An 87,878-nucleotide genomic window follows, 5' to 3' on the forward strand; every position below is an offset into this window, starting at 1 on the left:
AAAAGGATAATTAAAATATCCGTTTTGAGTTGACTTTTACCTGGCAAATCTCCAGAATGCCGCCGTTTGCCAAAAATCCGCTGGCAACACATTTGCATTGATTTATGACATGGTTGTGAATTAATATGCAAATAAAGTGAGTGAATATTCTCTGGAGGGTGTTTTGATTAAGTCAGCGCTATTGGTTCTGGAAGACGGAACCCAGTTTATCGGTCGGGCCATAGGGGCAACGGGTTCGGCGGTTGGGGAAGTCGTTTTCAATACTTCAATGACCGGTTATCAAGAAATCCTCACTGATCCTTCCTATTCTCGCCAAATCGTTACTCTTACTTATCCTCATATCGGCAATGTCGGCACCAATGCTGCTGACGAAGAATCTTCTCAGGTACATGCGCAAGGCCTGGTCATTCGCGACCTGCCGCTGATTGCCAGCAACTTCCGCAATACCGAAGACCTCTCTTCCTACCTGAAGCGCCATAACATTGTGGCGATTGCCGATATCGACACCCGTAAATTAACGCGTCTGCTGCGCGAGAAGGGTGCACAGAACGGCTGCATCATCGCAGGGGACAACCTCGATGCGGCGCTGGCGCTGGAAAAAGCGAAAGCCTTCCCGGGCCTGAATGGCATGGACCTGGCGAAAGAAGTGACGACCACTGAAGCATACAGTTGGACACAAGGTAGCTGGACGCTTTCAGATGACCTGCCGGAAGCGAAAAAAGAGAGCGAACTGCCGTTCCACGTGGTCGCCTACGATTTCGGCGCCAAGCGCAATATCCTGCGCATGCTGGTTGATCGCGGCTGCCGTCTGACGGTGGTGCCGGCGAAAACCTCTGCCGAAGACGTACTGAAGATGAACCCGGATGGCATCTTCCTCTCTAACGGACCTGGCGACCCGGCACCGTGCGATTACGCTATCGATGCCATCAAGTCCTTCCTCGAAACCGATATTCCGGTATTCGGCATCTGCCTCGGCCATCAGCTGCTGGCGCTGGCGAGCGGGGCGAACACCATTAAGATGAAGTTCGGTCACCACGGTGGTAACCACCCGGTGAAAGACATCGACAACAACACGGTGATGATTACGGCACAGAACCACGGCTTCGCAGTAGACGAAGCGTCAATGCCGGCTAATCTGCGCGTGACGCACAAATCCCTGTTCGATGGCACCCTGCAGGGGATTCATCGTACCGATAAGCCAGCGTTCAGCTTCCAGGGACACCCGGAAGCCAGCCCGGGGCCGCACGATGCCGCACCGCTGTTCGATCACTTCATCGAACTTATCGAGCAATACCGTAAGACCGCTAAATAATCAGGAGCCGAGAAGACCATGCCAAAACGTACAGACATAAAAAGCATCCTGATCCTTGGCGCTGGCCCGATTGTTATCGGTCAGGCCTGTGAATTTGACTACTCCGGTGCACAGGCGTGTAAGGCGCTGCGCGAAGAGGGTTACCGCGTTATCCTGGTGAACTCTAACCCGGCGACCATCATGACCGACCCGGAAATGGCGGATGCAACCTACATCGAGCCGATTCACTGGGAAGTGGTACGTAAAATCATCGAGAAAGAGCGTCCGGATGCGGTTCTGCCGACCATGGGTGGCCAGACTGCGCTGAACTGCGCACTGGAGCTGGAGCGTCAGGGCGTGCTGGAAGAGTTCGGCGTGACCATGATTGGTGCGACCGCCGACGCGATTGATAAAGCAGAAGACCGTCGTCGCTTCGACGTGGCGATGAAAAAAATCGGCCTCGACACCGCGCGTTCCGGTATCGCTCACAACATGGAAGAGGCACTGGCCGTAGCGGCTGAAGTGGGTTATCCGTGCATCATCCGTCCTTCCTTCACCATGGGCGGCACCGGCGGCGGTATCGCCTACAACCGCGAAGAGTTTGAAGAGATTTGCGAGCGCGGCCTGGATCTCTCCCCAACCAAAGAGCTGCTGATTGATGAATCGCTAATTGGCTGGAAAGAGTACGAGATGGAAGTGGTGCGTGATAAAAACGACAACTGCATCATCGTCTGCTCCATCGAAAACTTCGATGCGATGGGTATCCACACCGGCGACTCCATTACCGTTGCGCCAGCGCAAACGCTGACCGACAAAGAGTACCAAATCATGCGTAACGCCTCGATGGCGGTACTGCGTGAAATCGGCGTCGAAACCGGTGGTTCTAACGTGCAGTTCTCGGTGAACCCGAAAACTGGCCGTCTGATTGTTATCGAAATGAACCCGCGCGTGTCCCGCTCCTCCGCGCTGGCCTCTAAAGCGACCGGCTTCCCGATTGCGAAGGTGGCGGCGAAACTGGCGGTCGGTTACACCCTTGACGAGCTGATGAACGATATCACCGGGGGCCGCACGCCTGCGTCCTTCGAACCGTCTATCGACTACGTTGTGACCAAAATTCCACGCTTCAACTTCGAGAAATTTGCTGGCGCGAACGACCGTCTGACCACCCAGATGAAATCTGTGGGTGAAGTGATGGCGATTGGCCGCACGCAGCAGGAATCCCTGCAGAAAGCGCTGCGCGGCCTCGAGGTGGGCGCGACCGGCTTCGATCCTAAAGTGAGCCTGGACGACCCGGAAGCGCTGACCAAAATCCGCCGCGAGCTGAAAGACGCGGGCGCAGAGCGTATCTGGTATATCGCCGACGCCTTCCGCGCAGGCTTATCCGTGGACGGCGTGTTCAACCTGACCAACATCGACCGCTGGTTCCTGGTGCAAATTGAAGAGCTGGTGCGTCTGGAAGAGAAAGTGGCGGAGCTGGGCATCAATGGCCTGGACGCTGACTTCCTGCGCATGCTGAAGCGCAAAGGCTTTGCCGACGCGCGTCTGGCAAAACTGGCCGGCGTGCGTGAAGCAGAAATCCGCAAGCTGCGCGACCAGTATGACCTGCACCCGGTCTACAAGCGTGTTGATACCTGTGCGGCAGAGTTCGCGACCGATACGGCTTACATGTACTCCACGTATGAAGACGAGTGTGAAGCGAATCCGTCCGTTGACCGCGACAAAATCATGGTACTGGGCGGTGGCCCAAACCGTATCGGCCAGGGCATCGAGTTTGACTACTGCTGCGTACACGCCTCTCTGGCGCTGCGCGAAGACGGTTACGAGACCATCATGGTCAACTGTAACCCGGAAACGGTCTCTACCGACTATGACACCTCTGACCGTCTCTACTTCGAACCGGTAACTCTGGAAGACGTGCTGGAAATCGTGCGCATCGAGAAGCCAAAAGGCGTGATCGTGCAGTACGGCGGCCAGACGCCGCTGAAACTGGCGCGCGCGCTGGAAGCCGCAGGTGTGCCGGTTATCGGTACCAGCCCGGATGCCATTGACCGTGCAGAAGACCGCGAGCGTTTCCAGCAGGCGGTTGACCGTCTGAAGCTGAAACAGCCGGCAAACGCCACCGTGACTGCGATTGAACAAGCGGTTGAGAAGGCGAAAGAGATTGGCTACCCGCTGGTGGTGCGTCCTTCTTACGTGCTGGGCGGCCGCGCGATGGAAATCGTCTACGACGAAGCCGACCTGCGTCGTTACTTCCAGACGGCAGTCAGCGTGTCCAACGATGCGCCGGTGCTGCTGGATCGCTTCCTCGACGATGCGGTTGAAGTGGATGTGGATGCTATCTGCGACGGCGAAATGGTGCTGATTGGCGGCATCATGGAGCACATCGAGCAGGCGGGCGTGCACTCAGGCGACTCCGCCTGTTCTCTGCCAGCGTACACCCTGAGCCAGGAAATTCAGGACGTGATGCGTCAGCAGGTGCAGAAACTGGCCTTCGAACTGCAGGTTCGCGGCCTGATGAACGTCCAGTTCGCCGTGAAAGACAACGAAGTCTACCTGATTGAAGTGAACCCGCGTGCGGCACGTACCGTACCGTTCGTCTCTAAAGCGACCGGTATTCCGCTGGCAAAAGTGGCGGCGCGCGTGATGGCCGGCCAGACGCTGGCTCAGCAGGGCGTCACAAAAGAGATTATCCCGCCGTACTACTCGGTGAAAGAGGTGGTGCTGCCGTTCAACAAATTCCCGGGCGTTGACCCGCTCTTAGGGCCAGAGATGCGCTCTACCGGGGAAGTGATGGGCGTGGGCCGCACCTTCGCAGAAGCGTTTGCTAAAGCGCAACTGGGTAGCAACTCCACCATGAAGAAATCTGGCCGTGCGCTGCTCTCTGTTCGCGAAGGCGATAAAGAGCGCGTGGTTGACCTTGCTGCCAAGCTACTGAAACAGGGCTTCGAGCTGGATGCAACCCACGGTACGGCGATTGTGCTGGGTGAAGCGGGAATCAACCCGCGTCTGGTGAACAAGGTGCATGAAGGTCGTCCGCACATTCAGGATCGCATTAAGAATGGCGAATACACCTATATCATCAACACCACTGCGGGCCGCCAGGCGATTGAAGACTCCAAGCTGATTCGCCGCAGCGCGCTGCAGTACAAAGTGCATTACGACACCACCCTGAACGGCGGTTTCGCAACAGCCATGGCGCTGAACGCGGATGCCACCGAGAAGGTGATTTCGGTCCAGGAAATGCACGCCCAGATTAACAAGTAAGACAAATTGCCCGGTACCGTTCGGTTACCGGGCATTCTTCCCCTCTTCAGAACCTTCTGGTTTTCCATCCGCATTCAGTCAGTTAGCCTAAAATGGTTAGGTCGATAATGAAATTCAACTGAGAGCAGGGGAAAACACCATGCAAAATAAACTACTGATCGCTTCCGTTCTGGCTGCCACTGCAATGTTCACCGTAGCGGGGTGTTCATCTAATCAGGCGGTAAAAACCACCGATGGCCGCACCATCATTACGGACGGCAAACCGCAGGTGGATGACGATACCGGTCTGGTGTCGTATAAAAACGCGGAAACGGGTCAAACCGAGCAGATTAACCGTGACCAGGTTAAATCCATGGGTGAACTGGATAATTAAAAAAAGCAGTGGCATCTGCCACTGCTTTTTTGCTTGATGCGGATGGATTACCAGCGGTGGTTTAACAAAATATGACCGCCGTAAGCGGCATAGTTGTTTTCACCCCATTCGCCGCTGGCGCGAAGTGAAATTGTCGTGGTCTCGTTAAGATTGCCGGTAATACCCAGCTCTACCTGACCACGATCCTCCGGCGTATCATTACTTACGGTTTCGTCGTTGAAGGCCAGATCGTTTTGACCTGCACCCTTCAGCCAGTTTACCGCAACGTAGGGCTGCCAGGCCGTGACGTCCTTTTGCTGGAAATAGCTGGATTTCACACCCAGACGACCGAAGACGCTGTCGTTATCCAGAGTCGTCACCCGGACGCCATCACGGTCCGTATGATTTTCCTGATCAAGATAGCTGTAGATCACCTGCGCCTGAGGCTCGATCTTCCAGGTACGCTCGTTTTCAGATGGGATAACCCACGCATGGCCGACTTCAACAGACGCGGCAAAACCTTCGCTGTTGTAATCTTCATCGTTGCGGTTGCTGGTCACTTTGTTGTTGTACCAGCTGTAAGCGGCCCAGGTATCAATGTAGCTGCCCAGGCGTAATTTCTGATCTTCCTGCCAGGTGGCGTAGAGCCCAACGTTGAAGCCATCGACTTTACCCTGTGCGTCACGCACGTTGTGTTTCGCATCTGAGTGGGTCTTCGCCTGGCCTGCACCGAACATGCCACCGGCACGCAGGATACCGCTGTCCATTGGCTTGCTGAGGAAATCGCTGCCGACTTGCAGAACGGTGGTCGTGGTGTCGTAGCTGACTTTGTCACCGCCTGCATCATTTTCATGGTAACGACCTTTAACATACATCCAGGTATTCAGATCGTCTTCGTTACGGAAAGTGAGCTGATCGCGATCGTCACGTTTGTGCAGGAACATACTCTGAGCAGCCAGATAGTTGCCTAAATACGCGCCCACTTCAGGTGCCATCACTTCTGGTGCTGGGGTATTGCCGCCGCCGTTATCGCTATTATCACCACCGTCGCCGTTATCATTGCCGCCGCTGTTGCCGCCATCATCGGTATTGCTGCCATTGTCACTGTTACCGCCATTATCAGTGTTACCGCCATCGTCGGTATTGCCACCGTTGTCGGTATTATCTCCGTCATCGGTATCATCTGTCGGATCGACAGGTGGCGTGGCCTTCGATTCCAGGTACCAGTTCCCGTCACTATGCTGGTAAAGAGAGTATTCGTATGCGCCTGCCACAACCGGTTTGGCCAGCGTCAGCTGTGCTTCAGAGCTGCCGGCGACGCTGACAATCTCCATGCCGTTAACGGTCTGTGCGCCAAGTCCACCCATGTTGCTGACGGTCACGCCGGACTGGCCAAAACTGCTGCCGGTTATTGTGAGATGATCGGTAGGTGCCGTGTCAGTACCCAGCTCGCTGTTTAACACAATCTGGCTACCTTCTGCGCCGGTATAGTCGCCATTGATGGTAAAGTCATTACCCACGCTGTGGTCGGCTGCACTGAGCAAAAGCGTACCGCTGTTGGTCACGTTGCCGTTAATGGTATCAATGCCGGCGTCTCTGAGGGTTGCATTACCCTCAATTGCATTCCACGCTGCCAGCGTACCGCCGCTGAGAATAGTGATGTTGTTGTAGACGGTTCCTGCGGTGGCAAACTTTGCCCCGTTCTGCACGGTGAGAGTGGCATTGCTGTTTTCAACACCTAACGTTGCGCCTGCCGCTACCAGCGTTGTGCCGTTTCGCAGGGTCGTATCGCCGGTATAGCTGTTGTTGCCGGTAAGCGTCAGCGTATTCGCATCAACTTTCTCTACGTTTCCGCTGCCGGTCATGTCGGTAGAAAACGTGAAATTGCCTCCCTGGTTAAAGATAACCGTACCATTGTTGGTTAGCCCGCCGCTGAGGTTTGCCATACCTTCGCCATTGCCCAGCTGTAGCGTGGCTTCATTCGCCACCAGCGTATTGCCAGCATTGGAAACGGTACCCGCCAGGGTCAGGTTGCCGCTATTCACCTGCAGTGAATCACCGGCACCAATGATGTCGACGTTACCCGTCAGCGTCCAGTCTTCACCGTTCATTTTGACAGAGGCGAAACCCTCGCCTTCGTTCAGCCCGATAAAATTGCTGTCTTCTGTACCGGTGCCTACCAGGGTCAGGGTGTTACCTTTCGAGACTGTCGAAATAACGTCACCTGATAATGATGAGCCAGTATTAAGCACCAGGGTGTTATTTTTATCGCTGGCAAAAAATACTGCCGCATTTCCACCCCCGAGCGAACCGCTATTCGTAATATCAACTTTAGCGTTACCTGAGACATAAATACCGTTCTGCGTGCCTTCAATAACACCACTATTTAAGACTTTTGTATTGCCACTACTTAAAGCAATACCATCACCGTCAATACCCGTGATTTTGCCATCATTGTTGATGCCTAACCCTGTCTCGGCGCTCAAACCCGTTTTGCCTTTAATCAATCCTGATTCGGTATTAGTGATATTGATAGCAGATGATGACTCACTAATGAAAATACCTTTTTCAGCACCCGTTATATTTCCACTATTATTGAAGTCACCCAGTAAAGACTCCACATTTACTGCGTTTGCGCTAGTAGAAGAAATTGTTGCACCGACTTCATTTTCAACAACAACACGCTGGGCGCCGGTGTTAATATCAAGACCGTTGGCCGCTCCAGATATATTACCTTTATTTGTTACTGATGTGACATCAATACCTGATACGGATACGGCTGCTTTATTGCTTGAGGAAGAAATCGTTACATCTTTATTGATAACATATTCGGTATCAGCGGAAAAATCTTGTGGGACGGAAGTAGACTGTTCAATAATTCCTGCTGAGGTTATTGCTGGTGTGAATGCCAATATGGCGGGGAACAGTCTTCCGAGCATTCTGGTTGTTCTGTTAAGTTCAATGCGTATATTACTCATGCACACATCCATTTGAATGAAAAGTTCGTGAAATGTTCAGGTTAATAATTGCGTATACATTTCTGAAGAGCGGTTATCGCAAAACCATCTAAAATTATTATTTTTTCAATAGGTTATGTATACTTTGTTTTATTAAAAAGTCGTTTTAAGAATGCTTAATATTTCAGTGTGGTAAATGTAAAATTGGTTAGATATTTTTGGTGGCTATGGATTCTTGTTTGTTCAAAGACGCACATATATGAACAACATTGATGGTTAAAGAAGCAGTTACGCTACTTGCGATTTGCCGGCACCAGGCAATGGGAGACTTTCAGTGAGCGAGTTAAATGTCTACACTCACTGCTACCAGAGAGAACGGAACCGTAAAGACAGGCTAACTGATGATTCTGATAATTTATGCGCATCCCTATCCGCATCACTCCCATGCGAATAAGCGCATGCTTGAACAGGTAAGGACACTCGACAACGTAGAGATACGTTCCCTCTATCAACTTTATCCTGATTTTAACATCGACATCGCCGCTGAACAGGAGGCGCTCACTCGCGCCGATCTGATTATCTGGCAACACCCGATGCAGTGGTACAGCACACCTCCGCTCCTCAAATTGTGGATCGACAAAGTCTTTTCCCACGGCTGGGCGTATGGTCACAACGGGCATGCGCTGAAGGGAAAAAGCCTGATGTGGGCTGTGACCACCGGTGGTGGAGAAAGCCACTTCGATATTGGCTCTTTCCCGGGTTTTGAGGTGCTGGCACAACCGCTTCAGGCGACAGCACTCTACTGTGGTCTTACCTGGCTTCCTCCATTTGCTATGCACTGCACATTTGTTTGTGACGATGAGACGTTGCAGGCGCAGGCTCGTCATTATAAACAACGCTTACTTGAGTGGCAGGAGACGCACAATGGATAGCCATACGCTGATACAGGCGCTGATTTACCTTGGCGCGGCGGCGCTGATTGTGCCCGTGGCGGTTCGCCTGGGGTTGGGCTCTGTGCTGGGCTACCTGATCGCCGGGTGTGTTATCGGACCCTGGGGATTCCGCCTGGTCACCGACGCGGAGGCGATCCTGCATTTCGCCGAAATTGGTGTCGTGCTGATGCTGTTTGTCATTGGTCTGGAACTTGACCCGCAGCGGTTGTGGAAGCTGCGCGCCTCAGTGTTTGGCGGCGGGGCGCTACAAATGGCAGCCTGTGGTCTACTGTTGGGCGGCTTCTGTATTCTGCTGGGAATGGACTGGAAAGTGGCAGAGCTTATTGGCATGACGCTGGCACTCTCTTCGACGGCGATTGCCATGCAGGCAATGAACGAGCGAAACCTGACCGTTTCACAGATGGGGCGCAGTGCGTTTTCGGTGCTGCTGTTTCAGGATATCGCGGCCATTCCGCTGGTGGCGATGATCCCGCTGCTGGCCGCAAGTGGGGCCTCCACCACGCTCGGCGCTTTTGCCCTCTCTGCGTTGAAAGTGGTCGGTGCGCTGGCACTGGTTGTCCTGCTTGGCCGGTATGTAACACGTCCGCTGCTTCGATTCGTCGCCCGCTCGGGGCTGCGGGAAGTGTTCAGTGCCGTGGCGCTATTCCTGGTGTTTGGTTTTGGTCTGCTGCTGGAGGAAGCCGGGCTGTCGATGGCGATGGGAGCCTTCCTCGCGGGCGTTCTGCTCGCCAGCTCAGAGTACCGACACGCGCTTGAAAGTGATATCGAGCCATTTAAAGGACTGCTACTGGGGCTGTTTTTCATCGGGGTCGGGATGTCTATCGACTTTGGCACGCTGGTCACGCATCCACTGCGGATCCTCATCCTGCTGGTCGGTTTCCTGGTCATCAAAATGGTGATGCTGTGGCTGATCGCCCGTCCGCTGAACGAGCCTGGCAGACAGCGTCTTTGGTTCGCCGTGCTACTCGGACAGGGAAGCGAATTCGCGTTTGTGGTCTTCGGCGCGGCGCAAATGGCCAATGTGCTCGATCCCGAGTGGGCGAAAGCGCTGACGCTGGCGGTCGCGCTGTCGATGGCGGCAACGCCGATCCTGCTGGTGCTGCTGACGCGTCTGGAAAAAACCGGCAGCGAACAGGAACGCGAAGCCGATGAGATCGATGAGGAACAGCCGCGGGTCATCATCGCCGGATTCGGTCGCTTTGGGCAGATCACCGGTCGTTTACTGCTCTCAAGCGGGGTAAAAATGGTCATCCTCGATCACGATCCGGACCATGTGGATACCCTGCGTAAGTTCGATATGAAAGTCTTCTACGGCGATGCAACGCGTGTCGATCTGCTGGAATCAGCCGGCGCAGCGAAAGCGGAAGTCCTCATCAACGCGATTGACGATCCCCAGACCACTATGCAACTGGTTGAGCTGGTGAAGGAGCATTTCCCGAACCTGACCATTATCTCCCGCGCGCGCGATGTGGATCACTATATCCAGCTGCGACAGGCGGGGGTGGACGCACCCGAGCGTGAAACCTTCGAAGGGGCGCTTAAGTCTGGCCGCATGGCGCTGGAAAGTCTGGGCCTGGGCGCGTATGAAGCGCGCGAGCGTGCGGACCTGTTCCGTCGCTTCAATACCGATATGGTGGAAGAGATGGTGGCGATGGCGGGCAGTACGGCCACAGAGCGTGCGGCGGTGTTTAAACGCACCAGTGCGATGCTGACAGAGATCATTAATGAGGATCGTAATCATCTGTCGCTGGTGCAGCGTCATGGCTGGCAGGGAACGGAGGAGGGCAAGCATACCGGCGATCCGGCGGACGAACCGGAGAGTAAACCTTCCGCGTGAAGTGGAGTTGCCAGCAATATTAAAAAATTTCTCTCTCTTTACCATGCCGCCAGTCGACGAAAGATTAAGCTTTCCGTATAGTGGCGGCAATTTTTTGCATCCGGGAAATTTTCAATGATCAGTCTGATTGCAGCGCTGGCGGTGGACCGTGTTATCGGTATGGAAAATGCCATGCCGTGGAACCTGCCTGCCGATCTCGCATGGTTTAAACGTACGACGTTAAACAAGCCGGTAGTGATGGGCCGCCTGACCTGGGAGTCGATTGGTCGTCCATTGCCGGGCCGTAAGAATATCGTGATCAGTAGCCAGCCAGGCACTGACGATCGCGTCGAATGGGTGAAATCCGTGGACGAGGCGATTGCCGCGTGCGGTAACGCCGAAGAGATCATGGTGATTGGTGGTGGGCGTGTGTATGAGCAGTTCCTGCCAAAAGCGCAAAAGCTCTATCTGACGCATATTGATGCGGAAGTGGAAGGCGATACCCATTTCCCGGACTACGATCCGGACGAGTGGGAATCGGTATTCAGCGAATTTCACGACGCGGATGCGCAGAACTCACACAGCTACTGCTTCGAGATTCTGGAACGTCGCTAGTTGATAGACCCTCTCCCGGCCGGGAGAGGGAATTCACTCTCAGGAGGCGACTGCCTCGCCTTCCCCCAGATCCAACTGTCGGTTGGACGGCTGCACGAAGTACGTTTTATCTTCCCAGCGTAAGCAGGTTAAATCCCCGCCCCAGCAACAACCGGTATCAAGACCGTAGATCCCGTCTGGCGTGCCTTTCCCTTCTAGCGCGGCCCAGTGGCCAAACACCACGCTGTACTCACTGGTGACCGGCCCGGGAATCGCAAACCACGGTTTAAGCGGTGCAGGTGCGCTTTCCGGCGTCTCTTTGGAATACATATCCAGTTGCCCGTTCGGGAAGCAGAAACGCATCCGTGTGAACGCGTTCGTGATAAAACGCAGGCGCGCCAGACCGCTCAGATCTTCACTCCAGTGATTTGGCATGTCGCCGTACATGGCATCAAGGAAGAAGGGATAGGAATCGCTCGCCAGCACGGCTTCTACGTCACGCGCGCAGGTTTTGGCCGTCTCAAGATCCCACTGTGGGGTGATCCCGGCGTGTGCCATGACCAGTTTTTTCTCTTCATCGATCTGCAACAGGGGCTGACGACGCAGCCAGTTGATCAGTTCGTCGGCGTCTGGCGCCTCCAGCAGCGGGGTGAGACGATCTTTCGGCTTATTGCGGCTGATGCCGGCAAAGACGGCGAGCAGATGCAAATCATGGTTGCCCAGCACCATGCGAACGCTGTCGCCCAGCGATTTTACGAAGCGTAAAACCTCCAGGGAGCCTGGCCCACGCGCCACTAAATCGCCCGTCAGCCAGAGAATATCCCGTCCTGGCGTAAAGTCGACCTGTTTTAATAATGCGATCAGTTCATCGTAGCAACCGTGAACGTCGCCAATCAGATATGTAGACATTAGATTAATGAATGAGTGTTGTAACGGCGAGACGGAACACAGGAATAGCAACGCGGAACACATTGCCATCGACGTCGACCATTTCATAATGGCCTTGCATGGTACCCAGCGGTGTTTCAATTACTGCACCGCTGGTGTACTGATACTCTTCGCCAGGGGCGATGTGGGGCTGTTCACCAACCACACCTTCACCCTGAACTTCGATTTCACGGCCATTGCCGTTAGTGATAAGCCAGTAACGCCCGAGCAGTTGCACAGGCATCCGCCCCAGGTTGCGAATGGTCACGGTGTAGGCGAAAACAAAACGTTCTTCATCGGGTGAGGACTGCGACTCAACGTAAACGCTTTGTACCTGGACACAGACGCGGGGCGAATCAATCATGGCTTAACTCTCCTTCGGCGGCGCATTTTCGCTAATGTAATTAGCCAGTTTACAGTACTGCTCAACAGAGATGTTTTCTGCTCGCATTGCCGGGTCAATGCCCAGCTCGGCCAGCACGTCAACGGTGAACAGATTGCCGAGGCTATTACGGATCGTTTTACGGCGCTGGTTAAAGGCTTCTGTGGTGATGCGGCTCAGTACGCGCAGGTCTTTGACCGGGTATGGCATCGTTTTATGCGGCACAAGGCGCACAACCGCAGAGTCGACTTTTGGCGGCGGCGTGAAGGCAGACGGCGGCACTTCGAGTACCGGGATCACATTGCAGAAATATTGTGCCATCACGCTTAAACGACCATACGCTTTACTGTTCGGCCCTGCAACCAGACGGTTTACCACCTCTTTTTGCAACATGAAGTGCATGTCGGCAATGGCATCAGTATAGCTAAAGAGATGGAACATCAGCGGCGTGGAGATGTTATAGGGCAGGTTACCGAATACGCGCAGCGGCTGACCCATTTTTTCCGACAGCTCGCCAAAATTCATGGTCATGGCATCTTGCTGATAAATCGTCAGCTTCGGCCCAAGGAACGGGTGCGTTTGCAGACGAGCAGCGAGATCGCGGTCGAGTTCGATAACGGTCAGTTCGTCCAGACGTTCGCCGACGGGTTCAGTCAGTGCAGCCAGACCGGGGCCGATTTCAACCATCGCCTGGCCTTTTTGCGGATTAATGGCCGAGACAATACTGTCGATCACGAACTGATCGTTGAGGAAGTTTTGCCCGAAGCGTTTACGGGCTAAGTGGCCCTGATGGACTCGATTAGTCATTGAGTATTAACAATCATTTTGATGGCGAGATTAAGCGCCGTAATAAAACTGCCGACATCCGCTTTTCCCTGACCTGCCAGATCCAGCGCAGTACCGTGGTCAACGGACGTTCGAATAAAAGGTAAACCGAGGGTGATATTCACACCGCGGCCAAAGCCCTGGTATTTTAGCACGGGCAGGCCCTGATCGTGGTACATCGCAAGCACGGCATCGGCATTATCCAGGTATTTGGGCTGGAAAAGGGTATCGGCAGGCAATGGCCCGATCAGGTTCATCCCTTTTGCCCGCATTTCATTCAGCACCGGAATGATGGTGTCGATCTCTTCAGTCCCCATATGCCCGCCTTCACCGGCGTGTGGGTTCAGGCCACAGACCAGAACGTGCGGCTGTTTAATGCCGAATTTAGTCTGCAGATCGTGATGCAGTATCCCGATGATCTCCCGCAGCAGTTCAGGGGTGATGGCGTCAGGAATGGCCTTAATCGGCAGATGGGTTGTTACCAGAGCCACCCGCATCGCTTCCGTCGCCAGCATCATCACCACTTTCGGGCTGTGCGATCGCTCTTCAAAAAACTCGGTATGTCCGGTGAACGGAATACCGGCTTCGTTAATCACCCCTTTATGCACGGGGCCCGTAATCAGGGCAGCAAATTCCCCTTTTATGCAACCATCGCAGGCGCGCGCCAGGGTTTCGACAACATAGTGGCCGTTTTCAGTGCTGAGCTGACCCGGAATAACAGGAGTACGAAGGGGGACGGGAAGAAGCGTGAGCGTTCCGGCTTGCTGCGGTGCGGGCTGCTGACCTTCAACGTAAGGGATAAGCGTTAAAGGCAGACCGAGCAGTGAAGCCCGGTCTTGTAACAGTGTTGCATCAGCACAGACGACCAGTTCCACCGGCCAGCTACGTTGGGCAAGCTGGACCACGAGGTCAGGCCCAATCCCGGCGGGTTCGCCGGGGGTGATCACAACACGATGCTGTTTCATTAGTTGCTCAGAACTTTCACGTAAGCGCTGGCGCGTTGTTCCTGCATCCAGGTTGCCGCTTCTTCAGAAAACTTACGGTTGAACAGCATACGATAGGCTCTGTCTTTCTGCGCTGCGTCGGTTTTATCAACGTTGCGGGTATCCAGCAGTTCGATCAGATGCCAGCCAAAGGAGGAATGTACCGGCGCACTCATCTGGCCCTTGTTCAGCTTCATCAGCGCATCGCGGAATGCCGGATCGTAGATATCCGCAGCCGCCCAGCCCAGGTCGCCGCCCTGGTTAGCAGAGCCAGGATCCTGAGAGAACTCTTTTGCGGCATTCGCAAACGACGTTTTTCCGCTCTTAATGTCCGCAGCAATCTGTTGCAGCTTCGCACGCGCCTGATCGTCCGTCATGATCGGTGACGGTTTCAGCAGAATGTGGCGAGCATGAACTTCGGTGACGGAGATGTTCTGGCTCTGACCACGCAGGTCGTTGACTTTCAGGATGTGGAAGCCAACACCTGAACGGATTGGACCCACGATGTCGCCTTTTTTCGCCGTGCTCAGCGCCTGGGCAAAGATGGATGGCAGTTCCTGAATACGTCCCCAGCCCATCTGGCCGCCTTTCAGCGCCTGTTGGTCTGCAGAGTAGGTAATGGCCAGCTTGCCAAAGTCACTACCGTTACGTGCCTGCTCAACGATAGCGCGCGCCTGGCTTTCCGCTTCTGCGGCCTGGTCAGACGTTGGGTTCTCTGGCAGCGGGATCAGAATATGGCTCAGGTTCAGCTCGGTGCTGGCATCGTTCTGGTTGCCCACCTGTTTTGCCAGCGCGTCGACTTCCTGCGGCAGGATGGTGACGCGGCGACGAACTTCATTGTTACGCACTTCTGAGATCAGCATCTCTTTACGGATCTGATTACGGTAGGTTGAATAACTGATGCCATCATAGGCCAGACGACTACGCATCTGATCCAGGGTCATATTGTTCTGCTTAGCGATGTTAGCGATCGCCTGATCGAGCTGCTCGTCAGTGATCTTCACGCCCATTTTCTGACCCATTTGCAGGACAATCTGATCCATGATCAGACGTTCCAGGATCTGATGGCGCAGCGTTGCGTCATCCGGAAGTTGCTGACCCGCCTGGCCCGAATTGAGCTTCACAGATTTCATCAAACCGTCAACGTCACTTTCGAGCACGACACCGTTGTTAACCACAGCGGCGACCTTATCAACAACCTGGGGGGCCGCGAAGCTGGTATTCGCAACCATAGCGACACCGAGCAGCAGCGTTTTCCAGTTCTTCATACTTTTTCCATTTCAATTAACCGCAAAGCGGATTACGTTGCAAAACAAGCACATTACAAGGAACTGCGGTACGGCAGAATGTTCGAGCGCAGCATCTGCTGCGTGCCCAGGCCGTAGTTGGAGCTCAGGCCGCGCAATTCGACATTAAAGCCAATCACGTTATCGTATTTGCTCTGATTGTTTTGAGTATCCCAGCCGTTAAGCTTGCGTTCGTAGCCGACACGCAGCGCGTAACAGCAGGAGTTATATTGCAGACCAACCATCTGGTCAGCAGGCTTGTTGGCGTTAGTGTCAAAGTAGTAAGCGCCCACAATTGACCAGCGGTCAGCGATTGGCCAACTGGCTGCGCCACCCACCTGCGAAATCCCGTCTTTATACTGTTCACTGGTGGCGTAGTTCGGCAATGTTGCCTGAATATATTCCGGGCTGGCGTAACGATAGGTCAACTGCACCATACGATCTTCATCGCGACGGTACTCGACGGCTGCACTGCTGGTCGCAATATTGTCGAGACGCGTATCGTACTGCAGACCCCCGCGTAAGCCCCAGCGATCGGTCATGCGCCAGTAGGTATCGCCCGCCCACACCAGCGAACCTGTTTTGTTGTCTTTCTCCCAGTTGATATTGTCATCACCGGTACGAGACTCGGTGAAATAGTAGATTTGACCAACAGAAACGTTAAAACGTTCAACGGCAGATTCATCATAAACGCGCGTTGTGACGCCGGTCGTTAACTGGTTCGCGGAAGCAATACGGTCGAGACCGCCGTAGGTACGGTCACGGAACAGGCCGCTGTAGTCAGACTGCAGGAAAGCGGAATCATAGTTTTGGATTTTGCTCTGATCGCGATAAGGCACGTACAAATACTGCATACGTGGCTCAAGCGTCTGCGTATACCCATCCGCCAGCAGACCCATATCGCGCTCGAAGATCAGCTTACCGTCCATTTTGAATTGTGGAAGAACGCGGTTCACGGATTCGTCAAGGTCGGTGCCATAACGGTTGTTATACCAGTCCACATTTTTCTGCTGGTAATGGGTCGCCATCAGCTTGGCTTCGGTATTCAGACTCGACCAGTTGTTCGACAGCGGTAAATTGATCGTCGGTTCTAAATGAACACGCGTGGCTTCCGGCATGTCCGAGTTGGTATTGACGAAATGCACTGCCTGAGCGTAGACGCGCGTATCGAATGGACCAACATCGTTCTGATACCAGTTCACATCCAGCTGCGGTTCTGCACCGTAAGTGCTTCGCGTCTGGCTATCAAACACCTGGAACTGCTTCGTCGACACCGTAGCGTTGAAGTTCTGAATGGCATAGCCAACGCTGAACTTCTGCGTGGCGTAACCATCGGTACTGGAACCGTATTTGGAATCGAAGTCGTTGAAATAGTAAGGATCGCTGACTTTGGTGTAGTCGACGTTAAAACGCCAGACCTGGTCCATGACGCCAGCGTGACGCCAGAAGTACATCCAACGGTGTTTATCACCTTCTGTTGGGTGCTCATCCTGGAAGACCTTATCTGATGGCAGATAATCCAGTTCCATCAAACCGGTACCCGCCTGGGTCAGATAGCGGAACTCGTTTTCCCACATGACGTTGCCGCGCTTGTGGATATAGTGCGGCGTGATCGTGGCGTCCATGTTGGGCGCGATGTTCCAGTAATACGGCAGATAGAACTCAAAATAGTTCGAGGTGCTGTATTTGGCATTTGGGATCAGGAAACCTGAACGACGTTTGTCGCCCACGGGAAGCTGCAGGTACGGGCTATAGAAAACCGGTACCGGGCCGAGTTTAAATCGGGCGTTCCAGATTTCTGCGACCTGCTCTTCACGGTCGTGAATTACCTCACTTCCAACCACGCTCCAGGTATTCGAACCCGGCAGACAGGAGGTGAAGGAACCGTTTTCCAGAATCGTATAGCGGTTTTCACCGCGCTGTTTCATCAGATCTGCTTTACCACGCCCCTGACGACCCACCATCTGGTAATCACCTTCCCAGACGTTCGTATCTTTGGTGTTCAGGTTTGACCATGCTTTCGGACCTTTCAGGATGACCTGATTGTCGTCATAGTGCACATTACCCAGCGCATCCACCGTTCGTACCGGTTCGGCCGCACCTTCCGGCTGCTTCTGGTGCAACTGCACTTCATCTGCCTGCAGGCGGCTATTGCCCTGATTTATATCCACACTGCCCGTAAACGTGGCATTGTCAGGATAGGTTCCTTTAGAACTGTCGGCAGTAATGGTTACCGGCAAGCTATTTGTATCGCCACTCACCAGTGGGCGATTATAACTTGGGACGCCAAGCATACACTGCGAGGCAAGATCGGCCGCCAGCCCCTGTTGACTGTACAGGGCGGTGCCAATCATTGTGGCCAGGAGGGTGGGGATACGTTTTTTCATACGTTATATTTTAGTGTTCCGTCATCAGTTGCTACGGCTTACAAACGCTCAGAGACTATCTTACTCATCAGCGCAGTACCAGCGTTAATCCTGCCCGTTTGCGTGCCAGAGTGTTAGGCTCGCTATCGAATGACGAGTATGATAATGCAAATTATAGGCGATGTCCCTCAATTGACCGTGGCTCGACCACTGTAATGATGGCGTTGCGTCGACAAGGGACATGACTATCCGGGGAGTATATGCAGTATTGGGGTAAAATCATCGGCGTTGCGTTCGCCATCATCATGGGTGCCGGGTTTTGGGGCATCGTACTTGGCCTGATTATTGGCCATATGTTCGATAAGGCACGCAGCCGCAAAATGGCGTGGTTCGCCAACCAGCGCGAGCGTCAGTCCCTCTTTTTCTCCACCACCTTTGAGGTGATGGGGCACTTAACCAAATCAAAAGGGCGGGTGACGGAAGCCGATATTCAGATTGCCAGCGTATTTATGGACCGCATGAATCTGCACGGGGAATCTCGTGTGGCGGCGCAAAATGCGTTTCGCATCGGTAAATCGGATAACTATCCGCTGCGCGAAAAAATGCGTCAGTTCCGCAGTATCTGTTTCGGCCGTTTTGATTTAATTCGGATGTTTCTGGAGATCCAGATTCAGGCGGCGTTTGCCGACGGGTCTCTTCATCCTAATGAACGCGATGTGTTATACGTGATTGCCGAAGAGCTGGGGATCTCCCGCATGCAGTTCGACCAGTTCCTGCGCATGATGCAGGGCGGCGCACACTTTGGTGGCGGCTATCAACAGCATCAATCCTCTGGCGGCGGCTGGCAGCAGGCGCAGCGTGGCCCGACGCTGGAAGACGCCTGTAACGTGCTTGGCGTGAAACCTTCGGATGATGCGACAACCATCAAGCGCGCCTATCGTAAGCTGATGAGTGAACATCACCCGGATAAACTGGTCGCGAAGGGTTTACCGCCAGAGATGATGGAGATGGCTAAGCAAAAAGCGCAGGAAATCCAGAAAGCGTACGAGCTGATAAAAGAGCAGAAAAATTTCAAATAAAAAATGGCCCGACACAGTCGGGCCATTTTTTTTAGAAGTCCACCGGGGCTTTAAACGTCATTGCGTTGCCAAACGCCGGGTGGGTGATGGTGAGCGTCTGGGCATGAAGCTGCAGACGCGGCGCTGAAGCCAGCGCCTCCGGTGGGGCGTAAAAACGGTCTCCCAGAATCGGATGCCCCAGTGCGAGCATATGCACACGCAACTGATGTGAACGACCGGTAATGGGCTTTAGCAGCACGTGCGCGGTGTTATCCGGCGCGTACTCCAGCACTTCATACTCGGTTTGCGCGGCCTTGCCGGTCTCATAGCACACTTTCTGCTTTGGCCGGTTTGGCCAGTCGCAAATCAGCGGCAGATCCACCAGCCCTTCCGCCTGCGCGGGATGGCCCCAGACGCGTGCGACATACTGCTTTTTCGGCTCACGCTCGCGGAACTGACGTTTGAGTTCACGTTCAGCCGCTTTGTTCAGCGCCACCACAATCACACCGCTGGTTGCCATGTCCAGGCGATGAACGGACTCCGCCTGGGGATAATCACGCTGAATACGTGTCATCACGCTGTCTTTGTGCTCATCCAGACGCCCCGGCACGGACAACAAGCCGCTTGGCTTGTTGACCACCATAATGTGCTCATCCTGATAAAGGATAACCAGCCACGGGTCTTGCGGCGGATTGTAAGGCTCCATCACCATCTTGTGCTCCGTTTACTGATGCGTCACAACGATAAGACGCAGGGCATCCAGACGCCAGCTTGCCTGATTCAGGCTTTCCAGCACCTGCTGACGGTTGCTCTCAATCGCGGTCAGTTCGTCATCACGGATGTTTGGGTTCACCGCTTTTAACGCTTCCAGACGAGACAACTCTGCAGACAGTTTCTCATCGGCTTCCTCGCGCGCGGCATCAATCAGCGTTCTGGCCGCTTTTTCGATCTGCGTTTCACCCAACTGCAGAATGGCATGCACGTCCTGTTGTACGGCGTTGACCAGTTTGCTGCCCGTGTGGCGGTTTACTGCGCTCAACTGGCGGTTGAAACTCTCGAATTCAACCTGTGCAGCCAGGTTGGTGCCGTTTTTATCCAGCAGCAGACGCACTGGCGTTGGCGGCAGGAAGCGGGTGAGCTGCAGCTGTTTCGGCGCTTGCGCTTCCACAACATAGATCAGCTCAACCAGCAGCGTACCAACGGGTAATGCTTTGTTTTTCAACAGGGAAATCGTGCTGCTACCCGTGTCGCCGGAAAGGATCAGGTCGAGGCCGTTACGGATCAACGGGTGTTCCCAGGTGATGAACTGCGCGTCTTCGCGAGACAGCGCCACGTCACGCTCAAAGGTGATGGTGCAACCATCCTCCGGCAGGCCCGGGAAATCCGGAACCAGCATATGATCGGATGGGGTCAGCACGATCATGTTCTCGCCGCGATCGTCCTGGTTAATCCCGACGATGTCGAACAGGTTCATGGCGAAGCTGATCAGGCTGGTGTCGTCATCCTGCTCTTCAATGCTTTCGGCAAGCGCCTGCGCTTTCTCGCCACCGTTGGAGTGGATTTCCAGCAGGCGGTCACGTCCCTGCTCCAGCTGCGCTTTCAGGGCCTCATGCTTTTCACGACAGGATTTGATCAGCTCATCAAAACCGTCCGTATTTTCCGGCGCTGCCAGGTAAGCGATCAGATCCGTATGCACCTGATCGTAAATGGTGCGTCCCGTCGGACAGGTATGTTCGAACGCGTCCAGACCTTCGTGGAACCAGCGTACCAGCACCGACTGGGCGGTTTTTTCCAGGTAAGGGACGTGGATCTGAATATCATGCGCCTGACCGATACGGTCCAGACGGCCGATACGCTGTTCCAGCAGGTCGGGGTTGAACGGCAGATCGAACATCACCAGGTTGCTGGCGAACTGGAAGTTACGCCCTTCAGAACCGATTTCAGAGCACAGCAGAACCTGTGCGCCGCTGTCTTCTTCACTGAACCAGGCCGCAGCGCGGTCGCGCTCGACAATGGACATGCCCTCGTGGAACACGGCGGCTCGAATACCTTCACGCTCGCGCAGAACCTGCTCCAGCTGCAGCGCGGTGGCCGCTTTGGCGCAGATCACCAGCACTTTCTGTGAACGATGTGCCGTTAAGTAACCCATCAGCCATTCAACACGCGGGTCGAAGTTCCACCAGGTTCCGGTATCGCCTTCAAATTCCTGATAAATCTGCTCCGGGTAGAGCATGTCGCGCGCACGTTCTTCCTGGCTTTTGCGCGCCCCCATAATGCCGGAGACTTTTATCGCCGTCTGATACTGCGTCGGCAGCGGCAGCTTGATGGTATGCAGTTCGCGTTTCGGGAAGCCCTTCACGCCGTTACGGGTGTTACGGAACAGCACGCGGCTGGTGCCGTGGCGGTCCATCAGCATATCGATCAGCTCTTTACGCGCGGATCCCGCGTTGTCGCTGTCACTGTTGGCTGCCTGCAGCAGCGGCTCAATATCCTGTTCGCCAATCAGATCGCTCAGGGTGTTGAGTTCGTCATTCGAGAGGCGTTTGCCCGCCAGCAGCATGGCGACAGCATCGGCAACCGGGCGGTAATTATTCTGTTCTTCGACAAACTGCTCAAAGTCATGGAAACGGTTTGGATCGAGCAGGCGCAGACGGGCGAAGTGGCTCTCCAGCCCCAGCTGCTCCGGCGTTGCGGTCAGCAGCAGGACGCCCGGCACGCGCTCGGCAAGCTGTTCAATCGCCATGTATTCACGGCTCGGTGCCTCTTCGCTCCAGACCAGGTGGTGCGCTTCGTCGACCACCAGCAGATCCCACTCTGCGTCGCACAGATGCTCAAGACGCTGCTTGCTGCGGCGCACGAAGTCCAGGGAGCAGATGACCAGCTGTTCGGTTTCAAACGGGTTGTCTGCGTCATGCTGGGCTTCGGCGTAGCGCTCGTCGTCAAACAGCGAGAAACGAAGGTTAAAGCGGCGCAGCATCTCAACCAGCCACTGATGTTGCAGCGTTTCCGGTACCACGATCAGCACGCGCTCGGCGGCGCCAGAAAGCAGCTGTTGATGCAGGATCATACCGGCTTCAATGGTTTTACCGAGGCCCACTTCGTCTGCCAGCAGTACGCGAGGCGCATGACGACGACCAACGTCATGGGCGATATTCAACTGATGAGGGATCAGGCTGGTGCGTTGACCACGCAGGCCGCTCCACGGCATGCGGTACTGTTCACTCTGGAATTTACGTGCGCGATAGCGCAGGGAGAAGCGATCCATACGGTCGATTTGCCCGGCAAACAGGCGATCCTGCGGCTTGCTGAAAACCAGTTTGCTGTCGAGCAGCACTTCACGCAGGATGACATTGCTCTCGTCAGTGTCGAGGCGAGTCCCAATGTAGGCGAGCAGACCATTCTCTTCTTTTACGTCTTCAACCTTTAGCTGCCAGCCGTCGTGGCTGGTCACGGTGTCACCTGGATTGAACATCACGCGGGTAACAGGGGAGTCATTGCGAGCGTACAGGCGGTTTTCACCGGTAGCAGGGAAAAGGAGGGTGACCATGCGTGCATCGACTGCAACCACGGTTCCCAATCCAAGTTCGCTTTCTGTATCGCTGATCCAGCGTTGACCAAGTGTAAAAGGCATATGTGTTCGGCTCTAATCTTTAATTGCAGGCAATAGTTCAACCACCGTCAAAAAAGACGGTCATCGAAAAATGGGTCCGGGAGTGGAAAGGGCGCTATGGTACTGGATGGCAGCGATTTCGTCACGTGTCAAAATAGGCCAAGCTGCCCTGTCACTAGTGTAGCAAAATCGTCGTCAATGAAAGGCAAAATTCCATCCGCGACGGGCTGAAGCTGGCGCGTCAGGTAGTGGTCGTAGTCCAGCGCAGAGTGTTGATAATCCACGGGCTCTGGCCCGTTTGTCGTCCAGACATACTTGATGGTGCCCCGGTTCTGATACTGCGGGGCGCGCCCCCGACGGACGTTCTCTTCATCCGCCAGACGCGCGGCGCGGACGTGCGGCGGAACGTTACGCTGATACTCGGCCAGCGGGCGGCGCAGGCGTTTGCGATACACCAGCTGGTTGTCGAGCTCGCCGGCCATCAGGCTGGCTATCGTCTCGCGGACGTAGTCCTGATAAGGCTCATTACGAAAGATCCGCAAATAGAGCGTTTGCTGGAACTGCTGCGCCAGCGGAGTCCAGTCTGTGCGCACCGTCTCCAGCCCTTTAAACACCATGCGTTGCTTTTCACCTTCCTGAATCAGTCCGGCGTAGCGTTTCTTGCTGCCCTGATCGGTTCCACGGATAGTGGGCATTAAAAAGCGGCTGAAATGGGTTTCATACTCCAGCTCTAACGCACTGGTTAACCGCTCTTTTTGCAAATGCGCTTGCCACCAGTCGTTCACGAAGGCGACCAGCTGTTTGCCAATTCGCGCGGCTTCCTCTTCGGCGTGCGCGCCCTTCAACCAGACGAAGGTGGAGTCGGTATCGCCATAGATCACTTCATAGCCCTGGGATTCGATCAGCGCCTTTGTCTGGCGCATGATCTCATGCCCGCGCATGGTGATAGACGAGGCGAGGCGCGGGTCGAAGAAGCGACAGGCGCTGGTGCCCAGCACACCGTAAAAGGCGTTCATGATAATTTTCAGCGCCTGAGAAAGCGGCTTGTTGCCGTGGCGCTTGGCCTCGTCGCGCCCGTGCCAGATCTGTCCCACGATCTCCGGCAGGCAGTGTTTCTCCCGTGAGAAACGCGCCCCCAGAAACCCGTCGGTGCTGTGCGTATCGTCCGGCTGCGCCATCCCCTCTACCAGCCCCACCGGATCAATCAAAAAGGTGCGGATAATCGAGGGGTAGAGGCTTTTGTAGTCCAGTACCAGCACGGAGTCATACAGTCCCGGCCGGGAATCCATCACGTAGCCGCCAGGGCTTGCCTGCGGCGGCACGTCCCCCAGGTTCGGTGCGACGTAGCCTGCCCGGTGCATGCGGGGAAAGTACAGATGGCTGAATGCCGCCACGGAACCGCCGTGCCGATCAGCGGCAAGACCGTTCACTGTGGCGCGTTCCAGCAGAAAAGGCATGATCTCGGTTTTGTGGAAAATCTGCGTAACCAGCTCACAATCTTTCAGGTTATAGGTGGCAAGTGCCGGTTTGTCTTCGTTGAAGCGGCGGTCGATCTCATCCATTCGGTCCCACGGATTATCGATGGATTTCCCTTCCCCCAGCAGCTCCTGCGCCACTGCCTCCAGCGAGAAGGAAGAAAAATTCCAGAATGCGGATTTCAGCGCCTCGATGCCGTCGATAATCAGGCGGCCGTTGGCCTGTGCGAAAAAAACACCGTTTTTGAAACCGTGCTCGCGCCATTCCAGTTCGCTATGACCCCGCCCAAGCATGAGCGGGATGCGGTAACGCTCGGCGTGTTTTTGCAGTACCCGCAGGTCGAACTGCACCACGTTCCAGCCGATCAGGACATCGGGATCGCGATCGGCAAACCACTGGTTCAGTTTTTCCAGCAGTTGTGGCCGACTGTTGACGTACTCCAGCCGGAAGTCCAGCGCGGAGGCATCGCCATTCGGTGGCCCGAGCATATAGACAACCCGGTCGCCGCAGCCTTCAAGACCAATACAGTACAGTTCACCGTGACGGGTGGTTTCGATGTCCAGTGAGACCCATTTCAACGGCGGACGGTAGTGCGGGTTGGGTTTCAGACGGGCATTAATCAGACCGCCGTTGTGCGCCGTGCCATCTACCCAGACAGGGGCGGTAATAAACCGCTCCATCAGAAAACGTTCCGGGGGACGAATATCGGCTTCGTACAGGGTGACGCCCGCCTCGCGCAGCAGTTTTTCATAGCGCATCAGCTGGCGATGGGCGCGACAATAGAGGCCAGAAACCGGCTGGCGATGGAAATCTTTCAGCTCAAGTGGCGTGATGCGCCAGTTGTTTTCACCGCGCAGTAGCTGCTTTGCTTTGTCGACGTGGGCTTCAGGAATAAACGCCACGGATTCCTGTGGCGGCAGGGTAACGCGCAGCGGGCCGTTGTCCGTCGCCAGCCAGAACTCCACCTCTGTTCCCTGAGGCGTATCCCGCCAGTGTCGGGTCAGTAAAAAACCTTCTTGCGCCTGCGTCACGCCATTATCCCATAAAACAAAACCAGGCCTGATTATAGCCTGGTTAGCGGTTTTATGCTGGGTTTATATACAGTTTATTGCCCGTAATAGGCTTTTGCACCGTGCTTGCGCAGGTAGTGTTTGTCCAGCAGCGTCTGTTGCATATCCGGCAACTGTGGTGCCAGTTGACGACAGAAGATGCCCATATAGGCCACCTCTTCCAGCACAATCGCGTTATGCACTGCATCTTCCGCATTTTTACCCCACGCAAACGGGCCGTGGGAATGCACCAGCACCCCGGGCATCTGTGCTGCGTCGATTCCTTGTTTTTCAAAGGTTTCGACAATCACATTGCCGGTTTCCCATTCATACTCGCCGTTGATTTCCGCATCGGTCATCAGGCGGGTGCACGGGATGGTTCCGTAAAAGTAGTCTGCGTGCGTGGTACCGGTAGCCGGGATGGACTGGCCTGCCTGCGCCCAGATAGTCGCATGACGCGAGTGGGTATGCACAATGCCGCCGATGGTCGGAAATGCCTGATATAGCAGGCGATGGGTGGGGGTATCGGAGGAGGGTTTTTTCTTCCCTTCCACCACTTCACCGGTTGCAATGCTGACCACAACCATATCGTCAGCGGTCATCACCGTATAATCCACGCCGGAAGGCTTGATGACGAACACCCCTTTTTCGCGGTCAACGGCGCTGACGTTGCCCCAGGTCAGGGTCACCAGATTATGTTTAGGCAGCGCCAGGTTGGCTTCGAGTACCTGGCGTTTGAGATCTTCTAGCATTGTTGTCTCCCGCCGGATGGCGCTTTGCTTATCCGGCCTACACAATCGTAGGCCCGATAAACGCAGTGCCACCGGGCACGTCGTACTTAACGTTTCGAACCGTAATAGACTTCATTCCAGCGCAGCGCGTCTTTAAACGCGGGCAGGCGGGTATCGTTATCGATCACGGTCAGTTCGATGTCGTGCAGTTCAGCGAACTGACGCATATCGTTGAGATCCAGCGCGTGACTGAAGACGGTATGGTGCGCGCCACCGGCGACGATCCAGGCTTCGGAGGCGGTTGGCAGATCGGGCTGCGCTTTCCACAGGGCGTTGGCGACCGGCAGTTTTGGCAGCGCGTGTGGCGTTTCAACCGCATCCACACAGTTCACCAGCAGGCGGAAACGATCGCCCAGGTCGATCAGGCTGGCGTTGATGGCCGGGCCGGTACGGGTGTTGAAGATTAAACGTGCCGGATCCGCTTTACCGCCAATGCCGAGGTGCTGCACGTCGAGGATCGGTTTCTCTTCAACGGCAATGGATGGGCACACTTCCAGCATGTGTGAACCGAGTACCAGGTCGTTGCCATTTTCGAAGTGGTAGGTGTAGTCCTCCATAAAGGAGGTGCCGCCCTGCAGACCGGTTGACATCACTTTCATGATGCGAAGCAGAGCGGCAGTTTTCCAGTCGCCTTCGCCCGCGAAGCCGTAGCCCTGCTGCATCAGACGTTGTACTGCCAGACCCGGCAGTTGTTTCAGACCATGGAGATCTTCAAATGTCGTGGTAAAGGCGTGGAAGCCACCCTGTTCCAGGAAGCGTTTCATCCCCAGTTCAATGCGCGCCGCGTCCAGCACGTTCTGGCGTTTGTCACCCTTCACCTGCGCCGCTGCGGTGAGGCGGTAGCTGCTTTCGTATTCGTCAACCAGCGCGCTCACGTCGCCATCGCCGATCTCATTGACGACCTGCACCAGGTCACCCACGGCCCAGGTGTTCACGGAAAAACCAAACTTGATCTGCGCGGCAACTTTATCACCGTCGGTGACTGCCACTTCACGCATGTTGTCGCCAAATCGCACCACTTTCAGATGGCGGGTATCCTGTTTGGAAACGGCCTGACGCATCCAGGAGCCGATGCGTTTCTGCGCATGTTGATCCTGCCAGTGTCCGGTCACTACGGCGTGCTGCTGACGCATACGGGCGCCGATGAAGCCGAACTCACGGCCGCCGTGCGCGGTCTGGTTCAGGTTCATAAAGTCCATATCAATGCTGTCCCATGGCAGGGAGGCGTTGAACTGGGTATGGAATTGCAGCAGCGGTTTGTTGAGGATTGACAGACCGTTGATCCACATTTTGGCGGGTGAGAAGGTGTGCAGCCACACTACCAGACCCGCGCATTTATCGTCGTAGTTTGCGTCACGGCAGATATGGGTGATTTCATCCGGCGTCGTGCCCAGCGGCTTCAGCACCAGTTTACATGGCAGTTTGGCTTCCGCGTTCAGCGCGTTCACGACGTGTTCCGCATGTTTCGTCACCTGTTGCAACGCTTGCGGTCCGTACAAATGCTGGCTGCCAATCACAAACCACACTTCATAATTATCAAAAATGGTCATCGTCGTGTCCTTAATGGGTCAGGGTTGCCGTCGTATCCGCGGTGTGTTTTGACGGGGCGGCGACAGGGAGATAGTGAAGTTCGGCGCTTTTTGCCCATTGCTGGTAGCGCTGATAAAGCTGTTCAAAGCGTTGCGCCTGTTGAGCACGCGGCTGAAGGGTATTTTCGACCGCGCTTGCCATATGCTGCTGTGCAGTCGGGATATCGGCGTGTACGCCCGCGGCAACGGCGGCGAAAATAGCCGCACCCAGCGCGCAGCATTGATCGGACGCGACAATCTGCAGCGGACGGTTCAGCACGTCGCAGCAGGCCTGCATGATCACCGGGTTTTTACGGGCGATACCGCCCAGCGCCATGACGTTATTGACGTCGATGCCCTGTTCGGTGAAGCACTCCATAATCGCGCGTGCGCCAAAGGCGGTAGCTGCAATCAGGCCGCCAAACAGGGCCGGGGCATCGGTCGCCAGATTGAGATCGGTTATAACGCCTTTAAGACGCTGGTTGGCAAATGGCGTACGGCGGCCGTTGAACCAGTCGAGCACCACCGGCAGGTGTTCAAGAGACGGATTTTTCGCCCACGCGGCGGTGAGCTGGGGCAGCAGCTGTTTCTTACTCTCGGCAATCTGGGTTTTCAGTTCCGGGTGCGCGGTCGCCAGCTGGTCCAGCGGCCAGCCCAGTACCCGACCAAACCAGGCGTAAATATCGCCAAACGCAGACTGCCCGGCTTCCAGACCGATAAAGTCCGGCACCACGCTGCCGTCGACTTGTCCGCAGATACCTTTCACTGCGCGGTCACCGACGCTGGCCTTATCCGCCGTCAGGATGTCGCAGGTGGAGGTGCCGATCACTTTCACCAGCGTATTGGGTTGGGCGCCAGCGCCCACCGCGCCCATATGGCAGTCAAACGCACCGCCGGAGATTGCCACGTTTTGCGGCAGGCCCAGGCGTGTTGCCCACTCTTCGCAGAGCGTGCCCACCGGAATATCCGCGGTAAAGGTGTCGGTAAAGAGCGGGTACTTCAGGCTCTTGTTGATAATCGGATCGAGTTCATCGAAGAAGGCTGCCGGTGGCAGACCGCCCCAGCTTTCATGCCATAGGGATTTATGCCCGGCGCTGCAGCGGCCGCGGCGAATATCCTGCGGGCGGGTGGTACCTGAGAGCAGGGCAGGAACCCAGTCACACAGTTCAATCCACGATGCGGCTGCCTGTGCAACCGCTGCGTCAGCGCGGGTGACATGCAGGATCTTGGCCCAGAACCATTCACTGGAATAAATTCCGCCGATGTAGCGCGAATAGTCGGTTTTACCTGGCTGGTGGCACAACCGGGTGATGGCTTCGGCCTCTTCGACGGCGGTATGGTCTTTCCACAGCACAAACATGGCGTTCGGGTTGTCGGCGAATTCAGGACGCAGCGCCAGCACCCGGCCTTCCGCATCCACTGGTGCGGGGGTAGAACCGGTGCTGTCTACGCCGATCCCAACCACCTCTGCATGCTGGGCGTCAGTCAGCTCTGCCAGCACGGTTTTGATTGCCGCTTCCATCGACTCAATGTAGTCGCGTGGATGGTGACGGAACTGGTTGTTTGGCGCATCGCAGTAGCGCCCCTCTTGCCAGCGTGGGTACCACTCAACGCTGGTTGCTATCTCCTGGCCGGACGTACAGTCCACTGCCAGGGCGCGAACCGAGTCGCTGCCAAAATCGAGGCCAATCGCAATTGCCATGGTGTTGCTCCATCAGAAAACAGGTATGAGAGAACATTAGAGACTGGGGGCGAAAATCGTCAGGCAGGATCCGCTAATCTTATGGACTAAATTGCTGTTGAGATGGAAAGTGTGACGCCGTGCAAATATTCAATGTGGACATTTCTGCCGCACTTATAGACACTTTTGTTACTGCTTATCTGCCCACTCTGGCGGAGAAATCAGGGGGAAAGGCTGAAACATGGCGGACGTAAAAGAGACGTGATGCTTTTTGGATCTCGTCGCAGGCCATTTTTATACGGCTTTTAACGATATGGACAATTGGTTTCCTTCAGTACCGTTGGGAGAACTGAATCTATGGCCGAAACGCAAAACGATCCCTTACTGCCGGGTTATTCGTTTAACGCCCACCTGGTGGCGGGGCTGACCCCTATCGAGGCTGAGGGATATCTCGATTTTTACGTTGACCGTCCGCTTGGGATGAAAGGGTACATTCTGAACCTGACCGTGCGTGGGGAAGGGATAATCAAAAACAACGATCAGCAGTTCGTCTGTCGTCCCGGCGATATGCTGCTGTTTCCGCCTGGTGAGATCCACCATTACGGGCGTCATCCGGATGCCAAAGAGTGGTATCACCAGTGGGTCTACTTCCGCCCCCGCGCCTACTGGCAGGAGTGGCTTTCGTGGCCAGCCATTTTTGCACACACCGGTTTTTACCGCCCGGACGACGCTCATCTGGCCCAGTTCCGCGAGCTGTTTGCCCAGATCATAGAGGCAGGGCAGGCCGGTGGGCGCTACGCTGAGCTGCTGGCAATTAATTTGCTTGAACAGGTGTTACTGCGCCGGATGGAGGCGATTAACGCGTCGCTTAATCCGCCGCTGGATAACCGTGTGCGTGATGCCTGCCAGTACATCAGCGACCACCTGGCCGACAGCCAGTTTGATATCGCCAGCGTGGCCCAGCATGTCTGCCTGTCGCCGTCGCGGCTATCGCATCTGTTCCGGCAGCAGTTGGGTGTCAGCGTGCTGAGCTGGCGCGAAGATCAGCGCATCAGCCAGGCGAAACTGCTGCTCAGCACCACCCGGATGCCCATTGCCACCGTCGGGCGCAATGTGGGCTTTGAAGATCAGCTCTATTTTTCCCGCGTATTTAAAAAATGCACTGGCGCCAGCCCCAGTGAATTCCGGGCGGGATGTGAATAAACGGTAAAAAAAGATAAACAAGCAGGTGAACTGTGGAAGCAACCTGTAAACTATTCAGACAATTGTTGTCTTGACGCGGTGCAGGGCGCTAAGCAGAATCCCTGATTCGTTTTCTGACCGGAATAGTTATGCAGGCATTGCTGGAACATTTTATTACCCAGTCCGTTATGTATTCGCTTATCGCCGTTGCGCTGGTGGCGTTTCTGGAATCGCTGGCGCTGGTTGGGCTGATCCTGCCTGGTACGGTGATGATGGCGGCGTTGGGCGCGTTGATTGGCAGCGGTGAGGTCAATTTCTGGCAGGCGTGGCTGGCCGGTATGATCGGTTGCTTACTGGGCGACTGGATCTCCTTCTGGCTGGGCTGGCGTTTCAAGAAACCGCTGCACCGCTGGTCTTTTATGAAGAAGAACAAAGCGCTGCTGGATAAAACCGAGCATGCGTTGCATCAGCACAGCATGTTTACGATCCTCGTCGGACGCTTTGTCGGGCCAACGCGTCCGCTGGTGCCGATGGTCGCCGGGATGCTGGATCTGCCCGTCGCAAAATTCGTTTTGCCGAACATTATCGGCTGCGTCTTCTGGCCGCCGTTCTACTTCCTGCCGGGGATCCTGGCGGGGGCGGCAATTGATATTCCTGACGATGTGCAGAGCGGTGGCTTTAAATGGTTATTGCTGGCCACAGCGCTGCTGTTATGGCTCGCTGCATGGTTGTGCTGGCGGCTATGGCGCAGCGCGAAAGCGAATGTCGATCGTCTGACGCGCTATCTGCCACGTTCGCGGTTGCTGTGGCTGGCGCCGTTGACACTGGGCGTTGCCGTTGTGGCGCTGATCGCGCTGATTCGCCATCCGCTGATGCCGGTGTACGGTGAGATCCTGCTGAAGGTGGTCAGCCGTTAAGGATCCCCAGCAGGTGCGACGCGCTTGCTTTACCACTCATCAACTCTTCGGTTTCACCCTCCCACACGATACGACCCTCCGCGATCACCACCGATCGCGGGGCGATGCGTGCGGCATCTTCAATACTGTGTGACACCATCAGCATCGTCAGTTGCTGACGCTGGCAGACCTCCTGTACCAGGGCGAGCATCTCCTGACGCAGCGCGGGATCGAGTGCAGAGAAGGGCTCATCCAGCAGCAGTATCGGCTGCTCGCGAACCAGACAGCGAGCCAGCGCCACGCGCTGACGTTGTCCGCCAGAGAGCTCTCCGGGGAGCCGGTCAATAAACGTGGTAATGCCCATCTGCCCGGCAATCTTTTCCAGCTTCTGGCGCTGCGCGTCGTTCAGTTTCAGCCCCGGATCCATACCCAGCGCGATGTTTTGCCGCACCGTCAGATGGGTGAACAGGTTATTTTCCTGGAATAGCATCGAGACCGGACGCCTGGCGGGCGGGGTGTAGGTATGGTCGTTGTTTTCAATCATTATCGACCCGCTTGCCGGTTGCAGAAAACCGGCAATCAGATTGAGTAAGGTACTTTTCCCTGCCCCGCTTGGGCCAAGCACGGCAATCATCTCACCCGGGCGTACCGACAGGCTGAAACGCATAGGCAGGTGTTGGTAGAGCCAGGTGACATCAGTCAGTTTTAACATTGCGCCCCGGAAGTTTTTCGATAACGGTAAATAAGGCAAAGCACAGCAACAGCAGCAACAGCGCCGTGACGGCCCCCTCCTGACTGCGGTAGGAGCCGATCTGCTGATACAACCAGTATGGCAGCGTGCGGAAATCTTCATTGCCAAAGAGCGCCACCACACCAAAGTCGCCAATGGAGAGCACACAAGCGAAGGCCAGCGCCTGAGCAAGCGGGCGTTTCAGCGCGCGCAGTTCAACCACCTTTAACCGGCGCCAGCCCTGTATACCAAGCGACTGACACAGCAAAGCGTAACGGCTGTTGACGTCGCGCATGGGGTTTTCCAGCACCTTCAGCGCATAGGGAATGGCCATCAGGGCGTTGGTAAAAATCACAATTCCGTCGGCGCTTTCCGGCAGACCAACCGTACTGTTGAACAATAAAAAGAAGCCGGTTGCCAGGACGATGCCCGGCATTGCGAGGATTAACATCCCCGTCAGCTCCAGCGCTTGTCCGGCTTTGCGCGCCTGGCGCGCATAAAGTTCGCGACTGCTCCACAGCAGCATCATGGTCAGCATGACGCACAATAGCCCGGCAGCCAGTGCGATGCGCAAGGATGTCCAGGTCGCTTGCCAGAGGACGGGCTGTTGCAACACGGAGACGAGGTTAAGGTTAACGCCATCGACGATAACGGCCATCAGCGGCGGCAGAAGCAGCAGCAGGGCCAGTACGATCAACATCACATCCGCGATTCGGCTGTGCAGGCTGTCCTGTGGATCGCGCCAGCCTGTAATCTGATGACTGCCCGGTGGAATGGCTTTGCTCAGACGCTGACTCAGCAGGACCAGCACAAGACAGCACAGCATCTGCACCAGAGCCAGAAGCGCAGCGCGGCCGGGGTCGTAGTCGTAACTCAGCGCCTGGTAAATCGCCAGTTCGATGGTGGTCGCCTGTGGTCCACCACCAAGAGAAAGCACGGTGGCGAAACTGGCAAAACAGAGCATGAAGATCAGGGCCGCAACCGGAGGGATTTGACGGCGCAGCCATGGCCATTCGACAAAGCGGAAGAATGACCAGCCGCGCATACCCAGCTGTGCCGCAAGCTGACGCTGCTCGCCGGGGATAGCCTCCAGCGCCTGTAAAAAAAGCCGGGTCGCCATGGGCATGTTGAAAAAGATGTGCGCCAGCAGAATACCTTTGAGTCCGTAAGGGGAGAAGGTCCACTCCAGACCAAGCAGGTTAAAGAGGGCGGCCAGCCAGCCCTGACGACCATACACGCTCAGGATCCCAAATACCGCCACCAGGACTGGCAGGATCAGCGTCATGGCGCACAGTCTCAACAGCGCCTCCCTGCCGGGGAAGCGTCTGCGGTAGAGCGCCCGCGCGAGAAAAATGGCCGGGATCACCGACAGCAGGGCAGAGAGAAACGCCTGCCAGAAAGAGAACCGGATGACGTGCCAGAGATAGCTGTCGTGCCAGAGAGAGAGCAGATCACTCTCTGGCGCGTTAAACCACAATGCCAGAAAAGCGCCGAGACTGACCGCCACCATCACTACGGCGGCGAGCAGTCCGGGAAATAACCAGCCGGGAATTAGCGGCTGACGGCGCGTTGCCATTCACTTACCCATGCTGCTCGCTGCGCGGCGACCTGCTGCGGCGTAAACTCCAGCGAGGTTTGCGGTTTGGTCAGTTGCTCGAAGCCCGCAGGTAGCGTCACGTTGGTCACCGGATACATCCAGTTACCCGTTGGGATCGCATTCTGGAACGCTGGGGAGACCATGAATTTCAGGAACTTCTCGGCCAGTTCCGGCTGCTTGCTGGCGGCAGTGCGGGCAGCCACTTCCACCTGCAGGTAATGACCTTCAGCGAAATCAGCGGCGGCGTAGTTGTCTTTCTTCTCGGCGATAATGTGATAAGCCGGGGAGGTGGTATAGCTCAGCACCAGGTCGCTCTCCCCTTTCAGGAACAGGCCATAGGCTTCGCTCCAGCCTTTGGTGACGGTCACGGTTTTGGCGGCCAGCTTCTGCCACGCTTCCGGTGTTTTATCACCGTATACCTTGTGCATCCACAACAGCAGGCCCAGACCCGGTGTGCTGGTGCGCGGATCTTCATAAATCACGCGCCATTTCTGGTCGCTTTCCACCAGCTCCTTCAGGCTTTTCGGCGGGTTCTTCAGCTTGTTTTTGTCATAAACAAACGCAAAATATCCGTAATCGAACGGCACAAAGGTGTCGTTTTTCCAGCCGCCCGGCACGTTAACCGCATCTGCCGCTACGCCGCTTTTGGCGAACAGTTTCGTTTGCGAGGCCGCATCCAGCAGGTTGTTATCCAGGCCGAGTACCACGTCGGCCTTGCTGTTTTTACCTTCCATACGCAGACGGTTAAGCAGCGAGACGCCATCTTCCAGCGCCACGAATTTCAGTTCGCAGTTGCAGTCGGCTTCAAAGGCTTTTTTGACGACCGGGCCTGGGCCCCAGTCGGCTGAAAAGGAGTCGTAGGTGTAGACCGTCAGGACGGGTTTTGCGAAAGCAGGTAGCGCAAACAGCGCCAGCAGGGGAAGCACTTTTTTTAACACTTTGCACCTCAAGGTTGAGTGGCAAAGGATTTTGAGCGACAGCCTCAAATCCCTTCGCCGGCGTTATCCGGATCAGGTTCGACGGGTATTATCTCAGCGCACATCAGTGATGCAGCACCCCGTTGAGAACGGCGCTATTGTAATGATTTGGCGAATATTACGAAAGTGTTATGGCTCTGGTGGCGCAAACCAGGCGGATTTAAAATCAAACCAGCCCAGCGTATTCATCCGTAACCCCCGCATACTGCGCTGGCCCTGGATCATCAGCCAGTGGTGGATCAGCGGCACGATTGCTTGTTCAGCCAGCAGCGCCTGACACCAGGTGGCCAGGTTCATCTCACCCGCGCGCCACTGCGCCGCATCCTGCTGCCAGTCCCGATCGATACAGTGCTGGATCAGCGGGACTTCATACAGGTGTGAGAAGAGCGAGAAATCGAGCGGCAGGGTGAAGTTGGCGCTGTTCAGCCAGATATCGCTGGTCAGTTCCCCCTGGTGCCATTCGTCATAGTCCACTTCCCTGATGTCCAGCCGGACGCCTTCTGCAGCCAGCAGTCTGGTCATGATCCTGGCGATAAAACGGTGTTCCACGTGCTCGCGGTAGTAGGTCAGGGTAACAGACTCCAGCCCTGCCGGTTTGTCATAGTGGGCAGGACGGGCATGATGCCAGCGAGGAAGCAACCCGTACGCCGGAAACCAGTACGTCTGATACTGTTCTTCCGCATGGTAAATCAGATTGGAGGGAGATAAGACGTGGCTGATCCATTTGCGTACCGCCTGATTGGCCCCGCGGTGGGTGCGGCTGTCAAACAGCAGGTAGTAGCAGCCCTCCTCAAGGCGGCTTTCCACCGCCTTTTCGCCCGTTGTGGGGCCTTCAAGCGTCAGCCCGGCGCTGAGCTCTTCATTGAGATCCGGTAATACCCAGACGTTCACTTCGTCGATCAGCGCCCGGTAGCCAAAATAGTCATCAAACGCGCGAATTTTCAGCTGGTTATTGGTGTTACGCGACACGGCATAGGGCCCGGTGCCAATGGGCTGGCTGGCAAAATTGTGCAGCGATTCCCACTCTCCTGGCAAAATCATTGATGGGACATACCCCAGCAGCCAGGGGAGCCATTTATCCGGCTGAGACAGTTCAATATCCAGCGTCCAGGCGGTGGGGGAGTGAACGCGCGAGATATGCGAATAAAGCGGAAGCTTGCGGGCACGCTCCAGTGAGGCGATGACATCGCGCATTTCCAGCTCGCGGCCGTGGTGAAAGTGGATGCCGGGACGTAAGAAAAAGCGCCAGTGACGTGGGGAGAGTTGCTGCCAGTGGTGCGCAATATCAGCTTCCAGTTCCCCGTTTTCCTCATTTATTCGCGTCAGGCCGCTGAATATTTGTCGCGCCATATGGGTTTCTGAGCGGCGCAAGGCCGTGCCGGGGAGCAGATTCTTCATCGGGCGATAGTAAAGCACCCGCAGAATGTGGCGGCCCTGACGAAAACTCCGCCCAAGATGGGAGACCAGCATCTGACGTACTGCGGCTTTATCGCCTACCAGTTGCACCAGCTGATCGATTCGGTCCTGTTCCAGCAGGTCTTCTGCTCGCTGTTGCTGCAAGGCCAGCCCGGTATAGAGAAAGGTCAGACGTGAGCGTTTGCCGCGTCCCGCTTCGGCTTCCCAGTTTAACCAGCCCTGTTGCTGCATGGTGTTAAGCAGCGTGCGCATATGACGTCGGGAGCAGTTAAGGAGTTCAGCCAGTTCGTTAAGCGTGGTCTCCTGCGATTGCCCTTCGCAGCACTGCCAGAGGCGGATGAATTGTTGTTGCAGACGACCAGAAGGCATAAAAGGGGAACTCCTGACAAAAAATTAGCAATTTATTAATCCCTATATTAAGCCAATAATGATTCCCGATGAAGTGAGGAGGTACATTATGAAGAGGTCTACCGCACGTCAGTTTTATCAGCAGTACTTTTCAGCGACAAAAGGAACGTCCTGGCTGGCCCGTCAGTGTGCTGAGCAACGGCTGAAAATGTTAGAAGAACTGATGCAGTGGGACGTTACGAAACCGACCTCTTCTCGCTAACTCGCCTCGATCATGTGTGACTGAGTATTGGTGCTTATCACCCGCCAGCAAAATGTTTTTTGCTGGCTTTTTTCGTTTATTCTTTCACCCAATTTCGATTCGCTTTCACAAGGACTTGCAGATGCTCTGGTTAATGACGATGGGGCGACGCCTGAACGGCGTGTATGCCGCTTTTATGCTGGTGGCCTTTATGATGGGCGTGGCGGGGGCGCTGCAGGCACCGACGCTGAGTCTTTTTCTCAGCCGGGAGGTGGGGGCGCAGCCGTTTTGGGTCGGCCTGTTTTATACCGTGAACGCCATCGCCGGGATCCTGGTGAGCCTGGGGCTGGCGAAACGATCCGACAGCCAGGGCGATCGCCGCAAGTTGATCCTATTTTGTTGCGCCATGGCTGTGGGTAACGCGCTGCTGTTTGCCTTTAATCGTCACTACCTGACGCTGATCACCTGCGGCGTGCTGCTGGCTTCACTGGCGAATACCGCCATGCCGCAGCTGTTCGCGCTGGCCCGGGAATATGCCGACAATTCGGCGCGGGAAGTAGTGATGTTTAGCTCGGTGATGCGTGCGCAGCTCTCTCTTGCATGGGTCATTGGTCCGCCGTTGGCCTTTATGCTGGCGTTGAATTACGGTTTTACCGCCATGTTTTCCATCGCTGCGGGGATTTTTGCCATTAGCCTGGCACTGATTGCCTTTGTGCTGCCGTCAGTGGCGCGTGTCGAACAGACAGCGGATAAACCGATTACTCAGGTGAGCGGCTGGCAGGATAAAAACGTCCGTATACTGTTTATCGCCTCCACGCTGATGTGGACCTGCAACACCATGTATATCATCGATATGCCGCTATGGATCAGCAGCGATCTGGGTCTGCCGGATAAGCTCGCGGGGATCTTAATGGGGACGGCCGCCGGGCTGGAAATTCCGGCGATGATTCTGGCGGGATACTACGTCAAAGATCTCGGGAAACGCCGGATGATGCTGATAGCCGTAGCGGCCGGAGTGCTTTTTTACCTGGGGCTGATTTTCTTCCATTCACGAGAGGCGTTGCTGGCGCTGCAGCTGTTTAATGCTGTGTTTATTGGGATCGTGGCCGGGATAGGGATGCTCTGGTTCCAGGATTTAATGCCCGGGCGGGCGGGGTCGGCGACCACACTCTTTACCAACAGTATCTCTACGGGGGTAATTCTGGCGGGGGTGATTCAGGGGGCGTTGTCGCAAAGCTATGGACATGGGTCGGTGTACTGGATGATTGCACTAACGTCGATTGTCACGCTGATGCTGACCTGGCGCGTAAAAGACGTCTGATTCTGGAAGGCGCCTTCACGAAATGAAACGATTTTCTGACAGAGTTTAAGAAGACAAATAGAGTGCGTGGCGGGTGCCTGAGGCTGTTTGCCTCAGGCTTTCGCAAGAGGCAAACAGTGGAGAGTCCCACATCAAAAAACTGATGGGGAGACCAACTTCACAACCAACATTGCGAGGTTAGTCTCTTCATTGCCGAAAAGCAATAAGGAGGCTGGAATGCCAAAACGTACTCTGCTGTTAGGTTTGTTTCTGATCTGTACAACGCTGTTGATCTTCACCTGGATGGTGCGTGATTCACTGTGTGAACTGCATTTCAGACAGGAGAAAACAGAGCTGGCAGCAGTGTTGGCTTACGAAGCAAAACGTTAGCGGTATGGGCGGGGAAAGTTCCCCGCCTCTCCAGAGTGGTTGAGCCTCAACGCACCCTTATCAATGGCCCGCATCGTGCGGGCCATTGCCTTTAGCCCATAAACGCAGGCTGTTTTTTCTCGTACGCGGAGATGGCGTCTTCATGCTGAAGCGTCAGGCCAATGCTGTCCAGACCGTTCAGCATGCAGTGGCGACGGAAGGCATCGATGCTGAAGCTGTAGGTTTTATCCCCGGCTTTCACCACTTCTGCTTCCAGATCCACTTCAAACGACATGCCCGGATTTGCCTTAACCAGCGCGAACAATTCATCCACTTGCTCGTCACTCAGCGTCACCGGCAGCAGCTGGTTGTTGAAGCTGTTGCCGTAGAAGATATCCGCAAAGCTCGGGGCGATCACCACTTTAAAGCCGTAATCGGTAAGCGCCCATGGTGCGTGCTCACGTGAGGAGCCGCAGCCAAAGTTTTCCCGTGCAAGCAGAATGGAGGCGCCTTTATATTCCGGGAAATTCAGCACAAATTCCGGGTCAGGTACCTGGCCTTTATCATCCAGAAAACGCCAGTCGTTAAACAGATGAGCACCAAATCCGGTGCGGGTGACCTTCTGCAAAAATTGCTTCGGGATGATCGCATCAGTATCGACGTTAGCGGCGTCCAGAGGGACAACCCGGCCTGTATGTTGGGTAAATTTCTCTGCCATGATTGTCTCCTTATTTCAGGCTGCGAATATCGGCGAAATGGCCGGTAACTGCCGCAGCGGCGGCCATCGCCGGGCTGACCAGGTGGGTGCGTCCACCGCGGCCCTGACGTCCTTCAAAGTTACGGTTACTGGTGGAGGCACAACGTTCGCCCGGATTCAGGCGGTCATTGTTCATGGCCAGACACATGGAGCAGCCAGGCAAGCGCCACTCGAAGCCTGCTTCGATAAAGATCTTATCCAGGCCTTCGGCTTCCGCCTGCGCTTTTACCGGGCCGGAGCCTGGCACAACCAGCGCCTGTACGCCGGGTGCCACTTTACGGCCTTTGGCGATTTCCGCCGCAGCGCGTAAATCTTCGATACGCGAGTTGGTGCAGGAGCCGATAAAGACTTTGTCGATGGTCACATCGGTCAACGGCACACCGGGTTTGAGACCCATATACGCCAGCGCTTTTTCAGCACTGGCGCGTTCGACCGGATCGGTAAATGAGGCCGGATCGGGAATGGTGTCATTCACGGAAATGACCTGACCCGGATTGGTTCCCCAGGTCACCTGCGGGGCAATCTCCTCCGCCTGCAGGGTAACAACGGTATCAAAAACCGCGTCATCATCGGTTTTCAGGGTTTTCCAGTACGCGACGGCGTCAGCGTAATCCTGACCTTTTGGTGCGTGCAGACGCCCTTTTACATAGTTGAAGGTGGTTTCATCCGGTGCCACCAGACCTGCTTTGGCCCCCATCTCGATGGCCATATTGCACAGAGTCATACGACCTTCCATGCTCAGCGCCTGAATAGCGTCACCGCAGAACTCAACTACGTGCCCGGTGCCGCCGGCACTGCCCGTTTTACCGATGATGGCCAGCACGATGTCTTTCGCGGTGATCCCCGGCGCGGCTTTGCCTTTCACTTCAATCTTCATGGTTTTGGCTCGGCCCTGTTTCAGGGTCTGCGTAGCCAGAACATGCTCAACTTCAGAGGTGCCAATACCGAACGCCAGTGCACCAAACGCGCCGTGCGTTGCGGTATGGGAGTCGCCGCAGACGATGGTCATGCCGGGCAGGGTGATCCCCTGCTCAGGCCCCATCACGTGAACGATACCCTGATACGGATGGTTCAGATCGTAGAGCTCGACGCCAAACTCGTTACAGTTCTTGATCAATTCCTGCATCTGGATACGCGCCATTTCGCCCGACGCATTGATATCTTTGGTCTGGGTGGAAACGTTGTGATCCATTGTCGCGAAGGTTTTACCCGGCTGACGTACCGGGCGTTTGTGCGCACGCAGCCCATCAAATGCCTGTGGGGAGGTCACTTCGTGTACCAGATGCCTGTCGATATAGAGCAGCGGGGTTTCGTTTGGTGCCTCGTAGACAACGTGTGCATCAAATAATTTTTCATATAACGTCTTCGCCATGATTACACCCCTTCAGCGACATAGCGGGCAATGATGTCACCCATTTCATCGGTACTGACTGCCGCCGTGCCGCGTGCTAAATCACCGGTACGGACGCCTTCTTCTAACGCGCGATTAATGGCGTTCTCAATTGCGGTTGCCGCATCGCCTGCATCCAGGCTGTAGCGCAGCAGCAGAGCCAGGGAGAGGATCTGCGCAATCGGGTTAGCAATGTTTTTACCTGCGATATCCGGCGCGGAGCCGCCAGCAGGCTCGTACAGGCCAAAGCCTTCTTCGTTCAGGCTCGCTGATGGCAGCATGCCCATGGAGCCGGTGATCATCGCGCACTCATCCGAGAGGATATCGCCGAACAGGTTGGAGCACAGCAGCACGTCAAACTGGGACGGATCTTTAATCAGCTGCATTGTCGCGTTGTCGATGTACATATGCGACAGCTCAACGTCAGGATAATGCTTAGCAACTTCGCTGACGATCTCACGCCATAAGATGGAAGACTGCAGCACATTCGCTTTGTCGATAGAGGTCACTTTATGGCGGCGTTTGCGTGCAGACTCAAAAGCGATATGGGCGATACGTTCAATTTCGAAACGGTGATAGACCTCGGTGTCGAACGCTTTTTCATGCTGGCCGCTGCCTTCACGGCCTTTTGGCTGACCGAAATAGATCCCGCCGGTCAGCTCACGCACGCACAGAATGTCGAAGCCGTTAGCGGCGATATCCGCGCGCAGCGGGCAGAACTCTTCCAGACCCTGATACAGTTTAGCCGGACGCAGGTTACTGAACAGCTTGAAATGTTTACGCAGCGGCAGCAACGCGCCGCGCTCTGGCTGCTCTGCGGGTGGTAGGTGTTCCCATTTCGGGCCACCCACGGAACCAAACAGGACTGCATCGGCGTTCTCGCAACCCTCTACCGTTGCTTTTGGCAGCGGCGTACCGTGATTATCGATAGCAATACCGCCCACGTCGTAGTGGCTGGTGGTAATTTTCATCGCAAAACGCGAGCGAACGGCTTCCAGTACTTTCAGCGCCTGTGCCATCACTTCCGGGCCAATACCGTCACCCGGCAACACAGCAATATGGTAATTCTTCGACATTACACGGTTTCCTTGTTGTTCTCTTTATTCTGAGCTTTGCGTTGCAACTCTTTTTCGACTTCAGCGGCGCGCCAGATATTGTTCAGGACATGCACCATCGCTTTCGCAGAGGATTCGACGATATCGGTCGCCAGACCCACGCCGTGGAAGCGACGGCCGTTATAATTGACCACGATATCCACCTGACCGAGTGCATCTTTGCCATGGCCTTTGGCCGTCAGGTCATATTTGACCAGCTCCACGTCGTATTCGGTGACGCGGTTAATCGCCTGGTAGATAGCATCGACAGGACCATTGCCGTTTGCCGCTTCCGCTTTTATCTCATCCCCGCAGGCCAGCTTGATGGATGCCGTGGCGATATCGCTGGAGCCGGACTGCACGCTGAAGTAATCCAGACGGAAATGCTCTGGCTCTTCCTGCTGCTTATTAATGAAGGCCAGTGCTTCCAGGTCATAGTCGAACACCTGACCTTTTTTGTCGGCCAGCTTCAGGAACGCGTCGTACAGCTGATCCATGTTGTAATCGCTGTCCTTGTAACCCATCTCTTCCATACGATGTTTCACTGCCGCACGGCCGGAGCGGGAGGTCAGATTCAACTGAACCTGGTTCAGACCGATCGATTCCGGGGTCATGATTTCGTAGTTTTCGCGGTTTTTCAGTACGCCATCCTGGTGGATACCGGAAGAGTGCGCGAATGCGCCGGTACCGACAATCGCCTTGTTGGCGGGGATCGGCATGTTGCAAATCTGGCTGACGGTCTGGCTGGTACGCCAGATTTCATTGTGATTGATGCGGGTGTGCACGTTCATGATGTCTTTGCGCACTTTGATCGCCATGATCACTTCTTCCAGGGAACAGTTGCCTGCGCGTTCCCCGATACCGTTCATCGCACCTTCTACCTGACGGGCACCGGCGTGAACAGCGGCGATGGCGTTGCCGACGGCCAGGCCTAAATCGTCGTGGGTATGAACAGAGATAATTGCCTTATCAATGTTTGGCACACGATCATACAAGCCAGTAATGATGTTGGAGAACTCAAACGGCATGGTGTAGCCGACGGTGTCCGGGATGTTGATGGTTTTGGCCCCGGCATTAATGGCGGCTTCCACCACGCGCGCCAGATCCTCAATTGGCGTGCGGCCAGCGTCTTCACATGAGAATTCAACATCATCCGTGTAGTTGCGCGCGCGTTTGACCATGTAGACCGCGCGCTCAATCACCTCGTCGAGGGTGCTGCGCAACTTGGTGGCAATGTGCATGGGGGAGGTGGCAATAAAAGTATGAATACGGAATGCTTCAGCCACTTTCAGTGACTCGGCGGCAACGTCGATGTCTTTCTCAACGCAACGTGCCAGACCACAGACGCGGCTGTTTTTGATGGTACGGGCGATGGTCTGTACCGATTCGAAATCACCCGGAGAAGAGACCGGGAAACCCACCTCCATCACGTCGACACCCATACGTTCGAGAGCCAGCGCAATCTGCAGCTTCTCTTTCACACTCAGGCTCGCCTGTAATGCCTGTTCACCGTCACGTAAAGTGGTATCAAAAATAATGACTTGCTGGCTCATGGGTTAGGTCCTTGTCAGTCTTAGGGCGCCTTGCTACGAGCATAAAAAAACCCGCGCAGTGGCGCGGGTTTTTAGTCTTACTGGTGACGATTCAACGCTGAATTTCGCCCGCCAGTCTACCGCGCACAGAGGATGCGTTTAGTAGTAGTAGACCGGTGAAACGAATGGTGCGAATCATGAATCGTGCTCCGTTAAATTCAATATGCTTTTAGTGGTACTGGATATGGGGGTTGATGTCAACCCCTGACAACAAAAACGACCCCGATCGCACGATGTTCCAGAGAATTTTATTTAGCTAATTGTGCTGGTTTTTATCTTTCATGCCTTTTGAAAAGTCTATTTTTGGACTGGAGATTCATCTCCGGAACGATTTAAATATAATTAGTATCAATTCAACATACGTCTGTAATGGATTAGCCCTGAGAAGAATTGTTTTTAATTTCATTGAGTTATTAGTGCTGCAAATAAAAATGCAGTAAATAAAGCGTGAGCAATGATGCGAGTTTGTTAATTGTTTGGCATGGCTCACGTGAATAGTTTAATAATACTTAAGTTATCATTAACCGAAGGGCGATTGTGTATTTGTCTTGATTATGGTTTCATGCAAACCATAATGTCATTGATATCATTTATGCGGAATTTCATCTCACCATCAATGACCTGGGCGAAGTCACCCTTTTGATGATGCGCTCTTTATATTTTCCGAATTTTAAACAATTCTCTTTCGCTGGTTGTATCTGCATGGTAAATCATATTTTTCGAAATTATTACTGTAATTTGGCAAAGGGAGTTTAGCGTGACAGTGGAGCCAGGAGTGCCAGAAAATAATATTAATCAACCTCAGGGTTATAATGGGGTTAAACCTCAGTTACGCACCGTGGATCTCAATCTGTTGACCGTGTTTGACGCGGTGATGCAGGAACAGAATATCACGCGGGCAGCGCAGTCTCTGGGGATGTCGCAGCCTGCCGTCAGCAATGCGGTATCCCGGCTTAAAGTGATGTTTAATGACGAATTGTTTGTTCGTTATGGCAGAGGGATTCAACCCACGGCGCGTGCATTTCAGCTGTTTGGCTCTATCCGCCAGGCGTTACAGTTGGTGCAAAATGAGCTGCCGGGATCGGGTTTTGAGCCCTTAAGCAGTGAGCGTGTTTTCCATCTTTGTGTATGTAGCCCGTTAGATAATTATTTGACGTCCGTGATCTACAATAAAGTCGAAGAAATTGCGCCCAATATTCAACTGGTATTTAAATCTTCTCTTAATCAGAACACAGAACATCAGCTTCGGTATCAGGAAACAGAATTCGTTCTGGGATACGAAGAGTTCCGTCGTCCGGAATTTTCCTGTGTACCGCTGTTTAAAGATGAAATGGTACTGGTCGCCAGCAAAAAACATCCACGAATGAATATGCCGCTGCGCGAAAGTGATGTTTATAACGAGCAGCACGCTGTTGTTGCCCTCGACCGATACGCCTCATTTAGTTTGCCGTGGTATGACACTGCGGATAAACAGGCGAGCGTGGCTTATCAGGGAATGGCCATGGTCAGCGTCTTAAATGTGGTTTCCCAGACCCATCTGGTCGCTATTGCCCCGCGTTGGCTGGCGGAGGAGTTTTCGGAACCCTTAAATCTGCAAATCCTGCCGTTGCCACTCAAACTCAATAGCCGTACGTGTTATCTTTCCTGGCATGAAGCCGCAGGCCGGGATAAAGGCCATCAGTGGATGGAAGAGCTGCTTATTAGCATTTGCCGCCGATAAGCGCGTCAGGATAAATCACATCGGCGTGTGTGGTTTATCCTGCGTATTTTTTCATTTGCGGTATTTTGTGCTGTTGTTATTTTTTCTGGCTGCTGCCAGCCTCGCAAAAATAGATGATTTCCTGAAAGGTTGCGCTTTTCAGCGATGATTTATCACCTCACGAACGAATCACAGTGGAATTAACCATATCCTCCCTTTAACGCTGCTTTTTGTGCTTTTGACCCCGTTTGCCGCGTCCTGTTTGCTAATTGCCTGCCTCAAAACGAGCGGTTAAGGTAACGATCACTCTGCAATATATAAGATTGGTTCATCACGATCGTAAGACGGTGTGGAAATGAATTCTGCAGTTCGTCTATAACAAAATGCCTGGAGGCAAAGCATGGAGATGTTGTCTGGCGCGGAAATGGTCGTCCGATCGTTAATCGATCAGGGCGTTAAGCAGGTGTTCGGCTACCCTGGAGGCGCAGTTCTGGATATTTATGATGCGCTTCATACGGTAGGCGGCATTGACCATGTTTTGGTGCGCCACGAGCAGGCGGCGGTGCACATGGCTGACGGGCTGGCGCGTGCGACGGGTGAAGTGGGCGTGGTATTGGTCACCTCCGGCCCCGGCGCGACGAATGCAATTACCGGCATTGCGACAGCCTATATGGACTCCATCCCGCTGGTCATTCTATCCGGGCAGGTCGCAACGTCACTGATTGGCTACGATGCATTTCAGGAGTGCGACATGGTGGGGATTTCACGCCCCGTTGTGAAGCACAGTTTCCTGGTGAAGCAAACTGAAGACATTCCCGGCGTACTGAAAAAAGCCTTCTGGCTGGCAGCCAGTGGGCGGCCTGGTCCTGTGGTGGTCGATCTGCCTAAAGATATTCTTAACCCGGCAAACAAGCTGCCGTATGTCTGGCCGGAAACGGTAAGCATGCGCTCCTACAACCCAACGACACAGGGCCACAAAGGCCAGATCAAACGTGCGTTACACACGCTTCTGGCTGCGAAAAAGCCGGTGGTCTATGTCGGCGGCGGCGCGGTTAACTCAGCCTGTGAAGCGCAACTGCGTGAGCTGATCGAAAAATTGAATCTTCCTGTCGCCTCGTCACTGATGGGACTGGGCGCCTTCCCGGCAACGCACCGCCAGGCTCTGGGTATGTTGGGCATGCACGGTACCTATGAAGCCAACATGACGATGCATCATTCGGATGTGATCTTTGCCGTTGGCGTGCGCTTTGACGATCGCACGACCAACAATCTGGCGAAGTACTGCCCGAACGCCACCGTGCTGCATATTGATATCGATCCTACGTCTATTTCGAAAACGGTGCCGGCGGATGTGCCGATTGTTGGGGATGCGCGACAGGTTCTGGAGCAAATGCTGGATCTGCTATCGCAGGAAACCCCTTCACAACCGTTGGATGAGATCCGCGACTGGTGGCAACAGATCGAGCAGTGGCGAGCACGTCAGTGTCTGAAATACGATACCCAAAGCGAAAACATTAAGCCGCAGGCGGTGATCGAAACCCTCTGGCGTCTGACGAAAGGTGAAGCCTATGTCACCTCTGATGTAGGTCAGCATCAGATGTTTGCCGCGCTTTATTATCCGTTTGATAAACCACGTCACTGGATCAACTCTGGTGGTCTGGGGACAATGGGCTTTGGGTTACCTGCCGCACTGGGGGTGAAGCTTGCGCTGCCGAATGAAACCGTCGTTTGCGTGACGGGAGACGGCAGCATTCAGATGAATATCCAGGAACTCTCCACCGCGTTGCAATATGAACTGCCGGTTCTGGTTCTGAACCTGAATAACGGTTATCTCGGTATGGTGAAGCAGTGGCAGGATATGATCTACTCTGGCCGCCATTCTCACTCCTACATGAAATCGCTGCCGGATTTTGTTCGTCTGGCCGAAGCCTATGGTCATGTCGGGATGCGGGTGACCGAGCCGGCAGAGCTGGAAGCGAAACTTGCTGAAGCGCTTGAACACGTCAAAAATAACCGCCTTGTTTTCATGGATGTCATTGTCGATGGCACAGAGCACGTTTATCCGATGCATATTCGCGGTGGTGGTATGGACGAAATGTGGTTAAGTAAAACGGAGAGAACCTGATATGCGCCGGATATTATCTGTATTACTGGAAAACGAGTCTGGCGCACTGTCACGCGTTATTGGACTCTTTGCACAACGCGGCTACAACATTGAGAGCCTGACCGTTGCCCCTACCGAGGATCCTACGCTGTCGCGCATGACGATTCAGACCGTCGGCGACGCCAAGGTGCTTGAGCAGATCGAGAAACAGTTACACAAACTTGTCGATGTTCTGCGCGTGAGCGAACTGGGGCAGGGGGCTTATGTAGAACGTGAGGTCATGCTGGTGAAAATTCAGGCCAGTGGTTACGGCCGTGAAGAGGTTAAACGCAACGCGGATATCTTCCGTGGGCAGATTATTGACGTTACCCCTTCTTTATATACGGTTCAGCTGGTGGGAACGAGTGACAAGCTGGATGCATTCCTGGCGTCCGTAAGGGATGTGGCAAAAATTGTCGAGGTTGCGCGGTCGGGCGTTGTCGGTCTTTCGCGCGGCGAGAAAATCATGCGTTAGCAGGTAATAAGGTTCGCCTCTTTCAGCCCGGTCACCAAAGCCGGGCTTTTTTTTGCGTAATACGCCGATAACACAGATAAAAGCGGTTGCCGCGAAAGCTATTCTGCGTTTAGATGTTAAAAGATTTAACCATAACCTTGACAGGGCCATGGACTCTTTTCTTTTTTTAAGGGGCAATTGTGAAACTGGATGAAATCGCCCGGCTAGCCGGCGTGTCACGAACTACGGCCAGCTATGTGATTAACGGTAAAGCAAAGCAGTACCGTGTCAGCGACAAAACCGTTGAGAAAGTCATGGCGGTGGTTCGTGAGCACAACTACCACCCGAATGCTGTCGCAGCGGGCTTACGTGCCGGGCGCACCCGATCGATTGGTCTGGTGATCCCCGATCTGGAAAACACCAGCTACACCCGCATCGCTAACTATCTTGAACGTCAGGCTCGCCAGCGTGGCTATCAGCTCCTGATTGCCTGCTCTGAAGATCAGCCTGATAACGAAATGCGCTGTATTGAGCATCTGCTCCAGCGTCAGGTTGATGCGATCATCGTTTCGACCTCCTTGCCACCCGAGCATCCCTTCTATCAACGCTGGGCGAACGATCCGTTCCCAATCGTTGCACTGGATCGCGCCCTGGACAGAGAGCATTTTACCAGTGTCGTCGGTGCCGATCAGGATGACGCGGAAATGCTGGCCGCGGAGCTGAGAACCTTCCCGGCTGAAACCGTGCTCTATCTTGGGGCGTTGCCTGAGCTCTCTGTGAGTTTCCTGCGTGAGCAAGGCTTCAGAACGGCATGGAAAGACGACCCGCGCGAGGTTCACTACCTTTATGCCAACAGTTATGAACGCGAAGCCGCTGCGCAGCTGTTCGAGAAATGGCTGGAGACGCACCCGATGCCTCAGGCGCTGTTCACCACTTCATTTGCGTTGCTGCAGGGGGTGATGGATGTCACTTTGCGTCGGGATGGTAAGCTGCCTTCCGATCTTGCTATCGCCACCTTCGGTGATAACGAACTGCTCGACTTCCTGCAATGTCCGGTCCTGGCCGTCGCGCAGCGCCATCGTGATGTGGCGGAGCGCGTGCTGGAGATCGTTCTCGCGAGCCTTGATGAACCACGTAAACCGAAGCCGGGGCTGACGCGCATCAAACGTAATCTCTACCGTCGCGGAATTTTAAGCCGCCATTAATGAAATGAGAGGGGGATAGCGAAAACTGTCCCCTCTTTTTTCTGGATAATTCTGTCAAATAATTCCCGGAGAAAAATTAGGACGATTCCTTAGGAATCAGAACCTGCTATTTTTTTTATTCTTTCAGGCGTTTTAAAATGCCTTTGAAAGAACATTTATACGATTTATAAAGCCTGTCTTTGTATTGTTTTGTTACAAAGCTGCCCGGTCGATGAATATTCAGACGTTTTTCCCCTGCTCCAGCATGCTTGCCTGCCAGCCGGTTCGTTCATTGCGCATTGTGGTGAATGTGGCGCTGTTATCCCCTGTGAATATGTCTTAAAATGCTGCCCGCGTCGCAAACTGACACTTTATATTTCGATGCGATGATATTGAGTGAGCCTTAACGCTAGTGTGCATATTCGGTTTTTTTCTTACAAATATTCATAACGTTAATTTTGCCTCGCCAGTTGTGCAGTTATTAACCAGGACTGTTTATCTCTGTAAATAGAGCCCTTTCGGGTTCGTATAGAGAGAGTCCTGGCTTGACAAGCTTTTCCCTCGCTCCGTAAACTCCTTTAGGTGGGAATTTGTGGGTTAAAGTGGTGAGGAGGGGTGAGACTGGCATGTTCCGTGGAGCAACGTTAGTCAATCTCGACAGTAAGGGGCGTTTATCGGTACCAACCCGATACCGCGACCAGCTGATCGAGAACGCTTCGGGTCAACTGGTTTGCACCATTGACATCAACTCCCCCTGCCTGCTGCTTTACCCTTTACCTGAATGGGAAATTATTGAGCAAAAGCTGTCGCGACTGTCGAGCATGAACCCGCAGGAACGCCGCGTGCAGCGGTTGTTATTGGGGCATGCCAGTGAGTGTCAGATGGATAGTGCAGGGCGATTACTGATTGCGCCCGTGCTGCGGCAGCATGCCGGTCTGACCAAAGAAGTGATGCTGGTCGGTCAGTTCAACAAGTTTGAACTGTGGGACGAAACGACCTGGTATCAACAGGTCAAGGAAGATATCGACGCTGAGCAGTCTGATTCCGCTACCTTGTCGGAACGGCTGCAGGACTTGTCTCTATAAATATGATGGAAAATTATAAACATACAACGGTGTTGCTGGATGAGGCCGTCAACGGCCTGAATATTCGTCCGGACGGCATCTACATTGATGGCACTTTTGGTCGCGGTGGCCACTCGCGTTTGATCCTCTCCCAGCTTGGAGCGGAAGGACGTCTGCTGGCAATTGATCGCGATCCGCAGGCGATTGCTGTTGCGCAAACCATCGATGACCCACGCTTTTCCATCGTGCATGGACCTTTCTCTGCGCTGGCGGAATACGTTGCTGAGCGCGGTCTGACGGGCAAGATCGACGGGATTCTTCTCGATCTTGGCGTCTCTTCACCCCAACTTGATGATGCTGAACGCGGCTTCTCCTTTATGCGCGACGGCCCGCTTGACATGCGCATGGATCCCACGCGCGGTCAGTCTGCCGCCGAGTGGTTACAGACCGCAGATGAAGCTGATATCGCCTGGGTGATCAAAACCTTTGGCGAAGAACGTTTTGGCAAGCGCATCGCGCGCGCCATTGTTGAGCGCAATCGTATTGAGCCGATGACCCGCACGAAAGAGCTGGCCGAGGTGATTGCGGCGGCAACACCGGTGAAGGATAAACACAAACACCCCGCGACCCGTACCTTCCAGGCGGTTCGCATCTGGGTAAACAGTGAACTGGAGGAAATAGAGCTGGCGCTAAAAAGCTCGCTCGACGTGCTGGCCCCGGGAGGGCGGTTGTCCATCATCAGCTTCCATTCGCTGGAGGACCGTATTGTGAAACGCTTTATGCGTGAACAAAGCCGCGGTCCACAGGTGCCAGCAGGGCTGCCGATGACGGAAGAACAACTCAGGAAGCTGGGTGGCCGTCAGTTGCGAGCATTAGGCAAGTTGATGCCGGGCGAAGAAGAGGTGGCAGAGAATCCACGCGCCCGTAGTTCAGTGCTGCGTATTGCAGAGAGGACGAACGCATGATCGGCAGAGTGACAGAGACCCTAAGCAAAGTTAAGGATTCGTTAGGAAGCAACGAGCGCCATGCCTTGCCTGGCGTGATCGGCGACGATCTTTTGCGGTTTGGGAAGCTGCCACTCTGCTTGTTCATTTGCATCATTGTGACGGCAGTAACGGTGGTGACGACAGCCCACCACACACGTTTATTGACTGCGCAACGCGAGCAGATGGTACTGGAACGCGATGCGCTGGATATTGAATGGCGAAACCTGATCCTTGAAGAAAACGCCCTCGGCGATCACAGCCGGGTCGAGCGGATCGCAACAGAAAAGCTGCAATTGCAGCATGTTGATCCTTCCCAGGAAAATATCGTAGTACAAAAATAAGGGAAAACGCGACGCATGAGAGCAGCGGCAAAAACGCTAAAACCAAAACGTCAGGAAGAACAGGCCAACTTTATCAGTTGGCGTTTTGCGTTGCTTTGCGGCTGCATTTTACTCGCGCTGGGCTTCCTGCTGGGACGTGTGGCGTGGCTACAAATCATCGCGCCTGACATGCTGGTGCGCCAGGGCGATATGCGCTCTCTGCGCGTACAGGAAGTCTCCACATCTCGCGGGATGATCACCGATCGTTCCGGTCGTCCGCTGGCGGTGAGCGTACCGGTGAAGGCGATCTGGGCCGATCCGAAAGAGCTGCACGATGCCGGTGGTATCACGCTCGACAACCGCTGGAAAGCGCTGTCTGACGCCCTGAAAATGCCGCTGGATCAGCTTGCCTCTCGCGTTAAAGCCAACCCGAAAGGGCGCTTTATCTATCTGGCGCGTCAGGTTAACCCTGACATGGCCGATTACATCAGAAAACTGAAGCTCCCGGGTATCCATCTGCGAGAAGAGTCTCGCCGTTACTATCCTTCCGGCGAAGTAACCGCTCACCTCATTGGTTTTACCAACGTCGACAGCCAGGGGATTGAAGGGGTTGAAAAAAGCTTCGATAAGTGGCTTACCGGTCAGCCGGGTGAGCGAATCGTGCGTAAAGACCGCTATGGTCGCGTGATTGAAGATATCTCTTCCACAGACAGCCAGGCCGCGCATAACCTGGCGTTGAGCATTGATGAACGCCTGCAGGCGCTGGTGTATCGCGAGCTGAACAATGCCGTGGCCTTTAACAAGGCGGAGTCGGGCAGCGCCGTGCTGGTGGATGTCAGCACTGGCGAAGTGCTGGCGATGGCCAACAGCCCGTCCTACAACCCGAACAACTTTACCGGTACCGCCAAAGATGCAATGCGTAACCGGGCCATTACCGACGTGTTCGAACCTGGCTCCACGGTGAAGCCGATGGTGGTGATGACGGCGCTGCAACGCGGCATCGTCAATGAGAACACGGTTCTGAACACGATCCCTTACCGAATCAACGGCCACGAGATTAAAGACGTGGCGCGCTACAGCGAATTGACCCTGACCGGGGTATTACAGAAGTCGAGTAACGTCGGTGTTTCAAAGCTGGCGTTAGCGATGCCGTCCTCAGCGTTAGTAGAGACTTACTCACGTTTTGGGCTAGGAAAGGCGACCAATTTGGGGTTGGTCGGAGAACGCAGTGGCTTATATCCTCAAAAACAACGGTGGTCTGACATAGAGAGGGCCACCTTCTCTTTCGGCTACGGGCTAATGGTAACCCCGTTACAGTTAGCGCGAGTCTACGCAACGATTGGCAGCTATGGCGTCTATCGCCCACTGTCGATTACCAAAGTTGATCCACCGGTTCCGGGCGAGCGTATCTTCCCGGAATCTATCGTTCGTACCGTTGTGCATATGATGGAAAGCGTAGCGCTACCTGGCGGTGGCGGCGTGAAGGCGGCGATCAAAGGCTATCGCATCGCCATTAAAACCGGTACGGCGAAAAAAGTGGGGCCAGACGGCCGCTACATCAACAAATACATTGCCTATACCGCAGGCGTTGCGCCTGCAAGCAATCCGCGTTTTGCGCTGGTGGTCGTCATTAACGATCCACAGGCGGGTAAATACTACGGCGGCGCCGTTTCAGCGCCTGTGTTCGGCGCCATCATGGGCGGCGTATTACGCACCATGAACGTTGAACCGGACGCGCTGGCAACGGGCGAAAAAAGTGAATTTGTAATTAATCAAGGCGAGGGTACAGGTGGCAGATCGTAATTTGCGCGACCTTCTCGCTCCGTGGGTGCCAAACGCACCTGAGCGAGCGCTACGGGAGATGGTACTGGACAGCCGTGTGGCTGCTTCCGGCGATCTTTTTGTGGCTGTAGTTGGTCATCAGGCGGACGGGCGTCGATATATCCCGCAGGCGATTGCGCAAGGTGTAGCTGCCATTATTGCTGAGGCTAAAGATGAGGCAACCGACGGTGAAATCCGTGAAATGCACGGTGTGCCGGTTATCTACCTTAGCCAGTTGAATGAGCGACTCTCCGCACTGGCGGGACGTTTTTATAACGAGCCTTCAGACCAGCTGCGTCTGGTGGGCGTGACGGGCACTAACGGTAAAACGACGACCACCCAATTGATGGCGCAATGGGCGCAACTGCTGGGAGAAACCGGCGCCGTAATGGGCACCGTGGGGAATGGGCTGCTGGGTAAAGTGAGCCCGACGGAAAACACCACCGGCTCCGCGGTTGACGTACAACATGTAATTGCTGGTCTGGCAGGGCAGGGTGCGACCTTTGCCGCGATGGAAGTCTCCTCTCATGGTCTGGTACAGCATCGTGTGGCGGCGTTGAAATTTGCCGCCTCCGTGTTCACGAACCTGAGTCGCGATCATCTTGATTATCATGGTGATATGGAGCATTACGAGGCCGCGAAATGGCTGCTCTTCTCCACGCATCACTATGGACAGGCCATCATCAACGCTGATGACGAAGTGGGGCGCCGCTGGCTTGCGAATCTGCCGGATGCGGTTGCGGTGTCGATGGAAGACCATATCAATCCGAACTGCCATGGCCGCTGGCTGAAGGCGGTTGAGGTTAATTATCACGACAGCGGCGCGACGATTCGCTTTGCCTCTTCCTGGGGTGAAGGCGAAATTGAAAGCCGCCTGATGGGGGCGTTTAACGTCAGCAACCTCCTGCTGGCGCTGGCAACGCTGCTGGCGTTGGGCTATCCGATGGACGAACTGCTCAACACCGCAGAGCGTCTGCAGCCCGTCTGTGGCCGTATGGAAGTGTTCAGTGCACCAGGTAAACCGACCGTTGTTGTCGATTATGCCCACACGCCGGATGCGCTGGAAAAAGCGCTTGAAGCGGCACGTCTGCACTGCGCCGGTAAGCTCTGGTGTGTGTTTGGCTGTGGGGGCGATCGCGACAAGGGCAAGCGTCCGTTGATGGGTGCTATCGCCGAACAGTTCGCGGATATTCCGGTTGTGACCGATGACAACCCGCGTACTGAAGAACCGCGCGCCATTATCAACGATATCCTGGCCGGTATGCTGGACGCAGGACGTGCCCGCGTGGTGGAAGGCCGTGCGGAAGCCGTGACCAACGCCATCATGCAGGCGCAGGAGAACGATGTCGTGCTCCTGGCGGGTAAAGGCCATGAAGATTATCAGATTGTTGGCAATCGTCGTCTGGACTATTCGGACCGTGTAACGGCAGCGCGTCTGTTGGGAGTGGTGGCATGATCAGCTTAACGCTCGGCAAGGCGGCAACCCTCCTGCAGGGTACGTTACATGGTCAGGATCTGACCATCGACGCCGTGACGACAGATACCCGCAAAGTGACCGCCGGGTGCCTGTTTGTGGCGCTGAAGGGCGAACGTTTTGACGCCCACGATTTTGCTGAACAGGCGAAAGAGAATGGTGCGGGTGCGCTGCTGGTGAACCGCAAACTCGATATCGATTTACCGCAGATTGTGGTGAAGGATACGCGCCTTGCCTTTGGTGAACTGGCCGCATGGGTTCGTCAGCAGGTGCCAGCTCGCGTTGTTGCTCTGACGGGATCTTCGGGCAAAACGTCAGTAAAAGAGATGACGGCGGCGATCCTCAGTCAGTGCGGTAACACGCTTTACACCGCAGGCAATCTAAATAATGACATCGGCGTGCCGATGACATTGCTTCGCCTCACCAAAGAGCATGACTTTGCGGTGATTGAATTAGGGGCAAACCACCAGGGTGAAATTGCCTGGACGGTCAGCCTGACGCGTCCGGAGGCTGCGCTGGTGAACAACCTGGCCGCCGCGCATCTGGAAGGTTTCGGTTCACTTGAAGGCGTGGCGAAAGCCAAAGGTGAGATCTATACCGGCCTGCCGGATAACGGTATCGCCATTATGAATGCCGATAATAACGACTGGTTGAACTGGCAGAGCATCATCGGTTCACGTAAGACGTGGCGCTTCTCGCCTAATGCGGCAGACAGTGATTTTACCGCGACCCATATCCATGTGACTTCGCATGGCACGGAATTCACGCTCAATACCCCAACGGGAGGCATTGAGGTTCTGCTGCCGCTGCCGGGTCGCCATAACATCGCCAATGCGCTTGCTGCCGCGGCGCTGTCGATGGCCGTCGGCGCAACACATGACGCGATCAAAACTGGCCTTGCGAATTTAAAAGCCGTACCGGGACGTCTGTTCCCAGTCCAGCTTGCAGAAAACAAACTGCTGCTGGATGACTCCTACAACGCGAACGTCGGTTCGATGACGGCAGCCGTACAGGTGTTGTCCGAAATGCCAGGCTATCGCGTGATGGTGGTTGGCGATATGGCCGAGTTGGGCGATGAGAGCGAAGCCTGTCATATCCAGGTGGGTGAAGCCGCGAAAGCGGCCGGGCTGGATTGCGTACTGAGCGCAGGAAAACTGAGCCAGGCGATTAGCCATGCCAGCGGTGTTGGCGAACATTTTGCCGATAAAGCCGCACTGATTGAACGTCTGAAGACGTTGATTGCTGAAAAACAAATTGTGACTGTGTTAGTGAAAGGTTCACGTAGTGCCGCCATGGAAGAGGTAGTGCACGCATTACAGGAGAACGGGACATGTTAGTTTGGCTGGCCGAACATTTGGTCAAATATTACTCAGGCTTTAACGTCTTTTCCTATCTGACGTTTCGCGCCATCGTCAGCCTGCTGACTGCGCTGTTCATCTCGTTGTGGATGGGCCCGCGCATGATTGCCCGTCTGCAAAAACTCTCTTTCGGCCAGGTTGTGCGTAACGATGGTCCGGAATCGCACTTCAGCAAGCGCGGTACGCCAACCATGGGCGGGATTATGATCCTGACCGCGATCGTGGTTTCCGTGCTGCTGTGGGCCTATCCATCCAACCCGTACGTCTGGTGTGTCCTGACTGTGCTGGTGGGCTACGGAATCATTGGATTTGTTGATGATTACCGCAAAGTGGTACGTAAAGACACGAAAGGTCTGATCGCCCGCTGGAAATATTTCTGGATGTCGGTAATTGCGCTGGGCGTGGCCTTCGCGCTGTATCTGGCCGGAAAAGATACTCCCGCTACCGAGCTGGTGGTGCCGTTCTTTAAAGACGTCATGCCGCAACTGGGGCTGTTCTACATTCTGCTGGCGTACTTCGTGATTGTGGGCACCGGTAACGCGGTGAACCTGACCGATGGTCTGGATGGCCTGGCCATTATGCCAACGGTCTTCGTGGCCGCAGGTTTCGCGCTGGTGGCGTGGGCGACCGGCAACATGAACTTTGCCAACTATCTGCACATTCCTTATCTGCGTCACGCGGGCGAGCTGGTGATCGTCTGTACGGCCATTGTCGGGGCGGGGCTGGGCTTCCTGTGGTTCAACACCTATCCGGCCCAGGTCTTTATGGGTGACGTCGGTTCACTGGCTCTGGGCGGCGCGCTGGGTATTATTGCCGTGCTGCTGCGCCAGGAGTTCCTGCTGGTGATCATGGGCGGGGTATTCGTGGTTGAGACCCTGTCGGTGATCCTGCAGGTCGGTTCCTTTAAGCTGCGCGGCCAGCGCATCTTCCGTATGGCACCGATTCACCATCACTATGAACTGAAAGGCTGGCCAGAGCCGCGCGTCATCGTGCGCTTCTGGATTATTTCGCTGATGCTGGTGCTGATTGGCCTGGCAACGCTGAAGGTACGTTAATCATGGCAGATTACCAGGGCAAAAAAGTCGTTATCATCGGGTTGGGCCTTACTGGCCTGTCCTGCGTGGACTTTTTCCTTGCGCGCGGCGTGACGCCGCGGGTGATGGATACGCGTGTTTTTCCGCCGGGTCTGGACAAACTGCCGGAACAGGTTGAACGCCACCTTGGTGGTCTGAATGATGACTGGCTGCAGGCAGCCGATCTGATTGTGGCCAGCCCCGGTATGGCGCTGGCGCACCCTTCACTGAGCGCCGCAGCCGATGCGGGCGTTGAGATTGTCGGTGATATCGAGCTGTTCTGTCGCGAAGCGCAGGCGCCAGTTATCGCCATTACCGGCTCTAACGGAAAAAGCACCGTCACTACCCTGGTGGGTGAGATGGCGAAAGCGGCGGGCAAAAATGTCGGCGTTGGCGGCAACATTGGTTTGCCGGCACTGATGCTGCTGGACAAAGGCTGCGAGCTGTACGTACTGGAACTCTCCAGCTTCCAGCTGGAAACCACCTCCAGCCTGCATGCGGCCGCGGCCACAATCCTGAACGTGACCGAAGATCATATGGACAGGTATCCGTTTGGTCTACAGCAGTATCGCGCAGCCAAACTGCGTATATATGAAAATGCCAAAGTCTGCGTCGTTAACGCCGATGATGCCCTGACCATGCCGGTACGCGGTGCCGATGACCGCTGCATCAGCTTTGGTATCACCATGGGTGATTATCATCTGAACCGTCAGCTGGGTGAAACCTGGCTGCGGGTGAAAGGTGAGAAGGTGTTGAACGTGAAGGAGATGAAGCTTTCCGGTCAGCATAACTACACCAATGCGCTGGCGGCGCTGGCGCTGGCGGATGCCGTCGGTTTGCCACGCTCCTCCAGCCTGCAGGCGCTGACCACCTTTACCGGACTGGCGCACCGTTTCCAGCTGGCGCTGGAGCATAACGGCGTACGCTGGATCAATGATTCCAAAGCCACCAACGTAGGCAGTACAGAGGCCGCGCTGAATGGTTTGCAGGTGGAAGGTACTCTGCATCTGCTGCTGGGTGGCGACGGTAAGTCCGCCGATTTCACCTCCCTGAAGCAGTATCTCTCCGGCGATAACATCCGTCTCTACTGCTTTGGTCGTGATGGCAGGGAACTGGCGGAATTGCGTCCTGAGATCGCCGAGCAGACCGAAACCATGGAACAGGCAATGCGCCTGATTGCTCCTCGCGTGAAGCCGGGCGATATGGTGCTGCTCTCTCCGGCATGCGCCAGCCTTGATCAATTCAAGAATTTCGAACAGCGTGGTGATCTCTTTACCCGCCTGGCGAAGGAGTTAGGCTGATGCGTTTATCTCTCCCTCGCCTGAAAATGCCGCGCTTCCCAGGATTTGGTGTCCTGGTGTGGTTGTTTGCGGCACTGAAAGGCTGGGTGATGGGCTCTCGTCAGAAAGATAACGACAGCCTGATCATGTACGATCGCACGCTCTTCTGGCTCACCCTGGGGCTGGCGGCGGTCGGCTTTATTATGGTGACGTCAGCATCAATGCCCGTCGGGCAGCGACTGGCGAACGATCCTTTCCTGTTTGCCAAGCGTGATGGTCTGTACATCATCCTGGCGTTCTGTCTTGCGCTGATAACCTTACGTCTGCCAATGGCGTTCTGGCAGCGACACAGTACCGCGATGCTGATCGCCTCGATCATCATGCTGCTGATCGTGCTGGTGGTGGGGAGTTCCGTAAACGGGGCATCGCGCTGGATCGCCTTTGGTCCGCTGCGTATTCAGCCTGCAGAATTTACCAAACTGTCCCTGTTCTGCTACCTGGCGAACTACCTGGTGCGCAAAGTAGATGAAGTGCGTAACAACCTTCGCGGCTTCCTGAAACCGATGGGCGTGATTCTGGTGCTGGCGGTCTTACTGCTGGCGCAGCCTGACCTCGGTACCGTGGTGGTACTGTTTGTGACGACGCTGGCGATGCTGTTCCTGGCGGGGGCGAAACTGTGGCAGTTCATCGCCATTATCGGGATGGGTATTTCAGCGGTTGTCCTGCTGATCCTTGCTGAACCATACCGTATCCGCCGTGTGACCTCGTTCTGGAACCCGTGGGAAGACCCGTTTGGCAGTGGCTATCAGCTGACGCAGTCACTCATGGCGTTTGGCCGCGGTGAAGTCTGGGGACAAGGCCTGGGCAACTCGGTTCAGAAACTGGAGTATTTACCCGAAGCGCATACTGACTTCATCTTCTCCATTATTGCGGAAGAACTGGGTTATATCGGTGTGGTATTAGCGCTATTAATGGTATTCTTCGTCGCTTTCCGCGCCATGTCGATTGGGCGGAAAGCGCTGGAGATCGATCACCGCTTCTCAGGTTTCTTAGCCTGTTCAATTGGTATCTGGTTTAGCTTCCAGGCATTGGTTAACGTCGGGGCCGCAGCGGGTATGCTGCCGACCAAGGGCCTGACGTTGCCGTTGATCAGTTATGGTGGTTCCAGTCTGTTGATCATGTCGACGGCCATCATGATGTTGTTACGTATAGATTATGAAACGCGTCTGGAAAAAGCCCAGGCGTTTACACGAGGTTCACGATGAATCAACCGAAGCGGTTAATGGTGATGGCAGGCGGTACCGGTGGACATGTGTTCCCGGGGCTGGCGGTTGCGCACCATTTAATGGCTCAGGGCTGGCAGGTACGCTGGCTGGGAACCGCAGACCGCATGGAGGCCGACCTGGTACCGAAGCACGGTATTGAGATCGACTTTATTCGTATTTCTGGCCTTCGTGGCAAAGGCATTAAGGCCCAGCTTCTGGCGCCGGTGCGCATTTTCAACGCATGGCGTCAGGCGCGCAGCATCATGAAGCGCTTTCAGCCGGATGTGGTGCTGGGCATGGGCGGTTATGTTTCCGGTCCGGGCGGACTTGCCGCGTGGTCGTTGGGCATTCCTGTTGTGTTGCATGAGCAGAATGGTATTGCCGGACTGACCAACAAGTGGCTGGCGAAAATCGCCACCAAAGTGATGCAGGCATTTCCTGGTGCGTTCCCGAAAGCGGACGTCGTCGGGAACCCGGTGCGTGTGGATGTGCTGGCGCTGCCGTTGCCGGATACCCGCATGGCTGGCCGTGAAGGCCCTGTTCGCGTGCTGGTCGTCGGCGGATCGCAGGGCGCACGCATCCTGAACCAGACGATGCCGCAGGTTGCCGCAAAGCTGGGTGATGCCGTGACCATCTGGCATCAAAGCGGAAAAGGCGCTCAGCAGACCGTTGAGCAGGCTTATGCGGCAGAAGGTCAGCCGCAGCACAAAGTGACGGAATTTATCGACGATATGGCGGCAGCGTACGCCTGGGCCGATGTCGTGGTCTGTCGCTCCGGTGCATTAACGGTGAGTGAAATTGCCGCCGCGGGTTTACCGGCTCTGTTTGTGCCGTTCCAGCACAAAGATCGTCAGCAGTACTGGAATGCGCTGCCGCTTGAAAAAGCCGGTGCCGCGAAAATATTCGAGCAGCCACAATTTACCGCCGATGCGGTCGCCACCACCCTGGCGGGCTGGAACCGGGAAACATTAATGGAGATGGCGCAACGTGCACGTGCGGCGGCCATTCCTGATGCAACGGAGCGGGTGGCAAAAGAAGTGAGCCTGGCAGCTCAGGCTTAACCCTCGCAGCGCGTGAAGCGCGGCACGAATTTTTTAAGTAGTCGATGGCGTTTAGAGAATGAATACACAACAACTGGCAAAACTGCGTTCAATCGTGCCCGAGATGCGTCGCGTCCGGCACATTCACTTTGTTGGCATCGGTGGTGCTGGCATGGGCGGTATTGCCGAAGTGTTAGCTAACGAAGGCTATCAGATCAGCGGGTCTGACCTGGCGCCAAACCCTGTTACGCAGCAACTGGCGTCGCTTGGGGCGACTATCTATTTCAACCATCGCCCGGAAAACGTGCGCGATGCGAGTGTGGTGGTGGTATCCAGCGCCATCTCCTCTGATAACCCGGAAATTGTGGCCGCGCATGAAGCGCGTATTCCGGTGATCCGCCGCGCGGAAATGCTGGCAGAGCTGATGCGTTTCCGTCACGGGATTGCGATTGCCGGGACGCACGGTAAAACCACGACCACGGCGATGGTTTCCAGTATTTATGCCGAAGCGGGTCTCGACCCGACGTTCGTCAACGGTGGTCTGGTAAAAGCAGCAGGTGTGCATGCGCGTCTGGGCCACAGCCGTTATCTGATTGCGGAAGCGGATGAGAGCGATGCGTCGTTCCTGCATCTGCAGCCGATGGTGGCGATTGTCACTAACATCGAAGCTGACCACATGGATACCTACCAGGGCGACTTCGAGAACTTAAAGCAGACCTTTATCAACTTCCTGCATAACCTGCCGTTCTATGGACGCGCGGTAATGTGTGTGGACGATCCGGTCATTCGCGAGTTGTTGCCGCGGGTTGGTCGTCAGATCACCACCTATGGTTTCAATGAAGACGCGGATGTTCGCGTGGAAGAGTACAAACAGATTGGTGCGCAGGGGCATTTCACCCTGGCGCGTCAGGACAAAGAACTGCTGCACGTGACGCTGAACGCACCAGGCCGTCATAACGCCCTGAACGCAGCCGCGGCGGTGGCCGTCGCAACAGAAGAAGGCATTGATGACGATGCGATCCTGCGTGCTCTGGAAAGCTTCCAGGGAACCGGGCGTCGTTTCGACTTCCTTGGCGAATTCCCGCTGGATGCGGTAAACGGTAAACCGGGTACTGCCATGCTGGTAGACGACTATGGCCACCATCCAACCGAAGTGGACGCGACCATTAAGGCCGCACGTGCGGGATGGCCAGAGAAGAACCTGGTGATGATCTTCCAGCCACACCGTTTTACGCGTACGCGCGATCTGTATGACGATTTCGCCAGCGTGCTGTCCCAGGTGGACACATTGCTGATGCTGGATGTTTATTCTGCAGGTGAAACGCCGATCCCGGGCGCGGACAGCCGTTCTCTGTGTCGAACCATTCGCGGACGCGGTAAAGTAGACCCTATTTTGGTTTCGGATCCTGCTCAGGTCGCCGAAATTCTGGCGCCGGTACTGACAGGTAACGATTTGATTCTGATTCAGGGCGCGGGAAATATCGGCAAAATCGCCCGTACCTTAGCTGAAATCAAACTGAAGCCGCAAACTCAGGAGGATGAGCATCATGGCTGATAAGATTGCTGTCCTGTCTGGCGGCACCTCCGCCGAGCGCGAGGTTTCCCTGAATTCAGGCGCTGCGGTACTGGCGGGCCTGCGTGAGGCTGGCGTTAATGCACATCTGGTCGATCCGAAAGAGGTCGATGTAACGCAGCTGAAAGCAATGGGCTTCGATAAAGTCTTTATTGCTCTGCACGGTCGTGGGGGAGAAGACGGTACCCTGCAAGGGTTGCTGGATCTCATCGGTATGCCCTACACCGGCAGCGGCGTGATGGCCTCCGCCATCTCAATGGATAAACTGCGCAGTAAGCTGCTGTGGCAGGGAGCGGGTTTGCCGGTTGCGCGGTGGGTTGCGTTGACGCGCCGCGAATTTGAAATGGGCCTTCAGGATAGCGTTAATGCACGCATTGCTGAGCTGGGCTTACCGGTTATTGTAAAGCCCAGCCGTGAAGGGTCGAGCGTTGGGATGTCCAAAGTTGATAAAGCTGACGATTTATCGTCAGCTTTAGCGCTGGCATTTCAACACGATGAAGAAGTTCTGATTGAAAAATGGCTCAGCGGGCCGGAATTTACCGTGGCGATGCTTGGTGAAGAAATTTTACCGTCGATTCGCATCCAACCTGCTGGCGTCTTCTATGATTATGAGGCGAAGTATCTCTCTGACGAGACGCAATATTTCTGCCCAGCAGGTCTTGAAGCAGAACGTGAAGCGGATTTACAGTCCCTGGTGCTTAAAGCCTGGCATATTCTTGGTTGCAGTGGCTGGGGACGCATTGATGTGATGCTCGACAGCGATGGGCAATTTTATTTGCTGGAAGCGAATACTTCTCCAGGCATGACCAGCCACAGCCTTGTGCCGATGGCCGCGCGTCAGGCGGGGATGAGCTTCTCGCAGTTAGTCGTACGTATTCTGGACCAGGCGGGCTGATATGTCTCAGGCTGCATTGAACACGCGCAACCGCGATGACGAGGAAGAATATTCTTCTTCACGCCGGAGTAATGGAACGCGTCTTGCAGGGATTATTTTCCTGCTCGGGGTGCTGTGCACCGTGTTTATCAGCGGCTGGATGGTACTGGGCTGGATGGAAGATGCGCAGCGGTTGCCGCTGTCGAAGCTGGTGGTCACCGGTGAACGCCACTACACGCGTAACGATGATATTCGCCAGTCGATTCTGGCACTGGGGTCGCCTGGCACCTTTATGACGCAGGATGTCAACATTATCCAGAGTCAGATTGAACGTCTGCCCTGGATAAAACAGGCGAGTGTAAGAAAGCAATGGCCTGATGAATTGAAGATTCATCTGGTTGAATATGTGCCCATTGCGCGTTGGAATGATCAGCACATGGTTGACGTAGACGGAAATTCCTTCAGCGTCCCGGCCGATCGTGTCAACAAGCAAAATTTACCGATGTTGTATGGTCCTGAAGGCAGCGAAAACGAAGTGTTACAGGGTTTTCGCGAGATGGGGCAAGTGCTGGCGAAGGACAGGTTTACGTTAAAAGAAGCTGCGATGACGGCGCGCCGTTCGTGGCAGCTCACCTTAACGAATGGCATTAAGCTCAACCTTGGCCGCGGCGACACGATGAAGCGTCTGGCGCGTTTTGTAGAACTTTACCCGGTTTTACAGCAGCAGGCACAGACTGACGGCAAACGGATAAGCTACGTTGATTTGCGCTATGACTCAGGCGCAGCAGTCGGTTGGGTACCGGCTCCGGTCGAGGAACCTAATCAGCAACAGAATCAGGCACAGGTACAGGCAGAACAACAATGATCAAGGCGACGGACAGAAAACTGGTAGTTGGACTGGAGATTGGCACCGCGAAGGTTGCCGCTTTAGTAGGGGAAGTTCTGCCCGACGGTATGGTCAATATCATTGGCGTGGGCAGCTGCCCGTCCCGTGGTATGGATAAAGGTGGGGTAAACGATCTTGAGTCGGTGGTGAAATGCGTGCAGCGCGCCATCGATCAGGCTGAATTAATGGCAGATTGCCAGATTTCCTCTGTCTATCTGGCCCTCTCTGGTAAGCATATCAGCTGCCAGAACGAAATCGGCATGGTGCCCATTTCTGAAGAAGAAGTGACGCAGGAAGACGTTGAAAACGTAGTACACACGGCGAAATCTGTGCGTGTCCGCGATGAGCACCGCGTATTGCACGTGATTCCGCAAGAGTACGCGATTGACTACCAGGAAGGGATCAAGAACCCGGTTGGTCTGTCTGGCGTGCGTATGCAGGCAAAAGTGCACCTGATCACATGTCACAACGATATGGCGAAGAACATCGTAAAAGCCGTTGAACGTTGTGGCCTGAAAGTTGACCAACTTATTTTCGCCGGTCTGGCGGCAAGCTATTCCGTGCTGACCGAAGATGAACGTGAACTGGGCGTCTGTGTGGTCGATATTGGTGGTGGTACAATGGATATGGCCGTGTATACCGGCGGTGCCCTGCGCCACACCAAAGTGATCCCTTACGCGGGGAACGTGGTGACCAGCGATATTGCCTACGCGTTTGGTACGCCGCCAAGCGATGCAGAAGCGATTAAAGTGCGCCACGGTTGTGCGCTGGGGTCTATCGTTGGCAAAGATGAGAGCGTTGAAGTGCCAAGCGTGGGCGGTCGTCCGCCGCGTAGCCTGCAGCGCCAGACGTTGGCAGAGGTGATTGAGCCGCGCTATACCGAGCTGCTCAACCTGGTCAACGAAGAGATTTTGCAATTACAGGAACAGCTTCGCCAGCAGGGCGTAAAACATCATCTTGCGGCGGGGATTGTATTAACCGGCGGTGCAGCGCAAATTGAAGGTCTTGCGGCCTGTGCGCAGCGTGTGTTCCATACGCAGGTGCGTATTGGCGCACCGCTGAATATTACCGGTTTAACGGATTATGCCCAGGAGCCTTACTATTCAACGGCTGTTGGCCTGCTCCACTACGGGAAAGAATCCCATCTCAGTGGTGAAGCAGAAGTGGAAAAACGCGTCTCAGTAGGGTCGTGGGTCAAACGACTGAACAACTGGCTGCGAAAAGAGTTTTAATTTTTTTAAGAGACCGGAGAGAATTAACGGTCTCGGGCGACAGGCACAACGGAGAGAGAAATTATGTTTGAACCTATGGAACTGACCAACGACGCGGTGATTAAAGTCATCGGCGTCGGTGGCGGCGGCGGTAACGCCGTAGAGCATATGGTGCGCGAGCGCATTGAAGGTGTTGAATTCTTTGCGGTTAACACCGATGCACAGGCACTGCGTAAGACGGCAGTCGGCCAGACTATCCAGATCGGTGGTGGCATCACCAAAGGTCTGGGCGCAGGGGCTAACCCGGAAGTAGGTCGCAATGCGGCTGAAGAAGATCGTGAAGCGCTGCGTGCTGCACTGGAAGGTGCGGACATGGTCTTCATCGCAGCAGGTATGGGTGGCGGTACAGGTACCGGCGCAGCACCTGTTGTGGCTGAAGTGGCTAAAGATTTAGGTATCCTGACCGTTGCTGTCGTGACCAAGCCTTTCAATTTTGAAGGCAAGAAACGTATGGCCTTCGCGGAGCAGGGTATCACCGAGCTGTCCAAGCATGTGGACTCGCTGATCACCATCCCGAACGACAAACTGCTGAAAGTGCTGGGTCGCGGTATCTCTCTGCTGGATGCCTTTGGCGCAGCAAACGACGTGCTGAAAGGCGCGGTTCAGGGTATCGCTGAACTGATTACCCGTCCTGGCCTGATGAACGTTGACTTTGCTGACGTTCGCACCGTGATGTCCGAAATGGGCTACGCGATGATGGGCTCCGGCGTGGCGAGCGGTGAAGACCGTGCGGAAGAAGCGGCAGAAATGGCTATCTCTTCTCCGCTGCTGGAAGATATCGATCTGTCGGGTGCGCGTGGCGTGCTGGTCAACATCACCGCTGGCTTCGACCTGCGTCTGGATGAGTTCGAAACCGTGGGTAACACCATCCGTGCGTTCGCCTCTGACAACGCGACCGTGGTAATCGGTACCTCCCTTGATCCGGAAATGAACGACGAGCTGCGTGTAACGGTTGTTGCTACCGGTATCGGTATGGACAAGCGTCCTGAAATCACTCTGGTGACGAACAAGCAGACTCAGCAACCGGTAATGGATCGTTACCAGCAGCACGGTATGTCTCCTCTGACTCAGGAGCAAAAACCGGCCGCGAAAGTGGTTAATGACCCAACGCCGCAAACGGCGAAAGAGCCAGATTATCTGGATATCCCGGCGTTCCTGCGTAAGCAAGCTGACTAAGAATTGGCTGGAATTTGGGGATTTCCGCTCTTTGTGCTAAACTGGCCCACCGTTAGTGATATACACTCTCGGTTGGATAGTTAATTTGGCGAGATTATACGATGATCAAACAAAGGACACTTAAACGTATCGTTCAGGCGACGGGTGTCGGTTTACATACCGGCAAGAAAGTCACCCTGACGTTACGCCCTGCGCCGGCCAATACCGGGGTCATCTATCGTCGCACCGACTTGAATCCACCGGTAGATTTTCCGGCCGATGCCAAATCTGTGCGTGATACTATGCTCTGTACTTGTCTGGTGAACGAGCATGACGTGCGGATTTCTACCGTAGAGCATCTGAACGCCGCCCTGGCGGGTCTGGGTATCGACAACATTATTGTTGAAGTCGATGCGCCAGAAATCCCAATCATGGATGGTAGTGCTGCTCCGTTCGTTTATCTGTTGCTGGATGCCGGCATCGAAGAACTGAACTGCGCAAAGAAATTTGTTCGCATCAAAGAGACCGTTCGCGTCGAAGATGGCGACAAGTGGGCTGAATTCAAACCGTACAATGGTTTCTCGTTGGACTTCACCATCGATTTTAACCATCCGGCGATTGATGCCAGTACCCAGCGCTATGCGATGAACTTCTCTGCTGATGCGTTTATGCGCCAGATCAGCCGTGCTCGTACTTTCGGCTTCATGCGTGATATCGAATATCTGCAGTCCCGCGGCCTGTGCCTGGGCGGCAGCTTCGATTGTGCCATCGTTGTTGACGATTATCGCGTACTGAACGAAGACGGTCTGCGTTTCGAAGATGAATTCGTTCGCCACAAAATGCTTGATGCAATTGGCGACTTGTTCATGTGTGGTCACAACATTATTGGTGCATTTACCGCGTTCAAATCCGGTCATGCGTTGAATAACAAACTCTTGCAGGCCGTCCTGGCAAAACAGGAAGCCTGGGAGTATGTGACCTTCGAAGACGAAGCTGAACTGCCGCTGGCCTTCAAAGCCCCTGGCCTGGTTCTGGCGTAACGGTTCAAGCCGTCTCGTAAAAAAATCGACTGGTTAACCTGGTACTCTCTCCGACCAGGGAAACCAGTCGTTTTTATTTTTACCTTTCTTCATTTTGCCCCAGCTTCCCCTTTCGCTTAGCAGGCGTAGAAAATCTGTGCGTTAGCTGCATTCTTGACCGTTTTTCCCCGCTGCAGTACGTCATTCCTGCTGCTGTGTATTGGCTTTAGTGGTAATATCTGGGCGCTTAAAAGAATAACTGAACTCAGCCTGTTTAAGATGGGCTTATGTGGTGGAGCAAGTGAGCGGAATTCTGACGCGCTGGCGACAATTTGGCAGACGTTACTTCTGGCCGCATCTCTTATTAGGGATGGTCGCGGCGAGTTTCGGCTTGCCTGCGCTCAGTAACAGCGCTGAAGCTGCCACACCGGCAAAGACGTCAACCACCAAACACGATCTCACCGCGCGCGTTAACTTCACCAATCTTGCGTGGCTTGAAGCCAGCCGCCGTCCTAACTTTTCGGTAGATTACTGGCAGCAGCACGCCATCCGCACGGTTATTCGCCATCTGTCATTTGCAATGGCGCCACAGGCCATACCGGTTGCTGAAGAGACGCTGCCGGTTCAGGCGCAACATCTTGCGCTGCTGGATACGCTCAACGCGCTGTTGACGCAGGACAGCCAGCCAGCTGTTAGCGTTCCGCAGACAGCGCAATCCGTCGTTGTTTCACCCGCCACATTCTCTGTCTCGACGTGGATAAGCCAGGTTCACGGCATTCGCGCCGGGCCTCAGCGCCTCAGTTAAATTAACCGTTTTCAATACCTTAATTTATCTGCCCGTTATGGGGCGTTTGAGAATTTATTATGCTAATCAAATTATTAACCAAAGTTTTTGGTAGTCGTAACGATCGTACCCTGCGCCGTATGCGCAAAGCTGTCGCTGTCATCAACGGTATGGAACCGGCGATGGAAAAGCTGTCTGATGACGAGCTGAAAGCGAAAACCGCAGAATTCCGCGCACGCCTGGAAAAAGGCGAAACCTTAGAAAGCCTGATCCCGGAAGCCTTCGCGGTTGTGCGTGAAGCGAGTAAACGTGTATTCGGCATGCGTCACTTCGACGTGCAGCTGCTGGGCGGTATGGTGCTTAACGAGCGCTGCATCGCGGAAATGCGTACAGGTGAAGGTAAAACCCTGACCGCGACGCTGCCTGCCTACCTGAACGCACTGACCGGCAAAGGCGTGCACGTCGTGACCGTCAACGACTATCTGGCACAGCGTGACGCCGAAAATAACCGTCCATTGTTCGAATTCCTGGGGATGACCGTCGGCATCAACATGTCCGGTCTCCCTGCGCCAGCCAAGCGCGAAGCGTATAACGCCGATATCACCTACGGTACCAACAACGAATACGGCTTCGACTACCTGCGTGACAACATGGCGTTCAGCCCTGAAGAACGTGTGCAGCGTAAATTGCACTATGCGCTGGTGGATGAGGTGGACTCCATTCTGATCGATGAAGCGCGTACCCCGCTGATCATCTCCGGCCCGGCCGAAGACAGCTCTGATATGTACCGTAAAGTCGACAAAATCATTCCACACCTGCTGCGTCAGGAGAAAGAAGACTCCGATACCTTCCAGGGTGAAGGCCACTTCTCCGTTGATGAAAAAGCGCGCCAGGTGAACCTGACTGAACGTGGTCTGGTTAAAATTGAAGAGCTGTTAGTGGCTGAAGGCATCATGGAAGAGGGTGAGTCTCTTTACTCCCCGAGCAACATCATGCTGATGCACCACGTGACTGCCGCACTGCGCGCCCATGCGCTGTTCACTCGCGATGTCGACTACATCGTCAAAGACGGCGAAGTCATCATCGTTGATGAGCACACCGGCCGTACCATGCAGGGTCGTCGCTGGTCTGACGGTCTGCACCAGGCTGTTGAAGCCAAAGAAGGCGTGGATATTCAAAACGAAAACCAGACGCTGGCGTCTATTACCTTCCAGAACTACTTCCGTCTGTACGAGAAGCTGGCAGGGATGACCGGTACAGCAGATACCGAAGCGTTTGAATTCAGCTCCATCTACAAACTGGATACCGTTGTCGTTCCAACCAACCGTCCAATGATCCGTAAGGACATGCCGGACCTGGTCTACATGACCGAAGCGGAAAAAATTCAGGCAATCATCGAAGATATTCGTGAACGTACTGCTAAAGGCCAGCCGGTTCTGGTGGGGACCATCTCCATCGAGAAATCCGAAGTGGTGTCTAATGAGCTGACCAAAGCGGGTATCAAGCACAACGTACTGAACGCCAAATTCCACGCCAAAGAAGCAGATATCGTTGCGCAGGCGGGTTATCCGGCGGCCGTGACCATCGCCACCAACATGGCGGGTCGTGGTACCGATATTATGCTGGGCGGTAGCTGGCAGGCCGAAGTGGCTGAGCTGGAAAACCCAACGCCGGAACAGATTGCGCAGATCAAAGCCGACTGGCAGGTGCGTCATGACGCGGTTCTGGCATCTGGTGGTCTGCACATCATTGGTACCGAGCGTCACGAATCACGTCGTATCGATAACCAGCTGCGTGGTCGTGCAGGTCGTCAGGGGGATGCCGGTTCTTCCCGCTTCTACCTGTCGATGGAAGATGCGCTGATGCGTATCTTCGCCTCTGACCGTGTTTCCGGCATGATGCGTAAGCTGGGGATGAAACCTGGTGAAGCCATTGAGCACCCATGGGTGACCAAAGCGATTGCCAACGCGCAGCGTAAAGTGGAAAGCCGCAACTTCGATATTCGTAAGCAGCTGCTGGAATATGACGACGTCGCCAACGATCAGCGTCGTGCTATCTATACCCAGCGTAACGAACTGCTGGACGTATCCGATGTAAGCGAAACCATCAACAGCATTCGTGAAGATGTGTTCAAAGCGACTATCGATGCGCACATTCCGCCTCAGTCTCTGGAAGAGATGTGGGATATCGAAGGCCTTCAGGAGCGCCTGAAAAACGACTTCGACCTCGACCTGCCAATCAAAGAGTGGCTGGATAAAGAGCCTGAACTGCACGAAGAGACCCTGCGCGAGCGTATCTACGAAACCGCTCTGGAAGTATACAAGCGTAAGGAAGAGGTTGTGGGTGCTGAGATGATGCGTCACTTCGAAAAAGGGGTGATGCTGCAGACGCTGGACTCACTGTGGAAAGAGCACCTGGCGGCGATGGACTACCTGCGTCAGGGGATCCACCTGCGTGGCTATGCGCAGAAAGATCCCAAGCAGGAGTACAAGCGCGAATCCTTCTCGATGTTTGCCTCCATGCTGGAGTCGCTGAAATATGAAGTTATCAGCACCCTGAGCAAAGTGCAGGTGCGTATGCCGGAAGAAGTGGAAGCGATGGAGCAACAGCGTCGTGAGGAAGCCGAGCGTCTGGCACAGATGCAGCAGCTTAGCCACCAGACTGACGATAGCGAAGCCGCTGCGGCAATCGCCGCGCAAACTGGCGATCGCAAAGTGGGGCGTAACGATCCGTGTCCATGCGGTTCCGGTAAAAAATATAAGGCGTGCCACGGCCGTCTGAGCTAAGTTCATAAAAAACGAAAAGGCGCAGAAATCTGCGCCTTTTTTATGGAAGTGACAATATGAAAATACTGCAAATTGCTGTCGGGATTATTCGCAACCCGCAAAACCAAATCTTCATTACGCAACGTGCCGCTGACGCCCACATGGCAAACAAGTGGGAGTTTCCTGGCGGGAAAATCGAGTCCGGTGAAACGCCGGAGCAGGCGCTGGTGCGTGAGCTTCAGGAAGAGGTCGGCATTACTCCGATTGGCGCAACGCTGTTTGATAAGCTGGAATACCAGTTTCCGGATCGTCACATCACGCTGTGGTTCTGGCTTGTGGAAAGCTGGGAGGGGGAACCCTGGGGGAAAGAGGGTCAACCGGGTGGCTGGGTTTCGCTTCACGCGAGTGATGCCGAAAAATTTCCTCCGGCAAATGCGCCCGTCATATCCCGGCTAACGGGCAACCTGTAGGCCTGCTAAGCGAAGCGCCAGCAGGCTTTGAACTCTACTGCTGGTTCTCGCTCCAGTCATCGCTGTCCGAGAGATCGCCTTCACTTGGAATGCGTTTCTCTTCCGCCGCCCATTCGCCCAGGTCAATTAACTGACAGCGCTTACAGCAGAATGGGCGAAACGGACTCACCTCTCCCCAGACAACAGTTTTGCCACAGGTTGGGCAGTTTACGGTGGTTACATCAGACATAGGCACTCCTTAACAACAGGCCAGTTCAAAATCGAGGCGTTCCGGCACGGTGCCATTTTCACTATCCAGCGGCATAAAGCGAATCGCAAAACGACTCTTATGCCCGGAGATTTGCGGGTAAAGCTGTTCACCTAAAGAGAGGTTAAGACGCAGCAGATCCGCATCATCACCGTTGTCCTGGTAGAAACCGTTCAGGCTGGTTTGCTTGCGGAATGGCGCCGAGTTACGGATGAGATCGAGGATCAGGGATAACGTATGATGCATCGGCTCCAGGCTGTCCAGCCAGCTTTTCACCTGTGCATCACGCTGGACCTGCGGCATATGCAACCACATATGCAGTGTCGGCAGGTCAAAGCTGCAGCAGCCGCCCGGGATACTCAGGCGCTGGCGCACCAGCCCGATTAAGCGGTCTTCGCGCAAAAACTGCCCAACGCGGGGAGCGGCCATCAGCGTACTGCTGCTGTTTTTAAGCTGTTGACGGAGTGAATCAATGCGGCTCTGGTCAACGCCCGGTACTTCGGCCCAGGCCTGTAATTTACGCTGCTGGCGCTCCAGCTCTTTCAGTAGCTCGGTGCGAACGTCGCCTCGTTCAATTACATCCAGAAGATCGCCCACATTGCGGAAGAAGTGCAGCGCCGTCGCATGATCGTTGATGGGCAAATGTTGTGAGAGTTGTTGAATCAGAAATTCGATACGCAGCCAGGTACGCATTTTTTCGTTGAGCGGATGCTCAAAAAGGATGTGGGTCGACATTATGGTTTTTCCTGTGCAACGGCCTGCGCGGCATACGTCAGATACTGCGCGTGCAGGCGGGCAACATCCGATGCAATGGCATCTGGTGCGCCGTTATTATCAATAACATCATCCGCAACGGCAAGGCGCTGAGCGCGCGTGGCCTGAGCGGCAAGAATTTGTTCAGCCTGTTCGCGCGAGACATGGTCGCGCGCCACGGTGCGCTGGATTTGCGTTTCGGGTGAGACATCAATGACCAGTACCCGGTCCGCTTTATTGTGCAGTTGATTCTCTACCAGCAGCGGAACCACCCACAGAACATACGGCGAGCGGGCTGCGGCAATCTGACGCTGGGTTTCCTGGTGGATAATGGGGTGGAGCAGAGCATTAAGCCAGGCCTTTTCTGAAGAATCAGAAAAAATGCACTCACGAAGCTTGCGGCGATTTAGCGTGCCATCCGCGTTGATAATTGCCTGACCAAAATGTGCCTTAATGGCGTTTAGTGCGGGTGTATCTGGCTCTACCACCTGACGGGCAATGATATCGGCATCGATTATGGTGATACCCAGACGAGAAAATGCGTCCGCAACGGTACTTTTCCCGCTACCGATGCCGCCGGTTAATGCGACGATATACCCCATTAAATCAAATCCTGGGAATTATTCATTATTAAAATCAGTTGGTTAAAATTCAAACGTGCGCCAGCCACTGTTTGGCTCTCTTTACCGGCTTTTTACCAGGTAAATTTATAGGATTGTAGCGTAAAAAAAGAGAATTTCGCAGTCTTGCGGAGCAGGTATTAGTGCGTATGATAACGTCACTGGAGTTGTGCTTTTAACATATTTGCCTCTAACCCCAGGAATCCGCACATGCGTATCGAAGAAGATCTGAAGTTAGGTTTCAAAGACGTTCTTATCCGCCCTAAACGCTCTACACTGAAAAGTCGCTCAGACGTTGAACTCGAACGTCAATTCACCTTTAAACATTCCGGTCAGACCTGGTCTGGCGTGCCGATCATCGCAGCCAATATGGATACGGTGGGAACCTTCGAGATGGCAACCGCACTGGCGAAATTCGATATCCTTACCGCTGTGCATAAGCACTACAGCCCGGAAGAGTGGAATGCCTTTATCGCCTCTGCATCGGACGATGTGGTGAAGCATGTCATGGTTTCCACCGGTACCTCCGATGCCGATTTCGAGAAGACCAAACAGATTCTTAACGCTAACCCGGCGCTCAATTTTGTCTGTATTGATGTGGCAAATGGTTACTCCGAGCACTTCGTGCAGTTTGTCAGCAAGGCGCGTGAGGCCTGGCCCACCAAAACCATTATCGCGGGCAACGTGGTAACCGGTGAAATGTGTGAAGAGCTGATCCTTTCCGGTGCAGACATCGTAAAAGTGGGCATTGGCCCGGGTTCCGTGTGTACCACGCGTGTGAAGACCGGTGTGGGTTACCCGCAACTTTCTGCGGTGATTGAGTGTGCTGATGCCGCGCACGGTCTGGGCGGCCAGATCATCAGCGACGGCGGTTGCACCATGCCGGGTGATGTCGCGAAAGCCTTTGGCGGCGGCGCGGATTTCGTGATGCTCGGCGGCATGCTGGCGGGTCATGAAGAGAGCGGCGGTACCGTGGTTGAAGAGAACGGCGAGAAGTTCATGCTGTTCTACGGCATGAGCTCAGAATCAGCAATGACCCGTCACGTAGGTGGCGTGGCAAAATACCGTGCTGCGGAAGGCAAAACCGTGAAGCTGCCCCTGCGTGGCCCGGTCGAAAACACGGCTCGTGACATTCTGGGCGGCCTGCGTTCCGCATGTACCTACGTTGGGGCATCCCGTCTGAAAGAGCTGACAAAACGTACGACGTTTATCCGCGTTCAGGAGCAGGAAAACCGCGTTTTCAATAGCCTGTAATGTTTCTGCTGGCGTATGTCCGTACGCCAGCGTTATCCCGCGCTCATTGCATCCCCGAGATGGAAAATGGGCAGATACATCGCCACCACCAGCGTACCGATAATCACCCCCGTCACAATCAGCAGCACTGGCTCCAGAAGCGCGGCCAGATTATCTGCCAGTTGAAAGGTTTGCTCCGTATGATGGCGGGCAAGGTTTTCCAGCATAATGTCGAGTGACCCAGAGACTTCTCCGGTGCGTATGAGTTGAATGCACAGCGGGGTAAAAACGGCCGCTTTCTGAAATGAAGACCAGACGGTAAAGCCTTGTTCAATGTCCCCACGAACGCTGCGCAATATGCCTTGCCAGTACCGGCTATCAACAGTTTCTTCCGCGCTCTGTAATCCCTGTAAAAAGGGGATGCCCGCCTGCTGGGTGAGTGACAGTACGGTAAAGATCTGCCCCAGTTTTTGCCCTCTTGCCAGCCTTCCCGTCACGGGAATATGCATCATGATACGTTGCCAGCGCGGATCCCGTCGCAGCGCCCAGGCGATGGCCACGGGAATAAGCAGCAGCACGAACAGGGCGATGGCGTATGTCTGGATAAACGCCGACAGGCCCATGACCATCTGTGTCAGCAGCGGCAGGGGAGTATTAAACGTTTTGTAGATGGCCGCAAACTCCGGCAAGACCAGGGTGACCATGGCCAGAACGACAAGAACGGCCAGCGCCAGAATGATCGTCGGATAGCGCAACGCCTTCTTCACTTTTGCCGTGAGTTGCTGCTGGGATTGTTGCTGCTGAGCGAGCTCGCGGCAGCACGTTTCCAGCTTCCCCGTTAGCTCCCCTGTTTTTACCATCGAGACATACAGCGGGCTAAATACCGCAGGCCATCGCTTCAGCGCCTCTGAAAAGGCGCATCCCTCGCTCAGATCATCATTCATGTTTTCCAGCAGCGCCTGCCAGTGTTTGACAGGATGCTGCTCGGCCAGCATTTGCAGACTTTGCGATAACGTCAGGCCAGCCTGCAACAGCGTGGCAAGCTGGCGAAACATCTCATAGCAATGCTGGGGTCGCCAGCGGTGCGTCAGCGAGCATCGGGCGAGCGAAAGTGGATGTAACTCTTTACGCATCAGCCTGACGAAGGCCGTTTCGCGATCTGCCGCCCACAGCACCCCACACAGAGATTCGCCTTCACTGGATAGCGCCCGCCAGCGCCATAGATGATTAACACTCATTGGGCATTCCCAGCACGCGCAGCAACTCTTCGAGCGTGGTCAGTCCTTGCTCAACGGCCAGACAACCCTGCTCAAATAACGATGTCATTCCCGCCTGACGGGCGCTGGCTTCGATGACTTCTATCGAGGCGCCACTGGCGATGGCCTGCCGGAGCGTGGTGTCGATGGCGAGGACTTCAAAAATGGCGACGCGGCCATAAAAGCCGTGATAGCAGCGATCGCAGCCGCCAGGTTGCCAGCGAGGAAGCGGCCGGGGCCATACGGTGCGCGGTAATTCTGCGCGGCTGTTGGCTTCCTGCCGACAGTGAGGACACAGACGACGTACCAGTCGCTGGGCAATCACCAGCGAAAGCGCAGAGGAGATCATCCAGCGTGCGACCCCCATCTGCTGCAGGCGAATGACGGTTTCCGTCGTGGAGTTGGTGTGTAGCGTCGACAGCACCAGATGCCCGGTCTGTGCGGCGTTAATGGCGATCTCTGCCGTTTCACTATCGCGGATTTCGCCTACCATAATGATGTCCGGATCCTGACGCAGGAGCGCCCGCAGAACGCTCTGAAAGGTTAAGCCCGCACGGGGATTAATCTGCGTTTGGTTCAGCCCCGCAAGCGGGATCTCGATCGGATCTTCCACGCTGCAGATGTTAACGTCAGGGGTATTACGCGCCTGCAATGCGCTATAGAGCGTGACCGTTTTTCCGCTGCCAGTGGGGCCCGTGACCAAAATCAGCCCCTGCGGTTGATGGAGTATCTCGTTAAAGCGGGTCAGCTGTTTCGCACTCATTCCCAGTTTTTCGGGTTCCAGCGCCTGATGAACCTGATGCAGCAGGCGCAGCACAATTTTCTCTCCGCCGCTGCAGGGAAGCGTGGCGATGCGAAAAGAGACCGGCTCGCTTGCCAGTTCAATCGTAAATTGACCATCCTGCGGTAAACGGCGCTCCGCAATATCCAGTTGGCCCAGCACTTTTAAGCGAGCGGTGAGGGTATTTGCCACCGCTGCAGAAAGCGGAGGCAGCGGGCAAAGCACGCCGTCAACACGCAAGCGGACCTGACAGATATCCCCCATCGGTTCGATATGAATGTCAGATGCGCGCTGGTTGATCGCCTGCTGCAGGGTGTGGTTGAGAATATCCACCGTGTTGTGCGGCGTTAAAACAACCGGGAGGTGTGATTGCGCGGTTAACTGCCGGTGTTTTTCCATGCGCTCCGCTGTCCAGCATTCAATATCAATACGTTTTTGCGTGGCGAAACGCAGCGCTTCCATCATTTCAGCGGCGGGATTTCCCACGACGGCGATGCTAATCATGTCGGCGTCGCTGGTCAGCAGCAAAGCATGGTGGCGCTGGCACAGGGTGACGAGTTGATCTGAATTCATTATCCGCTCCTGTCAGTTACTGTCGAAACGGAAAACATCTTCGCAGGCCTCTTTGAGCGCACTGTCATTGCTGATATTGCAGCTACGTTTCCAGCCCGTCATACCGTTGCCACTACTCCATTGTGGCGTCACCACCACCTCAAGTCCGTTAAGGCTCTCCTGCCCGGTTAACGACACGACGCCCTGCGTCACGCTCATTCCCGAGACATAGCGTGTTGTCGTTGGAGAAGGGATACCGTTACTGCCGCCGTCGCAGCTCGTCACGCCGCCATGTTCCAGGGCACAAAGTTCAATCGCCGTGCGATAGGGCACGAACGTTTGCAGCATGTCGGTCAGGGCCGCTTTTCGCAGGTAGTTCTGGTAGGCGGGAATACCAATGGCGCTCAGGATGGCAATAATGCCGATTACCACCATCAACTCAATGAGCGTGAAGCCTTGCTGTCTGTTCATATCTGCTCCTCAGGATTAAGTGGCGCTACTCTGACAGCGGGGAAAAAAGCAGACGAGGGGCAAAAAATGGAACGTGAAGCGGCGTTCAGGGAATTTGTGCTTACTTGCAGAGAAGAACAGAGAGATTGCGAGGAGGGCTGAAATTTCCCCTCTCCAGGCAGAGAGGGGAAACGACGTTATTTGAAGCGCATGGAGAGATCGAGGGCGCGAACGTGCTTGGTCAGCGCCCCGACAGAAATGTAGTCCACACCGGTTTCGGCGAATTCACGGATTGTTTCGAAGGTGACGTTCCCTGAAACTTCGAGCTGTGCCTGGCCGTTGGTGAGCTTCACCGCCTCGCGCATCTGTGCTGTTGCAAAGTTATCGAGCATGATGATATCGGCACCGGCCTTGATGGCCTGCTCCAGCTCTTCGAGATTTTCAACTTCCACTTCAACCGGCACATCCGGGTGCAGCCAGAAGGCTTTCTCCACCGCCTGACGCACGGAGCCAGAGGCAATAATGTGGTTCTCTTTAATCAGGAAGGCGTCGGACAACCCCAGACGGTGGTTGGCTCCCCCGCCACAAAGCACCGCGTACTTTAATGCCGTGCGCAGACCTGGCAGCGTTTTACGGGTGTCCAGCAGTTGCGTATGGGTGCCGGCCAGCAGATCAACGTAACGACGCACTTCGCTTGCCACCCCTGAAAGGGTCTGCACAAAGTTAAGCGCGGTACGTTCACCGGTCAGCAGCACGCGGGACGGGCCTTCAAGCTCAAACAGCGGCTGGTTTGCGGTAATGGCGTCACCGTCTTCAACATGCCAGGTGATTTGCACCTCATCGCCAGCCAGTTGAGTAAAGACCTCTTCTACCCAGCGCTTGCCGCAAAACACGCCATCTTCACGGGTGATGATCACGGCGTGTGAGCGTGTCTCTTTCGGCAATAATTGTGCGGTAATATCGTTGTCCGCGCTGACGTCACCGCCCAGATCTTCTTTCAAAGCATGGGCAACGCTTGCCGGAATATCCATATTAATACGTTCCAGAAGCGCTTCACGTCGGTGGTCGGGGTTGTAGCGGCGAGGCGGCATGATAAAACTCCAAATTGGTAACGAATCATAATATTGAAACATGCTACTCTGAACCGAGTAACAGCACCATACATAAGGAGTTCCAGCATGTTGTTAGAAGACGGATGGCTGGTGGATGCGCGGCGTGTACCCTCGCCGCACCACGATGGCCGCCCGGAGGATGAAAAGCCCACACTGCTGGTGGTTCATAACATTAGTCTCCCGCCGGGTGAGTTTGGCGGTCCGTGGATCGATGCGTTATTCACGGGAACGATAGATCCCGATGCCCATCCTTTCTTTGCTGAGATTGCGCATCTGCGCGTATCGGCGCACTGCCTGATCCGTCGCGATGGTGAAGTGGTTCAGTATGTTCCTTTTGATAAGCGCGCCTGGCATGCGGGTGTCTCGATGTATCAGGGGCGCGAGCGTTGCAATGACTTCTCTATTGGGATTGAGCTGGAAGGCACGGACACCACCCCTTATACCGATGCACAGTACCAGCGGTTGGTGGATATCACCCAAACGCTCATCAGGCTTTACCCTGCGATTGCAGAGAACATTACGGGACACTGTGATATCGCCCCGGCGCGAAAAACCGATCCTGGCCCTGCATTTGACTGGCCCCGGTTTCGCGCCATGCTTACCGCGTCGTCAGAATAAGGAGATAACATGACGTTGTTTACCATGCTGCTGGTCATCATCGCAGAACGCTTGTTCAAACTCGGTGAGCACTGGCATCTGGATCACCGGCTGGAGGTGCTTTTCCGCCGGATTAACCATTTTTCCATGCTGCGTACGCTGCTGATGACCGCGGGCGTGATGGTGATTACGTTCTTGCTGCTGCGCTCGTTATACGGCCTCTTTTTCAACGTGCCGCTACTGGTGGTGTGGATCCTGCTCGGCGTGCTGTGCATTGGCGCAGGCAAAGTGCGTATGCACTATCACGCTTATCTGAAAGCCGCTTCCCGTGATGATGCGCATGCACGTAGCGCCATGGCCAGCGAGCTGACGATGATCCACGGCGTGCCGCCGGATTGCGATGAACGCGAGTTCCTGCGTGAACTGCAAAACGCGCTGCTGTGGATTAACTTCCGCTACTACCTGGCGCCGCTGTTCTGGTTTGTGGTGGGGGGCCCGTGGGGGCCGGTACTGCTGATGGGATATGCGTTCCTGCGCGCCTGGCAGACCTGGCTTGCCCGCTATCTCACCCCGCATGAACGTTTGCTCTCCGGCATTGATGCGATCCTGCACGTGCTCGACTGGCTTCCGGTTCGTCTGGTGGGTGTGGTCTACGCGCTTATTGGCCACGGCGAAAAAGCGCTCCCGGCGTGGTTCGCCTCGCTTGGCGACCGTCATACCTCGCAGTACCAGGTGCTGACACGCCTGGCGCAGTTCTCTCTGGCGCGTGAGCCACATACCGACAAGATAGAAACGCCGAAAGCGGCGGTCTCGATGGCGAAGAAAACGTCGTTTGTGGTGGTCGTTATCGTAGCGTTGCTAACCATTTACGGCACGCTGGTCTGAACCCGCGTGCCGTAGCGGTTACGGCGTATCTGCAGGCGGGATGCCAAAATCAGGCATCCCGTTTTCGTGCCAGCGGACGAGCTTCAGGCGGGTATGACGATTGGGGTCATAAAGCGGATCGCCTTCAATTTCGGTGTAATTTCGCGCGTGATACACCAGCACATCTTCTCCTTCCGGCGTTTGCGTAAAGCTGTTATGGCCTGGCCCATACTGGCGGTTTTCGTAGCTGGTGACGAAGACCGGGCGCGAGGCCTTGTGCCAGTTCGCAGGATTTTGCGGATCGGCATTGATCTCTGTCCACAGCAGTCCCATGCAGTAGTTCTCGTCGGTCGCGCTGGCGGAATAGCTGATAAACAACTTGTCGCCGTGGAACAGCACCGCCGGGCCTTCGTTGACCCAGAAGCCGCGGCACTCCCAGTCATATTCCGGTTTACTGAGCATCACCGGCTCGCCTTTCAGCGTCCACGGGTTCTCCATTTCACATAAATAGAGATTGGAGTTGCCGGAGATATCCGGGGCTTTTTGCGCCCATAGATACCAGCGTTTCCCCTGATGCACGAACGTGGTCGCGTCCAGCGCAAAGGTGTCGAACGGCGTTTTTACCTGGCCTTTTTCAGTCCACGTGCCGGTTAGCGGGTCGCGGTCGGCACACTCCAGCACAAACATGCGGTGCTGGAACATGCCCAGACCATCCAGCGCCTGGGTGTGCGCGGCGGCAAAATAGATGTACCACTTACCGTCGATATGATGCAGTTCCGGTGCCCAGATAAGCTGGCTCATTGGGCCGGTCTCCGGTTTGCGCCATACGACCACCTCGTCGGCACTGCGCAAACCTTCCAGCGACGCTGCCCGGCGGATCGCCAGCCTGTCGTATTCCGGCACGGAGGCGATAAAATAATATTGCCCTTCATGACGCAGAATGTACGGGTCAGCGCGTTGTTCTATAAACGGGTTAGGCCAGTTATGCATGCGGCGTTCCTTCTTTTGTTTCGGCTCTCGTTTCCTGCCAGGCGTTCAGTTCGCTGTAGTTGGTGCGGCGTTTCTCCAGGTCGAGCTGGATCTGTTTCATGGTTTCCCGATCCACTTTCAGCAGTCGCACTACGCCCGCAGTGATCAAATACCCCACGCCCGGGATCACGGTAAACAGCAGCACGATCCCGTTAATGGCCTCTGCGCTTTGCGCTTTCGCACCGGCGTCGTAGCCATACCATGAGAGCAGGAAGCCCACCATCGCGCCAGCAATCGCCAGCCCCAGCTTGAGGAAGAAGATATTGCCCGAGAAGCTGATCCCGGTGATGCGTTTACCAGTTTTCCACTCGCCATAGTCGTCCACATCGGCCATTAGCGACCAGTGCAGCGGAGATGGGATCTGGTGAAGAACGTTAAGCAGGAAGTAGAGCACCACGATGGTGACGGTCGCTTTCGGGTCGAAGAAATAGAACGCGCAGGAGAAAAGCGCCAGCACGATGTTGGTCCAGAAGAACACTTTCAGTTTACACCAGCGGTCGGTCAGCACTTTCGCCAGCATACTGCCGAGCATCATCCCCACTACGCCCAGGCTGATAAACAGGGTGGCAAAGTGAGTGCTCTGGCCCATTACCCAGGTGACGTAATACATGGTGGCCGCCATGCGGATAAAGCCCGGGCAGACGTTGCAGAGGGTCAGCAGCAGAATGCGTACCCACTGGTCGTTTTTCCATACGTCCTTCAGATCGTTTTTCAGCTCATCATGGGTCTGCACCGCCGGACGTACGCGCTCGCGCACGGTGGCGAAGCAGAACAGGAACATACAGGTACCAATCAGCGCCAGCACGGTCATCGCCATTTGGTAGCCTTTGGCTTTGTTATCGCCACCAAACCAGTCCGCCATCGGCAGGAGCGTGAGCGACAGTAAAAGCGTGGCAATACCCACCATCACAAAGCGATAGGACTGGCAGGCCACGCGCTCTTTTGGGTCATTGGTGATCACGCCGCCCAACGAGCAGTAGGGAATGTTGATGGCCGTATAGGTTAACGAGAGCAGGAAGTAGGTCACAAAGGCATAGATAACTTTGCTGTTATAGCTCCAGTCTGGCGTGGTGAACATCAGGATACTGAACAGCGCATAGGGGAACGCAATCCACAAAAGCCATGGACGAAACCGCCCATATTTACTGCGGGTACGGTCCGCGATGGCCCCCATAATCGGGTCCGTAACGGCATCAATGACGCGCACGGACAGCAGCAACACGCCGACCAGCGCAGGTGCCAGCCCAAAAATATCGGTATAAAAATAATTAACAAACAACATGATGGCGCCGAAGATGATATTGCATCCTGCATCGCCCATCCCATAGCCGATCTTCTCTTTTACTGACAGTTTATTGTTATCCATTGACTGCTCTCCGGGTGACGGTATGGAGAGAATTATTTGCTGGCTAATCGATATATGCGTTGCAGTATCAGGGCGGTGATATGGATAAAGCGGCTGACGAGGTGAATTTGTGAGGAAGGTAACAAACGCTCAGCACCCGCGAAACGAGTGCTGAGCTGAAGAGCTATTAATGTGCTTTTACGGTTTTACCGTTTTTCTGTTTTACCAGATACCCCACGCCGAGGATCGCAATCCAGACCGGGATCAGGTAAACGGAAATCGCCATGCCTGGGGTGAGTAGCATAATCACCAGCACGCCCGCCATAAACAGCAGGCAAACCCAGTTACCCAGCGGATAGAGCAGGGCAGGGAAGCGGGTGGTTACGCCCTGCTGCTGTTTAGCGCGGCGGAACTTGATGTGCGCCAGGCTGATCATCGCCCAGTTAATCACCAGAGCCGAGACCACCAGGGCCATCAGCAGGCCAAACGCCGATTCGGGGGCCATGTAGTTAATCAGCACGCAAAGCGCCGTCACGATAGCCGAAACAATGATGGTATTGACCGGCACGCCGCGCTTATCGACGTTCAGCAGGGCTTTCGGTGCGTTACCCTGCTGCGCAAGGCCGAACAGCATGCGGCTGTTGCAGTACACGCAGCTGTTGTAGACGGAAAGCGCCGCCGTCAGCACGACGATATTGAGCGCATTCGCCACGAAGGTATCGCCCAGTTCGTGGAAGATAAGGACGAACGGGCTGGTGTCGGCCGTGACGCGTGTCCACGGCAGCAGCGAGAGCAGAACTGCCAGTGAACCCACATAGAAGATCAGAATTCGGTAGATAACCTGATTCGTCGCTTTCGGGATGCTTTGCTCCGGGTTGTCGGCTTCAGCGGCGGTGATCCCCACCAGCTCCAGCCCCCCGAAGGAAAACATAATAATGGCCATCATCATCACCAGACCGGTCATCCCGTGAGGCAGGAATCCACCTTGCTCCCAGAGGTTACGCACCGTGGCCTGTGGGCCACCGTTGCCGCTGAACAGCAGCCAGCCGCCAAAGATAATCATCGCCACCACGGCAATGACTTTGATGATGGCAAACCAGAACTCCATCTCACCGAACACTTTTACGTTGGTCAGGTTGATGGCGTTGATAATGACGAAGAACGCTGCCGCAGAAACCCAGGTTGGGATCTCGGGATACCAGAACTGAATGTATTTCCCCACGGCGGTCAGTTCTGCCATGGCCACCAGAACGTAAAGCACCCAGTAGTTCCAGCCGGAAGCGAAACCGGCAAAACTGCCCCAGTATTTGTAGGCAAAGTGACTGAACGAGCCTGCAACCGGCTCTTCAACGACCATCTCACCTAACTGGCGCATGATCAGAAACGCAATAAAACCTGCGATAGCGTAACCCAAAATAATGCCTGGACCGGCCGACTGGATGACGGATGCGCTTCCCAGAAACAGGCCTGTGCCGATAGCACCACCCAATGCGATGAGCTGTATATGGCGGTTTTTAAGGCCGCGCTTAAGCTGATCGCCGTGCTGTTGAGCTTCCATTTGAAACCTCGTGTGTGGTTGTTATGTTCACGCTGTGCGTGTGTAATTATGAATATCCGTTTTCTGTATTTATTTCTTTACGGTTAATAAGACCGAAAAAAGCGGAGATGTCTTCCGTAAGCGCAAGAATAGTGGTAAGTGCCTGTGAATGCACCTGCTTTATGAAGGGCTGATGACGAGTTGAATAAAAAGAAAGCATTTGTAAATCGCACCGTTAATTCTTACTACCCCAACCTATAGAATAGAAATGCCTTAAAAGTGGGCGAATTTTCATTTTTTGCGTTGTTGAATCGCTTCAGATTGCAAAAACCCTCGTTTCATTATGGTTAAAACTCCCTCTTTGGTAGTAATCAGCTCATTTGTGCAAAGTTACATTTCTGAAACGTTATTTCTGTAAGGTTGTTAAAATGTGCAGGGTTTACTGATTTCAATCAAAACCAATATGGACAGAAGGTGAATACTTTGTTACTTTAGCGATACGAACTTGAAATTGGTAAGACCAATTGACTCCGGGCAAAAAGGCGTAAGACAGGGAATATGGCCTACAGCAAAATTCGCCAACCAAAACTATCCGATGTGATTGAGCAGCAGCTGGAGTTTTTAATCCTCGAGGGGACACTGCGCCCGGGTGAGAAACTTCCGCCAGAACGCGAGCTGGCTAAACAGTTCGACGTATCCCGCCCCTCTCTGCGTGAGGCGATTCAACGCCTCGAAGCAAAGGGCTTGCTGCTTCGTCGCCAGGGCGGCGGAACCTTTGTTCAAAACAGCCTGTGGCAGAGCTTCAGCGATCCGCTGGTAGAACTTCTCTCTGACCACCCAGAATCCCAGTTTGATCTGCTTGAGACCCGTCACGCGCTTGAAGGTATCGCGGCCTATTACGCCGCCCTTCGCAGCACTGATGAAGATCGCGTGCGTATCCGCGAACTGCATCAGGCCATTGAACGGGCACAGCAGTCCGGCGACTTAGACGCCGAGTCCAATGCCGTCGTCCAGTATCAGATTGCCGTCACCGAAGCGGCACACAACGTAGTGCTCCTCCATCTGCTACGCTGCATGGAGCCGATGCTGGCTCAGAACGTTCGTCAAAATTTTGAATTGTTGTATGCCCGTCGGGACATGCTCCCGCTGGTAAGCAACCATCGCACCCGAGTATTCGAGGCGATAATGGCCGGGGAACCGGAGCAGGCGCGCGAAGCGTCGCACCGACATCTGGCTTTCATTGAGGAAATCTTGCTGGACCGCAGCCGAGAACAATCGCGTCGCGAACGTTCATTACGCCGCATACAGCAACGAAAGGATTAAGCGCCAGGTACTTTTAGAGCGCGGCAACTAAACGCAGAACCTGTCTTATTGTGTTTTCTGACGAAAATACAATGGGACAGGTTCCAGACAAATCAACGTATTAGATAGATAAGGAATACCCCCATGTCAGAACGTCTCCAAAATGACGTGGATCCGATCGAAACTCGCGACTGGCTACAGGCGATCGAATCGGTCATCCGTGAAGAAGGTGTTGAGCGCGCTCAGTATCTGATTGATCAGCTGCTTTCTGAAGCCCGCAAAGGCGGCGTGAAGGTTGCTTCAGGTGCAGGGGCTAGCAACTACGTAAACACGATTGCCGTTGAAGACGAACCGGAATACCCGGGCAATCTGGATCTGGAACGCCGTATCCGTTCTGCCATCCGCTGGAACGCCATCATGACCGTTCTGCGTGCGTCCAAGAAAGATCTGGAGCTGGGTGGCCACATGGCGTCCTTCCAGTCCTCTGCGACCGTTTACGAAGTGTGCTTCAACCACTTCTTCCGTGCTGCTAACGAGAAAGACGGCGGCGACCTGGTGTACTTCCAGGGCCACATCTCTCCGGGCATCTATGCACGTGCATTCCTGGAAGGTCGTCTGACTGAAGAGCAGATGAACAACTTCCGTCAGGAAGTGCACGGTAAAGGTCTGTCTTCTTACCCGCACCCTAAACTGATGCCTGAATTCTGGCAGTTCCCGACCGTATCCATGGGTCTGGGCCCAATTGGTGCAATCTATCAGGCGAAATTCCTGAAGTACCTGGAACACCGCGGTCTGAAAGATACCTCTGAGCAAACCGTTTACGCCTTCCTGGGCGACGGTGAGATGGATGAGCCAGAATCTAAAGGTGCGATCACCATCGCTACCCGTGAGAAGCTGGACAACCTGTGCTTCATCATCAACTGTAACCTGCAGCGTCTGGATGGTCCGGTAACCGGTAACGGTAAGATCATCAACGAACTGGAAGGCATCTTCGCAGGTGCTGGCTGGAACGTTATCAAAGTGATGTGGGGTTCCCGTTGGGACGAACTGCTGCGTAAAGACACCAGCGGTAAACTGATCCAGCTGATGAACGAAACCGTTGACGGTGACTACCAGACCTTCAAATCCAAAGACGGTGCCTACGTTCGTGAGCACTTCTTCGGCAAATATCCTGAAACCGCCGCACTGGTTGCAGACTGGACTGACGAGCAGATCTGGGCGCTGAACCGTGGTGGTCACGATCCGAAGAAAATCTACGCTGCACTGAAAAAAGCGCGCGAAACCAAAGGTAAAGCGACTGTAATCCTGGCCCACACCATCAAAGGTTACGGCATGGGTGATACCGCAGAAGGTAAAAACATCGCTCACCAGGTTAAGAAAATGAACATGGACGGCGTGCGCTACATCCGCGACCGTTTCAACGTGCCAGTGACCGATGAGCAGGTAGAAAACCTGTCTTACATCACCTTCCCGGAAGGTTCTGAAGAGTACAAGTACCTGCACGAACGTCGTCAGGCGCTGAAAGGCTACCTGCCAGCTCGTCAGCCTAACTTCACCGAGAAACTGGAACTGCCAGCGCTGGAAGACTTCTCTCAGCTGCTGGAAGAGCAGAACAAAGAGATCTCCACCACTATCGCTTTCGTTCGTGCCCTGAACGTGATGCTGAAGAACAAGTCGATCAAAGATCGTCTGGTGCCAATCATCGCTGACGAAGCGCGTACTTTCGGTATGGAAGGTCTGTTCCGTCAGATCGGTATCTACAGCCCGAACGGCCAGCAGTACACCCCGCAGGACCGTGAGCAGGTTGCATACTACAAAGAAGACGAGAAAGGTCAGATCCTGCAGGAAGGTATCAACGAGCTGGGCGCAGGCGCATCCTGGCTGGCTGCTGCGACCTCCTACAGCACCAACAACCTGCCGATGATCCCGTTCTACATCTACTACTCCATGTTCGGGTTCCAGCGTATCGGTGACCTGTGCTGGCAGGCAGGCGACCAGCAGGCTCGCGGCTTCCTGATTGGTGGTACTTCCGGTCGTACGACCCTGAACGGTGAAGGTCTGCAGCACGAAGATGGCCACAGCCACATTCAGTCTCTGACTATCCCTAACTGTATCTCTTACGACCCGTCTTACGCGTACGAAGTGGCAGTTATCATGCATGACGGTCTGCAGCGCATGTACGGCGAAGCGCAAGAGAACATTTACTACTACATCACCACCCTGAACGAAAACTACCACATGCCGGCAATGCCAGCAGGTGCCGAGGAAGGTATCCGTAAAGGTATCTACAAACTCGAAACCATTGAAGGTAGCAAAGGTAAAGTTCAGCTGCTGGGCTCCGGTTCTATTCTGCGTCACGTTCGTGAAGCAGCGCAGATCCTGGCGAAAGACTACGGTGTGGGTTCCGACGTGTACAGCGTGACCTCCTTCACTGAACTGGCGCGTGATGGCCAGGATTGTGAGCGCTGGAACATGCTGCACCCAATGGAAACCCCACGCGTTCCGTACATCGCTCAGGTGATGAACGACGCGCCAGCGGTGGCGTCTACTGACTATATGAAACTGTTCGCTGAGCAGGTTCGTACTTACGTTCCAGCTGATGATTATCGCGTACTGGGTACTGACGGCTTCGGTCGTTCTGACAGCCGCGAAAACCTGCGTCACCACTTCGAAGTTGATGCTTCTTACGTGGTTGTAGCAGCACTGGGCGAACTGGCTAAACGTGGCGAAATCGATAAGAAAGTGGTTGCGGACGCAATTACCAAATTCAACATCGATGCAGAAAAAGTTAACCCGCGTCTGGCGTAAGAGGTAAAAGAATAATGGCTATCGAAATCAATGTACCGGACATCGGGGCTGATGAAGTTGAAATCACCGAGATCCTGGTCAAAGTAGGCGACAAAGTTGAAGCTGAACAGTCGCTGATCACCGTAGAAGGCGACAAAGCCTCTATGGAAGTCCCGTCTCCTCAGGCTGGCATCGTTAAAGAGATCAAAGTCTCTGTTGGCGATAAAACCGAGACTGGCAAACTGATCATGATTTTCGATTCCGCCGACGGTGCAGCAGCTGCTGCACCTGCGCAGGAAGAGAAGAAAGACGCTCCGGCCGCCGCTGCTCCAGCAGC

Annotated in this window: 74 protein-coding genes and 1 riboswitch; of the genes, 42 read left to right on the forward strand and 32 right to left on the reverse strand. The window is 54.8% G+C overall.

What is annotated here, in order from left to right; translation table 11 throughout:
• Positions 1-163 precede the first annotated feature (163 nt).
• From carA to AK59_RS0110080, 3 genes are all read left to right on the forward strand, one after another.
• Positions 164-1,312 carry a glutamine-hydrolyzing carbamoyl-phosphate synthase small subunit gene (gene carA / locus AK59_RS0110070; protein ID WP_023620045.1) on the forward strand — a complete coding sequence of 383 codons (1,149 nt, stop codon included), beginning with the start codon at positions 164-166 and terminating at the stop codon, positions 1,310-1,312.
• 18 nt (positions 1,313-1,330) lie between these two features.
• Positions 1,331-4,555 (forward strand): carbamoyl-phosphate synthase large subunit, encoded by a 3,225-nt coding sequence (gene carB, locus AK59_RS0110075; RefSeq protein ID WP_013095532.1) that lies wholly within the window; start codon positions 1,331-1,333, stop codon positions 4,553-4,555.
• 139 nt (positions 4,556-4,694) lie between these two features.
• Positions 4,695-4,928, forward strand: coding sequence for a YgdI/YgdR family lipoprotein (locus AK59_RS0110080; protein ID WP_013095533.1), 234 nt, complete (start codon positions 4,695-4,697; stop codon positions 4,926-4,928).
• A 47-nt stretch (positions 4,929-4,975) separates the two neighbouring features.
• Here AK59_RS0110080 and AK59_RS0110085 read toward each other — a convergent pair whose 3' ends face one another.
• A complete protein-coding gene (locus tag AK59_RS0110085) occupies positions 4,976-7,393 on the reverse strand; it encodes an autotransporter family protein (protein ID WP_231501492.1) in 2,418 nt (805 codons plus the stop codon).
• 67 nt (positions 7,394-7,460) lie between these two features.
• Here AK59_RS0110085 and AK59_RS1000000125230 point away from each other — a divergent pair, with 67 nt between their 5' ends.
• The 4 genes from AK59_RS1000000125230 to folA all read left to right on the forward strand — a co-directional run bounded on the left by AK59_RS1000000125230 (position 7,461) and on the right by folA (position 11,248).
• Positions 7,461-7,901 carry a hypothetical protein gene (locus tag AK59_RS1000000125230; RefSeq protein WP_162185059.1) on the forward strand — a complete coding sequence of 147 codons (441 nt, stop codon included), beginning with the start codon at positions 7,461-7,463 and terminating at the stop codon, positions 7,899-7,901.
• Between the two features lie 364 nt (positions 7,902-8,265).
• A complete protein-coding gene (gene kefF, locus AK59_RS0110090; protein ID WP_023620041.1) occupies positions 8,266-8,796 on the forward strand; it encodes a glutathione-regulated potassium-efflux system oxidoreductase KefF in 531 nt (176 codons plus the stop codon).
• On the forward strand, positions 8,789-10,654 hold the full coding sequence (gene kefC, locus AK59_RS0110095; RefSeq protein ID WP_029882684.1) for a glutathione-regulated potassium-efflux system protein KefC: 1,866 nt from the start codon (positions 8,789-8,791) through the stop codon (positions 10,652-10,654). Before kefF ends, kefC begins: the two co-directional genes overlap by 8 nt.
• A 114-nt stretch (positions 10,655-10,768) precedes the next feature.
• Positions 10,769-11,248, forward strand: a complete 480-nt coding sequence (gene folA, locus AK59_RS0110100) for a type 3 dihydrofolate reductase (RefSeq protein WP_008502023.1) — start codon at positions 10,769-10,771, stop codon at positions 11,246-11,248.
• Between the two features lie 39 nt (positions 11,249-11,287).
• On the opposite strand, the gene apaH is transcribed toward folA, so the two are convergent.
• From apaH to lptD, 6 genes are read right to left on the reverse strand one after another with little or no spacing between them, the layout of a single operon-like run.
• The gene (gene apaH / locus AK59_RS0110105; RefSeq protein ID WP_020688477.1) at positions 11,288-12,136 is read right to left on the reverse strand and encodes a bis(5'-nucleosyl)-tetraphosphatase (symmetrical) ApaH; all 849 of its coding nucleotides are present in this window, start codon (positions 12,134-12,136) and stop codon (positions 11,288-11,290) included.
• Positions 12,137-12,140: 4 nt separating this feature from the next.
• Complete coding sequence (apaG, locus tag AK59_RS0110110; RefSeq protein ID WP_013095539.1) at positions 12,141-12,518, reverse strand: Co2+/Mg2+ efflux protein ApaG; 378 nt, start codon at positions 12,516-12,518, stop codon at positions 12,141-12,143.
• Between the two features lie 3 nt (positions 12,519-12,521).
• A complete protein-coding gene (rsmA, locus tag AK59_RS0110115) occupies positions 12,522-13,343 on the reverse strand; it encodes a 16S rRNA (adenine(1518)-N(6)/adenine(1519)-N(6))-dimethyltransferase RsmA (protein ID WP_013095540.1) in 822 nt (273 codons plus the stop codon).
• On the reverse strand, positions 13,340-14,326 hold the full coding sequence (gene pdxA / locus AK59_RS0110120) for a 4-hydroxythreonine-4-phosphate dehydrogenase PdxA (protein ID WP_029882685.1): 987 nt from the start codon (positions 14,324-14,326) through the stop codon (positions 13,340-13,342). Before pdxA ends, rsmA begins: the two co-directional genes overlap by 4 nt.
• Complete coding sequence (surA, locus tag AK59_RS0110125; RefSeq protein ID WP_013095542.1) at positions 14,326-15,612, reverse strand: peptidylprolyl isomerase SurA; 1,287 nt, start codon at positions 15,610-15,612, stop codon at positions 14,326-14,328. Before surA ends, pdxA begins: the two co-directional genes overlap by 1 nt.
• Positions 15,613-15,665: 53 nt before the next feature.
• On the reverse strand, positions 15,666-18,017 hold the full coding sequence (gene lptD / locus AK59_RS0110130) for an LPS assembly protein LptD (RefSeq protein ID WP_029882686.1): 2,352 nt from the start codon (positions 18,015-18,017) through the stop codon (positions 15,666-15,668).
• A 239-nt stretch (positions 18,018-18,256) separates the two neighbouring features.
• Between lptD and djlA the strand changes: the two genes are divergently transcribed.
• Complete coding sequence (gene djlA / locus AK59_RS0110135; protein ID WP_013095544.1) at positions 18,257-19,075, forward strand: co-chaperone DjlA; 819 nt, start codon at positions 18,257-18,259, stop codon at positions 19,073-19,075.
• Between the two features lie 31 nt (positions 19,076-19,106).
• On the opposite strand, the gene rluA is transcribed toward djlA, so the two are convergent.
• The 6 genes from rluA to araB form a co-directional block, all read right to left on the reverse strand.
• Positions 19,107-19,766 (reverse strand): bifunctional tRNA pseudouridine(32) synthase/23S rRNA pseudouridine(746) synthase RluA, encoded by a 660-nt coding sequence (gene rluA, locus AK59_RS0110140; protein WP_029882687.1) that lies wholly within the window; start codon positions 19,764-19,766, stop codon positions 19,107-19,109.
• 12 nt (positions 19,767-19,778) lie between these two features.
• Complete coding sequence (gene rapA, locus AK59_RS0110145; protein WP_029882688.1) at positions 19,779-22,685, reverse strand: RNA polymerase-associated protein RapA; 2,907 nt, start codon at positions 22,683-22,685, stop codon at positions 19,779-19,781.
• Between the two features lie 128 nt (positions 22,686-22,813).
• Complete coding sequence (gene polB, locus AK59_RS0110150; RefSeq protein ID WP_029882689.1) at positions 22,814-25,171, reverse strand: DNA polymerase II; 2,358 nt, start codon at positions 25,169-25,171, stop codon at positions 22,814-22,816.
• Between the two features lie 74 nt (positions 25,172-25,245).
• Positions 25,246-25,941: an L-ribulose-5-phosphate 4-epimerase gene (gene araD, locus AK59_RS0110155; protein WP_013095548.1), complete on the reverse strand. Its 696-nt coding sequence runs from the start codon at positions 25,939-25,941 to the stop codon at positions 25,246-25,248.
• An 86-nt stretch (positions 25,942-26,027) separates the two neighbouring features.
• Positions 26,028-27,530 carry an L-arabinose isomerase gene (gene araA, locus AK59_RS0110160; RefSeq protein WP_020688483.1) on the reverse strand — a complete coding sequence of 501 codons (1,503 nt, stop codon included), beginning with the start codon at positions 27,528-27,530 and terminating at the stop codon, positions 26,028-26,030.
• A 10-nt stretch (positions 27,531-27,540) separates the two neighbouring features.
• Positions 27,541-29,250 carry a ribulokinase gene (araB, locus tag AK59_RS0110165; RefSeq protein WP_029882690.1) on the reverse strand — a complete coding sequence of 570 codons (1,710 nt, stop codon included), beginning with the start codon at positions 29,248-29,250 and terminating at the stop codon, positions 27,541-27,543.
• Between the two features lie 336 nt (positions 29,251-29,586).
• Here araB and araC point away from each other — a divergent pair, with 336 nt between their 5' ends.
• Together araC and AK59_RS0110175 are read left to right on the forward strand one after the other, a co-directional pair.
• A complete protein-coding gene (araC, locus tag AK59_RS0110170) occupies positions 29,587-30,432 on the forward strand; it encodes an arabinose operon transcriptional regulator AraC (protein ID WP_013095551.1) in 846 nt (281 codons plus the stop codon).
• Between the two features lie 128 nt (positions 30,433-30,560).
• Positions 30,561-31,328, forward strand: coding sequence for a DedA family protein (locus tag AK59_RS0110175; RefSeq protein ID WP_013095552.1), 768 nt, complete (start codon positions 30,561-30,563; stop codon positions 31,326-31,328).
• Here AK59_RS0110175 and thiQ read toward each other — a convergent pair.
• From thiQ to sgrR, 4 genes are all read right to left on the reverse strand, one after another.
• A complete protein-coding gene (thiQ, locus tag AK59_RS0110180) occupies positions 31,318-32,019 on the reverse strand; it encodes a thiamine ABC transporter ATP-binding protein ThiQ (protein ID WP_029882691.1) in 702 nt (233 codons plus the stop codon). The two genes, AK59_RS0110175 and thiQ, sit on opposite strands and share 11 nt — an antisense overlap.
• On the reverse strand, positions 32,003-33,613 hold the full coding sequence (thiP, locus tag AK59_RS0110185) for a thiamine/thiamine pyrophosphate ABC transporter permease ThiP (protein ID WP_029882692.1): 1,611 nt from the start codon (positions 33,611-33,613) through the stop codon (positions 32,003-32,005). Before thiP ends, thiQ begins: the two co-directional genes overlap by 17 nt.
• Positions 33,589-34,572, reverse strand: coding sequence for a thiamine ABC transporter substrate binding subunit (gene thiB, locus AK59_RS0110190; RefSeq protein ID WP_029882693.1), 984 nt, complete (start codon positions 34,570-34,572; stop codon positions 33,589-33,591). The genes thiP and thiB overlap by 25 nt, the downstream gene beginning before the upstream one ends.
• 31 nt (positions 34,573-34,603) lie before the next feature.
• Positions 34,604-34,704, reverse strand: a riboswitch (TPP riboswitch).
• Between the two features lie 36 nt (positions 34,705-34,740).
• Entirely contained in the window at positions 34,741-36,396 is a 1,656-nt protein-coding gene (gene sgrR / locus AK59_RS0110195) for an HTH-type transcriptional regulator SgrR (protein ID WP_029882694.1), read from the reverse strand.
• An 88-nt stretch (positions 36,397-36,484) separates the two neighbouring features.
• On the opposite strand from sgrR, the gene sgrT reads away from it, so the two are divergent.
• The 3 genes from sgrT to AK59_RS0110210 all read left to right on the forward strand — a co-directional run bounded on the left by sgrT (position 36,485) and on the right by AK59_RS0110210 (position 38,306).
• Complete coding sequence (gene sgrT / locus AK59_RS01000000123660) at positions 36,485-36,637, forward strand: glucose uptake inhibitor SgrT (protein WP_013095557.1); 153 nt, start codon at positions 36,485-36,487, stop codon at positions 36,635-36,637.
• 121 nt (positions 36,638-36,758) lie between these two features.
• A complete protein-coding gene (locus tag AK59_RS0110205; protein WP_029882695.1) occupies positions 36,759-37,937 on the forward strand; it encodes a sugar efflux transporter in 1,179 nt (392 codons plus the stop codon).
• A gap of 216 nt (positions 37,938-38,153) precedes the next feature.
• Positions 38,154-38,306 (forward strand): Hok/Gef family protein, encoded by a 153-nt coding sequence (locus AK59_RS0110210; RefSeq protein ID WP_010427008.1) that lies wholly within the window; start codon positions 38,154-38,156, stop codon positions 38,304-38,306.
• A 91-nt stretch (positions 38,307-38,397) separates the two neighbouring features.
• Here the strand turns inward: AK59_RS0110210 and leuD are convergent, their stop codons facing one another.
• The 5 genes from leuD to leuL form a co-directional block, all read right to left on the reverse strand.
• Positions 38,398-39,003, reverse strand: a complete 606-nt coding sequence (leuD, locus tag AK59_RS0110215) for a 3-isopropylmalate dehydratase small subunit (RefSeq protein WP_013095559.1) — start codon at positions 39,001-39,003, stop codon at positions 38,398-38,400.
• A 10-nt stretch (positions 39,004-39,013) separates the two neighbouring features.
• Complete coding sequence (gene leuC / locus AK59_RS0110220) at positions 39,014-40,414, reverse strand: 3-isopropylmalate dehydratase large subunit (RefSeq protein WP_013095560.1); 1,401 nt, start codon at positions 40,412-40,414, stop codon at positions 39,014-39,016.
• A gap of 2 nt (positions 40,415-40,416) precedes the next feature.
• Entirely contained in the window at positions 40,417-41,508 is a 1,092-nt protein-coding gene (gene leuB, locus AK59_RS0110225; RefSeq protein WP_013095561.1) for a 3-isopropylmalate dehydrogenase, read from the reverse strand.
• The gene (gene leuA / locus AK59_RS0110230; protein WP_013095562.1) at positions 41,508-43,079 is read right to left on the reverse strand and encodes a 2-isopropylmalate synthase; all 1,572 of its coding nucleotides are present in this window, start codon (positions 43,077-43,079) and stop codon (positions 41,508-41,510) included. The genes leuB and leuA overlap by 1 nt, the downstream gene beginning before the upstream one ends.
• A 91-nt stretch (positions 43,080-43,170) precedes the next feature.
• Complete coding sequence (leuL, locus tag AK59_RS1000000125450; RefSeq protein ID WP_071830037.1) at positions 43,171-43,257, reverse strand: leu operon leader peptide; 87 nt, start codon at positions 43,255-43,257, stop codon at positions 43,171-43,173.
• A gap of 636 nt (positions 43,258-43,893) precedes the next feature.
• Here leuL and leuO point away from each other — a divergent pair.
• From leuO to mutT, 23 genes are all read left to right on the forward strand, one after another.
• Positions 43,894-44,838 carry a transcriptional regulator LeuO gene (leuO, locus tag AK59_RS0110235; RefSeq protein WP_013095563.1) on the forward strand — a complete coding sequence of 315 codons (945 nt, stop codon included), beginning with the start codon at positions 43,894-43,896 and terminating at the stop codon, positions 44,836-44,838.
• 379 nt (positions 44,839-45,217) lie between these two features.
• On the forward strand, positions 45,218-46,942 hold the full coding sequence (ilvI, locus tag AK59_RS0110240; RefSeq protein WP_013095564.1) for an acetolactate synthase 3 large subunit: 1,725 nt from the start codon (positions 45,218-45,220) through the stop codon (positions 46,940-46,942).
• Between the two features lies 1 nt (position 46,943).
• On the forward strand, positions 46,944-47,435 hold the full coding sequence (gene ilvN / locus AK59_RS0110245; RefSeq protein WP_008501994.1) for an acetolactate synthase small subunit: 492 nt from the start codon (positions 46,944-46,946) through the stop codon (positions 47,433-47,435).
• Positions 47,436-47,614: 179 nt separating this feature from the next.
• Positions 47,615-48,619 (forward strand): catabolite repressor/activator, encoded by a 1,005-nt coding sequence (gene cra / locus AK59_RS0110250; protein ID WP_013095565.1) that lies wholly within the window; start codon positions 47,615-47,617, stop codon positions 48,617-48,619.
• Positions 48,620-49,224: 605 nt separating this feature from the next.
• The gene (gene mraZ / locus AK59_RS0110255) at positions 49,225-49,683 is read left to right on the forward strand and encodes a division/cell wall cluster transcriptional repressor MraZ (RefSeq protein ID WP_014830641.1); all 459 of its coding nucleotides are present in this window, start codon (positions 49,225-49,227) and stop codon (positions 49,681-49,683) included.
• A gap of 2 nt (positions 49,684-49,685) precedes the next feature.
• A complete protein-coding gene (gene rsmH / locus AK59_RS0110260; protein WP_029882696.1) occupies positions 49,686-50,627 on the forward strand; it encodes a 16S rRNA (cytosine(1402)-N(4))-methyltransferase RsmH in 942 nt (313 codons plus the stop codon).
• Complete coding sequence (ftsL, locus tag AK59_RS0110265) at positions 50,624-50,989, forward strand: cell division protein FtsL (RefSeq protein WP_008501989.1); 366 nt, start codon at positions 50,624-50,626, stop codon at positions 50,987-50,989. The genes rsmH and ftsL overlap by 4 nt, the downstream gene beginning before the upstream one ends.
• Before the next feature lie 15 nt (positions 50,990-51,004).
• Complete coding sequence (locus AK59_RS0110270; protein WP_029882697.1) at positions 51,005-52,771, forward strand: peptidoglycan glycosyltransferase FtsI; 1,767 nt, start codon at positions 51,005-51,007, stop codon at positions 52,769-52,771.
• Positions 52,758-54,245, forward strand: a complete 1,488-nt coding sequence (murE, locus tag AK59_RS0110275) for a UDP-N-acetylmuramoyl-L-alanyl-D-glutamate--2,6-diaminopimelate ligase (protein WP_032618495.1) — start codon at positions 52,758-52,760, stop codon at positions 54,243-54,245. Before AK59_RS0110270 ends, murE begins: the two co-directional genes overlap by 14 nt.
• Positions 54,242-55,600 carry a UDP-N-acetylmuramoyl-tripeptide--D-alanyl-D-alanine ligase gene (gene murF, locus AK59_RS0110280; protein WP_013095571.1) on the forward strand — a complete coding sequence of 453 codons (1,359 nt, stop codon included), beginning with the start codon at positions 54,242-54,244 and terminating at the stop codon, positions 55,598-55,600. Before murE ends, murF begins: the two co-directional genes overlap by 4 nt.
• Positions 55,594-56,676, forward strand: coding sequence for a phospho-N-acetylmuramoyl-pentapeptide-transferase (gene mraY / locus AK59_RS0110285; protein WP_008501985.1), 1,083 nt, complete (start codon positions 55,594-55,596; stop codon positions 56,674-56,676). Before murF ends, mraY begins: the two co-directional genes overlap by 7 nt.
• Positions 56,677-56,678: 2 nt before the next feature.
• Complete coding sequence (gene murD / locus AK59_RS0110290; protein WP_029882699.1) at positions 56,679-57,995, forward strand: UDP-N-acetylmuramoyl-L-alanine--D-glutamate ligase; 1,317 nt, start codon at positions 56,679-56,681, stop codon at positions 57,993-57,995.
• The gene (gene ftsW, locus AK59_RS0110295) at positions 57,995-59,239 is read left to right on the forward strand and encodes a cell division protein FtsW (RefSeq protein ID WP_013095573.1); all 1,245 of its coding nucleotides are present in this window, start codon (positions 57,995-57,997) and stop codon (positions 59,237-59,239) included. Before murD ends, ftsW begins: the two co-directional genes overlap by 1 nt.
• A complete protein-coding gene (gene murG / locus AK59_RS0110300; protein WP_029882700.1) occupies positions 59,236-60,300 on the forward strand; it encodes an undecaprenyldiphospho-muramoylpentapeptide beta-N-acetylglucosaminyltransferase in 1,065 nt (354 codons plus the stop codon). The genes ftsW and murG overlap by 4 nt, the downstream gene beginning before the upstream one ends.
• A 58-nt stretch (positions 60,301-60,358) precedes the next feature.
• Positions 60,359-61,834: a UDP-N-acetylmuramate--L-alanine ligase gene (gene murC / locus AK59_RS0110305; protein ID WP_029882701.1), complete on the forward strand. Its 1,476-nt coding sequence runs from the start codon at positions 60,359-60,361 to the stop codon at positions 61,832-61,834.
• Complete coding sequence (locus tag AK59_RS0110310; protein WP_029882702.1) at positions 61,827-62,747, forward strand: D-alanine--D-alanine ligase; 921 nt, start codon at positions 61,827-61,829, stop codon at positions 62,745-62,747. Before murC ends, AK59_RS0110310 begins: the two co-directional genes overlap by 8 nt.
• A 1-nt stretch (position 62,748) precedes the next feature.
• Complete coding sequence (gene ftsQ / locus AK59_RS0110315; protein ID WP_013095577.1) at positions 62,749-63,591, forward strand: cell division protein FtsQ; 843 nt, start codon at positions 62,749-62,751, stop codon at positions 63,589-63,591.
• On the forward strand, positions 63,588-64,844 hold the full coding sequence (gene ftsA / locus AK59_RS0110320) for a cell division protein FtsA (RefSeq protein WP_006173845.1): 1,257 nt from the start codon (positions 63,588-63,590) through the stop codon (positions 64,842-64,844). Before ftsQ ends, ftsA begins: the two co-directional genes overlap by 4 nt.
• Positions 64,845-64,907: 63 nt before the next feature.
• The gene (gene ftsZ / locus AK59_RS0110325; RefSeq protein ID WP_008501978.1) at positions 64,908-66,059 is read left to right on the forward strand and encodes a cell division protein FtsZ; all 1,152 of its coding nucleotides are present in this window, start codon (positions 64,908-64,910) and stop codon (positions 66,057-66,059) included.
• A 101-nt stretch (positions 66,060-66,160) separates the two neighbouring features.
• Positions 66,161-67,078: a UDP-3-O-acyl-N-acetylglucosamine deacetylase gene (gene lpxC / locus AK59_RS0110330; protein WP_013095578.1), complete on the forward strand. Its 918-nt coding sequence runs from the start codon at positions 66,161-66,163 to the stop codon at positions 67,076-67,078.
• 280 nt (positions 67,079-67,358) lie between these two features.
• Positions 67,359-67,862, forward strand: a complete 504-nt coding sequence (secM, locus tag AK59_RS0110335) for a secA translation cis-regulator SecM (protein ID WP_029882703.1) — start codon at positions 67,359-67,361, stop codon at positions 67,860-67,862.
• Positions 67,863-67,921: 59 nt separating this feature from the next.
• Entirely contained in the window at positions 67,922-70,627 is a 2,706-nt protein-coding gene (gene secA, locus AK59_RS0110340) for a preprotein translocase subunit SecA (RefSeq protein WP_013095581.1), read from the forward strand.
• A 56-nt stretch (positions 70,628-70,683) separates the two neighbouring features.
• Positions 70,684-71,076 (forward strand): 8-oxo-dGTP diphosphatase MutT, encoded by a 393-nt coding sequence (gene mutT / locus AK59_RS0110345; protein ID WP_013095582.1) that lies wholly within the window; start codon positions 70,684-70,686, stop codon positions 71,074-71,076.
• 34 nt (positions 71,077-71,110) lie between these two features.
• Here the strand turns inward: mutT and yacG are convergent, their stop codons facing one another.
• Genes yacG through coaE form a run of 3 tightly spaced genes read right to left on the reverse strand, consistent with a single transcriptional unit; the run spans position 71,111 to position 72,678 of the window.
• Positions 71,111-71,305, reverse strand: a complete 195-nt coding sequence (yacG, locus tag AK59_RS0110350) for a DNA gyrase inhibitor YacG (protein WP_003856332.1) — start codon at positions 71,303-71,305, stop codon at positions 71,111-71,113.
• Positions 71,306-71,314: 9 nt separating this feature from the next.
• Positions 71,315-72,058 carry a cell division protein ZapD gene (gene zapD / locus AK59_RS0110355; RefSeq protein WP_029882704.1) on the reverse strand — a complete coding sequence of 248 codons (744 nt, stop codon included), beginning with the start codon at positions 72,056-72,058 and terminating at the stop codon, positions 71,315-71,317.
• Positions 72,058-72,678 (reverse strand): dephospho-CoA kinase, encoded by a 621-nt coding sequence (gene coaE / locus AK59_RS0110360; protein WP_014830656.1) that lies wholly within the window; start codon positions 72,676-72,678, stop codon positions 72,058-72,060. Before coaE ends, zapD begins: the two co-directional genes overlap by 1 nt.
• 228 nt (positions 72,679-72,906) lie before the next feature.
• On the opposite strand from coaE, the gene AK59_RS0110365 reads away from it, so the two are divergent.
• Complete coding sequence (locus AK59_RS0110365; RefSeq protein ID WP_020688503.1) at positions 72,907-73,950, forward strand: GMP reductase; 1,044 nt, start codon at positions 72,907-72,909, stop codon at positions 73,948-73,950.
• A 32-nt stretch (positions 73,951-73,982) separates the two neighbouring features.
• On the opposite strand, the gene hofC is transcribed toward AK59_RS0110365, so the two are convergent.
• The 4 genes from hofC to nadC form a co-directional block, all read right to left on the reverse strand.
• Positions 73,983-75,167, reverse strand: coding sequence for a protein transport protein HofC (gene hofC, locus AK59_RS0110370; protein WP_029882705.1), 1,185 nt, complete (start codon positions 75,165-75,167; stop codon positions 73,983-73,985).
• Positions 75,157-76,539: a type II secretion system protein GspE gene (gspE, locus tag AK59_RS0110375; protein ID WP_029882706.1), complete on the reverse strand. Its 1,383-nt coding sequence runs from the start codon at positions 76,537-76,539 to the stop codon at positions 75,157-75,159. Before gspE ends, hofC begins: the two co-directional genes overlap by 11 nt.
• Positions 76,540-76,551: 12 nt before the next feature.
• Positions 76,552-76,989, reverse strand: a complete 438-nt coding sequence (gene ppdD / locus AK59_RS0110380) for a prepilin peptidase-dependent pilin (RefSeq protein ID WP_029882707.1) — start codon at positions 76,987-76,989, stop codon at positions 76,552-76,554.
• A 176-nt stretch (positions 76,990-77,165) separates the two neighbouring features.
• Positions 77,166-78,059 (reverse strand): carboxylating nicotinate-nucleotide diphosphorylase, encoded by an 894-nt coding sequence (nadC, locus tag AK59_RS0110385; protein WP_029882708.1) that lies wholly within the window; start codon positions 78,057-78,059, stop codon positions 77,166-77,168.
• 87 nt (positions 78,060-78,146) lie between these two features.
• Between nadC and ampD the strand changes: the two genes are divergently transcribed.
• Together ampD and ampE are read left to right on the forward strand one after the other, a co-directional pair.
• Positions 78,147-78,698 carry a 1,6-anhydro-N-acetylmuramyl-L-alanine amidase AmpD gene (gene ampD / locus AK59_RS0110390; RefSeq protein ID WP_020688507.1) on the forward strand — a complete coding sequence of 184 codons (552 nt, stop codon included), beginning with the start codon at positions 78,147-78,149 and terminating at the stop codon, positions 78,696-78,698.
• Between the two features lie 9 nt (positions 78,699-78,707).
• Positions 78,708-79,562: a beta-lactamase regulator AmpE gene (gene ampE, locus AK59_RS0110395; RefSeq protein WP_020688508.1), complete on the forward strand. Its 855-nt coding sequence runs from the start codon at positions 78,708-78,710 to the stop codon at positions 79,560-79,562.
• A gap of 18 nt (positions 79,563-79,580) precedes the next feature.
• Here ampE and AK59_RS0110400 read toward each other — a convergent pair whose 3' ends face one another.
• The 3 genes from AK59_RS0110400 to aroP all read right to left on the reverse strand — a co-directional run bounded on the left by AK59_RS0110400 (position 79,581) and on the right by aroP (position 83,473).
• A complete protein-coding gene (locus AK59_RS0110400; RefSeq protein ID WP_023619996.1) occupies positions 79,581-80,531 on the reverse strand; it encodes a glycoside hydrolase family 43 protein in 951 nt (316 codons plus the stop codon).
• Positions 80,524-81,936 (reverse strand): glycoside-pentoside-hexuronide (GPH):cation symporter, encoded by a 1,413-nt coding sequence (locus AK59_RS0110405; protein WP_029882709.1) that lies wholly within the window; start codon positions 81,934-81,936, stop codon positions 80,524-80,526. Before AK59_RS0110405 ends, AK59_RS0110400 begins: the two co-directional genes overlap by 8 nt.
• A gap of 166 nt (positions 81,937-82,102) precedes the next feature.
• Positions 82,103-83,473 carry an aromatic amino acid transporter AroP gene (gene aroP, locus AK59_RS0110410; RefSeq protein ID WP_013095594.1) on the reverse strand — a complete coding sequence of 457 codons (1,371 nt, stop codon included), beginning with the start codon at positions 83,471-83,473 and terminating at the stop codon, positions 82,103-82,105.
• 537 nt (positions 83,474-84,010) lie between these two features.
• On the opposite strand from aroP, the gene pdhR reads away from it, so the two are divergent.
• The 3 genes from pdhR to AK59_RS01000000123670 all read left to right on the forward strand — a co-directional run.
• Positions 84,011-84,775 carry a pyruvate dehydrogenase complex transcriptional repressor PdhR gene (pdhR, locus tag AK59_RS0110415; protein WP_013095596.1) on the forward strand — a complete coding sequence of 255 codons (765 nt, stop codon included), beginning with the start codon at positions 84,011-84,013 and terminating at the stop codon, positions 84,773-84,775.
• Between the two features lie 123 nt (positions 84,776-84,898).
• On the forward strand, positions 84,899-87,562 hold the full coding sequence (aceE, locus tag AK59_RS0110420; RefSeq protein ID WP_013095597.1) for a pyruvate dehydrogenase (acetyl-transferring), homodimeric type: 2,664 nt from the start codon (positions 84,899-84,901) through the stop codon (positions 87,560-87,562).
• A gap of 14 nt (positions 87,563-87,576) precedes the next feature.
• The coding region (locus AK59_RS01000000123670) for a biotin/lipoyl-containing protein (protein WP_032618496.1) at positions 87,577-87,878 on the forward strand (302 nt) is incomplete at its 3' end.

It is taken from the genome of Enterobacter sp. T1-1 (assembly GCF_000710795.1).
Classification (GTDB): domain Bacteria; phylum Pseudomonadota; class Gammaproteobacteria; order Enterobacterales; family Enterobacteriaceae; genus Enterobacter; species Enterobacter cloacae.

Coding starts and splice junctions, on each gene's coding strand:
- carB (WP_013095532.1), top strand. CDS start 1,331: ATGCCAAAACGTACAGACATAAAAAGCATCCTGATCCTTGGCGCTGGC.
- AK59_RS0110080 (WP_013095533.1), top strand. CDS start 4,695: ATGCAAAATAAACTACTGATCGCTTCCGTTCTGGCTGCCACTGCAATG.
- AK59_RS1000000125230 (WP_162185059.1), top strand. CDS start 7,461: ATGAAAATACCTTTTTCAGCACCCGTTATATTTCCACTATTATTGAAG.
- kefF (WP_023620041.1), top strand. CDS start 8,266: ATGATTCTGATAATTTATGCGCATCCCTATCCGCATCACTCCCATGCG.
- kefC (WP_029882684.1), top strand. CDS start 8,789: ATGGATAGCCATACGCTGATACAGGCGCTGATTTACCTTGGCGCGGCG.
- folA (WP_008502023.1), top strand. CDS start 10,769: ATGATCAGTCTGATTGCAGCGCTGGCGGTGGACCGTGTTATCGGTATG.
- apaH (WP_020688477.1), bottom strand. CDS start 12,136: ATGTCTACATATCTGATTGGCGACGTTCACGGTTGCTACGATGAACTG.
- apaG (WP_013095539.1), bottom strand. CDS start 12,518: ATGATTGATTCGCCCCGCGTCTGTGTCCAGGTACAAAGCGTTTACGTT.
- rsmA (WP_013095540.1), bottom strand. CDS start 13,343: ATGACTAATCGAGTCCATCAGGGCCACTTAGCCCGTAAACGCTTCGGG.
- pdxA (WP_029882685.1), bottom strand. CDS start 14,326: ATGAAACAGCATCGTGTTGTGATCACCCCCGGCGAACCCGCCGGGATT.
- surA (WP_013095542.1), bottom strand. CDS start 15,612: ATGAAGAACTGGAAAACGCTGCTGCTCGGTGTCGCTATGGTTGCGAAT.
- lptD (WP_029882686.1), bottom strand. CDS start 18,017: ATGAAAAAACGTATCCCCACCCTCCTGGCCACAATGATTGGCACCGCC.
- djlA (WP_013095544.1), top strand. CDS start 18,257: ATGCAGTATTGGGGTAAAATCATCGGCGTTGCGTTCGCCATCATCATG.
- rluA (WP_029882687.1), bottom strand. CDS start 19,766: ATGGTGATGGAGCCTTACAATCCGCCGCAAGACCCGTGGCTGGTTATC.
- rapA (WP_029882688.1), bottom strand. CDS start 22,685: ATGCCTTTTACACTTGGTCAACGCTGGATCAGCGATACAGAAAGCGAA.
- araD (WP_013095548.1), bottom strand. CDS start 25,941: ATGCTAGAAGATCTCAAACGCCAGGTACTCGAAGCCAACCTGGCGCTG.
- araA (WP_020688483.1), bottom strand. CDS start 27,530: ATGACCATTTTTGATAATTATGAAGTGTGGTTTGTGATTGGCAGCCAG.
- araB (WP_029882690.1), bottom strand. CDS start 29,250: ATGGCAATTGCGATTGGCCTCGATTTTGGCAGCGACTCGGTTCGCGCC.
- araC (WP_013095551.1), top strand. CDS start 29,587: ATGGCCGAAACGCAAAACGATCCCTTACTGCCGGGTTATTCGTTTAAC.
- AK59_RS0110175 (WP_013095552.1), top strand. CDS start 30,561: ATGCAGGCATTGCTGGAACATTTTATTACCCAGTCCGTTATGTATTCG.
- thiQ (WP_029882691.1), bottom strand. CDS start 32,019: ATGTTAAAACTGACTGATGTCACCTGGCTCTACCAACACCTGCCTATG.
- thiP (WP_029882692.1), bottom strand. CDS start 33,613: ATGGCAACGCGCCGTCAGCCGCTAATTCCCGGCTGGTTATTTCCCGGA.
- sgrR (WP_029882694.1), bottom strand. CDS start 36,396: ATGCCTTCTGGTCGTCTGCAACAACAATTCATCCGCCTCTGGCAGTGC.
- sgrT (WP_013095557.1), top strand. CDS start 36,485: ATGAAGAGGTCTACCGCACGTCAGTTTTATCAGCAGTACTTTTCAGCG.
- AK59_RS0110205 (WP_029882695.1), top strand. CDS start 36,759: ATGCTCTGGTTAATGACGATGGGGCGACGCCTGAACGGCGTGTATGCC.
- AK59_RS0110210 (WP_010427008.1), top strand. CDS start 38,154: ATGCCAAAACGTACTCTGCTGTTAGGTTTGTTTCTGATCTGTACAACG.
- leuD (WP_013095559.1), bottom strand. CDS start 39,003: ATGGCAGAGAAATTTACCCAACATACAGGCCGGGTTGTCCCTCTGGAC.
- leuC (WP_013095560.1), bottom strand. CDS start 40,414: ATGGCGAAGACGTTATATGAAAAATTATTTGATGCACACGTTGTCTAC.
- leuB (WP_013095561.1), bottom strand. CDS start 41,508: ATGTCGAAGAATTACCATATTGCTGTGTTGCCGGGTGACGGTATTGGC.
- leuA (WP_013095562.1), bottom strand. CDS start 43,079: ATGAGCCAGCAAGTCATTATTTTTGATACCACTTTACGTGACGGTGAA.
- leuL (WP_071830037.1), bottom strand. CDS start 43,257: ATGATTCGCACCATTCGTTTCACCGGTCTACTACTACTAAACGCATCC.
- ilvI (WP_013095564.1), top strand. CDS start 45,218: ATGGAGATGTTGTCTGGCGCGGAAATGGTCGTCCGATCGTTAATCGAT.
- ilvN (WP_008501994.1), top strand. CDS start 46,944: ATGCGCCGGATATTATCTGTATTACTGGAAAACGAGTCTGGCGCACTG.
- mraZ (WP_014830641.1), top strand. CDS start 49,225: ATGTTCCGTGGAGCAACGTTAGTCAATCTCGACAGTAAGGGGCGTTTA.
- rsmH (WP_029882696.1), top strand. CDS start 49,686: ATGATGGAAAATTATAAACATACAACGGTGTTGCTGGATGAGGCCGTC.
- ftsL (WP_008501989.1), top strand. CDS start 50,624: ATGATCGGCAGAGTGACAGAGACCCTAAGCAAAGTTAAGGATTCGTTA.
- AK59_RS0110270 (WP_029882697.1), top strand. CDS start 51,005: ATGAGAGCAGCGGCAAAAACGCTAAAACCAAAACGTCAGGAAGAACAG.
- murF (WP_013095571.1), top strand. CDS start 54,242: ATGATCAGCTTAACGCTCGGCAAGGCGGCAACCCTCCTGCAGGGTACG.
- mraY (WP_008501985.1), top strand. CDS start 55,594: ATGTTAGTTTGGCTGGCCGAACATTTGGTCAAATATTACTCAGGCTTT.
- murD (WP_029882699.1), top strand. CDS start 56,679: ATGGCAGATTACCAGGGCAAAAAAGTCGTTATCATCGGGTTGGGCCTT.
- ftsW (WP_013095573.1), top strand. CDS start 57,995: ATGCGTTTATCTCTCCCTCGCCTGAAAATGCCGCGCTTCCCAGGATTT.
- murG (WP_029882700.1), top strand. CDS start 59,236: ATGAATCAACCGAAGCGGTTAATGGTGATGGCAGGCGGTACCGGTGGA.
- murC (WP_029882701.1), top strand. CDS start 60,359: ATGAATACACAACAACTGGCAAAACTGCGTTCAATCGTGCCCGAGATG.
- AK59_RS0110310 (WP_029882702.1), top strand. CDS start 61,827: ATGGCTGATAAGATTGCTGTCCTGTCTGGCGGCACCTCCGCCGAGCGC.
- ftsQ (WP_013095577.1), top strand. CDS start 62,749: ATGTCTCAGGCTGCATTGAACACGCGCAACCGCGATGACGAGGAAGAA.
- ftsA (WP_006173845.1), top strand. CDS start 63,588: ATGATCAAGGCGACGGACAGAAAACTGGTAGTTGGACTGGAGATTGGC.
- ftsZ (WP_008501978.1), top strand. CDS start 64,908: ATGTTTGAACCTATGGAACTGACCAACGACGCGGTGATTAAAGTCATC.
- lpxC (WP_013095578.1), top strand. CDS start 66,161: ATGATCAAACAAAGGACACTTAAACGTATCGTTCAGGCGACGGGTGTC.
- secA (WP_013095581.1), top strand. CDS start 67,922: ATGCTAATCAAATTATTAACCAAAGTTTTTGGTAGTCGTAACGATCGT.
- mutT (WP_013095582.1), top strand. CDS start 70,684: ATGAAAATACTGCAAATTGCTGTCGGGATTATTCGCAACCCGCAAAAC.
- yacG (WP_003856332.1), bottom strand. CDS start 71,305: ATGTCTGATGTAACCACCGTAAACTGCCCAACCTGTGGCAAAACTGTT.
- zapD (WP_029882704.1), bottom strand. CDS start 72,058: ATGTCGACCCACATCCTTTTTGAGCATCCGCTCAACGAAAAAATGCGT.
- coaE (WP_014830656.1), bottom strand. CDS start 72,678: ATGGGGTATATCGTCGCATTAACCGGCGGCATCGGTAGCGGGAAAAGT.
- AK59_RS0110365 (WP_020688503.1), top strand. CDS start 72,907: ATGCGTATCGAAGAAGATCTGAAGTTAGGTTTCAAAGACGTTCTTATC.
- hofC (WP_029882705.1), bottom strand. CDS start 75,167: ATGAGTGTTAATCATCTATGGCGCTGGCGGGCGCTATCCAGTGAAGGC.
- gspE (WP_029882706.1), bottom strand. CDS start 76,539: ATGAATTCAGATCAACTCGTCACCCTGTGCCAGCGCCACCATGCTTTG.
- ppdD (WP_029882707.1), bottom strand. CDS start 76,989: ATGAACAGACAGCAAGGCTTCACGCTCATTGAGTTGATGGTGGTAATC.
- nadC (WP_029882708.1), bottom strand. CDS start 78,059: ATGCCGCCTCGCCGCTACAACCCCGACCACCGACGTGAAGCGCTTCTG.
- ampD (WP_020688507.1), top strand. CDS start 78,147: ATGTTGTTAGAAGACGGATGGCTGGTGGATGCGCGGCGTGTACCCTCG.
- ampE (WP_020688508.1), top strand. CDS start 78,708: ATGACGTTGTTTACCATGCTGCTGGTCATCATCGCAGAACGCTTGTTC.
- AK59_RS0110400 (WP_023619996.1), bottom strand. CDS start 80,531: ATGCATAACTGGCCTAACCCGTTTATAGAACAACGCGCTGACCCGTAC.
- AK59_RS0110405 (WP_029882709.1), bottom strand. CDS start 81,936: ATGGATAACAATAAACTGTCAGTAAAAGAGAAGATCGGCTATGGGATG.
- aroP (WP_013095594.1), bottom strand. CDS start 83,473: ATGGAAGCTCAACAGCACGGCGATCAGCTTAAGCGCGGCCTTAAAAAC.
- pdhR (WP_013095596.1), top strand. CDS start 84,011: ATGGCCTACAGCAAAATTCGCCAACCAAAACTATCCGATGTGATTGAG.
- aceE (WP_013095597.1), top strand. CDS start 84,899: ATGTCAGAACGTCTCCAAAATGACGTGGATCCGATCGAAACTCGCGAC.